Source organism: Chryseobacterium sp. FW101-FHT12H09 (assembly GCF_058790395.1).
In genome coordinates this window covers 769,615-884,957 of record NZ_JBYTCP010000001.1, presented here as the reverse complement: position 1 = coordinate 884,957, position 115,343 = coordinate 769,615, and the positions used below count along the sequence as shown (strand labels likewise).

The 115,343-nt window shown below is 33.8% G+C and carries 109 protein-coding genes and 1 riboswitch (2 of these 110 only partly in view); of the genes, 55 read left to right on the top strand and 54 right to left on the bottom strand.

Annotated elements, in window-relative coordinates; translation table 11 throughout:
- Positions 1-666, top strand: partial view of a dicarboxylate/amino acid:cation symporter gene (locus AC3WRL_RS04000; protein WP_214832581.1) — the 3' portion only. 585 nt of this gene lie to the left of the window's left edge; 666 of the gene's 1,251 nt are visible here — the last part of the coding sequence; its start codon lies beyond the left edge, outside the window; it ends in the stop codon at positions 664-666.
- 15 nt (positions 667-681) lie between these two features.
- Positions 682-1,401, top strand: a complete 720-nt coding sequence (locus tag AC3WRL_RS03995; RefSeq protein ID WP_492329784.1) for a phytanoyl-CoA dioxygenase family protein — start codon at positions 682-684, stop codon at positions 1,399-1,401.
- A 181-nt stretch (positions 1,402-1,582) separates the two neighbouring features.
- Here the strand turns inward: AC3WRL_RS03995 and AC3WRL_RS03990 are convergent, their stop codons facing one another.
- Entirely contained in the window at positions 1,583-4,384 is a 2,802-nt protein-coding gene (locus tag AC3WRL_RS03990; protein WP_492329783.1) for a GH92 family glycosyl hydrolase, read from the bottom strand.
- 93 nt (positions 4,385-4,477) lie between these two features.
- Between AC3WRL_RS03990 and AC3WRL_RS03985 the strand changes: the two genes are divergently transcribed.
- Positions 4,478-6,820: a TonB-dependent receptor domain-containing protein gene (locus AC3WRL_RS03985; RefSeq protein ID WP_492329782.1), complete on the top strand. Its 2,343-nt coding sequence runs from the start codon at positions 4,478-4,480 to the stop codon at positions 6,818-6,820.
- Positions 6,821-6,834: 14 nt separating this feature from the next.
- On the opposite strand, the gene AC3WRL_RS03980 is transcribed toward AC3WRL_RS03985, so the two are convergent.
- Positions 6,835-7,296 (bottom strand): hypothetical protein, encoded by a 462-nt coding sequence (locus tag AC3WRL_RS03980; RefSeq protein ID WP_261511185.1) that lies wholly within the window; start codon positions 7,294-7,296, stop codon positions 6,835-6,837.
- Positions 7,297-7,452: 156 nt separating this feature from the next.
- On the opposite strand from AC3WRL_RS03980, the gene AC3WRL_RS03975 reads away from it, so the two are divergent.
- The 5 genes from AC3WRL_RS03975 (at position 7,453) to AC3WRL_RS03955 (ending at position 12,467) form a co-directional block, all read left to right on the top strand.
- The gene (locus AC3WRL_RS03975; RefSeq protein WP_214832575.1) at positions 7,453-8,562 is read left to right on the top strand and encodes an Mrp/NBP35 family ATP-binding protein; all 1,110 of its coding nucleotides are present in this window, start codon (positions 7,453-7,455) and stop codon (positions 8,560-8,562) included.
- A 44-nt stretch (positions 8,563-8,606) separates the two neighbouring features.
- Entirely contained in the window at positions 8,607-8,855 is a 249-nt protein-coding gene (locus AC3WRL_RS03970; RefSeq protein ID WP_214832573.1) for a NifU family protein, read from the top strand.
- Positions 8,856-8,967: 112 nt separating this feature from the next.
- Positions 8,968-9,534, top strand: a complete 567-nt coding sequence (locus AC3WRL_RS03965; RefSeq protein WP_492329781.1) for a serine protease — start codon at positions 8,968-8,970, stop codon at positions 9,532-9,534.
- A 28-nt stretch (positions 9,535-9,562) separates the two neighbouring features.
- Complete coding sequence (locus AC3WRL_RS03960; protein ID WP_214832569.1) at positions 9,563-11,146, top strand: flotillin family protein; 1,584 nt, start codon at positions 9,563-9,565, stop codon at positions 11,144-11,146.
- A 706-nt stretch (positions 11,147-11,852) separates the two neighbouring features.
- Positions 11,853-12,467 (top strand): response regulator transcription factor, encoded by a 615-nt coding sequence (locus AC3WRL_RS03955; protein WP_214832567.1) that lies wholly within the window; start codon positions 11,853-11,855, stop codon positions 12,465-12,467.
- A 70-nt stretch (positions 12,468-12,537) separates the two neighbouring features.
- Here AC3WRL_RS03955 and AC3WRL_RS03950 read toward each other — a convergent pair whose 3' ends face one another.
- The 4 genes from AC3WRL_RS03950 to ppk1 form a co-directional block, all read right to left on the bottom strand.
- Positions 12,538-15,579: a choice-of-anchor I family protein gene (locus AC3WRL_RS03950; RefSeq protein WP_492329780.1), complete on the bottom strand. Its 3,042-nt coding sequence runs from the start codon at positions 15,577-15,579 to the stop codon at positions 12,538-12,540.
- A gap of 274 nt (positions 15,580-15,853) precedes the next feature.
- Positions 15,854-16,513: an NAD-dependent epimerase/dehydratase family protein gene (locus AC3WRL_RS03945; RefSeq protein ID WP_492329779.1), complete on the bottom strand. Its 660-nt coding sequence runs from the start codon at positions 16,511-16,513 to the stop codon at positions 15,854-15,856.
- A gap of 369 nt (positions 16,514-16,882) precedes the next feature.
- Positions 16,883-17,767: a Ppx/GppA phosphatase family protein gene (locus AC3WRL_RS03940; RefSeq protein WP_214832562.1), complete on the bottom strand. Its 885-nt coding sequence runs from the start codon at positions 17,765-17,767 to the stop codon at positions 16,883-16,885.
- Positions 17,764-19,836, bottom strand: a complete 2,073-nt coding sequence (gene ppk1 / locus AC3WRL_RS03935) for a polyphosphate kinase 1 (RefSeq protein WP_214832560.1) — start codon at positions 19,834-19,836, stop codon at positions 17,764-17,766. Before ppk1 ends, AC3WRL_RS03940 begins: the two co-directional genes overlap by 4 nt.
- Positions 19,837-20,458: 622 nt before the next feature.
- Here ppk1 and dnaK point away from each other — a divergent pair.
- Entirely contained in the window at positions 20,459-22,354 is a 1,896-nt protein-coding gene (gene dnaK, locus AC3WRL_RS03930) for a molecular chaperone DnaK (protein ID WP_214832558.1), read from the top strand.
- 261 nt (positions 22,355-22,615) lie between these two features.
- On the opposite strand, the gene AC3WRL_RS03925 is transcribed toward dnaK, so the two are convergent.
- Positions 22,616-23,512: a winged helix-turn-helix domain-containing protein gene (locus AC3WRL_RS03925; protein WP_261511189.1), complete on the bottom strand. Its 897-nt coding sequence runs from the start codon at positions 23,510-23,512 to the stop codon at positions 22,616-22,618.
- A gap of 148 nt (positions 23,513-23,660) precedes the next feature.
- On the opposite strand from AC3WRL_RS03925, the gene AC3WRL_RS03920 reads away from it, so the two are divergent.
- Entirely contained in the window at positions 23,661-24,191 is a 531-nt protein-coding gene (locus tag AC3WRL_RS03920; RefSeq protein ID WP_261511190.1) for a hypothetical protein, read from the top strand.
- 183 nt (positions 24,192-24,374) lie between these two features.
- Here AC3WRL_RS03920 and AC3WRL_RS03915 read toward each other — a convergent pair whose 3' ends face one another.
- From AC3WRL_RS03915 to AC3WRL_RS03905, 3 genes are all read right to left on the bottom strand, one after another.
- The gene (locus tag AC3WRL_RS03915; RefSeq protein WP_214832502.1) at positions 24,375-24,728 is read right to left on the bottom strand and encodes a cupin domain-containing protein; all 354 of its coding nucleotides are present in this window, start codon (positions 24,726-24,728) and stop codon (positions 24,375-24,377) included.
- Positions 24,729-24,744: 16 nt separating this feature from the next.
- Entirely contained in the window at positions 24,745-25,170 is a 426-nt protein-coding gene (locus AC3WRL_RS03910; protein ID WP_492329778.1) for a DoxX protein, read from the bottom strand.
- Positions 25,171-25,262: 92 nt separating this feature from the next.
- Positions 25,263-26,051, bottom strand: a complete 789-nt coding sequence (locus AC3WRL_RS03905) for a helix-turn-helix domain-containing protein (RefSeq protein WP_492329777.1) — start codon at positions 26,049-26,051, stop codon at positions 25,263-25,265.
- A 489-nt stretch (positions 26,052-26,540) separates the two neighbouring features.
- Between AC3WRL_RS03905 and AC3WRL_RS03900 the strand changes: the two genes are divergently transcribed.
- Both AC3WRL_RS03900 and AC3WRL_RS03895 read left to right on the top strand, forming a co-directional pair.
- Positions 26,541-27,647: a heparan-alpha-glucosaminide N-acetyltransferase domain-containing protein gene (locus tag AC3WRL_RS03900; RefSeq protein ID WP_492329776.1), complete on the top strand. Its 1,107-nt coding sequence runs from the start codon at positions 26,541-26,543 to the stop codon at positions 27,645-27,647.
- A gap of 104 nt (positions 27,648-27,751) precedes the next feature.
- Entirely contained in the window at positions 27,752-28,273 is a 522-nt protein-coding gene (locus AC3WRL_RS03895) for a thioredoxin family protein (protein WP_492329775.1), read from the top strand.
- Positions 28,274-28,338: 65 nt separating this feature from the next.
- Here the strand turns inward: AC3WRL_RS03895 and AC3WRL_RS03890 are convergent, their stop codons facing one another.
- The 3 genes from AC3WRL_RS03890 to AC3WRL_RS03880 form a co-directional block, all read right to left on the bottom strand.
- A complete protein-coding gene (locus tag AC3WRL_RS03890) occupies positions 28,339-28,737 on the bottom strand; it encodes a DUF7674 family protein (protein WP_492329774.1) in 399 nt (132 codons plus the stop codon).
- A gap of 53 nt (positions 28,738-28,790) precedes the next feature.
- On the bottom strand, positions 28,791-28,922 hold the full coding sequence (locus AC3WRL_RS03885; RefSeq protein WP_261511196.1) for a hypothetical protein: 132 nt from the start codon (positions 28,920-28,922) through the stop codon (positions 28,791-28,793).
- 134 nt (positions 28,923-29,056) lie between these two features.
- Positions 29,057-29,413, bottom strand: coding sequence for a DUF7674 family protein (locus tag AC3WRL_RS03880; RefSeq protein ID WP_214832489.1), 357 nt, complete (start codon positions 29,411-29,413; stop codon positions 29,057-29,059).
- Between the two features lie 370 nt (positions 29,414-29,783).
- On the opposite strand from AC3WRL_RS03880, the gene AC3WRL_RS03875 reads away from it, so the two are divergent.
- Positions 29,784-30,797 carry a nucleoid-associated protein gene (locus AC3WRL_RS03875; RefSeq protein WP_492329773.1) on the top strand — a complete coding sequence of 338 codons (1,014 nt, stop codon included), beginning with the start codon at positions 29,784-29,786 and terminating at the stop codon, positions 30,795-30,797.
- 122 nt (positions 30,798-30,919) lie between these two features.
- On the opposite strand, the gene AC3WRL_RS03870 is transcribed toward AC3WRL_RS03875, so the two are convergent.
- From AC3WRL_RS03870 to AC3WRL_RS03845, 6 genes are read right to left on the bottom strand one after another with little or no spacing between them, the layout of a single operon-like run.
- Positions 30,920-31,669 (bottom strand): succinate dehydrogenase/fumarate reductase iron-sulfur subunit, encoded by a 750-nt coding sequence (locus AC3WRL_RS03870; RefSeq protein ID WP_261511197.1) that lies wholly within the window; start codon positions 31,667-31,669, stop codon positions 30,920-30,922.
- Positions 31,670-31,680: 11 nt separating this feature from the next.
- Positions 31,681-33,597 (bottom strand): fumarate reductase/succinate dehydrogenase flavoprotein subunit, encoded by a 1,917-nt coding sequence (locus AC3WRL_RS03865; RefSeq protein WP_492329890.1) that lies wholly within the window; start codon positions 33,595-33,597, stop codon positions 31,681-31,683.
- A gap of 9 nt (positions 33,598-33,606) precedes the next feature.
- Positions 33,607-34,263 (bottom strand): succinate dehydrogenase cytochrome b subunit, encoded by a 657-nt coding sequence (locus tag AC3WRL_RS03860; protein ID WP_261511198.1) that lies wholly within the window; start codon positions 34,261-34,263, stop codon positions 33,607-33,609.
- Positions 34,264-34,282: 19 nt separating this feature from the next.
- The gene (locus AC3WRL_RS03855) at positions 34,283-35,713 is read right to left on the bottom strand and encodes an anion permease (RefSeq protein WP_214832481.1); all 1,431 of its coding nucleotides are present in this window, start codon (positions 35,711-35,713) and stop codon (positions 34,283-34,285) included.
- 20 nt (positions 35,714-35,733) lie between these two features.
- The gene (locus tag AC3WRL_RS03850) at positions 35,734-36,891 is read right to left on the bottom strand and encodes a porin (RefSeq protein ID WP_492329772.1); all 1,158 of its coding nucleotides are present in this window, start codon (positions 36,889-36,891) and stop codon (positions 35,734-35,736) included.
- 49 nt (positions 36,892-36,940) lie between these two features.
- Complete coding sequence (locus AC3WRL_RS03845; RefSeq protein ID WP_261511200.1) at positions 36,941-37,093, bottom strand: hypothetical protein; 153 nt, start codon at positions 37,091-37,093, stop codon at positions 36,941-36,943.
- A 336-nt stretch (positions 37,094-37,429) separates the two neighbouring features.
- Here AC3WRL_RS03845 and AC3WRL_RS03840 point away from each other — a divergent pair, with 336 nt between their 5' ends.
- From AC3WRL_RS03840 to AC3WRL_RS03830, 3 genes are all read left to right on the top strand, one after another.
- Positions 37,430-39,619 carry an ATP-binding protein gene (locus AC3WRL_RS03840; protein WP_492329771.1) on the top strand — a complete coding sequence of 730 codons (2,190 nt, stop codon included), beginning with the start codon at positions 37,430-37,432 and terminating at the stop codon, positions 39,617-39,619.
- Positions 39,620-39,645: 26 nt separating this feature from the next.
- Positions 39,646-40,197, top strand: a complete 552-nt coding sequence (locus AC3WRL_RS03835) for a biliverdin-producing heme oxygenase (protein ID WP_214832475.1) — start codon at positions 39,646-39,648, stop codon at positions 40,195-40,197.
- Positions 40,198-40,336: 139 nt separating this feature from the next.
- Entirely contained in the window at positions 40,337-41,263 is a 927-nt protein-coding gene (locus tag AC3WRL_RS03830) for a malate dehydrogenase (RefSeq protein WP_214832473.1), read from the top strand.
- A gap of 78 nt (positions 41,264-41,341) precedes the next feature.
- Here AC3WRL_RS03830 and AC3WRL_RS03825 read toward each other — a convergent pair whose 3' ends face one another.
- The 10 genes from AC3WRL_RS03825 to AC3WRL_RS03780 form a co-directional block, all read right to left on the bottom strand.
- The gene (locus AC3WRL_RS03825; protein ID WP_492329770.1) at positions 41,342-42,076 is read right to left on the bottom strand and encodes a DUF3108 domain-containing protein; all 735 of its coding nucleotides are present in this window, start codon (positions 42,074-42,076) and stop codon (positions 41,342-41,344) included.
- A 176-nt stretch (positions 42,077-42,252) separates the two neighbouring features.
- Entirely contained in the window at positions 42,253-42,669 is a 417-nt protein-coding gene (locus AC3WRL_RS03820; protein ID WP_214832469.1) for a VOC family protein, read from the bottom strand.
- Between the two features lie 70 nt (positions 42,670-42,739).
- On the bottom strand, positions 42,740-43,654 hold the full coding sequence (locus tag AC3WRL_RS03815; RefSeq protein WP_214832467.1) for an alpha/beta fold hydrolase: 915 nt from the start codon (positions 43,652-43,654) through the stop codon (positions 42,740-42,742).
- 71 nt (positions 43,655-43,725) lie between these two features.
- Positions 43,726-45,429, bottom strand: a complete 1,704-nt coding sequence (locus tag AC3WRL_RS03810; protein WP_492329769.1) for a S41 family peptidase — start codon at positions 45,427-45,429, stop codon at positions 43,726-43,728.
- 142 nt (positions 45,430-45,571) lie between these two features.
- Positions 45,572-46,018 carry a lipocalin family protein gene (locus AC3WRL_RS03805; protein ID WP_492329768.1) on the bottom strand — a complete coding sequence of 149 codons (447 nt, stop codon included), beginning with the start codon at positions 46,016-46,018 and terminating at the stop codon, positions 45,572-45,574.
- A 47-nt stretch (positions 46,019-46,065) separates the two neighbouring features.
- Positions 46,066-46,989, bottom strand: a complete 924-nt coding sequence (locus tag AC3WRL_RS03800) for a helix-turn-helix domain-containing protein (RefSeq protein WP_214833195.1) — start codon at positions 46,987-46,989, stop codon at positions 46,066-46,068.
- A 13-nt stretch (positions 46,990-47,002) separates the two neighbouring features.
- Entirely contained in the window at positions 47,003-47,902 is a 900-nt protein-coding gene (locus AC3WRL_RS03795; RefSeq protein WP_492329767.1) for an NmrA family NAD(P)-binding protein, read from the bottom strand.
- Between the two features lie 139 nt (positions 47,903-48,041).
- Positions 48,042-49,223: a phosphatidylinositol-specific phospholipase C domain-containing protein gene (locus tag AC3WRL_RS03790; protein WP_214832445.1), complete on the bottom strand. Its 1,182-nt coding sequence runs from the start codon at positions 49,221-49,223 to the stop codon at positions 48,042-48,044.
- Between the two features lie 22 nt (positions 49,224-49,245).
- Complete coding sequence (locus AC3WRL_RS03785) at positions 49,246-52,098, bottom strand: TonB-dependent receptor (protein ID WP_492329766.1); 2,853 nt, start codon at positions 52,096-52,098, stop codon at positions 49,246-49,248.
- Positions 52,099-52,243: 145 nt separating this feature from the next.
- On the bottom strand, positions 52,244-53,299 hold the full coding sequence (locus AC3WRL_RS03780) for an AraC family transcriptional regulator (protein ID WP_492329765.1): 1,056 nt from the start codon (positions 53,297-53,299) through the stop codon (positions 52,244-52,246).
- A gap of 428 nt (positions 53,300-53,727) precedes the next feature.
- Here AC3WRL_RS03780 and AC3WRL_RS03775 point away from each other — a divergent pair, with 428 nt between their 5' ends.
- Complete coding sequence (locus tag AC3WRL_RS03775) at positions 53,728-54,741, top strand: DUF2268 domain-containing putative Zn-dependent protease (protein WP_492329764.1); 1,014 nt, start codon at positions 53,728-53,730, stop codon at positions 54,739-54,741.
- Positions 54,742-54,817: 76 nt separating this feature from the next.
- Here AC3WRL_RS03775 and AC3WRL_RS03770 read toward each other — a convergent pair whose 3' ends face one another.
- From AC3WRL_RS03770 to AC3WRL_RS03745, 6 genes are all read right to left on the bottom strand, one after another.
- On the bottom strand, positions 54,818-55,057 hold the full coding sequence (locus AC3WRL_RS03770) for a hypothetical protein (protein ID WP_492329763.1): 240 nt from the start codon (positions 55,055-55,057) through the stop codon (positions 54,818-54,820).
- Between the two features lie 96 nt (positions 55,058-55,153).
- Positions 55,154-55,951: a helix-turn-helix transcriptional regulator gene (locus tag AC3WRL_RS03765; RefSeq protein ID WP_492329762.1), complete on the bottom strand. Its 798-nt coding sequence runs from the start codon at positions 55,949-55,951 to the stop codon at positions 55,154-55,156.
- A 27-nt stretch (positions 55,952-55,978) separates the two neighbouring features.
- Positions 55,979-56,956: an SDR family oxidoreductase gene (locus tag AC3WRL_RS03760; RefSeq protein ID WP_214832434.1), complete on the bottom strand. Its 978-nt coding sequence runs from the start codon at positions 56,954-56,956 to the stop codon at positions 55,979-55,981.
- Between the two features lie 230 nt (positions 56,957-57,186).
- Positions 57,187-57,924 (bottom strand): SDR family oxidoreductase, encoded by a 738-nt coding sequence (locus AC3WRL_RS03755; RefSeq protein ID WP_214832431.1) that lies wholly within the window; start codon positions 57,922-57,924, stop codon positions 57,187-57,189.
- 66 nt (positions 57,925-57,990) lie between these two features.
- Complete coding sequence (locus AC3WRL_RS03750) at positions 57,991-58,575, bottom strand: TetR/AcrR family transcriptional regulator (protein WP_492329761.1); 585 nt, start codon at positions 58,573-58,575, stop codon at positions 57,991-57,993.
- 71 nt (positions 58,576-58,646) lie between these two features.
- On the bottom strand, positions 58,647-59,057 hold the full coding sequence (locus AC3WRL_RS03745) for a DoxX family protein (protein WP_492329760.1): 411 nt from the start codon (positions 59,055-59,057) through the stop codon (positions 58,647-58,649).
- Positions 59,058-59,176: 119 nt separating this feature from the next.
- Between AC3WRL_RS03745 and AC3WRL_RS03740 the strand changes: the two genes are divergently transcribed.
- Positions 59,177-59,518 (top strand): winged helix-turn-helix transcriptional regulator, encoded by a 342-nt coding sequence (locus AC3WRL_RS03740; RefSeq protein ID WP_214832419.1) that lies wholly within the window; start codon positions 59,177-59,179, stop codon positions 59,516-59,518.
- Positions 59,519-59,535: 17 nt separating this feature from the next.
- On the opposite strand, the gene AC3WRL_RS03735 is transcribed toward AC3WRL_RS03740, so the two are convergent.
- The 3 genes from AC3WRL_RS03735 to AC3WRL_RS03725 form a co-directional block, all read right to left on the bottom strand.
- The gene (locus tag AC3WRL_RS03735) at positions 59,536-60,075 is read right to left on the bottom strand and encodes a GNAT family N-acetyltransferase (protein ID WP_492329759.1); all 540 of its coding nucleotides are present in this window, start codon (positions 60,073-60,075) and stop codon (positions 59,536-59,538) included.
- 18 nt (positions 60,076-60,093) lie between these two features.
- Positions 60,094-60,750, bottom strand: a complete 657-nt coding sequence (locus tag AC3WRL_RS03730) for a hypothetical protein (protein ID WP_261511213.1) — start codon at positions 60,748-60,750, stop codon at positions 60,094-60,096.
- 92 nt (positions 60,751-60,842) lie between these two features.
- Complete coding sequence (locus AC3WRL_RS03725) at positions 60,843-61,631, bottom strand: DUF6896 domain-containing protein (protein ID WP_492329758.1); 789 nt, start codon at positions 61,629-61,631, stop codon at positions 60,843-60,845.
- Positions 61,632-61,727: 96 nt separating this feature from the next.
- Here AC3WRL_RS03725 and pafA point away from each other — a divergent pair, with 96 nt between their 5' ends.
- Positions 61,728-63,374 (top strand): alkaline phosphatase PafA, encoded by a 1,647-nt coding sequence (gene pafA / locus AC3WRL_RS03720; protein ID WP_214832411.1) that lies wholly within the window; start codon positions 61,728-61,730, stop codon positions 63,372-63,374.
- Positions 63,375-63,431: 57 nt separating this feature from the next.
- On the opposite strand, the gene AC3WRL_RS03715 is transcribed toward pafA, so the two are convergent.
- A complete protein-coding gene (locus AC3WRL_RS03715) occupies positions 63,432-64,556 on the bottom strand; it encodes a tetratricopeptide repeat protein (protein ID WP_492329757.1) in 1,125 nt (374 codons plus the stop codon).
- A complete protein-coding gene (locus tag AC3WRL_RS03710) occupies positions 64,553-66,208 on the bottom strand; it encodes a helix-turn-helix domain-containing protein (protein WP_492329756.1) in 1,656 nt (551 codons plus the stop codon). The genes AC3WRL_RS03715 and AC3WRL_RS03710 overlap by 4 nt, the downstream gene beginning before the upstream one ends.
- A 173-nt stretch (positions 66,209-66,381) precedes the next feature.
- On the opposite strand from AC3WRL_RS03710, the gene AC3WRL_RS03705 reads away from it, so the two are divergent.
- A complete protein-coding gene (locus tag AC3WRL_RS03705) occupies positions 66,382-67,674 on the top strand; it encodes a T9SS type A sorting domain-containing protein (protein WP_251040622.1) in 1,293 nt (430 codons plus the stop codon).
- A gap of 84 nt (positions 67,675-67,758) precedes the next feature.
- On the opposite strand, the gene AC3WRL_RS03700 is transcribed toward AC3WRL_RS03705, so the two are convergent.
- The 6 genes from AC3WRL_RS03700 to AC3WRL_RS03675 all read right to left on the bottom strand — a co-directional run bounded on the left by AC3WRL_RS03700 (position 67,759) and on the right by AC3WRL_RS03675 (position 71,018).
- Positions 67,759-68,064 (bottom strand): barstar family protein, encoded by a 306-nt coding sequence (locus AC3WRL_RS03700; protein WP_214832395.1) that lies wholly within the window; start codon positions 68,062-68,064, stop codon positions 67,759-67,761.
- A complete protein-coding gene (locus AC3WRL_RS03695; protein ID WP_261511219.1) occupies positions 68,061-68,582 on the bottom strand; it encodes a matrixin family metalloprotease in 522 nt (173 codons plus the stop codon). The genes AC3WRL_RS03700 and AC3WRL_RS03695 overlap by 4 nt, the downstream gene beginning before the upstream one ends.
- A gap of 79 nt (positions 68,583-68,661) precedes the next feature.
- Complete coding sequence (locus AC3WRL_RS03690; RefSeq protein ID WP_214832383.1) at positions 68,662-69,147, bottom strand: ribonuclease domain-containing protein; 486 nt, start codon at positions 69,145-69,147, stop codon at positions 68,662-68,664.
- Between the two features lie 10 nt (positions 69,148-69,157).
- A complete protein-coding gene (gene nadE, locus AC3WRL_RS03685) occupies positions 69,158-69,949 on the bottom strand; it encodes an NAD(+) synthase (RefSeq protein WP_214832376.1) in 792 nt (263 codons plus the stop codon).
- Positions 69,950-69,960: 11 nt separating this feature from the next.
- Positions 69,961-70,488 (bottom strand): GNAT family N-acetyltransferase, encoded by a 528-nt coding sequence (locus tag AC3WRL_RS03680; protein ID WP_492329755.1) that lies wholly within the window; start codon positions 70,486-70,488, stop codon positions 69,961-69,963.
- The gene (locus AC3WRL_RS03675; protein WP_492329754.1) at positions 70,488-71,018 is read right to left on the bottom strand and encodes a GNAT family N-acetyltransferase; all 531 of its coding nucleotides are present in this window, start codon (positions 71,016-71,018) and stop codon (positions 70,488-70,490) included. Before AC3WRL_RS03675 ends, AC3WRL_RS03680 begins: the two co-directional genes overlap by 1 nt.
- A 152-nt stretch (positions 71,019-71,170) precedes the next feature.
- On the opposite strand from AC3WRL_RS03675, the gene gldB reads away from it, so the two are divergent.
- The 10 genes from gldB (at position 71,171) to AC3WRL_RS03625 (ending at position 80,728) form a co-directional block, all read left to right on the top strand.
- Positions 71,171-72,157, top strand: a complete 987-nt coding sequence (gldB, locus tag AC3WRL_RS03670) for a gliding motility lipoprotein GldB (RefSeq protein ID WP_492329753.1) — start codon at positions 71,171-71,173, stop codon at positions 72,155-72,157.
- A gap of 82 nt (positions 72,158-72,239) precedes the next feature.
- Complete coding sequence (locus AC3WRL_RS03665; RefSeq protein ID WP_214832363.1) at positions 72,240-73,142, top strand: ABC transporter ATP-binding protein; 903 nt, start codon at positions 72,240-72,242, stop codon at positions 73,140-73,142.
- A gap of 13 nt (positions 73,143-73,155) precedes the next feature.
- Complete coding sequence (locus tag AC3WRL_RS03660) at positions 73,156-75,354, top strand: thioredoxin-like domain-containing protein (RefSeq protein WP_492329752.1); 2,199 nt, start codon at positions 73,156-73,158, stop codon at positions 75,352-75,354.
- A gap of 24 nt (positions 75,355-75,378) precedes the next feature.
- Positions 75,379-75,705, top strand: a complete 327-nt coding sequence (gldC, locus tag AC3WRL_RS03655) for a gliding motility protein GldC (protein WP_214832359.1) — start codon at positions 75,379-75,381, stop codon at positions 75,703-75,705.
- A gap of 91 nt (positions 75,706-75,796) precedes the next feature.
- The gene (locus AC3WRL_RS03650; protein ID WP_214832350.1) at positions 75,797-76,936 is read left to right on the top strand and encodes a cystathionine gamma-synthase; all 1,140 of its coding nucleotides are present in this window, start codon (positions 75,797-75,799) and stop codon (positions 76,934-76,936) included.
- 100 nt (positions 76,937-77,036) lie between these two features.
- Positions 77,037-77,489, top strand: coding sequence for a GNAT family N-acetyltransferase (locus AC3WRL_RS03645; protein ID WP_214832342.1), 453 nt, complete (start codon positions 77,037-77,039; stop codon positions 77,487-77,489).
- Positions 77,490-77,524: 35 nt separating this feature from the next.
- Complete coding sequence (locus AC3WRL_RS03640; protein WP_214832335.1) at positions 77,525-78,031, top strand: DinB family protein; 507 nt, start codon at positions 77,525-77,527, stop codon at positions 78,029-78,031.
- A gap of 127 nt (positions 78,032-78,158) precedes the next feature.
- Positions 78,159-78,494, top strand: a complete 336-nt coding sequence (locus tag AC3WRL_RS03635; protein WP_492329751.1) for a hypothetical protein — start codon at positions 78,159-78,161, stop codon at positions 78,492-78,494.
- Between the two features lie 122 nt (positions 78,495-78,616).
- Positions 78,617-79,165: an L-threonylcarbamoyladenylate synthase gene (locus AC3WRL_RS03630; RefSeq protein WP_214832331.1), complete on the top strand. Its 549-nt coding sequence runs from the start codon at positions 78,617-78,619 to the stop codon at positions 79,163-79,165.
- 138 nt (positions 79,166-79,303) lie between these two features.
- Complete coding sequence (locus AC3WRL_RS03625; protein WP_261511226.1) at positions 79,304-80,728, top strand: CCA tRNA nucleotidyltransferase; 1,425 nt, start codon at positions 79,304-79,306, stop codon at positions 80,726-80,728.
- 159 nt (positions 80,729-80,887) lie between these two features.
- Here AC3WRL_RS03625 and AC3WRL_RS03620 read toward each other — a convergent pair whose 3' ends face one another.
- The 3 genes from AC3WRL_RS03620 to AC3WRL_RS03610 all read right to left on the bottom strand — a co-directional run bounded on the left by AC3WRL_RS03620 (position 80,888) and on the right by AC3WRL_RS03610 (position 84,606).
- The gene (locus tag AC3WRL_RS03620; RefSeq protein ID WP_214832318.1) at positions 80,888-81,925 is read right to left on the bottom strand and encodes a YncE family protein; all 1,038 of its coding nucleotides are present in this window, start codon (positions 81,923-81,925) and stop codon (positions 80,888-80,890) included.
- Between the two features lie 11 nt (positions 81,926-81,936).
- A complete protein-coding gene (locus AC3WRL_RS03615) occupies positions 81,937-83,784 on the bottom strand; it encodes a TonB-dependent receptor plug domain-containing protein (RefSeq protein WP_492329750.1) in 1,848 nt (615 codons plus the stop codon).
- 33 nt (positions 83,785-83,817) lie between these two features.
- Positions 83,818-83,995, bottom strand: a riboswitch (cobalamin riboswitch).
- A gap of 128 nt (positions 83,996-84,123) precedes the next feature.
- Positions 84,124-84,606, bottom strand: a complete 483-nt coding sequence (locus AC3WRL_RS03610; RefSeq protein ID WP_261511229.1) for a cytidine deaminase — start codon at positions 84,604-84,606, stop codon at positions 84,124-84,126.
- Between the two features lie 102 nt (positions 84,607-84,708).
- Here AC3WRL_RS03610 and namA point away from each other — a divergent pair, with 102 nt between their 5' ends.
- The 3 genes from namA to AC3WRL_RS03595 are packed head-to-tail and all read left to right on the top strand — an operon-like array spanning position 84,709 to position 86,423.
- A complete protein-coding gene (gene namA / locus AC3WRL_RS03605) occupies positions 84,709-85,761 on the top strand; it encodes an NADPH dehydrogenase NamA (RefSeq protein WP_492329749.1) in 1,053 nt (350 codons plus the stop codon).
- Positions 85,762-85,791: 30 nt separating this feature from the next.
- Positions 85,792-86,082 (top strand): DUF2752 domain-containing protein, encoded by a 291-nt coding sequence (locus AC3WRL_RS03600; RefSeq protein WP_214832304.1) that lies wholly within the window; start codon positions 85,792-85,794, stop codon positions 86,080-86,082.
- Between the two features lie 20 nt (positions 86,083-86,102).
- Entirely contained in the window at positions 86,103-86,423 is a 321-nt protein-coding gene (locus tag AC3WRL_RS03595) for a CCC motif membrane protein (RefSeq protein WP_214832301.1), read from the top strand.
- A 192-nt stretch (positions 86,424-86,615) separates the two neighbouring features.
- Here the strand turns inward: AC3WRL_RS03595 and AC3WRL_RS03590 are convergent, their stop codons facing one another.
- The 3 genes from AC3WRL_RS03590 to AC3WRL_RS03580 all read right to left on the bottom strand — a co-directional run bounded on the left by AC3WRL_RS03590 (position 86,616) and on the right by AC3WRL_RS03580 (position 89,327).
- Positions 86,616-88,415, bottom strand: coding sequence for an endonuclease (locus tag AC3WRL_RS03590; RefSeq protein ID WP_492329748.1), 1,800 nt, complete (start codon positions 88,413-88,415; stop codon positions 86,616-86,618).
- Between the two features lie 200 nt (positions 88,416-88,615).
- Positions 88,616-89,143: a DUF4136 domain-containing protein gene (locus AC3WRL_RS03585; RefSeq protein ID WP_214832291.1), complete on the bottom strand. Its 528-nt coding sequence runs from the start codon at positions 89,141-89,143 to the stop codon at positions 88,616-88,618.
- 1 nt (position 89,144) lies between these two features.
- Complete coding sequence (locus AC3WRL_RS03580) at positions 89,145-89,327, bottom strand: C1orf53 family protein (protein ID WP_089027353.1); 183 nt, start codon at positions 89,325-89,327, stop codon at positions 89,145-89,147.
- 38 nt (positions 89,328-89,365) lie between these two features.
- Between AC3WRL_RS03580 and AC3WRL_RS03575 the strand changes: the two genes are divergently transcribed.
- From AC3WRL_RS03575 to AC3WRL_RS03520, 12 genes are all read left to right on the top strand, one after another.
- Entirely contained in the window at positions 89,366-89,692 is a 327-nt protein-coding gene (locus tag AC3WRL_RS03575; protein WP_492329747.1) for a hypothetical protein, read from the top strand.
- A 94-nt stretch (positions 89,693-89,786) separates the two neighbouring features.
- Complete coding sequence (locus AC3WRL_RS03570) at positions 89,787-90,695, top strand: 1-aminocyclopropane-1-carboxylate deaminase/D-cysteine desulfhydrase (protein ID WP_214832287.1); 909 nt, start codon at positions 89,787-89,789, stop codon at positions 90,693-90,695.
- 17 nt (positions 90,696-90,712) lie between these two features.
- Positions 90,713-91,765 carry a glucosaminidase domain-containing protein gene (locus AC3WRL_RS03565; protein ID WP_214832284.1) on the top strand — a complete coding sequence of 351 codons (1,053 nt, stop codon included), beginning with the start codon at positions 90,713-90,715 and terminating at the stop codon, positions 91,763-91,765.
- 29 nt (positions 91,766-91,794) lie between these two features.
- Complete coding sequence (locus tag AC3WRL_RS03560; RefSeq protein ID WP_492329746.1) at positions 91,795-92,739, top strand: hypothetical protein; 945 nt, start codon at positions 91,795-91,797, stop codon at positions 92,737-92,739.
- A gap of 18 nt (positions 92,740-92,757) precedes the next feature.
- Complete coding sequence (gene hemL / locus AC3WRL_RS03555; protein WP_492329745.1) at positions 92,758-94,047, top strand: glutamate-1-semialdehyde 2,1-aminomutase; 1,290 nt, start codon at positions 92,758-92,760, stop codon at positions 94,045-94,047.
- Between the two features lie 184 nt (positions 94,048-94,231).
- Positions 94,232-95,260, top strand: a complete 1,029-nt coding sequence (locus AC3WRL_RS03550) for an SDR family oxidoreductase (protein WP_492329744.1) — start codon at positions 94,232-94,234, stop codon at positions 95,258-95,260.
- A 669-nt stretch (positions 95,261-95,929) separates the two neighbouring features.
- The gene (locus AC3WRL_RS03545) at positions 95,930-96,943 is read left to right on the top strand and encodes an NADP-dependent oxidoreductase (protein ID WP_261511237.1); all 1,014 of its coding nucleotides are present in this window, start codon (positions 95,930-95,932) and stop codon (positions 96,941-96,943) included.
- Positions 96,944-97,279: 336 nt separating this feature from the next.
- Complete coding sequence (locus tag AC3WRL_RS03540; protein ID WP_492329743.1) at positions 97,280-98,614, top strand: amidohydrolase; 1,335 nt, start codon at positions 97,280-97,282, stop codon at positions 98,612-98,614.
- 60 nt (positions 98,615-98,674) lie between these two features.
- Positions 98,675-99,520 (top strand): AraC family transcriptional regulator, encoded by an 846-nt coding sequence (locus AC3WRL_RS03535; protein WP_214832267.1) that lies wholly within the window; start codon positions 98,675-98,677, stop codon positions 99,518-99,520.
- An 80-nt stretch (positions 99,521-99,600) separates the two neighbouring features.
- Positions 99,601-100,842: an amidohydrolase gene (locus AC3WRL_RS03530; RefSeq protein WP_492329742.1), complete on the top strand. Its 1,242-nt coding sequence runs from the start codon at positions 99,601-99,603 to the stop codon at positions 100,840-100,842.
- 280 nt (positions 100,843-101,122) lie between these two features.
- Complete coding sequence (locus tag AC3WRL_RS03525) at positions 101,123-101,641, top strand: hypothetical protein (RefSeq protein WP_492329741.1); 519 nt, start codon at positions 101,123-101,125, stop codon at positions 101,639-101,641.
- Positions 101,642-101,733: 92 nt separating this feature from the next.
- Complete coding sequence (locus AC3WRL_RS03520) at positions 101,734-102,180, top strand: hypothetical protein (protein WP_492329740.1); 447 nt, start codon at positions 101,734-101,736, stop codon at positions 102,178-102,180.
- Between the two features lie 73 nt (positions 102,181-102,253).
- Here AC3WRL_RS03520 and AC3WRL_RS03515 read toward each other — a convergent pair whose 3' ends face one another.
- Together AC3WRL_RS03515 and AC3WRL_RS03510 are read right to left on the bottom strand one after the other, a co-directional pair.
- Positions 102,254-103,453 (bottom strand): beta-helix domain-containing protein, encoded by a 1,200-nt coding sequence (locus AC3WRL_RS03515; RefSeq protein WP_214832254.1) that lies wholly within the window; start codon positions 103,451-103,453, stop codon positions 102,254-102,256.
- Positions 103,454-103,486: 33 nt separating this feature from the next.
- A complete protein-coding gene (locus tag AC3WRL_RS03510; protein WP_492329739.1) occupies positions 103,487-106,123 on the bottom strand; it encodes a TonB-dependent receptor plug domain-containing protein in 2,637 nt (878 codons plus the stop codon).
- Positions 106,124-106,309: 186 nt separating this feature from the next.
- On the opposite strand from AC3WRL_RS03510, the gene AC3WRL_RS03505 reads away from it, so the two are divergent.
- The 10 genes from AC3WRL_RS03505 to AC3WRL_RS03460 all read left to right on the top strand — a co-directional run.
- A complete protein-coding gene (locus AC3WRL_RS03505; protein WP_214832248.1) occupies positions 106,310-106,987 on the top strand; it encodes a response regulator in 678 nt (225 codons plus the stop codon).
- 48 nt (positions 106,988-107,035) lie between these two features.
- The gene (locus AC3WRL_RS03500) at positions 107,036-108,067 is read left to right on the top strand and encodes a sensor histidine kinase (RefSeq protein WP_214832246.1); all 1,032 of its coding nucleotides are present in this window, start codon (positions 107,036-107,038) and stop codon (positions 108,065-108,067) included.
- Positions 108,068-108,200: 133 nt separating this feature from the next.
- Positions 108,201-108,794 (top strand): IS1096 element passenger TnpR family protein, encoded by a 594-nt coding sequence (locus AC3WRL_RS03495; RefSeq protein ID WP_214832244.1) that lies wholly within the window; start codon positions 108,201-108,203, stop codon positions 108,792-108,794.
- Positions 108,795-108,945: 151 nt separating this feature from the next.
- On the top strand, positions 108,946-110,292 hold the full coding sequence (locus tag AC3WRL_RS03490) for an alpha-amylase family glycosyl hydrolase (RefSeq protein WP_492329738.1): 1,347 nt from the start codon (positions 108,946-108,948) through the stop codon (positions 110,290-110,292).
- Positions 110,293-110,423: 131 nt separating this feature from the next.
- Positions 110,424-110,864: a hypothetical protein gene (locus tag AC3WRL_RS03485; RefSeq protein WP_214832234.1), complete on the top strand. Its 441-nt coding sequence runs from the start codon at positions 110,424-110,426 to the stop codon at positions 110,862-110,864.
- Between the two features lie 204 nt (positions 110,865-111,068).
- Positions 111,069-111,863, top strand: a complete 795-nt coding sequence (locus AC3WRL_RS03480; protein WP_214832228.1) for a thymidylate synthase — start codon at positions 111,069-111,071, stop codon at positions 111,861-111,863.
- Positions 111,863-112,780, top strand: a complete 918-nt coding sequence (locus tag AC3WRL_RS03475; protein WP_492329737.1) for a hypothetical protein — start codon at positions 111,863-111,865, stop codon at positions 112,778-112,780. The genes AC3WRL_RS03480 and AC3WRL_RS03475 overlap by 1 nt, the downstream gene beginning before the upstream one ends.
- Positions 112,781-112,839: 59 nt before the next feature.
- Positions 112,840-114,159 carry a serine hydrolase domain-containing protein gene (locus AC3WRL_RS03470; RefSeq protein ID WP_492329736.1) on the top strand — a complete coding sequence of 440 codons (1,320 nt, stop codon included), beginning with the start codon at positions 112,840-112,842 and terminating at the stop codon, positions 114,157-114,159.
- 4 nt (positions 114,160-114,163) lie between these two features.
- Complete coding sequence (locus tag AC3WRL_RS03465; RefSeq protein WP_214832222.1) at positions 114,164-114,394, top strand: hypothetical protein; 231 nt, start codon at positions 114,164-114,166, stop codon at positions 114,392-114,394.
- Positions 114,394-115,343: the start of a M1 family metallopeptidase gene (locus AC3WRL_RS03460; protein WP_492329735.1), read on the top strand. It continues 1,561 nt past the right edge of the window; 950 of the gene's 2,511 nt are visible here — the first part of the coding sequence; the start codon lies at positions 114,394-114,396; its stop codon lies beyond the right edge, outside the window. The genes AC3WRL_RS03465 and AC3WRL_RS03460 overlap by 1 nt, the downstream gene beginning before the upstream one ends.

Sequence of the window (115,343 nt, the reverse complement as noted above, 5' to 3'; positions counted from 1 at the left end):
TACATCATGTGGTTTGCTCCGTTTGGAGTACTCGGCGCAATTGCTGCAGTAGTCGCTATGAATGGCTTTGAGATATTTAAAGTATATGCAGTCTACCTGAGAGACTTTTTCTTTGCACTAGCAGTTCTTTGGCTGGTTCTTTTATTGGCTGGTTACCTTATTTTAGGAAACCGTCTTTTTGAATTACTGAGAAGAATTAAAGCACCTTTACTAATCGCTTTTTCTACTACAAGTTCCGAAGCTGTATTCCCAAAATTAGTTGAAGAGTTGGAAAGATTTGGATGCAACAGCAGAGTGGTATCTTTTATTTTACCTCTAGGATATTCATTCAATCTTGATGGAAGTATGATGTATATGACATTTGCTTCGATCTTTATTGCTCAGATTTATGGGATAGAAATGACATTGGGACAACAGATCACAATGCTTTTGGTTCTTATGCTTACATCAAAAGGAATTGCCGGGGTACCTAGGGCTTCGTTGGTCATTATTGTAGCTACCTGTTCTATGTTCGGAATTCCACCGGAAGGAATTGCCTTGATTTTACCTATCGATCACTTCTGTGATATGGGAAGAAGTATGACTAATGTTTTAGGAAATGCTTTGGCGACATCTGCAGTATCAAAATGGGAAGGGCAGCTGGAAAATCCCGGCGTGGAGTCGTAATAAGCGTAGGCTTTAATGAGAGGATATGATTTGAAGGCTTCTAAGAGTGAGGTTGTAGAAAATGGCTTTGCTGTTATCAATAACATCTTTTCTGATAAAGAAATTGAAGGTATAGTTAATGTTATTCAGGATACGGATACGTCAAAAAATACGTTTAGAAAATCTGAAGACCTGTTTGCTATAAGACAGTTCTTAAAAGAAATTCCTGAAGTTACAAAACTTGTTTTCACGGATCGGCTTAAAGACATAATAAAAGAAGTTTTCGGAGATAAATATTTTGCAGTAAAAAGTATTTATTTTGATAAACCGGAGAAATCCAATTGGTATGTGGCTTATCATCAGGATCTGACTATTTCAGTGGATAAAAAACTCAATTTACCTAACTTTGGACCCTGGACGACTAAGCAAAATCAGTTTGCTGTTCAGCCACCCTTGGATATACTTGAAAATATATATACTATAAGAATTCATTTGGACGATACAGATGAGCATAATGGTGCTTTAAAAGTTGTTCCGAAATCCCACGCCAAAGGAATTTACAGACCAGAAACAATAAATTGGGGAATAGAGACTGAAGAGAATTGTAAAGTGAAAAAAGGTGGTATAATGATTATGAAACCTTTGCTTCTTCACGGCTCAAACAGAACAACCAATTCTAAAAAAAGAAGAGTAATTCATATTGAGTTCTCGGATAAGGAACTGCCGGAAGAACTTCAATGGTCAGAAAGAATATAGTTATAGCCATTGATTCTATCTGAGCTTCGGCCTCAGAATAAAGCGTAAAGACAATGAAGAATCTCTATAGTAACTACTAAACATAATACAACACATTAGGAGATTTCTCCTGTGCTCAAAATGACATAAAAACCCGCCTTTGATTTGAAGGCGGGTTTTATTTAATTAAAATCTGGAAGAATTATTTTATAGAAATTTCATCCACAAATAGATAAGAGTCACCACCCGCGCCCTGATGCCATTCCGGAAGTTTTCCAAAATGATGGGCTTTTACTTTTATATAACGGGCTTCAGTGGGTAAAATATCTGCTGTAAAATCTTTGACCTGAACTTTTTCATCTTTAGGATCAATAGTATTATCAATGGTTTTAAGGAGAATAAAATCTTTACCATTCATAGAAGCATAATACTCAACCTTTTTAGGCATTAAGATCCAGGCTCTGCTATCCTGAAGATAGGTCGAAGATAAATTTTTGATCTTTTGTGGAGATTTAAAATCAAGGATGGCTTCAAAAGTCTGTCCCTGATAGCCTTGCCATTCACCTTTTCTCCAGTTTTCAACACCATTAATACCATCGATAAGGGCAAGTTTCCCACCTGCTGTATATTGAGGATTTACAGTCGAGTTTACGATAATATCCCAATGGTTAGGCCTTCTATTGTAATTCGCTGAGGTGATAGAACTTTTTTCACCATTCCTTTCGGTATAGGTAGAAACTTGAGTGGTTTTGTTAATGGTAAATGGACCTTTATAGGTCGTAAAAGTTTTTCTTACATTCTTATCATTTTCATCCATTGTCATATAGTATACCTTATCCTTTTCATTCAATGGGGTAATTTCCACTTTAGTAGAAAATTCAAAAAGCCTATCTGCTGTGATAACAGGTGATGCCGTTTGTTCCGTGTATTTAAAATCTTTTACAGGTTTTATATTTTCGAATCCCAGTCTTTTCAGCTCCTCTTTGCTTGTATTCTTGGTAATGGTTTTTGTGGTTCCATCTTCCAGATGAATTTTAATTTCATCAAAATAAGGAGTTACAGTTTCCCATTCCGGTTTCCCTGGAGTTACGGAATAAATACCTATGGAACTTAAGATATACCATGCACTCATTTGCCCGCAGTCTTCATTTCCGATCAATCCATCTGGAGTATTTTTATAGAAATTATCAAGGATATATTTGATCTTTTCTTCTGTTTTTTGCGGCTTGTCAACAAAGTTATACAGATAAGCGATATGATGGCTTGGTTCATTGCCCTGTGCATACTGTCCTATAAGTCCGGTAATGTCCACCTGTTCTCTTCCAGTTGTCGTATTAGGTGCAGCGAAAATAGCATCAATAAACTGTTCAAACTTTTCCTTCCCACCATGAGCCTGAATTAACCCCGGAATATCCTGTGGAACAAAATAAGAGTAATGCCATGAATTTCCTTCTGTATAATTGTTATTAACTTCTCTAGGCTCAAAAGGCTCATACCAGTTTCCGTTTTTTCGGGCCTGCATAAAGCCGTTTTTCGGATTGTAAAGATTCTTCCAATTCTGAGAACGTTTCATGAAATATTGATAGTCTTCTTTTTTATTTAAAATTTTTGCCATTTGAGCAATACACCAGTCATCATAAGCATATTCCAATGTTTTAGAAACACTTTCATGTTCATCGTCAATGCTGATGTAGTTATTTTGTTTGTAGGCATTTAATCCAAAAATATCCAGCATAGCCGAATTTTTAGACGCTTCGAATGCTTTTTCATAATTAAAACCGGTAATTCCCTTCGCCATCGCATCTGCAATTACAGAAACAGAATGATATCCGATCATACATTCAGTTTCATTGGAAGCCAGTTCCCAGACAGGAAGTTTTCCACCCTGTTCATATTGTCTGATAAAAGTATTAATGAAATCAGAAGTTCTTTTTCTATCAATTAAGGTCATTAAAGGATGTGTTCCTCTGAAGGTATCCCAAAGTGAAAAGACAGAGTAGTAATCAAAGTTTTTAGTTGCATAAAATTTATTATCCCTCCCTCTGTATTTTCCATCAACATCCATATTGATATTTGGCTGCGTAAAAACATGATACATTGCAGTATAGAAAATACTTAGTTTGTTTTTATCTTCCGACTTCACTTCAATTTTCGAAAGTTCCTTATCCCAATCCCTTTTTGCCTGTTCCTTTATCGTCTCAAAGTCATTGGATTTTCCCTCAGCCAACATGTTTTTTGCAGCACCCTCATAACCCGTCGGGGAAAGGGATACTTTTACGTAGATCTTTTCTCCTTTTTTAACAGCTGTTGAAAATGCCAAAGCTAACTTTGTTCCTGTATAAAGATTATTTTCCTGCTTTCCATTCGTTTCTATTTTTGAAATTTTCATCGGTTTTGAAAACTCAATTCTGGCATATATATATTGATTGGTAGCCCAGGCTTCACTCCTTCTGAAAACTTCAATGGTTTTGTCATCAATGACTCTTACTTCACCTTCAAGAAGTTTATCCCTATGATTTAGGTCTAAGATAATGTTGGCATTTCCAACATTATTAAAGATATATTCGTGATATCCGACTCTTTTAGTAGTGGTTAAACGGACATCAATATTATTTTTATCCAGTTTTACGGCATAAAATCCTGCCGTAGCTTTTTCATTTTTATGAGAGAATTTTGAAGAATAGTCTTTGTTATTAAGACTTGGATTTCCCATAGTAGGCATCAGCATAATATCACCATAATCTGAAACTCCGGTACCATTAAGATGGGTATGAGAAAAACCATAGATTACTGAATCAGAATAATGATAACCACTACATCCATCCCAACTGCCATCTACTCTTGTGTCAGGTGAAAGCTGTACCATTCCAAAAGGAACAATAGCTCCGGGAAAGGTATGACCATGACCTCCGGTTCCTATAAATGGATTAACATGTTGAGAATAATTCTGGGAATAAATAATCTGAGCAATAAATAAAGAAAGAATAATGAAACTTTTTCTCATAAAATAATTTTATGCTAGCGAATATATTGAAAAATACACGAACTAAAATGTAATAAAGGGAAGATAAGACTTGTCCTAATAAAAACGATAACAATGAAAATATTTTTAGTTTCAGGATTGATATTATTTCCAATTTTTGCGATATCTCAAACTATAACAGGGAAAATCCATCAGGATAGAAATGAAGCATCATATATTGAAGTTATTGCTGTTAAAGATAAGTACAGACAAACAGCTATTTCAGATGAAAACGGAAATTATACATTAAAATTACCTGAAAACGGAGATTATAATATTAAACTTATTCAGGATGGAGCTGAGGTTTTTACTACCAGTATTGTTGTAACCATGGATACAAGAAGGGATTTTACAATTGAGAAAAGACAGGAGAAGCAGATTGAGAAAGTTAGTCTTACTGCCAGAAAAAAGCTTATTGAAAGAAAAGCAGATCGGTTGATTTATAATATATCTGCCTCTGTAGCTTCACAGGGAATGGATGGGATAGAAGCTCTTGGAAATACACCGTTGATCAAAGTGGATGAGAATTCAGGTATTTCTATGGCAGGAAAAAGCGGATTAGCAGTAATGATCAATGAAAGAATCTTAAATCTTTCCGGAAGTGAGCTTATCAATTATTTAAAAAGTTTAAGATCAGAAAATATTGAAAAGATAGAAATAATTACAGCACCTCCGGCAAAATATGAAGCGCAGGGAAATAGTGGCTTAATTAATATTGTTCTAAAGAAAAATCAAAAACTTGGATGGAACGGAAGTTTAACTACCAGTTTAGTCCAGACAACTTATACAGGTGTTTCTAATGCAGCCACGATTAATTATCAAAATGAAAGACTGCGTTCTTCACTTAAATTAAGGCAATATGATAATGAGAAAAGATCATATGAAAATTATAAAATTATTGGAGAGGATGGATTGGTAAGTTCAGATAAGAGAAGAGACTTTAGTGATGGGATAGGTGCCAATCTTAGTGTAGATTACCAAATTAATACGAAATCAAATACCGGATTTATTTATGATATTGGTTATGGTCATTCGAATATGGATATTTATAATACCTCAGATTATTTCCAAAATGGAAACTATACGAATACATTATTAACCTATGCAAAACACCGCTCAAAAAGTAACCAACAGACAATAAGTGCCTATTATGACCTTAAATTTGGAAAACAAGATAATAAGTTGAGCATTACAGGTAATTACTTTTCTAATATTCCAGAAAGTAATATCAATTTTACAACTACTGAGAACTCAGGAAGCAATTCCGTAGTGAGAACACCCTCTACTGTGGATTATAAAATCTATTCTGGACAAGCAGATCTCTCATTGCCTTATAAGTTTGCAAAAATAGAGAGCGGGGTGAAGTTTACCAATTTCGATAATAATTCTGATGTAGCCTATCAAAACCTGATCAATGGAAACTATATTACAGATCCTGGCAAAAGCAATATCTTTGAATATAACGAGAAAAATTATGCAGCTTATTTGAGCATGGAAAAAGAATTTAATGAGAAGTGGACAGCGAAAGCAGGTCTTCGATATGAATATTCTACTGTAAATGGGAATTCTGTAAATTCCAGTCAGACAACCAGCAATTCTTATGGTCAATTATTTCCGACCGCCTACGTTACCTATAAAAGCAATGAGAATAATACCTTTAGCATTAATTATTCAAAGAGGATCAACAGACCTGGGTTTAGAGCAATTAATCCCTATCGCTGGTACATTAATGTAAACTCATATTTTACAGGGAATCCTGTACTGAAGCCTTCGATCAATCATAATTTTGAATTGTCTTACATTTATAAAGGAAAATTATCAGCTACTGCCTATTTTCAAAGAATTTTAGGTGCATTTGGCCAATTGGTAAATCTGGAGGGAGAAAGCAGAATAAGTACTTTTGATAACTATTACAATCAAAACAGTGCAGGAATAACATTGAGTTATTCAGATACTTTTTTAAAACTATGGGAGGTTAATTATTCGGCAGATGTATCCTATATGAAAACACATGTTTTTGCAACAGACGCAGCATTTTCAAAGGGAAATGCTTATACAATGGATTTCCAGAATAACCTATCATTGAATAAAGCTAAAACCATACAGCTAATCCTAAACTACTGGTTACGTTTGCCTTCTAGTTTTGGAAATACCTACTCTTATTTTGTAGGAAACTTTACCTCAGGAATTAAACTCAATCTGATGGATAAGAATCTTCAAATGAACCTGGTAGTTTCAGACATTTTCAGGCAAGCAAAAAGCAATGGTGAGATATATTATACCAACTCAACCCATTTTTATGATAACTACTATGATGGAAGAAGACTTAATCTTTCATTAACTTATAATTTTGGAAACAAAAAAATAAAGGGAACAGATCGTAATATAAAGTTTGATGAAAAGAACAGAGTAAATTAAATCAGCATACTAATTTAAACCTCACCTTCAAACAGATGATCTAAATATTGCTGTTTGCTGTTTTCTTCTCTATCTGTCCCTAAGAATTTTTTCCATGCCTGTGACTCATGATATACAATTCCCATTTCCCAGACACAATAAGTAGGTATATGATTGCTTTTTCTTTCCCAGATTTCAAACTTTCCTGAGCCATCATAATACACACTTTCCCATAATTCGTTTTCATTTCTCCAGGTGCAAACTAAGAGGAGGTAGTTTTCGCCACATCTATGAAGAATAATAAACCCTAAATCATTTATATTCTGAAATTTTTCATCAGAATTTTCTATACATGCTTTGGCATTCATAATATCCTGAGTAGATATATTTTCAATATTCTCTGCCAGATTATACCATTTGAATCTTGTTTTTCCAACTTTAAAAGTATCTTGATGAGAGGCAGTTTTGGAAGGATATGAAGTTATTTTTGTGTCCATTTTTCTGTGATTTAGGGATTGTTTTTTTTAGGTGGGTCTTTAAAAAAATTAATTAGGTGTTTTTTGTGATGCGATTTATCACCTTGAGTTATAGATTTTATTCATTCTAAATTATAGAAAAATTACGTAAATTTGTAAACAATTTATAGCAATTTTATGTTGACGAAAGAAAAGGTTCAAGATTTCCTTAAAGAAATAGAAGTAGATGATTTAGTAAATAATATTCAGATTGTAGGGAATGATGTTTATATAGATATGACAGCTCATTCACCGGCAATGCATGAAAAGAAAAAATTAGAAGCTGCCATGAAGCAGGCTTTTGCAAGTGAGTTTGGAGAAGAGATTCATTTAAAGCTTAAAATTGTTTCTCCTGAACCTAGCGAAATTCAACAAAGCCAGATCAAAGGAAAACAAATTTCAGGAATTCAAAATATTATTGCGATTGCCTCAGGAAAAGGAGGAGTTGGTAAATCTACCGTTGCCGCAAATATGGCCGTTACTTTAGCTAAAATGGGCTTTAAAGTAGGTTTATTAGATGCTGATATTTATGGACCATCTGTTCCTACGATGTTTGATACTGAAGGGCAGAAGCCTATTTCTGTGGAGGTTAATGGAAAGAATCTAATGAAGCCTGTAGAAAACTATGGAGTGAAAATGCTTTCAATAGGTTATTTTTCCGGAGCTAATCAGGCAGTAGTCTGGAGAGGTCCTATGGCTTCTAAGGCATTAAATCAAATGATAAGAGATGCTGATTGGGGTGAATTGGACTTTTTATTAATTGATTTACCTCCGGGAACTGGTGATATCCACTTGTCAATTATTCAGGAAGTACCTGTAACGGGTGCCGTAATTGTAAGCACACCTCAACATGTTGCTCTGGCAGATGTAAGAAAAGGGATTGCCATGTTCCAGATGGAAAGCATAAATATTCCGGTTCTTGGATTAATCGAAAATATGGCGTATTTTACACCAGAAGAATTACCTGATAATAAATATTACATCTTTGGAAACCAGGGAGCACAATATTTAGCTGATGATTTGGGAATTCCGGTACTGGGAGAGATTCCGTTGATCCAAAGCATCAGGGAGGCAGGTGATGTTGGAAGACCAGCAGCATTACAGGAAAACTCTAAAATTGCAGAGATTTATACTGACACAGCACGTAAAATGGTAGAGAGTCTTGTTGAAAGAAATAAAAGTCTTCCACCTACTGAAGCTGTAAAAATTACAACAATGGCCGGATGCTCACCAAAGGCAAAAAAATAATATTTCAAATTAATTTTTGAAAAAACCGAATTGAACTGAAAAATATGGAAACAAACGTAGCACACGAAGATACTGTAACAAGAGTAATGGAGGCTTTAGAAAGTATTCGTCCGTTTTTAAATAAAGACGGCGGGGATATTGAGCTTATTGATGTGAAAGATAGCTCAGTTTATGTAAAACTTTTAGGAAACTGTTCCGGGTGTTCTTTGAACTTTTCAACCCTGAAGCTGGGCGTTGAAAATACAATTAAACAACACGCTCCGGAAATCGAAAAGGTAATAAGCGTAGAGTAAAAGAAAGTTTATAGATATTAAGAGACAGGTTTTTTAAGCCTGTCTTTTTTTATTGCTCTCCTTTTCGGAATTATAAGGTAGTTTTTGTTATATTTGTGAAAAGCACATACTTATGTTTGGATTTTTAGAAAATTTAGAACCTCTTAATCAAGGCTTTTGGTATATTGCTTTGGCTGCCAGTTTAATATTTTTATTTCAAACGATCCTTACTTTTATAGGTGGTCATTCTGATGGTCTTCATACAGATTTTACAGGTGATGCTGGTCATGGTGATACCCCTTTTCAGTTATTCTCTTTCAGAAATTTAATTAATTTCCTCCTGGGATTCGGATGGGGTGGTGTAGCATTCTACAATTCAATAGGTAGTAAGGCATTGTTATTTGTGGTAGCGATCCTTATTGGAACAGTTTTTTTATTTATATTTTTTATTCTTATTCTTCAAATTTTAAAATTAACAGAAGACAATACTTTTAAGATGGAAAATCTTATTGGAAAAACCGGTGAGGTCTATCTTACTATTCCAGCCAATATGAGTGGCAAAGGAAAGATTTTGATTTCTGTAAATGGAGCCAATCATGAACTTCAGGCTATGACAGAAGCAGAGGAAAGTATCCCTTCAAGTCATTCGGTAAGGGTGATATATATCTACGATAAAATTCTTGTCGTTTCGAAAGTCTAATTAATTATCAATATTTTACAAACTATATATGGAAATTCCCGGAACTCTTATTCTCACAGTTGTAATAGTCGTTGTGCTATTCGTTACATTCCTAGCGCTTATTTCGCGATACAAAAGATGTCCTTCAGATAAAATCTTAGTAATTTATGGTAAAACAGGTGGAAGTTCTGCAAAATGTATTCATGGCGGAGGTGCTTTTGTTTGGCCGGTAATTCAGGATTTTGCTTATTTGGATCTGAAGCCAATTTCTATTGAAGCTAATCTTACCAATGCACTTTCACGTCAGAACATCAGGGTGGATGTGCCATGTCGTTTTACGATTGCTATTTCTACGGAACCTGATTCCATGGGAAATGCAGCAGAACGTTTATTAGGTCTTTCCCCGGAGCAAATTCAGGAGCTTTCTAAAGATATACTGTTCGGTCAGTTACGTTTGGTTATTGCAACAATGACCATTGAAGAAATTAACTCAGACAGAGATAAATTCTTAGATAATATTTCGAAAAACGTTGATACCGAATTAAAGAAGATTGGTTTAAAATTAATCAACGTAAACGTTACGGATATCAGGGATGAATCCGGATATATTGAAGCTTTAGGTAAAGAAGCTGCTGCTAAAGCGATCAATGAGGCGATTATTAGTGTTGCAGAGCAGACTAAAATCGGAGAAACAGGAAAAGCGATTGCTGATCGTGAAAAAGACACTCAGATTGCCGAAACGCAGAGAGATCGTGATGTGAAAATTGCCATCACCCAAAAAGATAGAGAAGTAAGTATTGCTGCAGCAGGAAAGGATGAAGCAATCGGAAAGGCAGAAGCAGCAAAAGAAGCACGTATTGCAACTTCCTTAGCCAACTCTATCGCTGTAAAAGGAGAAAACGAAGCAAAAATTACCATTGCAAACTCTGATGCCGAAAGAAGAGAAAAAGAAGCTGAAGCGCTGAGAATTGCTACTGCAGCCGAGAAAGTTCAGGCCGCAAGATCATTGGAGGAATCTTATCTTGCCGAACAGAAAGCCGAAACAGCCAGGGCTGAAAGAGAACGTTCTACCCAACAGGCGAATATTGTCGTTCATGCAGAAATTGCAAAGCAAAAGGCAATCATTGATGCACAGGCAGAAGCTGAGAAAATAAGAGTTCAGGCAAAAGGTGAGGCAGACGCTATTTTTGCTAAAATGGAAGCTGAAGCAAAAGGTCTCTACGAGATTCTGACAAAGCAAGCTGAAGGTTACGACAAAATAATACAGGCAGCTGGTGGTGATACGAACAGTGCATTCCAGTTATTGTTAATTGAAAAACTTCCTGAATTGGTTAAAACCCAGGTGGAAGCTGTTAAGAATATTAAGATCGATAAGATTACAGTATGGGATAGCGGAAATGATAAAGATGGAAATACTTCCACAGCTAACTTTGTTTCAGGAATGATGAAATCAGTTCCCCCATTGAATGATTTATTTAATATGGCGGGATTAAATTTACCGGATTATCTAAAAGGAAAACCGGAAGAGGTTCAAAAGGAGATTGTTAAGATCATTGAGAAGAAAGAAAAGAAGAATTTTGATGATATGACTTTGGGAAATGAAGCTCCAAAAGATGATTCTTCAAAGGGTTAAAAATGAAGTCCATATATCTATATATTTAAATATTTATATTCAATTTCCGATTTTATTAATTTATTCAATTATAATAATATAATATGTTTAAAGACAGGTTTTTAGAACCTGTCTTTTTTTTGTGATCTTTACTCAAGAATATGTGATTAATAATTAGAATTAATATTAAATTCATATAGAAATAATTCTATGTTTTTGTGAGTTTTATTAATGTTACTTTTGTAAAAAATTTATTTACAACACTATATGAGGCTTTTCTTACTCCGGCTATGCTTTTTATTTTCCTATTTTGATGTGCAGTACTTTTCAATTTGGTCTCAATCAACCAATGAAACGATATATAAGAGACCAAAAAGTATTACAGGAAATAATTATGGCTTAATATGGCTTGTGAATATAAATGCAATTTCCATGACTACGATTGTATATTAATTGAGACTAAACCAAAATTGATCGTTACTAGGATTATAAATGCGAGACAACTGGGAGTCATTAAAATTGACAATTCAGGATATAGGTTTCTTCGAAACAAATAGATGGTAGTAAAAATTATATGTAAAACCTTATTATAAAGAAATTTCTTTGAAAAAAGATAGTATCGGCCTACATGTTGTATTGCATTTCGTGCTAAAAATCGGAAGAGGAAATGCTTTCCAAAAGAATAAGAAAAATTCCTTTTGGAAGTTATGATCAAAAACTTAGAACTATGAAAAAAATACTCATTGCGGATGACCATTATATTGTGAGAACGGGTACTGCGCTGCTTTTAGAATCAAAACTTCAATATCCCTGTGTAATAGATTTTGCCGAAAATTATACAGAAACCAAAGAAAAAGTTTCTAAAAAAAAATATGATCTGGTAATCCTTGATACCGATATGCCTGATAGCATTTATAAGGCAATGGTAAAAGAGCTTAAAAAGAAAAAGGATGATCTTAAAATCATGATATTTTCCATCTATGATGAAAGTGTAGGTATTCAGTATATTGAAGAAGGAGCAGAAGGGTTCCTTAATAAAGGGGCTTCAGAATCTGAAATACTGAGAGGGATTACCGCTATATTTGAAGAAGGGTATTATTATCCTTCAAAAATGGTGAATAAGCTTTTAAACCACTCCAAAGATAGTCGTACTGTAGAAAAGCTTTCTAAAAGAGAGTTTCAGATATTTAAACTTTTAGCAGAAGGAAATGGAAATATAGAAATAGCTAATATTCTGGATCTTAAAATGTCTACGATCAGTACCTACAAAAAGAAAATTTTTGATAAACTAAAGGTTAAAAATGTTGTTGATCTCGTTCGTATTTACGATGATATGCATTAAATAATTTAAGCCTATAACAAAAGAGCTTCAGACATTGTCCGAAGCTCTTTGCTCAACTAAATAATATATTCTACTTTACAATTAATCTCTTAATTGTACCATCTGAAGTTTTAACCAGATATACTCCTGTAGAAAGTCTGGAAGTATCAATTGTTAAAGCATTTTTTTCTTTTCCAATTAGCTTTCCTGACATATCATACAATTCATAATCCTGGGCTCTGTTAAAATACAAAGTATTTCCTTTTGCAACTGGATTAGGGAAAATATTGAAAGTTGCTTTTTCAGCCTTTATTTCCCCTGTTCCTAATGTCGGCGACTGTGCCACTTCATACATTGATAGGGTACCACTGATCTCATTGGCGATCACTACATATCCTTTTCCTGTTGTTGTATTTTGAGGAGCTATATAAATAATGCCTTCCGGACCATTATCACCTCCATAAGCGGATGTAGAACGAGAGTTCTTGTAGTCAGTAAATGTTACGTTATTAGGATCCGTAATATTGTAAACCATGACACCTCCTGTTCTTTCCAAAGTGATGAAAGCAAAAGTCTGCCCGTTGATAGTTCCTAAAGCGACGCCCTCGGGTTCAGGACCCTTTGCGCGGCTCCTGTTTTTAGCACCGTTTGCTTCATTATCAGCATTGAAAATTAATGGATGATTGGCAGCAATATACCTTTCAAATCGGTCACCACTATCATAGGCAATCTGTTTTGTGTCGGCATTAAAGATAGAGAATGAACGAGCTCCCATTGCATTGATTTCCTCATATTCAGCATCTCCGTCTGTATTTCCATTTACCGATGTTACTCTGAATCTACCTAAGTTATGGGAAGCTTTTAATACAGATGAATTAGGGAAAACTGCCGCATCCAAAGCATAGCCATTAGCTCCTACTGTAGTTCTTTCACTAAACCCAGAAAGGTCTTTTTCATCACCTTCATTAGCCGTTACAATGTAATTGGTACCACCCACTTTGTAGTTTTGTACTGCATCCGGAGTATAGAACGTTTTTACCGGCCAGTTGGCAATTAATACTTCACCATTATTATCTGAAGCATCGAATCCGTTGCCAGGTAAGCTCATATCTTTTTTACCCAGACCCCAAATGCTTGTTATGGTTTTTGTCGCAAGATTTACCTCAGCGATAGCATTATTCTCCTGAAGAGTAACCCATGCTTTTTGACTGTCTGAGCTTACAGTAACATATTCAGGCTCTAAATCCTGAGCTAGTGTACTCGTAGATTTTACTTTTCTAAGACCTGTTGCTATAAGAGCAGCTTCTTGAGAATTAAAATTGGTGAAATTAAGCGTAGTAACATTCGTTTGGGTAACATTATTAACTCCGCCAGAAATATCAATAATACTTATAGAACCTTCCGGATCTACAGTATAAGCATCATTAGGTTCTCCTTCATTTGCTGTGATTACTTTTGTACCATCCGGAGTGAACGTGATCATATCAGGCAAGGCACCTACGGTTACCTGCTTAAGGAAGTTTCCATTGATATCAAAGAAAATTACAGAACCGTTTTGTTGTGGATTAGCATTAGGAGAGGAAACAGCTAAAATCCCATTTTTTACAGCGATACTTGTAATTCCTCCGTAAGGAGCCATATTTACTGTTTTAGTAACTACTGGTGTGATTGGATTAGTAAAATCAATGATATCAAAAACATCTGTTAAGGAACTGATCGTAAATAATCTCTGCGTGGCAGGATCATGAACAACAATTTCTGTAGAACTATTGTTATTACCTGAAGGATCAAAACTTCCGATATAGTTCAGCTGAATCTGATTAGAAGGAACCGGAGCAGCTTTGTCATTGTCTACAATATATATTGTTGCCGAATTATCTCCCGTTATGGTTGCCCCTACAGAGTTCTCAAGACTTACGACAAAGTATTCAGCCTGTTGCTCTTCCAGTGTATCATCAATAATTGGAATATTCACCGTATAACTGGTTGTTGACGGTGTGATATTGATGGTCTGATTGCTTAATGTAAAATCATTGCTTCCCGCTGTACTGAAAGGAGCTGGTTTTACCACAAGATTTACAGTAGAATTTGAAGGATTGTTGATGTTGATCTTAAAGCTTAAGCTACCCGCATTCTCATTGACTTTTACAAAGTTTTTATCTAAAGAAATACTTGTACCTGCAGTGGTGAAAACGGTTGAAGTTGATGTGGTCACTGCATTATCACTTAAGTCTTCAACAGTATTAGGTTTTAATGCTAAATAATAAGTGTGATTTGGAAGTAAACCTGCAGTTGGGATCACCGTGATCTTATTATTACTGAACGTTGTTGTAAAAGGAACTTGTGTTCCTGAAGCACTTCCCAGACGGAATTCAACAAGATTTTGTGCATTAATATCGTTGACTGTGGAATTATCGATCAATCTTATATTTTCATTAAAAGAGATACTTGGGTTAACAGTTGTGGAAGCATTATTGGTATTGTTTGCCGGAAGATATGCTACAGAGGGTGGAGTAGTGTCTGCACCACCTGCAGCCGTTGCATCAACAGTAAAGTTATCAAAACGGTTGTTACCTACATTTCCTCCCGCTCCTGTTGAAAATTCAACTTTTAATTTGAAATTTGGATTATTGGCAACTCCAGCGATACTTGAAAAATCAAAACTAATCAGCTGTGGATTTCCATCTTGTGGATTCACGGTTTGATAGGGTGTAAAAGTAGTCCCGTCAAGTGAATAGAACCAGGATTGTGCCCCTGCTCCTGAACCTGATCTTCTCGTTGTAAATTTTACAACCACGTTATTGTATCCTGTTGTTGGTAAAGAAAATTGAAGTCCACCACCAATTGGATTATTAAATCTTAAATGGGTTCCGGCAGGATCATTATTTCGGGTATTTAAATTATCGACATTGAAATTTTGTCCGGTTCCACCCGCAAAATCAATAATACTTGTTCCACCTGCAATGGCAACGAGGGAAGAACCATTTATTAAAGAAGAAGTGGGAGCGGTAATGGAAGTTTCTGAAGTATTGTTATTGAAATTCCAATAATGGATCAATGATTGTCCAAAAATACTGCCTTGAAATAAAACAGCGATAGGAAGGAAACCTCTTAAAAGGTAGTTATTTGTCATTTTTACTTTAAATTTTGATTAATGCAAAAATGGACTTTATCCTTTGTAAATATTTTAATGGAATCTTAAGAAATGATTAATAATGTGTAATAATATAAATTTTGTTCATACTTAATCAGATTCTAAAGCTATTTGTGGTTCTTTCCTTTTTGTATCCAATGTTTTTCTGCTGATACTTTTTCTAATGGATGTTTCTGAGTATATAAAAACCCTGAAATTGCAGTTAAAACAAGTAATATAAAAATAACAAGGATTATTCTTTTTAGCATTTCTCTCATATTGCAAGTTTTTTAATGTCTCTGATTTCTAAAACTGATGTCGGATATCCCTTCTTAACAACATTGATCATAGCTTTTCCTACCTCATGCAATGTTAAAGATTTCGAAGGTAATAGAATAGGAAAGAGCCAGATAAAAGGTTTAAAAAACCACTTTACGTTCACTTGCCCATCTACAGGTTTCATAAAGCCTGGACGGAAATTATAAGATCCTTTGAAACCTAATTTTTTCAAAGAGTTTTCAGTTCTCCCTTTTACTCTTGCCCACATAGTCTTTCCACTTTCCGTACTATCAGTGTGTGAACCGGAAACATAATTAAAAACCATATCTGGATTTTGATCCAATACAGCCTTGGCAAAATGAAGGGTCGTTTCGTAAGTTATTTTAGTGTAATCTTCTTCGTTCATTCCTATACTGCTGATCCCAGCGCAGAAAAAACAGGCATCATAACCTTTCAGGTTTTCATCATTTGAATTGATGCTCAAAAAATCAGAAATAATATACTCTTTTAATTTAGCATGTTTTTTTCCTGAAGGTTTTCTGCTGACACTTAAAACTTCTGAAACAGAAGGGTTTTCAAGGCATTCCATTAGAACACCTTCTCCTACCATTCCTGTAGCTCCTGTGATGATTATTTTGATTGGATTTGAACTCATGTTATTTCGATTATACTTTTATAACGATTGGGCACTTAAATTTACTTTAAAAAAAATTAAATTCTTAAAATATTTTTAAACACTTTCGTTTGTTTTAGCTGTGCCTAAAAGGTAAGTGTCTTGTATACCTACAATTTATGCAGTTTTTATTGAAAGCGAATATTTTAAACATATTGTCATTTTAAGTAAATTTTAATAAAAAAGCATGGAAAAAACGTGGTAATAAAGTTTGCTTGAGGTCAATTTGTTTTCTACGGTATAACCAAATAACTATGCTAAGAATAAAAATTTATGAAAATGAGTTAAGAAAATAAAAAAACCAGTTGCAATGACAACTGGTTTTACGATATGCTTACAAATTAAATGTAATTATTTTTTCTCATGTAACTGACTGTAAATATTGTGAATAAGACCATCAGCAACAGAGATTTTTGGAACAAAGATCCTGTTGATATCAGACCACAACATTACATTATTGAAAATCTTTAAAGCATGAACTAAAACGTCCGCTCTATCCTCCCTCAAATTATGTTTTGTCATTCTTTCATCCACACTCAATTCATCAAACTCTTTATGTACTTTCTTCAAATGCGATAAAGTCATGGGTTTTCCGTCCTTTGTTTTGCTCATAGAGAAAACCTTATTAATGTTTCCTCCTGATCCAATTGCAACGATTGGTTTTTTGCTTATAATATTTTTCTTTACCTCCTGCTTCATTTCATACCAATTGTCGGCAGTTACGAAATTATTCAGAAGACGTATTGTTCCGATATTGAAAGATTTTTCATAAACCATTTTATCATTCTCATAAAAGGTAAGCTCTGTAGAACCTCCGCCAACATCAATATATAAATATGCAAAATCTTTATCTAAACCTTCTGCAACATGATTTTCATAAATTAATGTAGCTTCCTCATCTCCAGAAATAATTTCAATATTAATTCCAGAAGTTTCCTTTACCTGCTGAATGATTTCCTGTCCGTTTTTAGCATCACGCATAGCACTGGTAGCACAAGCTCTATAATGATCTACCTTATAGATCTTCATCAAATCACTGAAAATTCTCATTGAGTCAATGACCATTTTCTCCCTTTCCTTACCAATTTCTCCATGAGTAAACACATCCATTCCTAATCTCAGAGGAATTCTCAGAAGATTAAGCTTTATAAATTCGGGGTGTTTATTGGTGATTTTTACTTCATTAATTAAAAGTCTCGCTGCATTACTTCCTATATCTATCGCTGCAATCTTCATTTGATATTTGTTTTAGCTTTTAAATATTTATATGTTTCAATTTGAGAACGACATTCCTGTTTGTCATTTCTCACATATTCATTGCCTAGCCTTTTATCTAAAATTCTAGCTTTTACATTGTCTCTTAGCTGTATATCAAGAATGTCTTTCAGCTCCTTTTTCAGATCTTTGTCTGTGATTTTAGCTGCAGCCTCAATCCTGTAATCAAGATTTCTTGTCATCCAGTCTGCGGAAGAAATATACATATCTTCAACGCCTTTATTATAAAAGTACATCACTCTTGCGTGTTCCAGGTATTCATCAACAATACTTATACCCTTTATTTTTTCTTTAAATTCTTTTTGGTTAACAACGCAGTAGATTCCTCTTACAATTGTTTTTACCGTAACCCCCGCCAGTGCAGCATCATAAAGTTTTGTAATTAAAGCACGATCACTTACTGAATTTGCCTTAATGATAATTTCAGCTTTTCTTCCGGCTCGGGCTTCATCGATTTCCTTGTCGATATGATGTACAATCTTTTCACGCATGAACTGTGGACAAACAACAAGATTTTTGCACGTTTTCAAAACAGAGATATAATCTTCCTTAGGCTTTTTAAGAACATTAAAGACTTTATTGATATCTGCCATAACGCCTCTGTCTGCCGTCATCAAGAGATGGTCACCATAAATTCTTGCTGTTTTTTCATTAAAATTACCGGTACTTATAAAGCCATATTGAATCGTTTTATTATGAGCCCTCTTTTTAATGACACAAAGCTTTGCATGAACTTTTTTATCAGGAATTCCTACCAAAACATTTATGCCTTCAGGTTCCAGCATTTCTTTCCATTCAAGATTCGATTCTTCATCAAACCTTGCCTGAAGTTCAAGCATGACTGTTACTTCTTTGCCATTTCTTGCTGCGTAAATCAGTGCATTGATTATTTTCGAACTGCTGGCTAAACGATAGGCAGTGATCTGTATCGATTTTACATCAGGATCCATTGCCGCTTCACGAAGAAGATCGATAACTGGATTATATTTATGATAAGGGAAACTGAGAAGTACATCTTTTTTTAATATAACATCCGTTACTCTTTCGCCATGTTCAAAAGCCTGGTGTGTAAAAGAAGTTCTTTCCAAAGGTCTTGTGTAAGTTGCAAAAACATCAGGGAAATCCATGAAATGTTTGAAATTATGAATTTTTCCTCCGGGAATGATACTGTCTTTTTTTGTCAGGTTAAGTTTGCGGATAAGCAATTCCAATAATGCCTTATCCATATCTTTATCAAAAACGAATCTTGTAGGTTTTCCTTTTCTACGGTTTTTTAGACCTTTTTCTATTTTTTCAGCGAAGTTGGTTTTGATATCATTATCCAAATCCATTTCTGCATCTTTTGTTACTTTAAAGGCATTGGCAGCGAATTCATCATAACCGAAGTATGAAAAAATATGTGGTAAATTAAAGGTAATTACATCTTCTAGAAGCATTACATTTTTTTCCTCAGGATCTTCTGTTGGCAGAAGAACAAATCTTCCCACAAAACGGGAAGGGATTTCTATAATGGCATAATTACTCTGATACTGCCAGTCTTTTTTTCTCATGGCAACCCCAAGATAGAGACTTTTATCTCTTAAGTAAGGCATTGATGTATTTTCGTGAAGAAGGATAGGAATTACATTGGATTCTACCACTTCATCAAAGTATTTTCTGACAAACTCTTTTTGTAAAACAGTTAGGTTTCTTGCGTTTTTAATCGAAACCTTATGATCAGCCATTTCACCCTGGATCTTTTTCCAGGTTTTATCGAAATTCTGCTGTTGACTTATTACAATTTCATTGATTCGCTGTAAGATCTTGGAAGGTGGCTGATAGAAAGATTCAGCGATTACCTTTTCTTTAAAATCCATGGCGCGCTTTAATCCGGCAACACGTACTCTGAAAAATTCATCTAAATTATTGGAGAAAATTCCCAGAAAACGTATTCTTAAATGCAATGGTACATTCTCGTCCATTGCTTCCTGTAAAACCCTTTCGTTAAAAGCCAGCCAGGTAATATCCCTCGGATTAAAGTGTATTGACATATTTATATAAAAAATTTATCAAAAATAAGGATTAAAACATATTTAATGTTGATAAACAAGATTAAACTTTGATTAATAATTTTGAATGGGAACATCCACATGACCATCACTAATAAGAGATCGAATTATTTTGTTCCAGTATGAGTCACCTACCCATAATCAGTGTGCAAGGACAATACTGACTTTCTTCACTAATATATGTTTTTTTAAGATTCGGTCATCTATTTATTATTGATTTTTCAAGTTAAATTTACTTGTTGCCTTTAACCCTAACTATACAAATTACACATCGACTAATTCGATATGATATTTTATACCATGTAAAGATGTATTATTTTATTTTTCTCAGATCTGTTTATGAAAATCTTCATTCTTAGTTTTTAGTGAATGGTAAATTAAACATGAAGGTTTGTCATAAAGAATGATAAAAAGATTCAAAGATGAATTATTTTATAATCCACTGAAAAATAATGAAATATTTTGAATTGATGGCTTCATGAAACCTTGGGTAAATCAAGTCTTTTTACTTATTATGTCAATTTGTCATATAAATTTGAATGGTACGAATATTGAGAAATGTAGAGTGTAAATCAAATTAAAAATTAGAAAAAATAAAAATATTATGAGTAAAATAATTGGAATTGACTTAGGAACGACCAACTCTTGTGTTGCTGTAATGGAGGGTAAAGACCCTGTTGTTATTCCTAATGCAGAAGGTAAAAGAACGACTCCTTCTATTGTAGCATTTACAGAAGATGGTGAAAGAAAAGTAGGAGATCCTGCAAAAAGACAGGCTGTAACGAATCCAAAAAAGACAGTATATTCTATCAAAAGATTTATTGGAACTCATTTTAAAGATGATGCAAGTGAAATTTCAAGAGTACCTTATGAAGTTGTAAAAGGTCCGAATGACACTGTAAAAGTTAAAATTGACGATAGAGAATATACACCGCAGGAAATTTCTGCAATGACACTTCAGAAAATGAAGAAGACTGCTGAAGATTATCTTGGACAAGAAGTAACAAGAGCAGTAATTACTGTACCTGCTTATTTTAATGATGCACAAAGACAAGCTACTAAAGAAGCTGGAGAAATCGCAGGTCTTAAAGTAGAAAGAATTATCAACGAACCTACGGCTGCAGCGTTAGCGTATGGTATGGATAAAAATCACAAAGATCAGAAAATTGCTGTTTATGACCTTGGTGGTGGTACTTTCGACGTTTCTATCCTTGATTTAGGAGACGGTGTATTTGAAGTATTATCTACTAATGGAGATACACACCTAGGTGGTGATGACTTTGATGATGTTATTATCAATTGGATGGCAGATGAATTTAAAGCTGAAGAAGGAGTAGATTTAAAATCTGATGCTATTGCATTACAAAGATTGAAAGAAGCTGCTGAAAAAGCTAAGATTGAATTATCTTCTTCTCCACAAACTGAAATCAACTTACCCTATATTACGGCTACAGCTACAGGTCCTAAACACTTAGTGAAGACTTTAACAAAAGCTAAATTTGAGCAGTTATCTGCTGACTTGGTAAGAAGATCTATGGAGCCTTGTAAAAAAGCATTAGCTGATGCAGGTTTATCTATTTCTGAGATCGACGAAGTGATCTTGGTTGGTGGTTCTACAAGAATCCCTATTATCCAGGAAGAAGTTGAGAAATTCTTCGGTAAAAAACCATCTAAAGGAGTTAACCCGGATGAGGTTGTAGCGATCGGTGCAGCAATCCAAGGGGGAGTTTTAACAGGAGATGTAAAAGATGTATTACTTCTTGATGTTACACCACTTTCTTTAGGTATTGAAACAATGGGTTCTGTATTTACTAAATTAATTGAAGCGAATACAACAATCCCAACTAAAAAGTCTGAAACATTCTCTACTGCTTCTGATAATCAACCAGCAGTAAGCATTAGAGTAGGACAAGGGGAAAGACCTATGTTCAACGATAACAAAGAGATCGGTAGATTCGACTTGGCAGACATTCCACCAGCACCAAGAGGAGTTCCTCAAATTGAAGTAACTTTCGATATTGATGCGAATGGTATTCTTAGCGTTTCTGCTAAAGATAAAGGAACTGGTAAAGAACAAACGATCAAAATTCAGGCATCTTCAGGTCTTTCTGATGAAGAAATCGAAAGAATGAAAAAAGAAGCTCAGGAAAACTCTGCAGCAGATGCTAAGAAAAAAGAAGAAGTTGAAATCTTCAATAAAGCAGACGGATTAATCTTCCAGACTGAAAAACAATTGAAAGAGTTTGGTGATAAATTATCTGCTGATAAAAGAGCAGCTGTAGAATCTGCAGCAGCTGAATTGAAAACAGCATTCGAATCTAAAAATTCTGATGATACAAAAGCTAAAACAGAAGCTTTAGATGCAGCTTGGATGGCAGCTTCAGAAGAAATGTATGCAGCAGGACAGCAAGCTCAAGGAGCTGATGCAGGTGCTCAAAATCCTGGTGGAAACGCAGGAAGTGAAGATGTGCAGGATGCAGACTTCGAAGAAGTAAAATAATTATTGATTAATATTAATCAATAAAACATATAAAACCGCTATGGACAAAGGTCCATAGCGGTTTTTATTTTTTTAATAACTATTGTTTATTTGTTTTATATTTCGTTTTTAATTATTTATACCAGAACTTAAGTTGTGATAAAGTGAAACTTAAGTAAATTTTTATTATAATAGGATTAAAAAAAGTGTCCCATTTATGATGCACAGTTTATACCTAAAACTGTCACCTCGGTTTATTGTACCGAACAATGCGGTAAGTTCTTAAGCGTTAATTTCAAGCTTATATCCTTTTCCGCGTATAACAACAATTTTGATATTCGGATCAAATTCCAGTTTTTTTCTAAGTTTTGAAATAAACATATCCAGACTACGCCCCACAATAACACCTTCATCTTCCCATATCTCTTTTTGCAACCTGCTTCTCTCTATAGTTTCGTTAGGAGATAATGCGAAAATAAGTAACAGACGTGCTTCAGTTCCGGTCAATTCTATTGTATTTCCATTTATTATAAGCTTACGGTTCTTCGCATCGAACAACACTGAGCCCAAAGTGAACATATCTGTATGCTGATTTTCAGGTAAAGTTTTCCGGGGCTGAGCATATCTGAAAATAATAAAACCAACAAATGCTAAAAATGACAGGCCACCCAGAAGATACCCATTTTTCACTATGTTTATTCCTGTGGGTTTGAATTTAATTTTGATCATATAGCAGGCAACGGGTTGCTTTCTTCCTCTACACGGTACAACATCATCTCGTTTATTTTTAGATATAGCATATCCATAGGCTACGCTGGAGTTGTCACAGTTAAGTACATTTACAATATAATCACTTGTGAGCGGATCTTTGGCTAACAAACGTTGAGTCGTATTAACTAAGGAGTCCGGTTGAAAAGTAATTTTATTCTCAAAGCTGATCAGATATTCATTTTTCGCAATTTTTTTCACAGGGAGTACTCTTGATATACTATCACCCGACTGTAGAAGTATTTCATGTCCGATTCTGCGGAGCAAAACTTCCCTTCTGGCAAAGTCAAAGTCGTCACTATTCTCACTGCTGAAATCCGCATATACATAGATTACACAAATAAATGAGAGAAGTATTAATCCGAACAGGTATTTGCGTTTTCCTGAAAGGAGATTTCTGCTATTAAACATAGTGTCAAGTTTTTTTTTTACAAAGTTTACATTTTTATTTACAATTTTAAGTTCACAGGCAGAAAAACATTAAAGTAATTTTATCGCATAAACTTTAAAAGAAGATAAAGCGATGTTATTAATTAAACCTACAAAAAACATGAAAAAAATGATTTATGTGCTGAGCTTGCTGCTGATTGTGGTAAGTGGATTGGTATTTGCTAATCGTGAAATTAAAAATGAAACTTCTAAAAAATCAATCCCAAAGACTCTCTCTTCTGCTGAAAGGAAAGCTGCATTGAAACAGTGGGAGGCTACTCCTGCTGGTATAATGTATAAAAAATGGGAAGTGTCTCCCGCAGGTAAAAAAGTGCGGGACGCTGAAGCTAAAATATGGAAGAACATTAAAGATTATACCAATATGGATGGAGTTGTAACCTCACTTTCTCTTCCGCCAGGTTCAAGATTAGGTTTTGGGGTGATGGTCAGAATTAATGGTGACGATTACATTGTAAAATTTGAGCCGGAAAAGTCTCAACTAAAACAATTGCATAGTCTGAAAGTTAACGACAAAATAATTGTAAGAAGCCATAACATATTGCATGCACCCAAGTATTCATACCCAATAGTATCTGGCGAATATGTAGAACGGGATAGTAAGATAATTTTTCAACGTATCCCCCGCAAAGGAGGCTGTTAAGTAAAATAAATTATGATATACATCTGCATGAGAAGCAAGAAAAAACAACGAACCAATATTGTTCTATAATGATGCTTAGAAAAAGGTTTTGTGTGTAATAATATATAGGTAATTCTTTACACTTGATTATACAACCGGAGTAAAACATTGTTTTACCCCGGTTTTTTTATTGAAATAAATACTTTAAAGAATCTCTACTTCTTCTGGTATCATGAAAAAAAGTATACAACCATTCTCTGATTTCACGGAATGTTTAAAATTTGATGGAGTATATAAATAATCCCCTTTTTCCAAATGTGCTCCTGCAATAACAGCATCTCCTTCCATTACAAATAATTCTTCTCCAGCTGGATGATTATGATAGGGATAACTCGCACCTGGCTCAAATTTTAAAAGTATGGTTGTAGACCGGTTTTTTTCAGGATCAAATTTTAAAGACTTTACAAATATGCCTTCGTAGTGAATTCCTTTTTCAATTAATGGCTGCCACTCTGTTTGTTCTGTTTTTACGATGTAATCGTGGATGTTTGTGTTCATGATATTAAAATTTAAATTATTTTATTGTGTTTAAAAACTCTTCTAAAGTCCATTTGTAACGTGAGAAAGTACTTAGCAAAAATGCTCCCGCGCTGAATGCAAAAACTGAATAATCCAAAGGCTCTTTACAACCAAAAGAAATAGACATGGCTAATGCAAATAATAAAGTGAGAATAGAAGCGGATAAAGCAGTTTTACTGATTTGATAGCCAACAAGAAGAAAAATACCAATCGATAATTCAGCAATAGTTGACAATAAAGCAATACCTGGTGCAAATGTCTGTGGTAAAAAGGAATTGGTTTCAGCGGTATAACTGACGAAATTTTTCCAACCCGAAGAATAGCTACCCCAAAAACCAAGCCTGCTTGCAACAGCTGATAAAAAACCTGTCGCTAATGTTATTCTTAACAGGAAAACGGCTATATCTTGTTTAGTCTTCATACTTAAAAATCTTAGTTGATTAATTACAAGTACAAAGTTCGGTGATAGCCGTAGCCTAAAGAATAGACAATTCTGGGAAAAGCATATAATATTTAGTTTTTTACCGACTTCTGATAATCTTTTGGAGATAGGGAAGTGTGTTTTTTAAAGAAGTTGGAAAAGTAAAAGGGGTCATTGAACCCAAGCTGGTAGGCGATTTCTTTTACAGTTAACTTTTCGTAAAGTAATAATCTTTTAGCCTCAGAAATGATAAGGCTGTAAATAACATTCTGTGCTGTTTTGTTAGTATGCAGTTTTGAAACTTCATTCAATTTAGCTTCTGTAGTTCCTAGGAGATCTGCAAAATGAGATACCTGATAGTTTTCTGCAAAATGATTACGTACGCTTTCCAGAAATTTTAAAAATAAAGCGTCAGGCTTCCAGATCTCATCACCATTTGCTATTTTACTGCGGTTGATCTCAATAAGTAATAATTCAACCAGTGAATGTGTTGAAATTAAATACTGATAGGGTTTCTCACTTATTTCATTCTCAATTAGATTCAATGTTTCAGTGAAAAATACGGGTTGACGGACACTTATCTTTTCATTCATTCCAAAATGACAGAATAAACCGTTGTGAAAAATGAGTTCAATATCGCTGTCATTTTTACTAAAGAAATCAAGAGTAAACTCAAGTGCTGTCACTTCTCCTTCAACAGCTCTCAATTGATGAAACTGCCCTGAAGTGATGGTTACTGTTTCTCCAGCCGTAAGATTAAAGATATTTTCATCAATCAAGATTTCAGCAGATCCACTCTTGCACCAGAATAAGGTGTATCTGATCACCCGTCTTGGTTCAGAATGGCTTATTTGATTTGAATATTTTTTTATTTCAATCATGTTTGATGAGCATTAGAATTGAGTTTATGTTCAACCAGAAATGAATCTATGTTCTTATGAATCGTTGTATTCTTTTGAATCTAAATTACAAAAAAAGTGAATGTAAAAACAGGGTCGAAAGATTAGGTTTCTTTTTAACTGATATTCCATTGAAAGGGCAGTTAGCGGTATCCAAGTGATTTTCATATCCAGGCTAATGGTATTTAATTCTGGAAAATCACCAAAATATTATGAAAATTTATTACCAAAATAAAATATTTACTTTTTATTTATATATTTGTTTTTATTTATTCTAAATAAAATATAATTAATTTAGGATGTGAAAAGTATTGGAGAACCCAGCAAAATAAGGAATTAGAGAAAGGTTGATTATTCTGCTAAAAAAATAATAGTAACGAGATAACAGAAATTTAATACAAAAAGGACTTTCGATAGCTTCAAATAGTTCATGTATGATAGAATTTGAAGCCTTTTAAAAACTAAAAAATTATGAAACAAAATAAAAGAATTCTGGCACTGGATTTAATAAAGGGAATGAGTGTTATAGGAATGGTCATTATTCACACCTTACTCATATTTGCGAATGTGAAATCGCAATCAGAAACAGCTATCGGTAGTTTTATTGTCTTTCTGGGCAGAGGTACTTCTATTTTTCTGATTTGTATGGGGGTAACATTTATGACGTCCAGTCATCAAAGTCTTAAAAGTTCAATAAAGCGAGGTGGTTTACTTTTACTGGCAGCTCTTTTCATGAATTTTATGAAATTTATGATTCCTGTAATTTTTGGTTTTGCACCGGATAATTTTATTCAAAAGTATGGATGGCATGCCCCAATAGAGCAGCAATATGTGTATTTGGTCTTGCTAGGTGATATTTTACAATTAGCGGGAATGTCTTTACTATTTGTTGGCTTTATAAGAAAATATGTTAAAAATAAATTTGGCATTCTAGCTATAGGATTGTTAGTAGCGTTGGTATCCAGAGAAGTTAGTGGAATTAATATTGACGTTCCGGGAATTAATTATGTTTTAGATCTTCTTTTTAATAATGACTTTCCTGCTTATGTCTATTTCCCTGTTTTTCCGTGGATGTCCTTTATTATCATTGGGATGTTTTTTGGTAAGTGGTTTCAGGAGTTAAATTATGACAGTAAGAAATTATTTAAAAACATGGTGTATGTGGGACTTGTGTTTGCAGCATTTGGAGCACCATTAGTTTTTGTGTATGGAGACTATAATTACAATGGCTTTTATCATATGGGGCCTGGAGGTGTTATTTATTTTGCAGGATGGACTTTGATCTTTCTTTGGGTTATTTTTAGGATGACTTCCAATGCTAAAGAAAATGCATTCATGAGAATTTTAAAATATTGTAGTAAAAATCTGACATCAATGTATATGATACAATGGATACTAATTTCTTGGGGTAAAGGTATTTTCGGATATAGACAACATGGAATTGGATTCGTATTACTCCTTATACTATTTTATTTGATTCTTACATTTTCAGTTCAGATCCTGTTAGATATCTTAAGGAAGAAAGAACCGTTAATTATTTTTCGACGAATCGCAACAGATGAAACTGTCCTGAAGTAGTTATTACGATTTGATTAATCTTCGTAAAAGATATTTTTGTCAATCAGAATTTTCAAAAGAAAAAATTAAGTACATTCGTTTAGTTAAATTTTTAAAAGACAAAAATGAAGTATTCTAAAATTATTTTGGTTGTTACCTTATTGTTATTTCAGATAGGTTTTGCACAGGAAAAAGCAGATGTAGTATTAAATAAAGCGCTTAGTGAAGCAAAAAAAGAAAATAAAAATGTCCTTTTAGTGTTTCATGCTTCATGGTGCCAATGGTGTAAGCTAATGGAGAAAAATATGAACCTGCCGGAAACAAAACCACTATTTGATAAAAACTATGTTACCGCTTATCTTGATGTTCAGGAAAGAGGAGAAAAGAAAGTGCTTGAAAATCCGGGTGGGGAGGAAATGATGAGCAGGTATAAGGGAAAAGATGCAGGACTTCCTTTTTGGTTGATCTTAGATCCTAAAGGCGAGGTTCTGGCAGATTCTTTTAATGATAAAGGCGAAAATCTAGGATCTCCGGCAACACCAGAAGAGGTTGACGTTTTTTTAGCTAAACTGGAAAAAACAACAAAGCTCAGTAAAGAGGAACTTGCTACTATTCAAAAGGTTTTTGTGAAGAAAAAAGCTCAATAGGAAAAAGAGATTAAGATAAAAAATACCCCCAGGATCTATTGATTCGGGGGTATTTTTATTTAAAATTATCTTTTACCAAAAAATATTTGATCCTTTTTTTGTTGCTCCAGATAGATCTCCTGGAAATTGACAGGCATGTACTGGAAAATGGCATTCCAATGCTGTATCTTAGTATGTTTCTTAAAACTTTCAAAAGATCTTACGAAAAGATTTTCGATAATATCTTTTACATATGAATCTGCATTTCTATAGATCCCTTCCATCAGTTTGATGTGATGGCCGATAATATTGATTTTGGACTCTCGTAAAAGGTTTTTTAAGTAGTTTACAGTTGATTGGATAATACCTGCAAAATTATTTTGCACCGATAACTGTGTAATTTCACTTCTAAGAGTGGGATAGAAAAATTTTAAATACTCTACAGCGGTCTCTTCATTAATAGTTTGCATTGGCTCGTTCATCATAAATAATATTTTATTTTTCAAACACTTTTACTGCCGCTAAAAGTGTACCAAACTTATAAGCAGGCAGCAAAAATAAATACTCCGATGATCAGTGCAATGTGAGTAGCTAGGATTTCAATATTGTGTCTGGAATTCGACTCTTTCCATTGTTTCCAGTCAAATTGTTTTCTGATTTTTGTCTTCATAATCGTAATAATTTTGTAATGAAATCGTTGAAAAATGTAATAAAAAAAAGTAGTGTCAGTTTTTTGAGGAATCTATTTTTAGAAAAATCTCTGTAATGTGACAAAATGATTATTTCTTCTTACAATTACTGCCATTATATACCATGTGTATAAATCTGTTTGGAATAAATTCTCTGAAGATCCTTGGACATATGACTAAAGATAGCTTTTCGGTATTCTTCACTGCAGAAAGTTGTTACATTGTCCAATGAATAGATAAAAGTGCATTCTATGGCATTTTTAAGTACTGCATCTCCGTTTTTATAGATCGTACCCATCTTTTTTAGACTTTTAAATAAAAGAGGTCTTTCATTTTGACGAATCATTCTTTTGATGTGATCTGTAAAAGTATTCATCATACTATAAGAACTCTGCGTTTTAGTTTCATCCAATTCATACTGTATGCTAGGAATTACTTCTGTAATTTCCTGAACGGCTTGTAAATAATTCATATTAATAATGATTTTGTTCTAAAAATTTTATAAATCCTCCAAAAATAAAAATCACTAAGAATGCTATAAGCAACAGATGATAGGGCTTCATCCATTTTGGAGTTTTTGGCCCTGTGCTTTTTAATCTTCGTAGCTTGTCGATTTTGTTTAAAGTTTTTAAGTCCATTTTTGTATGTTTTGATAATGATGATGCCAATTGCATTCCTTTAAAGATTGGTTTGTTTTAATTGGTTGTAATTCAATGTGTTGATTATTTTTGTTGAATTTTATAATGCAAAAAAGCTATCCAAAATGATAGGGTTATTATCAAAACGAAATGCTGCTCGATATTTGAGATTATTAATATCTTTGCAGTCCATAAAAATCAAAAATGTTTTCAAAAATTATAGTACACAGAGTCGGTAATAAGATCAATGGTGAGTCTTTAACACTTTCTCAGGAAGAATTGCAGTTGGAAGAAGGGATGGCAGAAATGCTTGAAGATTATTTTTTAGGTTCTTTTAAAACAGAAGAAACCTATCAGTTTTATAGTGATACTTATTTAGTAAATAATCCTGTTTACAGTTCTGTAACAGAAATTTTTGAGGATAAGGCTAAATTCCTATGGGAGTCTGAAAACATTGCTAAGCATCTTTTTGAAGCTGCTGAAAACCCTAGAGTTCAGGGGGGTGAGTTATTTATTGTATTCTTTGAAGATGAGAGAGAAGGGGATGAGAAAGTAGATAAGATCGGGATTTTTAAAACTGAAAAAAGAGAATCTTTCTTAAAGATATTCCCTCAGGAAGAAACTTTTGCATTGGAAAAAGATCAGGGTATCGGATTATCAAAAATTGATAAAGCAGCTTTGATCTATAATAATCATAAAGAGAATGGATACGTATTGTCTGTAGTTGATAACAACAAAAACGGAGATATGTATTATTGGTTTGAAGATTTCCTGAAAGTGAAACAGCGTGATGATGAGTATTTCCACACTCAGGAAGCGTTAATGGTTTATAAAGATTATATTACAAAACAGCTTCCTCAGGAGTTTGAAGTTTCAAAAGCAGATCAGGCTGACTTTTTAAATAAATCGATTAATTTCTTCAAAGAAAAAGAGGAATTTAAACTTGATGATTTTGCAACTGAAGTATTAGGTGACCAGCATGTGATTGAAAGTTTCGTTAATTTTAAAACAGATTACGAACAGGATATGCAGGTCAATATTGCTGAAGAATTCCCAATCAGTGAAGCTGCAGTGAAAAAGACGCAGCGACATTTTAAGAGTATTATCAAATTAGATAAGAATTTCCATATTTACATCCATGGTGATCGAAAAATGCTGGAGCAGGGACAAGATGAAAAAGGAAAATTCTATATGCTGTATTTCGATAAGGAAGTTTAAAACAAAGGATAAAAGCAGTAAAGCGATGAATTGCTAAAGTCGCAGAAAAGAATAGATGAGTAGGAAGGGTAAAAGTAATTTTACCCTTTTGCTTTTTACAGTTTAGGACTATCACTATTCAACTACTTCTTCCCGAAGAATAAAGCTCTGCTATACTCATAATTCATTCTGGCGATATTGAGAACTGAAATACCTTGCGGGCATTCTACTTCACAGGCTTCAGTGTTGGAACAATGTCCAAATAACTCGCTATCCATTTGCTTTACCATATCTATAACGCGCTTACTTCTTTCTTCCTTACCCTGAGGAAGAAGAACCATATGTGTAATTTTAGCAGATGTAAATAAAGCGGCACTTGCATTTTTACAGGTTGCCACACATGCCCCACATCCTATACAGGCAGCGGAGTCAAAAGCTTCTTCGGCAGTTTGATGCGTAACAGCTATGGCTGTTGCATCGGGAGCCTGTCCCGTATTTATGGAAACGAAACCTCCTGAGGAGATTATTCTGTCGAAAGCTGAACGATCTACTTTTAAATCTCTTTTTATAGGAAATGCTTCTGCCCGGAAGGGTTCTATAACAATAGTTTCTCCATCTTTGAAAGAACGCAGATGCAACTGACATGTCGTGGTATTTTTTAAAGGACCGTGAGCTAAACCGTTGATCATCATTCCACATTGTCCACAGATTCCTTCACGACAATCGTGATCGAACTCTACGGGTTCTTCGCCTTCAGTGATCAGTTTTTCATTTAAAGTATCCAGCATTTCAAGAAAAGACATATGAGAATTCAATTCTTTTAAATCATAATTTACCAGCTTTCCTTTGGTCTTTCCGTCCTTCTGTCTCCATATTTTCAAATGTAAATCCATAATTTTTGTTTTTATTTATAACTTCTCACCGTTGGTTGTACCTCTTCAAATACAAGCGGTTCTTTAATTAATTCAGGTTCTTTGTTTTCACCCGTCCATGCCCATGCTGAAATGAACTGGAATTCATTGTCATTTCTCAAAGCTTCACCATCTGGAGTTTGATATTCTTCGCGAAAATGAGCACCGCAGGATTCATTTCGGGTCAAGGCATCATAGCACATCAATTCTCCGATTTCGAAATAGTCGGCAACGCGTCCCGCTTTTTCCAGTTCCGTATTCATGCTGTTTCCCTGTCCGGATACTTTTACATTTCTATAGAACTCTGCTTTTAGCTTTTGTATTTCCTGAATAGCGTATTTTAGACCTTTTTCATTTCTAGCCAGGCCACAATAATCATAAAGCAACTTTCCTAAGGTTTTGTGGTAATGATCTACGGTTTTTGTTCCATTGATGTTGATCAGATTTTCTACCTGTTGTTTAACTGCATTTTCAGCTTTTTCAAATGCCGGATCTTCTGTAGATATTTTTCCAGTATGGATTTCATTAGAAAGATAGTTGGCAATTGTATAAGGAGCGATGAAATAACCATCAACGGAAGCCTGAAGAAGAGAATTTGCTCCAAGTCTGTTAGCTCCATGGTCTGCAAAATTAGCTTCCCCTAAAGCAAATAATCCTGGAATAGTAGTCATCAGCTCGTAGTCTACCCATAAACCACCCATAGAAAAGTGAGCCGAAGGAGATATCATCATAGGCTCCTGATAGGCATCATATCCTGTGATCTTAAGATACATATCAAACAAGTTTCCATATTTTTCCTGAATCTTCTCTTTTCCCTGTTCTTTAATTGCTTTTGAAAAATCGAGATATACAGCATTTTTTAAAGGTCCGATTCCGAACCCGGCATCAATTCTTTCTTTTGCAGCTCGGGATGAGATATCTCTCGGAGCAAGATTTCCAAAAGCCGGATATCTTCTTTCGAGATAATAATCCCTTTCATTTTCAGGAATATCATTAGCAGCTCTGGTTTCATTTTCTTTTGAAGGAACCCATATTCTCCCATCATTACGAAGTGATTCCGACATTAAGGTTAATTTCGACTGATAATCTCCAGATTGTGGGAGCGAAGTAGGATGTACCTGAATCCAGCTGGGAGAAGCCATTAAAGCTCCTTTTTTATGAGCCCTCCAAATGGCAGAGCCATTACACCCCATTGCTAATGTAGAAAGGTAGTATATCTTGCCATATCCTCCGGTAGCCAATACAACAGCATGAGCAGCATGCCTTTCAATTTCTCCGGTATCTAAATTTCTTACGATAACCCCTCTTGCTTTTCCATCTATAACCACCAGATCCAGCATTTCATGTCTTGAAAATAATTCAATTGTTTTTTTGCCAACCTGTCTCATCAAAGCCTGATAAGCTCCTAAAAGTAATTGCTGTCCGGTTTGTCCTCTTGCATAAAAAGTCCGGCTAACCTGAACTCCACCAAAAGAACGGTTATTGAGATAACCACCATATTCTCTCCCAAATGGAACTCCTTGGGCTACAGCCTGATCGATGAGGTTTAAAGAACACTCTGCCATGCGGTATACATTAGCCTCCCGTGCTCTGAAATCGCCACCTTTTAAAGTGTCTACAAACATTCTGTAGACGCTGTCACCATCATTTTTGTAATTTTTAGCAGCATTCACTCCGCCCTGAGCTGCTACAGAATGTGCTCTTCGCGGGCTGTCCTGAAAACAAAATGATTTTACATTGTATCCCATTTCGCCTAAAGATGCAGCAATAGAACTCCCTGCTAAACCTGTTCCTACGACAATTACATCTAATTTTTTACGGTTGGCTGGATTAACGAGCTTTGCTGTTTTTTTATAATTGGTCCATTTTTGTTCTAATGGTCCTTGAGGTATTTTAGAATCTAGCATCATCATTTTATTTTAATTAGAAGTAAAGAATATATAGATGGGCATCAGTGCAAAGCCGATACTTATAATTACTGAATAAGCAATTCCTATGGTTTTAACCCATTTTACAAATTTAGGATGATATAATCCTAACGTTCTTATAGCACTGTATATCCCGTGAATAAGATGGTAGCACAAAGCGGCCATTGATATAATATAAATGATCACATACCACCATTCTTTAAAAACTGCAACCACAAGAATATATAAATCTTTATTTCCGTTTTCATCCAGAGGGGGAGTTCCGAATTTATATACATACCAAAAGTTTTGAAAATGGATAACCAGAAAAATTAATAGTAATGTTCCTAATATTCCCATATTGCGGGAATACCATTTGCTGGCTCTTCCACGTCTGTCAGCCTGATAATGGGCGTTGGATTTCTTATTCTTCAAAGTGATTATTAAACCATCGATTGCATGAAGAATTATGCTTGCATACAGAACGTAAGAAACTATTTTAATCACAATATTTCCTGACAGAAAATGTGAATACGCATTAAACTGTAAATGAGCCTGATCCTGGGGAAGAAATAGCTGAAGATTTCCAAGGAAATGAATCAACAAAAAGAAGCTCAGGAAAAGTCCGGTAAGACACATCAGCATTTTTCTTGACAAAGTAGACAGCATAATTTTTTGTTTTATTAATTTAATAATATCCTAATACTTTCATCCAGAGACCTCCTACTACCATATAAATAATAAGTAATACAATTCCTATTTCGAGACCTCGAAGCCACCATGCTTTTAATTCTACATATCCACTTCCGAAAAATACGGGAGCAGGACCATGACCGTAATGGGTAAGAACCCCATAAATAGATCCTAAAAAACCAAGCATCATCGCTAATAACATGGGTGGAATTCCAACAGCAACTCCTACACCTAATAATGCAGCATACATCGCAGCAACGTGAGCTGTAGCACTTGCAAAAATATAGTGACTGAAAAAATAAACTACAATAATTACAGGAAAGGCTATCTGCCAGCTCAATCCACCGATCTTAACCTTGATAAGGTCACTGAACCATCCAATAAATCCAAGTTCATTAAGCGAACTGGCCATCATGACCAATACTGCAAACCATACAATAGTATCCCAGGCGCCTTTCTCAGCTTTTACATCTTCCCATGTCAGTACAGAAGTTAACAATAACAGGGTTAAACCTATGAAGGCTGTTGTAGTGGCATCAATTGAAAGGGATCCTCCAAATATCCAGAGAGCTAATAAGATAAAGAATGCCAATAACATGAGCCATTCATTTTTGGAGATCGGACCCATTTCTTTCAACTTTTGAGCGGCCATTTTAGGAGCATCACCTGTTTTTTTCAATTCTGGTGGATACAATTTATACAATACAAGAGGAACAACAAAAAATGCTACCAGACCAGGTAGGAAACCTGCAGCTGCCCATGACATCCATGTGATATTGATGCCAAGGTTGGCTGCAAACTTCTGACACATCGGGTTGCTGGCTGTTCCTGTTAAGAACATTGAAGAAGCAATCAGATTCATATAGTAGCTGTTCAGTGTTAAAAATGAACCCAGTTTTCTGTGGGTTTCAGGTTTTTCAGGAACAGAATCAAAACTGATGGCCATGGATTTCATAATAGGGTAGATGATTCCACCACCTCTTGCGGTATTACTTGGAATAGCCGGGGCAAGGCAAACGTCTGCCAGTCCTAAACCATAGGCTAATCCAAGGGAACTTTTCCCAAATATTCTGATAAATAGAAAAGCTATACGGTTTCCTAATCCGGTTTTAATAAATCCACGGGCAATAAAAAATGAGATCCCAATCAACCAGATCACTTTATCTCCGAAACCTGAAAGTGCTTTGGTAATTGATTTTCCAGCATCTCCGGGAGCGATCACTTGTGTAAGCGCTGTAAACGCAATGGCCATCATACACATAGTTCCCATGGGAGCAGCTTTAAGAATAATTCCTAAAATTGTTGCGGCGAAAATAGCGAACAGATGCCATGCATCTGCAGTAACACCATCGGGTTCAGGGATAAACCAGATGATAAGAGCAACAGCAAAAGTTATTGCTGTATTCTTGATATTAATTTCTTTCATAATAGTATTGATATTAATGATTAAAATCTACTTTGTACCTGAACAATGAATAGATTATTATTGTATTGTGAGGTGTTTGCGATCTGTTTTTTATATCTGTCGAATTGTACACCCAACTGAATTCTGGCACCATAGTTTTTAAGGAATTCCAATCCGAACATTGGGGTAACCGTCTGTCTGGGATTAGAGCTTACTCTGAAATTAGTATCCAGATATTCATAACGGCACGACAGCTCAAAGGCGCTAAGATTTCTATGGTTAATTTCATACCTCAGATTAGGAAGGAAATAAACTCCGCGAATAAGATAATCATCGGGATTAGAAAGTCTTTGTTCTGGGGTTATGGAGTTGTACAAAACATGGTTGGTTGCCTGTTTACCTTCTAGTTGCATATCAAGGCTCCATTTGGAATCGAAATTGATCAATGAGCTAAAGTCAACCCCCAATGCATATACTTTCTTGCCCAGAACTTCACCGATACCGCCATTTAAGCCAACATTAAAATTATATTTTTTGGACAGTCCGAATACCAATCGTGTTGAATACTGCTTTCCATTATCGTTATCATTAACCTGATTTTTCCCATTTCCATTAACTACAGAAACGGCATATTGAAACGGTATTTCTCCCAATTCCAGCTGACCTGTTGCCGCCATTCCAATTTGGAAACTCGTCCAGCCTAATTTTCCAAACTCGGTGTACTGATTAGACCAATCCAAAGACTTGATGATATCAATAGGATAAGTTTCTTCGATACCAAATAATGGACGGAATTGACCTACAGTAATGGCCAGTTTAGGGTTAAAAGTGTATTTTAAATAGGCATTTTCAAGAACCCTGCTTTTGGGGTCATTCTTAAAGTCGGCGAGATTGGCCAAAACAACAACTTCTGTTCGTTTGCTGATCTGTGCCCGAACCTGTACCCGCATATATTTCAGCATAAAATTATTGTCTGTTCCTGATCCATCCTCGTGATGAAGGCCGTTAACGTCTACATTTTTGGTCATACCTAAAAGGTATCGAGCCTGGAAAAGACCTTTGATCTGTAGTATGGGATATTTTACATTTTCTTCCTCTGTTTTATTTTGAACAGAATCTTTTACCTGTCCACTCATTGATAAAGAGAAGACTAAGAAGCAAAATAATTGCGTTCTTTTTTTTGTTGAAAAAAAAGTCATAGTGCTTTGTATTGGTTAATGATTGGGTGAATGCTAAAATCCTCGGAATTTAGAAAACCTGATCTTCGCGAAATTTTGTGTGCTCATGATAAATTTTGATATTATCAGAACTGATCACTATTATTTTTTCCTTGGAATTGATATGACTTAATAATCCAGATAGAAGAAAAGAATGAAGCATAATGGATGGGAATTTTTTCATACTGATGTATTTGATTGTTAGAGAAGTAAATAATGAATTTTTTATAATAATATTCAATTATTTATCCGTATTTTCATGTTTTGGTGATATAAATCTACTAAATTTTACTTAATTAAGAGAATAATTTTATTTTAATACTGTTTTAATGTTAATAATCATTTCTCATTAATTTCTATGAAAAAATTGTGATTTTGTTAACAGAATTGTGTATATTAAAGACAATTGGTGTGTATGTAAGGTGTTTAGCTTCAGTTAGTTATTGCTACTCATAAATTAGATACCACACTATAATATATCAGCAAAAAATTCGTTATATTTGATTGATTTTAGAATATTATGAATTTTGTAGAGTGTCATGAAGAACCCATCCATATTCCAGGGTATATACAAAGTTTTGGATACCTGATTGGCATTGACGCAGAATCTTATCTCATTACTTTTTTCAGTGAAAATATCCGGGATATATTTACTATCGAAAATAAGGAATCACTTTTCGATAAAAAAATTACTGATCTTCCTGAAAGCTTTCAAAGCATTATAGAATCTGATATTTACAAGTCATTGGACACATTTACAAGACGTGAAAATGAAACCTATTTTGATAAAATTTTTATTAAAGGAACTGAATATCATTTTTCTGTTTTCCGTAATGGAGGCCAAATCTTTTTAGAGTTTGAAACCGTACTGGAAAATCCTGATAAACGTATTTCGAACAAATATGATAATTTCTATGTGATTGATAACGCACAGGATATTTGGGATCAGCTTCTAAGTACACTTTCTAAAATTGTAAACTATGACCGGATGATGATCTATAAATTCATGACAGACGGTTCTGGGAAGGTAATTGCTGAAAAGAGAGATGATAATATGCAAAGTTACCTTGGCCTGCATTATCCTGAAACGGATATTCCCAAACAGGCAAGAGCGCTGTATATGAAGAAGAGAAAAAGAATCTTCAGTAATGTATATTCTGAAACAGTTCCGATTTTAAGCAAAACAAAACAAAATATTGATCTTACGTTTACGGCTTCACGAGGAATGTCACCGATTCATGGTCAGTATATAAAAAATTCCGGAGCTTCTTCCAGTTTCAGTATTTCTATTATCATTGATGATAAACTTTGGGGGTTGGTTACATGTCAGAATTCAGAATCTAAACATATTGATCTTGAGGACAGGGTACAGGCCGGAATTTTTACCGCTTTAGCATCCAACGCTTATTCATCTTTTAAGACCAAGAAAGAGCTGGAGTATCGTATGGATCTTAATGAAAAATCAGCCTATCTGAAAACAGAATTTCTGAAACAAAATTCTTTATTTGATTCTTTAGTTCAAAACAGAATAGAAATTAAAGATCTTGCTGAAGCTGATGGACTGGCTATTATTTCTGATGAAAATATTGTAAGAACAGGAGCAACTCCTCCACATGCGATTATTGAAAAAATAGTAAAATGGGCATATGAAAATACGAATAAAAGTATTTATGTAAACCGCAGTTTCCTGAAGGAATATGGTGAGAATTTAGGATTGGACAAAGATTCAGCAGGTATTATTATATATTTTATCGATCGGACTAAAAATGAGATGCTGATCTGGTTTCGTAAGGAATTTGATGAGCATATTCAATGGGCCGGAAATCCTGAAAAGAAAACTGATGTTTTCTTTCACAATGGTGAAGAAAAACAAATGGTATCTCCAAGAACATCTTTTGAAGTTTTTAAAGAAAATATTAAAGGGAATTCCAAAAGATGGAGCTCAAGAAATACAAGTGGTGTACAGGCAATCAGAGATGTGATCTTGGAAACTTCACATAAACAGTACAATACGATAAAGCAGCTTAATGATCAGCTTAAAAAGGTAAATGAAGAACTTGATAGTTTTTCCTATACCATTTCCCATGATCTTGGAACCCCGCTTACCGTAATGAAACTAAATGCTCAAATGCTGCTCGCTAATTTTGATAAATCTGAGAAAGAGAAAAATAAGCTAAAGTCTATTATTGAGGAAATTGATAATATGGCAGAGATGATGCATGATGTTTTGCAGCTAAGCCGGGCAAAACACAGTGAAATAGAACTTGAAAGCCTGCCCACAGTTCATACAATAAGAAAAATCTCTGAAAATGCTAAAATGACTTTTGAAAGTCCAAAAAGCGAGATCATTATTAAAAACTGTCCGGAAGTATTGGCCGATAAAACAATGCTCCATCAGGTATTTCTAAATGTCATCAATAATGCTGTAAAATATTCGTCAGATCAGGATCATCCAAGAGTAGAAATTGAAGGGATAGAAAATGACGAAACCATTGTTTACCGAATTTCAGATAACGGAATAGGAATTCCTGAAGAAGAGAAACATAAGATGTTTAAAATTTTTAACAGGATGGATAATGCAAAGAAATTTAAAGGCAATGGAATAGGCCTGTCAATTGTTCATCGAATTATGAAAAGAATAGGCGGAAATGTGGATTATGAAAATAATAAAGATGGTACTTCTTTTCTTTTAACGTTTAAAAAGCCTTAAATTTGGAGGACTTATAAACTCTAATTATGGTTTCAGAATATCTTAAACAAAATACAGCAGAGTATCACGATGCTGCTGAGAAACTTTTTAACTCTGAAAAGATTTTTAACAAGACTTTCAGTTTAGAAGATTACAAAAAAATCATCAATACCAATTATTTAATGCTTTTGCATTCTGAAGACAAAATTTTTAATAGCCTTAATGGAAAATTCGCTGAGAAACTTCAATTGAATCAAAGAAAAAAGCTTCCATTGATTGAAAAAGATCTTGTAAGCCTTGCTTTGAAAAATCAAGTTGTTTCTCATGCTCTTGAAATTAATAATGAAAATGAAGCGTTAGGAATGATGTATGTGATCGAAGGGTCTACTTTAGGTGGAAACGTGATTGCAAAACAACTTTCTAAAACAGAAGGTTTCGATGATATAACGTTCAATTTCTTTGGGTGTTATCAGGAAAATACAGGGCCAATGTGGAAGAATTTTAAAGAAGTTCTGGATACAGAAGTTGCTGAAGAGAACTATAACGAAGTATTATCAGGAGCTAAAAAATTATATACGTTCTTATTAAACGTTAATTAATTTTCAAATTAAAATCTAAATCTATCCTTTGCAGATAATTAACTTCCTGAAAGATTGCTCAATTTTTCAGGAATTGTTAAATTTGGGAGTCAAATTTTTAGACTGAACTAAAAATAAATAATTTTAAAAAGTATACATTATGAAAGTAACTGTAGTAGGTGCAGGCGCTGTAGGAGCAAGCTGTGCAGAATACATCGCTATGAAAAACTTCTGTTCAGAGGTAGTTTTAGTAGACATTAAAGAAGGTTTTGCTGAAGGTAAGGCAATGGATTTGATGCAGACAGCGTCGCTTAACGGTTTTGATACCAAAATTACCGGGACAACAGGAGATTACAGCAAAACTGCAGGTTCTCATGTAGCAGTGATCACTTCAGGAATTCCAAGAAAACCTGGAATGACAAGAGAAGAATTAATAGGTATTAACGCAGGGATTGTAAAAGATGTTACTGCAAACTTAGTAAAACATTCTCCAGAGGTTATTATCATCGTAGTTTCTAATCCAATGGATACAATGGCTTATTTGGTACACAAAACTTCTGGTCTTCCGAAACACAAAATTATCGGAATGGGAGGTGCACTGGATTCTGCTAGATTTAAATACAGATTGGCTGAAGCATTAGAAAGCCCAATTTCTGACGTTGACGGAATGGTAATCGCTGCTCACAGTGATACTGGAATGCTTCCATTATTGAGCAAAGCGACAAGAAACGGAGTTCCTGTAACTGACTTCCTTGATGATGAGCAACAAAAATATGTAATTGAAGAAACTAAAGTTGGTGGAGCTACATTAACTAAATTATTAGGAACTTCTGCTTGGTATGCACCAGGTGCTGCTGTTTCTGTAATGGTTCAGGCAATTGCATGTGATCAAAAGAAAATGATCCCTTGTTCTTTAATGCTGGAAGGTGAATACAATCAAAGTGATATCTGTTTAGGTGTTCCTGCTATTATCGGTAAAAACGGTGTAGAAAAAATCGTAAACATTACCCTTACAGTAGAAGAACAATTGAAGTTTGCTGAAGCTGCTAAAGCGGTAAGAGAAGTAAATGGAGATTTGAAGTTTTAATTATTTTAAACTTTATATAAAGAGAAAACGCGCCCGAAGGGCGCGTTTTCTCTTTATATTCTCTATTCTGTTCCCTTCTTAATTTCCTTCAATTCTCTCAATAAGCATTTTTCTTCCCCCTGCGTCAATTTCCTGCTTCAATACCTGATTGGATTTTGTATCGATATAAAAAGTCATCTTTACAGCATTACTTGAAATATCATCCGTTACGCTAACGATCCAGACTTCCTTATTTTGGAAACTTCCTTTTTGAGTGTTTGTAATATGGGCTTTCATTAATCCTGAGCCTGATTTTGGATTATAATCAAAAATGGCAATATCAGTTTTGTAATTATCCTTTAATGGCAGCCAACGAATAATTTGCGGGTATAGATTACTGTCAAAAAAACTTCCGTCCACTTTTTCATTGATTTCAGTTTTGGCATTTGTCACTTTGTCTGTGTAATATCCGGTTACTGTTTTCCCGAAATTTAAAGACATATCCCTTTGGGTATTAAAGGAGGTATGTTTTATCGGTTTTAATTGAGGAAGTTCAGCCGTAGTTTCATCTACCCAATCAGGTTTTCCTGACATTTTTACAGTGGTTTTTACATTGATGGTTTTACCGTTGCGACTGATATCGGCGTATATTTTTGCAATTTCAATTTTAGTGGTATCCTTTAATGCATACCAGATCATTGTTTCTTTTCCGTTCTTTATTAGATTCGGAACAATTTCATTCTTTTCAGGAGTCTGATCTTTAATCTGTGCATTTGTAAGAGAGAAAAAAGATAAGATTACAAAAACAGAACTCAAAAAGTGGATTGATTTCATATTATATTATTTTGTTGATTTTATTATTAAGTCTTTGGAAATGAACAAATGTTACAGCACACACGCTAAAGAATGGTAATTTTTTTATTTGATTATCGGTAACGAATAAAAAATCCAAACAAAAAAACGCACCTGATAGTACGTTTTATATTCTTTAATAAAATAGTAATGATAAATTATTTTTCGGCATGTAGACCAATCCTGTTACCTTCTGTATCCGTGATAACAGCAATATAACCTGCGTTCATTTGAATGGGTGGAGTTACTATTTTCCCACCAGCAGACTCCACCTTATCTAAAACTTTTTGAATTTCAGGATAAGCATTGATATAGACCAGCGTTCCCTTATCTGAAGGGTGGCTGTCTTTTGATTTTGATAAAACGCCTGTAATTCTGCCGGAGGTTGCCTGAACTACATTCGGGTTGTAAGGAAAAAAAGTAAGTTCCTCATTGGTTTCGGGAATAGAACGGGTAATCATTTTAATGTCTAAAATTGTCTCATAAAATGTTTTTGCCCTGCTGGTATCAGTAACAGGGATTTCAAACCAGGTAATAACATTGGTATTCTCGTCGATTTTTTTTAGTGGTTGCATAACTTAATATTTTTTTGGTGTAAGGTTGAGGTATCCAATACAATACCAACAGTGACAATCACTATCTAATTTATTTTTCCTTCTTTACAAAGGTCCATACGGTATTAATGAATTCTGGGTTTTTCTCATAATACAAAAGATGCCCACCATCAATTGAAACCACTTGTTTATTAACGAATTTGAATGATTGATAATGTTTTGTACCTACCGCTTTGTCTTTTTTTCCTGTAATGATTAAAGTTGGAACCTTAATGTCTTTTGTTGATTGCGCATAATCAGCATAATATTCCGGATATTCTTTAGGTTTTGAGATCACAGCCATTCCAAAATCAATAATTCTCGGATTTAATGAATCTATTTTGTCCATTTCTTTGATCGTCTCAATGTCATCAGTAAGGAATCTGTATCCCATTCGTTTTGATCTTAACGATTTGCTTAATTTGGAAAGCTCGGAAGAAAGACTATCGTTTTCTATTTTTCTATTTTTTAGATGGAGAAGTTCATTGGCATAATCAATTTGTTCCTTAACTGATTCATTATTTAAGAAATGTAAGGTTACGTTGGCTAAAATAAGACCTTTTACATTTTGAGGGTATTTCTTGGCATAGCTTACCGCGATAATTCCACCAAAAGAGTGAGCCATGAGGAAAACCTTATTTAATTTCAAGTGTTGTCTTAATTCCTCAATATCCTGTACCATTTTATCTAAATGATAATCATCCGACTGAGCAGATTTTCCGGATCCTCTCTGATCCATATAGATCATCTTTAGGTTTTTCTCAAGATGATTTCCTCCCATTAGTTCAAATGAAGGATAGCCCTGTCCCGGTCCCCCTGGAATATAAATGCAGGCTTCTCCGGTTCCCGAAACTTTATAATGGATCTGCACATGATCACTGGTCTGAAAAAAGTCTTCAGATTTGGATTGACCTTGAGCAGGCAGGTAGTTGAAAAATAACAACAGGGTAAAGAAAAGAGCTTTCATATGCTTTGTACATTTTATATTAGTAGAACAGATTAGTAAATGTATTTATTACATGCTGGATTTTATTTGTCTTATTTAATAGCTTTTAAAATATGTTCAAATTCCAGATCACGATTTTGAATAATATCATCATCGGTATATTTTATCAACTCGTTAATTCTTATACCTACTTTTTGAGTTTGTGTGTTATCATAATAGAATATGCCATTCCCTGTAAACACCAGTGAATAGCCTGCTGGTAATTGTATTTCTACTGTATCTCCATCAGCACCAGCTGTTTGCTGTCCTATTGTAATGGCTTGAGGAAAAATATTTTGCAGATTCATAGTGTTCCATTCACTCATACTTAAGGTTTCAGGATTGACGATTATAAAAACTTTTCCTTTATATGGGTTTACTGTTTTGTTCTCAATCTTAGGGTAATAGTGGCCATACACCTTATAACTGATAGGAATGTAAGTACCCATATTTTTTAAATTAGGCTCATAATATTTTCCAAAATAATTTTCTCTGGGTGAGAAGTATTTGTAAATATAATGAAAAACAAATCCACCCCAGTTCGGATATCCTCTCATATCAAAGACAATTGCTTTTTTAGAAGAAGCTTCTTTAAAAATAGTATCCATGTGACTGTCAAACTTATCATCTGCAATATTATCAGTCAGATAAAATACATCATTGATTTTAAAATATGCAATATCATTGTGAACCAATTTGTGTTGCTGTTTTAGACTGATTTTCTCAGTTAAATAAGCTGAGATGACAGACGTTTGTTGCTGATCTGTAGGATTAATAAAGGTGATTTTTGTATGTTCAGCTTTATTGTTTTGGGTATGTAGTATTTTGAAATCTTTTTGTTGTACATCATCTGGCCATATCATATTTTTTTGATAATCTGAAAGGTGATATAATAGATTCTCAAGATTTGAAACGGAAAGCAGTTCTCTTTTTTCATTGATGATCTGTTTAATACTTTTACCATTGATTTCGGTTATTCTATCTCCAACCATTATTTGCGCATTAGAGCAGATCTCAGGAAAAATAAGATGAGTAATTAAGAGATGATCATTAAAAACTTGGTAATCAAAAGGAGCATAATAAAATCTATGTAGGATTTCATTTTTATAGTTTAATTGATCATAGAACTTAAAAGCATGACTGTCTTCCATTTTAGAAATTGCTTTTGCAAGAATAATTTCAAAATCTTTTCTTGAAGGTGAAGATATTGCTTGTCCCACCAGATCTGTAAAGAAGACTTCGAAGTTCTTATCCATAAGGTATTTATGCGGATATAAATAATCTATGGAGCCTTGTATCTTAGCAAGTATGAGCAGCCTGAAGGGCAGTGGTAATTGTTCTTTTTTGGAAAGCTCATATTGTTTTTCTTTTAGAACTTTTCCTATATACCGATGTTCAAATATAGTGCTCAAAATCGTTTTACCTTCCGCAGTGAGCATTTTATTCTTTTTATACCAATCAAAATTCTGATTTACCGTTAAAGCTTCTTTAGCTTCATCAATCACAAGTGAATGGGAAATAGGATTACTCAGTTTTCCTGATAGTTGCTTAATAATAGAGTTAGCATCCGATTTCTCATCTACCTTCTCAATATTAGCTAAAAATAGACTATCAGCATCCACTTTCCCATTTGCTAGATCCGGATGATAATATTTTAGAAAATTCCAGGTTTTCATAAAAAAAGCATACTGCTCTTTTTGAGCATAAATCGCCTGTTGAATGAGAAATAAAAAGAAAAGAGTAATGACTTTTTTCATGGAAATGGAAGTTTATCAGATTAGTTTTTATTGCATAAAGATATCTTAAATGATTATATATTTAAATAATTAAAAAGCTTGATCAATAAAAATAAAAAAACGCATCTAATGATGCGTTTTTATCAGTTGAAACTATTTGTTCTTATTTGTAAAAAATATATTTTAAGTAATCAAATGTGCCATCTCCGTTATAATCGTAATTATCGGGGACATAAATCACTAATTTGTTTGAAGTGAGTTCCAGGACCTTTGCTTCTACAGAGTTATTTATGATGATTTTCTGTTCGGATGGTTTGTAAACATAATCGCGGGTATCGGTCTTTTTTATACAAGAGTTACCAATATTATTGTAATCATTAGATATATATTTTCCGTCATTTCTGTACTCATAAGTGCTTTGTTTTTTACAGTCATCAGGAAGATATTCGTGTAAAACAGTTGTATTATCTTTCCCGGATATGACAATGTTTGTTTGCATTTTCCAAACTCCCAGAAGGTTTGCATTCTCATTTGTATTTTGATTTTCATCAGCATCGCTGCCACAAGATAATAAACTCAAAACCAAAGCTCCTGCTAAAATTTTTTTCATAGAATAATTTTCCGCGAACTTAACGAAGATTTCAAAAATAAACTATTTCAATTAAAAGACTGCCTGAATTCCAGTGGTGAAAGATTGGTTTTATTTTTAAATAATTTACTGAAAGACTGTGGATGTTCAAATCCCAATTCATAGGCAATTTCACTTACGGATAATTGAGTAGTAGATAATTTTTCCTTTGCCTTTTCAATTAATTTTTCGTGAATATGCTGTTGAGTGCTCTGCCCGGTAAGAACTTTTAATAATCCGGTTAAATAACTAGGTGATATATTTAGAGTGTCAGCAATATACTGAACGGTAGGAAGCCCTTTACTGATGAGGTCCTCCTCATTAAAATATTCAGTAAGTAAGGTTTCCAGAGAATCAAGAGTTTTATGATTGGTTATTTTTCTGGTAATGAACTGTCGCTGGTAATAACGTTCAGAATAATTTAATAAGGTTTCAATTTGTGAAATAATAATATCCTGACTGAACTTGTCAATATTGGAATGGTATTCCTGCTCAATATTTTGAATGATATTGCCAAGCACAGTTTCTTCTTTGTCTGAAAGAAATAAAGCTTCATGCACAGAATAATCAAAATATTCATATTGTTTGATCTTTTTGGCAAGAGAAGTGTTCCACAGAAAATCAGGATGGATTAATAGCATCCATCCTGTATGTTGTATTGTTGAATTAGGATCTACACTAACGCTGAACACCTGACCTGGTGCCATAAAAAACATCACCCCTTCATCAAAATCATAATCCTGTTGGCCATATTTCATTTTAGCATTGGAGGTGCGTTTAATGGAAATAGAATAAAAATCCAATATCCAGTTTGTCACAGGTTGATCTGGAGAATGTATGATGATATCACTGTAATTTATGACGCTGATCAATGGATGCTCAGGTTTGGTTAAGCCCCTCACCTGATGGAACTCAGTGATGGATTTTATTCTTTGAGGTTGTTTGTTCACGATACAAATGTAGAAATTATTGATGATATGCTATGGCAAATTCCCTGGCGAACTCTTTCACTTTTACTTGGCCCAAAACAGGTTGATGAGCATAATAATCTTCATACAGTATTCCGTTACGTCTTGATGCATTCATTTCTACAAAACCTTTAGCTGTTTGAGGATTCATTCCTGTATTAATTAGATTGTTTAGCAGTTTTTCATCCTCAATAGTTTCCCATTTCAGTTCCCTGTTTCCAATGGCATCTCCTAAGGTTTCAGCTATTTCATTGGGTGAGATTTCTTCACTGGCAATATATCTGATTTCTCTGCCATTAAAAGGTTTTTCAATTTCTTCTGCAATTTCTTCTGCAATATCCAATGGAGAAACCCAAGGTTCTTTGTCGTCTCCACCATAATTCTGAATAATAGCTCCTTGCGTTTTTATACTTGGAATAAAAGCAAACATATTGTAATAGAATCCAACCGGACGCATAAATTTTATGGATACATCTTCAGGTAATTTATTCAATATGTTTTCCACATTATAATGAAACGCTAGAATACCGTTTCCCTTATTCGTATGTGCTCCGATACTGCTAAGATGGACGATACGTTTTACACCTGATCTTTCAAATGCCTCTTTGTAATTTTTACCGATCTGAGTACTGGCTGCAATAAAATCTATGTTGTGATCAAAAAAGCTTCCCGCATTCAATGCTTCCATAGCGTAAACAATATCTGCGTCTTTGAAAGTCTCAGAAAGGAAGTTTACATCTTCCATTGTTCCAATGGCGGCTTGAGCACCTAAAGCTTCAATTTCTGCTTTTCTGTCCGAACTTGTACTGATGACAGTAACAAGGTGTCCTTTTTCTACTAAGTGTTTTGTCAGTGGCTTGCTGATATTTCCTAAAGAGCCTGTTACGATTATTTTCATTGTATTGATTTATAGGAACAAAATTCAGAAATGTCCGATCAGCAGATGTATCCGGATCTACTTTTTTTGTAGTCAGAAAAAGAGTGTTAAGATGATAAAATAAAAACAGCCTCATGATTTGAGGCTGCCTGCTGTTTACTTATTGACAATTACCATTAATGGGATTTACAAAATAATCTTTATCCTGAGGTGGCTTTACAAAATAGGATGTTCCATAGGTGTTTCCAGGTTTAAAAAAATCGGTGGAAACGACCTGAGCGCCGCTGCTGAATGCTTCTTTAGCACGGGTGAGGTCATTTACTTTTGCTTCATAAGTTTCAATATCTGCCCTGGTTCGAACAATAAATCCTTGTTTTACCATCTCCTGAATTTCTTTTTGACGGACAATAGCATTATCTCTCAAAATAAAAGCGGCAAAACTATCTTCAGGTTCACTTTCCATAAACATCAGTCTCTTTTCCAAGGAGCCATCTATTAAATATGGATTGTCTTTAGTGGATTTTGTTCCTGCACTTCCCGGTAATAACATCAGGATAAATTTGCCTCTGCTGTTCTCTGCTTTAGGCCAATTATTATGAACTACTGCTTCACGCAATGTTTTAAATTTACCCTGTATCTCTTTGGGAGTAATCAATTTATCTTTGCCTAAATATTGTGAGATTTCCTGATCCAGATCATCGTATGCTTTTTTAGTAAAAGGCAGAACCTGAGTGCTGTTAGGGAAAATTGGAAACCCTGAATCTTTAGCTTCAACCATAATAAAAATCGTGGAATGCTGGGGATGTTTGTCAGACCATTCACGCAGTTCCAATAAAGCGTCTTTTAATGTAGGGTAGTGGGATCTGAAATCAATGTCTGCCATATGCAGGACTTTAAACCCGGGTTTATCCAATCCTTTAGTATTGTGAGGAGCAAGATCATTTACTCCTTTTTCCTTCAGCACGCGATAAGATGCAGGATTATTAAAACGATTACCATCCGGATCATAATAAACATCCAGCTCCAATCCACGCAGGTTAGCGTTTAATTGTTGTGTAAAATCAGGATGATCGTAGTTAAGGGCTTCATTAAAATCCATACCGTTAGGATGATATTCCTGAAATTTAGCTTTTTGTTCGGCAGACATTCCAGAGTCATATTTTTTCATTAAGTTTTTAATAATAGGCGCTGCAAGATCCAGCACTTTTGGATCAACGGGTTCCGCATAAGAGTTGTGAGTTCCTACTACCTGTAGTTGATTGATTTTAATATTCCGGCACTTTTCCTGCGCGTTTATTAATGCAACAGCAGCCATTGCTGCGGAGCAAATATATTTTTTCATAAAGGTGAAGTTTATTGTATGATTAAAAATTAAAGTTTACACCAAGTTGACCTCTGATCCCTGAATAAGAAATGTTTTCAACTCTGGATTTTATTCCCATATAGTAGCGATTGGGTTCGTTGAAAATATTATTCAATTCTACAAACAGTCTGATATTTTTATTGATACTATATGAGGTAGAAGCATCAACAGTGAAATTTTTGTCAAAGTGCTGATAATGATCCGGACCTGCAGCCGTTCTTATTTCACTTACATAGTCACCTTTATAATTTCCTGCTAATCGAAGCATGAACTTACTGGTTTCATAGAATAGTATCGTATTAAAGATATGCTTCGCCTGGTTTGGAATTGTGGTTTTCATCGTTCCGGTTTGTTTGCCATTTTCATATACGGGCATTTTCATTTCCGACGCGATATAGGTATAGTTTCCTTCGAAACCAATATTCTTCAGAAATCCGGGTAAATTTTCTAAACGTTTAGAAATTCCTACTTCAAAACCATATAGCTTTGCACCTTCTAAATTCTTAGGAGTTGTGAATGTATAAGGAAGTCCATTCACACTTACAATAGACTGATCCTTGTAGATCAAATCAGTAATATCTTTATAGAAAGCTCCGGCCGTGATCAGATCCAGCTTTCCAAAATAATTTTCGAACATCAGATCAAAATTATTAGAGAACGTAGGATTTAGCTGAGTGTTTCCCTGGGTTACTGTATTGGCAAGGTCATTAACGATAGTTCCAGGGTTCAGATCATTGAAATCAGGTCTTGCAAAAGATCTTGTATATGCAGCTCTTATGATTTGATTCTTAGTAAGATTCCATTTCATATTAACCATAGGAAGAAATACATTGTATTTTTTACCATCTTTAATATCTTCTACTTTAGATCCTTTGTTATCTGAAATTACCTTTTTACCGAAGAAAGAGATATTATTATATTCATTTCTTACTCCACCCAGGAACTGTAAATTTTCATTTATTTTCCAGGTTCCCATCAGATAGGCTGCCCAAACATTTTCCTGTCCCCGATAAGAGCTTGTTACATTAGAATTACTGTTTTTTCCGCTTACCTGTGAGAGACCCAGATTATTTTGAGTATCACTGTTGTAGAACTGATCAATTTGCCCGTTGGTGATCTGATTAATAATAACAGAATTATATGGATTACCAATAGGATTCATAAAACCTCCATTAAATGGAAAGGCTATTTGCTCAAATTGATTCATATAACTTACCGGAGCTCCTGGAACTCCCAATGCTGATTTGGGCATCCATACCAATACAGCAGCATCTACAACCTTTTCCTTATTATCGAATTTGGTTCCGAATTGGAGCTTGAAATTTTCTGCTACATTATATTTCAGGTCGACTTGCCCACGAAGGTCGGTTTCACTGTTCCTGTTTTGACTGAGAATAACCTGATTGAGCTTCAGCTGATTTCCCGATATAGGATTTTGATTATAGGGTAAGGTGTAGCCGTTTGGATCACCAACACCATTTGGGGCATCCATGGCAAAATATTTCCTGCCATCAGAAGCCAGATTTCCATAAGTCATTGGTTGTACAAAGTTGACGATAGGATAGCCTCTCTCATGTTCTTCCAATTGCTTGGGAGAGTTAAATTTAAAAGCCGATCTTGCTTTGGATAAAGACCAGTCTATTTCTAAACGTTGACCGACCTGATGGTTTCCACCAAACTGCATAGAATATAAATCGGTAAGATAATCAGCATGTCTGGCTTGTAAAGTCACATTTTTATTATCAAAATTAAAATAAGTTTCTCTTACAGATTGTCCATCTTTATACTGACTATACAAGCCCTTGAAGTATAATTTGTTTTTACTGTTGATGTCATAATCCATCGCATAGTTGAAACCTAATGTTCTTCTGTTTGCAACGTAATCACGTAACTGCAGTTGATTGATAGAATAGGAGGATACAGGATCTGTAAGTCCATAGTTAAAAATATTACGCATTTGATCTATGGCTCCGGATCGTTCCCATATGACGGCAGAGGAAATAAATTTCAGTTTATCTGTAATTTTGTTTCCATAGACAATAGAGGAGTTAAAAGTAGGGGATTTGGACATATTGACGTATCCGGTAGATGTACTGATAGCCAATGTTTCTTTATTTGGGGATGTTTTTGTAATAAAATCTACATTTCCACCTATAGCATCCCCATCAAGATCGGGAGTTAAGGCTTTTGATAAACGTACATTCTGTATCAATTCTGAGGGGAAAATATCCATCTGAACCCCTCTGTTGGCATTGTCACCACTCGCGCTGGGCATTCTGTTTCCATTTAATGTTGAAGCTGTCCATTGTACAGGAGTTCCACGAACGGCAACAAAACGTCCTTCTCCCATATCTCTCTCAATTGAAACACCCTGCATTCGTTGTACCGCATCAGCGGCATTACGGTCTGGAAGTTTACCAATAGCGTCTGCACTTAAAACCTCCGTAATGGTATTGGAATTCCTCTTCATCGTAATAGCTCTTGCCTGGGATGCTTTGTATACACTGGCTACCACGACCTCCTGAATACTATTTTCTTTTATTTTCTTTTCACCTATTTTGATAGGCCCGAAATCTATCGGTTTTTTATCTGCTATTGTAAAATCCAGATAGGCATTTTCATAACCGGTATATTCCACTACAAGTCTATAACTTCCATCAGGAATATTACTTAAAGTAAATGATCCATCTGTATTGGAAGTTATTTTCTCAGCTTTATTTTCCAGATAGATTAAAGCATTAGGCAGATTTCCCTGATTATCTACAACCACACCATGTACCGATGTTTGGGCAATGGCAAAACCTCCCAGTAAAAAGCATGCTGCAGTTGTTAAAAAAAATCTTCTTCGTAACATTTTATAAATTTTTTGCAAAGATGATTTCTCGTAAAAAAAGCGGAGTTCATTTAAATTTAAGCAAACCTGTACAGAAGAACTTGTATTTTATGTGTTTGATTATTAGTTGTTTGTGAATATTAAGTTATAGTAACATTAGTTTTTACTAGAACGCATACTCGGTTGGAAGGCAGTTGAATTCCTTTTTGAAATATTTGTAAAAAGTAGATTTAGACTTGAAGCCACACTGGTAAGCGAGATCTGTAACATTGGCATCAGGTTCTTCTTCCAACATACGTTTGAACCGTAATACCCTGTTTCGATTGGTGTATTCATGGAAATTGGAAGTCAGATACTGGTTAAAAGTAATGGTAAGATCCGTTCTGGAAACAGATAAATGCCGGGCAAGATGATCCAATGTAAAGGTATCTTCCAGATATTCCTGACTTTCACTATAAAATTCTTCTATACAGATTTTTATTTTTTCAAAATCTATTTTAGATAAGTCTTTATACTGGTATTTTTCCTTAATGACAACCTCTACAACAGGTTGCTGCATATTTTTTTTGAGCTGCTCCTGGTGCGTTAAAACATAAACGTACAAAATCCAGGCAAACTGAACCAGGAATAAAAGGGTATATATTTTTTGAAATAAGAGAATGTCAAAACCAAATTTAAAACTGCACCAAAATGCTAACATGCTTGCTAAGATAAAAGACAGAAATAAACGAAATTGTTTAAATAAAGGATTTTGAATCTTATTCTGATATTTATACAATAGGAAAATACAAATGATAAGACTACATGCCCAATAATGAATGTAATAGTTAACGAAATAGGTTTTGTAGAAATGAATAATAGCATCCGCCTCTTGGTACCCAAACAACTTAGCCGATAAAGCAAAAGTATGAAGCAGAACGATCAGAGAGAAAGGGTACAGTAAATACTTTAACTTATCACGCCATTTGAATTCTATAAAATTAAAAGTAATATATAAAAATATTAAGCCTTTAAAGATCCTTAAGCTTCCAGGGATTTCATAAAGAATAGATTCATAACCAAACCTATTTATAATGAAGTACTCATAACCCATATCCAATATGACAGTTACAATATATAGCAGTAGCATATTGAGGAAAGATTTTCTGTTTTGAGCCAGAAAAAGTAAAACGGCAAGCGTAATAATTGCCTGCAGAATGACAACCATTATAATGTACAACATAAACAATTAGATCTGGTCAAAAGTATTAATAAAGAAGAAGTCTATTTTTAACACATCATTAAATTATTAATAAACCTTTATTTTTTTTAATTACTATAAAATTTTAATACCTGATCCTAAGAAACGGTAAGAGAAAATTTTTGATTGAAAAATAATCTCCATTTTGGATGATTTCCTTAAAATATGATTAAATATTTCCCTACTTACTTATTTCATTTGTAATAAAAATTAACTTTGAAATGTCTAATAGGTAGACAACCTGCTTATCTGAAATGAAAATATTGCATTTTTTGATTTTAAATAATACGGATATCCCAATAAATCTTTAGGCTTGGTCTTGTACTGGTATTTTTGGAAGAATGAAATTTATTAAGGGCAACTAAGAATATCGAAGTCGAATTAATAGTAAGATTAAACTAAAACTCAAAATGAAAAGAACAACTTTATTAATATTCTCTGTTGTGACCGTATATTTTTGTTCAACAAACCAAAAATTAAATCCCGAAAATTCTTTTGAAAGAGATCTTAATAAAGTGGCTGACAGTATCAAGGTGAATGATATAGTGGTTAAAAATATTTTCAAGTATCAGATACTGGCGCATCGTAATGATTCTTTTGATGAAAGGATGATCGTTGACAAAGTATACAAATCCCATCAAAAACTTTGGGATAGTTGCTATGCGGTTATTTTTGGTGAAAAAAATGCTGGCTTATATAATAATCCTGAAGGTATGATACAATGGAATAAAACGTTGTATCCAAAACATAAAGCTGAATTTGATAGTAAGACACAGAAACTTTTAAAACTGAATCTCAACCGGATATTAACAACAAATCTAAAAAAGTTCAGCCAGATGGTACCATATCAACCTAAAGCTACCATAAGTATACTTTTTACACCATTTACAGGAATCGGTTTCGGTGGCTGTAAGGCTGATCAGTTTGCACTTGAACTGAATAATGACAGTACAGATCCTGAATTTACATTGGAAAAAGGTTTACCACATGAGCTCAACCATCTTGTTTATGAAAAGTTCAGGAACCACGACATTAACAAAAATTCTGCATTAAGCCAAACAATTGATGAAGGTTTTGCATGTTATTTTACCTGGATATTTTTTGAAGGTAAAATGGAAAGATATCATGCTGTAGAAAATATGTCACAGGAAAATTGGTCCTGGTATCTTAAAAATGAAAAAAAGATCTTTATGAGCGTGAAACCCTATTTTTCAGATACTTCAGGAGATAATCCATTATTGAAGAATGATAAGAAAAAACTTTTCCCACAAGCTCCAAAGACCTTGAATTATTGGTTAGGATTCAGAATCGTAGAAAAATATGTAGAGAAACACGGAACGAATTCCTGGAAAGATATTTATAAGCTTACCCCAAAAGAGGTATTAGATAAAAGTGGTTATGAAAATTATATTAATTCTTTATAAAATATATTGATTGTTAGAATAATGTAAAAACGCATCCAAAAGATGCGTTTTACTGTTACTGATTTTTTTTCAACTATTAAAAATAAATACATCCGCATCCGGTTTCCCATTCTTGGCAAAAACGTTTTGGTTCATGACATCCTCCTCCAGGTCCACCACCTGCTTTAGGACTTTTGTAACATACATCTCCACTACAATAGGTGTCATAACCAGGACCCGCTGGAGGGCAAACCCCATCAAGGCAAAATGCATAAGCAGTATCTCCGCCACTGATTAATACTAAATCTCTTCTCGTTAGTTTCTTTAAATTTTTCATATTACTAAGTTTTAATTTATTGATTACTAATGTAATAAAAATTATTTAATACACGTTGTTGTGATTAAATAAGCGCATATTAAACTAATTTGAAGATTACAAAACTGTTTTATGACTCAAATGTGCTGGAGAGAAGCCATACTGTTTTTTGAAAACATAAGAGAAGTGGGAGAGATCTTCGAAACCGAGATCGATATAAATTTCTGTAGGTTTTTTATGTTCTTTATCCAGCAAAAAATAAGCTTCCTGCAAACGTTTATTCATTAACCATTTACCCGGAGGCATATTGAAGATGGTTTTAAATTCACGTTTAAAAGTAGATAAACTCCGTCCCGTCATAAAAGCAAAACGTTCCAGACTGATGTTGAATTTAAAATTATGGTTCATAAAAGATTCCAGATCGATTTTATAAGGAACATTAAAATTGAAAAAGATATTTTTCAATTCAGGATTGTTTTTTAATAAGATCATTAATAGTTCCTCTCTTTTAATATCAACAAAAATACTGTCCAACTGCTCAGTCCCATTATAATATGGTTCTAATGAGTGGATAAAATTTTTAATCAGTTTATCTTCATTAATGAACAGGAAAGAGTCATTGTTTTCTGTTGGTTCTGCAGAGTAGGGGTGACGTTCCAGAAATTTTCTTAAAAATGTTTCGTCAAAAGATATAATTACTTTCTCAAAGACTCCATCTTCCTTATGCTTTGTATACCGTACCAGATGATTTTTCCTTGCAATACAATAGTCTCCCGGTTTCATAGTGTAGTGTTTATAACCGTCATATGAAATCATGGAGCCCTTCAGTAAAAATAGAAAGAAATGCTCCGGGATGAATTGTTCCGGTGATATCTCAGGACCGAGGTAGCAGGATTGTATGTTGTTAAATTTCAATGTACTATTTCTTTTGATATAACAAATTTATGCTTTTACCTTTAAACTGTCTGCACTCGCTAATAGTGCCTCTTCTCTGCTTTTGGGAATCCAGTGTAATATTGTTTTTGCCTTTTCATTAGAAATTTCTTTATAAAAATCCCTTCCGATAGGACTCAGATCCTGAATTCTTGAAGAATACTCTGGTCTTTTTGCTTTAATAAGTTGTGCCACATCATAAAATGCCATTACTCCTTCAGAAGTAGCAATGAACCTTTCTCCTGCAGCATTCGGATGGAGCATTGCTTTGATATGAATATCTGCAACATCTCTGACATCAACTACTCCCATCGTAAAGTTTGGATTGTAATTGGTTGTCCCATCAATAATTCCTGCAACGGCAATATCCAATGACGCGGAAGAAATTCCCCCTACAATTGGACCAAAAATCCCGACAGGATTAATAACGGTTAACTCCATACCATTACCTTCTTTTTCAATAAATTCCCAGGCGGTTTTTTCAGCTACGGTCTTTGATTTGATATACGGTGGAAGATCTGCATCTACATCTGTCCAGTCCTTTTCCGTGAAAATATGTCCTTTCGTGTCATTACTGTAGCCCACTGCCGCAAAAGATGAGGTAAGTACTACTCTTTTTACGCCTGCACCACGGGAAGCTTTTAATACACGTAAAGCGCCATCTCTGGCGGGAATGATCAGTTCATTTTCGTCTTTCGGATCCTGAGCAGGGAAGGGAGATGCCACATGAAGCACATAATCACAACCTTTTACAGCTTCATCCCAATTACGATCACTTGTAAGATCTGTTTCATAAAATGAAAGGAGCGTGAAATCTGTAATTCCACCTTCTTCTAATGCTTTCAATACAACATCTTTTTTAGCAAGCGAACGGATTGTTGTTTTTACTTTATATCCCTGCTGTAATAATTGGAGGATGGTATGTATTCCTACGAATCCTGTCCCACCTGTTACTAATACTGTTTTTCTTGACTCTAAATTTTCCATAATTCTTTTAAATTTTATAAGACAAAGTTCCTTATAAATTAAACTGAAGATTTTGTTGTGGAGTTCAATTTTTGTTTGTTGTAGAGTTCAATTTAGAAGATAGAAAAGAAAAAAGCAATCAAAGCTTAATTGCCTTAATTGCTTTTGATGTATTAACCATTTAATTTACATTCGAGTTAAGTCAATTGTATAAAAGATTTCTTAGCTTCGCCCGAAATAACAGAGATTGTTTAATTATTGAATGTACTGAAAGCAGCTTCTGAACTTGCAAAGAAATTGTTATACAATAATTCAGTATTTCCAACACGTACTTCGTAAACATCATTCTGAAATGCTTTTATCAGATCTCCGGCTACTTCAGAAGCTGGGATGCCATTTTCACGACCACCAATTTCTACTGAAAATTCAGTGTTTACTAAAGGCGGCATTAATTCAAAAACTTTTACACTCGTGTCTTTTGCCAATTCATATCGTAGTAATCTTGTGTAAGAACGTAGAGCAGCTTTAGAATCTGAGTAAGTCGGTACATGAGATCCAGGAACAAATGCTACAATAGAAGAGACATTTACGATTGCAGCTTCATTCTGTTGTTTTAATAAAGGAAGCAATTTTTCTGTCAAGCGGATAGGTGCGAAGTAATTAGTTGTAAATTCCGCTAAAGCTTTGGTGTAGGTATCCGAAGAATCAGAAAGTGTATATGCATAAGCATTAGCTGCATTATTAATCAGGATATTTAATTCCCCAAAATTAGTTTTGATTTCCTCTACCAATCTGTTAACATCATTTTCATCTGTAATATCAGCCTGAATGGTGAAAACATTGTCTAAATCTTTAGCCGCAGCATCCAGCTTTTCCTTGTTTCTTCCTACAATGATAACTTTGTTTGATGGGTTCAATGCTTTTGCAATTTCTAAACCGATTCCTGATCCTCCTCCTGTAATAAGGATAGTGTTGTTTGTAATGTTCATAACTTTTGTTTTAAATATATTAAATTTTATTATTGTACTATTTGGTACAAAATTGTTTAAAAAAATTTATTCGAGTATTTTTAAATTCATTTCAATAAGGGAGCGAAATATTTTGGGTGAATCTTCCATGCGTCTGGTCACATGAAGTCCATTCCACAAATTAGTAAGATGCCAGGCTAAAATTTCGGCCTCTTCATTATTTTTTATTTGCTCGGTGGATTGTGCTTTTCTAATTGCTTCTGCAAATACCTGCTGTAAATTTTTAAGAAAACCAACAGAGATCCGTTTTACCTCATTGTCTTTGTCAGAGAGTTGTACCAAAGCATTTCCAAGGTAACATCCACGTTCTTCATCGCAATTGTGTGCTTCAGCTAATTTCAAAAAGAATTGCTTGATGAATTCAATTTGATTATCTGATTTGGAAAGTTGTTCTAGAAAACTGTTATTAAAACCTTCCGCAAACTGTTCAATAGAACGAATATACAATTCACGTTTTCCACCTTTAAAAGCAAGATAGAAACTTCCTTTTCCTATACCCATCGCATTCAGTAGCTCATCCGCAGAAGCAGTATCATAGCCTTTATCTTTGAAAACATGAATCGCTTTCTCAATAGCTTGATGTTCGTCGAATATTTTAGGTCTCCCTGCCATGGTTTCTCTATTTTGATGAAACAAAGGTATGTAATTGTACCATTCGGTACAAAATAAAATTTACAATATCTTTAATTGATTTTGTCGATTGAATTTAATTTTCCCAGTTGTTTATTTTTACCCCATACAATATAAATGGAGATGAGAAGAAAGAATATATTGATTCCGATCTGTGAGATTTCTCCACGGGAAATGTGAAAAATTGAAGCTGAAATCATTAACAGAATTACTCCATAAGCCGCATATATTGTGAATCTGGTTTTTGGGTTGATTAGATTTGGTAAAATAAGCCCGATCGCTGCTGTTGCATCAAAAATGCCGGTTATGATTACTAATCCTCTGTTTGCAGCCGTCCATGGCCATATTTTAGATAGTTCATCGATAGGTTGAAAGAGTTTCATTGAAGATGCCCAAATTAGAGATGTAGACAGGAAAATTTGTACGGTCCAGAGTGAGATATTTAAAATTTTTGATGTTTTCATTTTATAGTAATTCTTTAAAATTGATGGATCAAAATTACTTACTTTTGTTATCCGAAAATGCTTGCTTTCCAGGTGGATAGCGCTTTCTGATCGGAAAGTAATATAAAAATCAAAGACTTATGTTATCAAAAGGGGGATGTCCTAAAACTATGCTTTCTATCAAGGATGCTTTGGATGCTGTAGAAGGGAAATGGAAATTGCTTATTTTATTTTCTTTATCTGAAAAACCTAAAAGATTTAAAGAACTTTCAAAAGAAGTTATTGGAATAACAGATAAAATGCTATCCAAAGAACTGAAGCTTTTGGAAACGAATAAACTTATCGAAAGGGAAGCTTTTGATACAGTTCCACCAAAAGTGCAATACTCTATTACAGAACACGGTTTGTCCCTTGAAAAAGTGCTGGATGAATTACATTTTTGGGGACTGTCTCATCGGTCAAGAATTCTAAGCGAATGGTAGATGTTTTAAACTGCAGATTATTCGACATCAAAACTCATATATAAAGCCGTTTCTGTAGAATTATTATACAGCTTGGTATTGATTCCTGTTAAGGCAAATCCTGCCCGCTGATAGAATTTTATAGCAGGGTAGTTGGTGTTTTGAGTTTCCAGTTCCACTATTCTGCACTTTAAATTTCTGGCTTCTCTGTTTGCCTTTTTTAGAAGTTGCTTTCCGATATCCTGCCCTCTGAATTTTTCATCGATCAGAATATTTTCTATGTAATAGCTGTTATTCCATTCCCTGAATTCAGCGATCAGCCACCCTACTAATTCATCTTCTTCATAGGCTCCAAAAGAATGTCCCTGTTCTATTATTTCATTGAGTTCAGTGATATCATCAGGACTTGTTTCCCATGTCTTTTTATACTGTTGTTTTTTCTCTCTCAACGAAAATTCAAAAGTATTATTCATTTCAATGGCGGAAACTACAAATATGGTATCTGTTTCATATCCATTAAATCCCCAATTGATCGTTGGATTAGATGGGAGTTTTTCCAGTTTTTTAATTTCTATCATGAAAGATTAATGTGAGATTTATTGGTTTGCAATATTATTTTCATAGAAATCAGTAAATCTTTCAAGGAGATCATCAGGATTATTTCTATCAAATTGACCAAACCCTAAAGTCATTATATGTCCTGAGACAAATTGAGAAAATACAGAATTGAAATTTTCAATATAGGTTTCAGCATGCCCCTGCAACTCTATCTCAGCCTCGATCATTTTTGTCCAGTGAGGAGGGTTTTCCTCATTCTTCGAATAAGTAAGATAAGGAAATATAAAAGGAACAAATTTTTGATATTGTTGATGTTTATTGGGATCCAGACTATCATTTGGCCAGACCATGAATTGGTCTAAGCCTAAATTTTGTGATTCTACAACCATAGCAGTTTCATTATTGGCAATTTCTGCGATCGCCTTTTTTTCTTTAAGATAAATGGAAAACCAGGCGAGGTCCCATGCCGTTGCCCCTTTTTGATTGACAAGGTAATAGGGATGGAAAATAGAATCTATTGCAATGAAACCTTGATTGCCAACTGTATTTCTTATAATTTCGGACACCGCTTCTTTATCTGAAATTTGTTGCAGTGGATTACCATTGATAAATCCATAAATGTAATGAGAGTTCCAGTGAGAAGGATCGAATGAAGGTTCATTATCCTCCTCGTGATTAAGTTCTTGTGATAGCATTTTTGTGGTGTTAAATTATTATTAATATCTTATTTATCTAGACTTAAAATCTAATAAGAACATAGTTAACTGCTTTTTAAGTAAATTAAATTTTACTGTAAATTTTTACGTTTAAGCCCTAAAAATTCTAATAAATTAAATTTAGGATGGTAATATTCTTCATTATCATTAAAAACTGCAATTTCAACTTTATCCCTATCAGTTACTACAACTCCAGTATGATCTTTAAAATTTGAAGTAATTTTTTCAAATAAGTCAAGATTCAACATAACTTCAATGATTCTTTGTCCATCGGCAAAATCTTCATATATATTTACAGGTAAAGGATAGTATTTTGTAGAAGACTTTATAAATTGTATAAAAAAATAAGGATCTAAATCTCCAAATTCCATCCCAAACATAAAAGGAACTTCAATCTCTTGTTTTGTGTTAATATTTCCAAAATGACAATGAAAACCGTGAATGAAGTACTTCCAATCTCCTACTTTTCCCTTTTGTTCTTTTCCTTTAAAATGATTAAACATTATAGATGGAAATTTGTGATTAAATCTTATTTTTTTCTTGTGAGCAAACATGAAAACCAATTCTTCACCGAGCTTTCGGTAGTCCTTTGCACAGTTTTCAAAAAACACTTGATTTGCAATAATCTCTTCATCAGTAATCAACTTGACAATGTTGATTTCAGGTTCAATAGTATGAATAGCAATTTGAAAACCTGAAAGTTGCTTTCTTAAATCCTTTCCAACATTCTCTCTTAAACCCTGAATAGATTTGTCAAATAATATTTTAAGTTTTTTGTTTCGAGGAATATTTTTGATATAATCAATCGGTGGAAGCTTGTCAATTGATTGAACTTTGATTTCCTCTATTGTTCTTTCCAATAATTCTAAATATTTAATCTATCTCAAATTTAATCAAAATTTCATACTGCAAAACTTTCAAAACCCTTAAATTTGCTTTCAATAAAAATTTACTAGATGCTTAGGAAAATTTCAATTGCGGCACTTACCATGTTGTCCGTAGTTACAATTGATGCTCAGAAGAACAAAAATTCTCAATTAGAAAGACCAAAATTAGTTGTAGGTTTAGTAGTAGACCAGATGCGTTGGGACTACTTGTACCGTTTTTACAGTAAATATGGAAATGACGGTTTCAAAAGATTATTAAATACCGGATATGCATTAAACAATGTTCATATTCCTTATGTTCCAACAATAACAGCTTTAGGACATACTTGTATTTATACAGGATCAGTTCCCGCGATTCATGGGATTGCAGGAAATGACTGGACCGATAAAGAAACAGGAAAAAATGTTTACTGTACAACCGATGAAAGCGTACAACCGGTTGGAACGACCAGTACCAGAATAGGAAGTCATTCCCCAAAAAATCTGTGGTCAACTACAGTTACTGACGAATTAAAACTGGCAACAAATTTCCAGGCAAAAGTAATTGGAGTGTCTTTAAAAGACCGTGCTTCTATTCTTCCCGCAGGACACACCCCAAACGGAGCTTTTTGGTTTGATGATTCTACCGGGAATTTTATTACCAGCAGCTGGTATATGAATGATCTGCCACAATGGTTAAAATCTTTCAATTCTCAGAATTTACCTGAAAAGTTAGTTTCTAATGGATGGAATACTTTATTACCTATCAATCAATATACAGAAAGTTCACCTGATAATTCTGCTTGGGAAGGTCTTTTAGGAAGTTCAAAAACACCTACTTTCCCTTACAGTAATTTAGCAAAAGATTATAAAGAGAAAAAAGATAATATCCGATATACACCTTTTGGAAATACCTTGACATTAAAGTTGGCAGAAGCTTCTGTAGATGGTGAAAAACTGGGAAGTGATAATGTCACAGATTTCCTGGCGATCAATCTTGCTTCTACGGACTATGCGGGACATAAATTCGGACCTAACTCTATTGAAGTGGAAGATGTCTATTTAAGATTGGATCAGGATCTTGCAGAATTCTTTAGCTACCTTGATTCTAAAGTAGGAAAAGGAGAATATACCGTTTTCTTATCTGCAGACCATGGTGGAGCTCATTCTGTAGGATTTTTAGAAGAGCATAAAATTCCAACAGGTTTCTTTGGTGAAAACAGTCAGAAAGATATCAATCAGAAACTGAAAGAAAAATTCGGTGTAGATAAACTGATCAATGCTGTAGACAATTACCAGATTTATTTCGATAGAAAGCTGTTAAAAGAAAACAAGATAGAATTGGATGATGTAAGAGATTTTACCATCAAGGAATTGGAAAATGATCCAACGGTTTTATATGCTGTTTCTGTAGTTGAAGTTCAGGAAGCAACAATTCCGGAACCTATCAAGCAGAGAATTATCAACGGGATCAACAGACAGAGAAGTGGTGATATTCAACTGATATCTCATGATTCTATGCTTCCTTCTTATGCAAAAACTGGAACATCACACAGTGTATGGAACTCTTATGATTCTCATATTCCCTTATTATTTATGGGATGGGGTATTCAGCACGGAGAAAGCAATAAACCGTACAACATGACAGATATTGCACCTACTGTTTCTTCTTTATTGAAAATCCAATTCCCAAGTGGAAATGTTGGAAATCCTATTACGGAAGTGATAGGTAAATAATCCTTCAGAAAATATAAATTGTAAAAGCACTCTAAATGGAGTGCTTTTTTTATAAAATCAAGATCTGATCAAGGACTGGATCTCTTTATGGTATTTGCTGTTCTGTTTCCTGATCTTTATGATTAAATAAATAATGATGCCTATAACAGCAGTTCCTAACAGGATAATTCCAATTGTAAGATACTTATATCTGTCTTTTAGTTCCTGGGTTTTCTTTAAAGTTTCTTTATTGTGATTGTCAATTGAATGATTAATAGAACTTAGCTCACTTTGTTCTCTTTTAAAACGCATCTCAAAATACTTTCTGTTATAGGTCTGATAGAGATCGGGTTTTCCCATAGCCAGATAGTTTTCCGACATTTCTTTATAGATTCCCTCATTAAGAATAAGGTCTCCCGTATTTTTACAAAGATTTTCAGCCTGAACCAAAAGGTCCAAAGCTTTTTCATTTTCGCGATTTTGCTTAAACATCTCTGCCATACCTTTTAGAGCAAAGGCTTTAAGACTTTTTGCATTTAGCTTTTCAGCATAGTTTACAGATTGTACAAATGCTGCATGAGCTTCTTCTCTTTGATTCAAATTAAGATAGCAGTATCCAATATTATAATAAACAACGCTCATATTCGCATAGGTTGTTTTTTTGCTTTTTACTTTTTCAAAATTTTGAATAGATATCAGTAATTTTTCCAGAGCAATTTCGGAATTGGACTGACTTTTATAGATCATTCCCCGGATTGCATAACTTCTAGCCGTTTCAATATATTTTTCAGGAGTGTCTTCTTGAAGCTGCGCTAAATAATGATCAGCTTCATCAAGTGTTTCAAGACTTTTACTGAAAAGTTCCATTTGTTGATACTGTATTCCTACAGACACGAGTACACTGATTTGTGTTTTTAAATCATTTGTTTTTTGAGCCAGATCCTTTGCTTTAAGAATGTATTGTAAAGATTCGTCGAAGTTTCTTTTCGCAATATTGGCCGTTGACAATAATAGATAAATGGTAATGGATTGATTAATATCCTTTTCTTCTTTTAGTAATTTTTTTCCTATCATAATTGCATTGTCAGGATTGTCATAAATCTCAAGACGTGCTTTTTTGATCAGGGAATCATCAGAAATTTTCTGTCCATATAAAAAAAATGGCGGGATCAGTAATAAAAGGATGATTATAGTGAGCTTCATGACATTTTGTTTTTAGTGATTTCCTGAATGTAAGAATTGGGAGACATTCCCGTAACCGACTTAAATACTGTGGTAAAAGCACTGTGTGACGAAAATCCCGAAAACTCTGCCAGATAACTTACTTTATAATGAAGAAAAGCAGGATCTGTTTTTAATAGATGAGCAATATGATTGATTCTTAATTCGTTAATATATCCATTGAAATTTTTCCCTTTGCTATTGTTAATCACTTCAGAAAGGTATTTTGTATTCACACCCATTTGCGCCGATAAGGTAGAAAGTGACATGCTTTTATTAAGGTAACGATCAGATTGTTCCCAATCATCCAGCTTTTGTAAAATTTCAATTTCTTTCTCTTTTGAAATCTTATTGGAATCTTTTTCTGCAGTTCTATCAATGATAATTTTTTCCTGTTTCTCTTTGTGATAAGTTGCTATTGGAATTGGACGTTCTCTTTTTTTCTGTTTTTCAAAGAAATATACCTGCTTCTTTAAGTCTTTATTTCTTCTTTTTTCTATCAGAAAGTAAACGATCAAGCTTGTTATTGATGATATGAGAACAACAATTAATAGCCATAATTTTTTAGATTGATTTTGTCTCTGAAATTCAAGATTATTGTTCTGATAGGTTTCCACCAATTTTACAATGTAACGTATGCCTTCTTTTTGATTAGAGTCTAATTTGGATTTTATCTCGAGATAAAGCTTATTATATTCGTGGTATTTAGTATCATTATGTAAAGCAAAATAAGTTTTTGCTAAAGACTCATAAATTTTCGATTTTAAATTATTGTAAGGTAGATTTTCAATTTCCAAAAGTCCCTTTTCCAGTTTATCAATGGCCATTTTATAATTTTCAGTGAGAAAATAATAACGGGATAGATTTTCATAAGCCAATGCAGATAAAAATGGCTGACGAGATTCTTTTTCTAAATTAATGATCACCTGATCAAGGAGAATTTTAGCATCATTATATTTATTTTGTCGCATTAAATAAGAAGCGCGAAAAATTTTATTTTCAAAACCTATCATTCGGTTTTCCTCATTATGAAAATCGATATATTGATCACTTTTATTTAAGTTATCAAAAGCTGTACTATAATTTCTTATAATAGCTGAGTTAATGGCTTGTAGCTGGTAAAGTTTAGCAATCGTTATTTTTGATTTTGGACTTTCATTTTTCAGTAATTTAGTATCAGATAAAAGGCTTGAAATGATTTTTTGAGATTGATTATAAAGATCAAGATTCTGATACTGATCGGCCAGGTTATACTCTCCAAATAGCTGCATAAAATAAGAAATATCCCGATCTTTTTCAGTATCATCTTTCTGTGCAGAAGCATTAACAGATTGTACATAATCTCCTTTCATGGCATAAGCCTGTGAAATAATATTCTGTAAAATGATTTTGTGTTCAGTATTTTGGTCACTTATCAATAAGCTTTGAGAATAGCTGATGCAGTCATCAGGGTTTTGATAGAGTTTCTGAAAAGCTTTATCCGCTAAAATGGTAAAGTCAGGACCAGACTGTCCATTGATAAAAATGCAACACACAAATATAGCCAGTATGAGTATTCTGTTTTTAGCGTTTTTAGTTGAAAATAATTCGTTTTTCTTATGGTTTTCGTCAATCGTCTTAAAATCTGTCTTCAAAGTTGAATTTTTGTAATTTATTGATTTTTAATTGTTTAAATTTTTAATTCTTTTAAATTTCACGAATTATGTAAGTCAAATTCTTTTAAAAAGGTAAATATAATATTAATATTGTTTCCACCAATTCAAAATATTAACACCAAAGAAATATGAGAAAATTTTACAAAATTTCAATGAAAGCTTTATACGCTTGTTTTTTGTGTAACCTGTCCTTTGTGGCAAATGCGCAATTAACGGTAATGGCAACCGGAAATTATACGGTAGGAGCGATCTCCGGTAATGGAGTAGTAAGTATGCATACCAGTGGCGGCGGAATTTTTAAATGGGATGCCGCAAACGGATTATCGCAAATAGGAACGATTTCTAATGGTTATCCAGCTGCAGGAAGAACGATGGTTAATAGTGATGGCTCAAGAATAGCATCCTCTGTAACCAACACAATCACTGGATTTAATGAAGTATCCATCTACAATACAACAAACTCTACATGGACTAATCTTGGTGGGCTTGTGCCTACCGGTTGGGATGGCTCCGTAAGTTCAACCTGGGGAATGAGTACTGATGGAAATACTATTGTAGGACTAGGCTGGATAAGTGCAGCTAACGCACATGCCATAAAATGGAATTCTCAAAATGGAATGGTTGATCTTGGTAGTATGGTTTCCGGAAGAAGTTCAAGAGCAAACGCAGTCAATGAAAATGGAACAGTAATCGTCGGTTGGCAAGATGAAGACGATGGCACAAGAAGTGGTGCAAAATGGGTAAATGGAGTTGAAAGTTATATTACCGACGGTAGTGGAAATAATGTAGGGGAGGCTGGAGACGTTTCTGCTGATGGAAATACAATAATAGGAGCGAGTATGCCCAATCCGTATGTATGGAACAATACTACGGGTCTCACCTATATAACACATCCTAATTCCTCAGCCTTCTTCAGAGGTGGAGCAACCGGAATTTCCGCTGATGGCGGAACGGTAATAGGCTTTTTCAGGCCATTTGCAGCACCACCAATGTCTGGAGAAGGCTTTATATGGACAGCTGGAGGAGGGAGAATTAATTTAAATGATTATGCCACAAGTTTGGGTATTGCTACCCAAGGTGTAATCATGTCACTGCCTTTGGCTATTTCCAAGGATGGTAAAAAAATAGCAGGAATAGGGACAAATTCTTCTAATCAGATTGTTGCATTTTATCTGGATCTTTCGGAATTCCTATCAACTCATGAAGTGACAAAACAAGTTTCAGGACTATCTATTTATCCTAATCCGGTTAAAGACATCATCTATTTTAAAGGAGTTGAAAAAATTGAAAAAGCTGAAATTTATAATATGGTCGGTCAGAAAATAATGACCTCTGATGCTGAGGGACATCAAATTGATGTATCATCGTTATCAACGGGGAATTATATACTGCAAATTTTTGTGAGGGGGGAAATCTCACAGAATCTAAAATTCATTAAACAGTAAAGATAAAAATTGGACACTTTTACATGACTTAGGCCAAAAAACTCGCAGAACAATCTGCGAGTTTTATTTTATTATGTTCTTTAATTATTCTTGGTCTTCGGATGCATCCTCATCCTCATATTGCTCAAGATAGTAACTGAAAGTGAAGTCTTCCATTTGTTCCTCTGCATCTTCAAGAGTCGTCAGTAAATCTTCAAAAATTTCCAACTGATCCACGGTTAAATTCACAAATTCCAGATGGAGAGGCATTTCCAGTTCACCAGTAATAACATCATAGAGTGCATCAAGGTTATCTCCAAAATATTCCGGTAAACTGATCTTTTCTTTTAACTGAGTATAAAAATCCTCATAATCTCCTATATCCGTAAAATCTATATATACTGTTTTCATATTAAGTTGAATTTCCAATTTTTATTTTTTAAAAAAGTTTTACATTTTGGGCAGAAATCAATTTCCTCATCTGTAGGATTTTTACCTTCTGCACTTCTCATAAAACACTTTTTCTCAGGACAGTGTTTTAGTCCTTGTGTATGACCAATTTCATGAATAGCAATTTTAAAAAGCTGTTCATCGTTTTTTTCTTTATTTAATCTAAAGTTTGAAGCAACACATGCTTTTCCAGGTCTATAACCCAAACCCATGATTCCAAAATCACTTACTTTGCCCTTAGTTGTGCTAATATCTTTTGAGGTTAACCCAATGGTTACAAAACCCTCTTTAGTTTTTTCACTTAGAAATTTGATTATCGAATCTGCTTTATAACGTCTTCTATCATTATAATAGGCATTTTTAGGCAAATCTAAGGGTTCCAAAACTTTTATCTTTGGATAGATTTTCTTTATCTCATTAGTTACAAATTTTACGCTTTCAGGGTTTAAATCTTTAAAAGGCTGAACTAATATGATCATCCCATTGTTTTCCTTTTCTGATATTTGCGGTTTATCCGAACAGGAAAGTATAATTATTGAGAGTATAAATAAGAAAAAACTACTGCTTTTCAAAACTTTTGTAATGGTTTTTAGTCAGGTAAACATCGCCGTTTTTTGTAAAGATAATTCGATCTGCATTTCTGTTTCCACAGCTGTAGTTAACATCTGCTTCAAAATACTGATCACCCTTCGGAAGACCACCTTCTCTGTTACCAAAGTGGTCACCACCAATTGCTCTTCCTGGTAAAACTTCACAAAGATTTCCCTTAGAAGGATTCCAGCCTTGGTTTCGGGCTTCATTTTTTGTCATGTAATAATCTGGAAGTTTATGGTTTTGTTTTACATAAGTAATCACGGTTTTCTCAGCCGTCAACTGATCGATAGTCTGTTGATCCGCTGAATTGGCTGAAGTACTGCTATATTCTACTTTTGGACCCTGAACATCTTTTTTGGGATCCGAAAATTTATTAAATACATACATCACGGACATTCCGAATAAAAGTCCAAGACAGGCAAAAAATAAAGGTCTCATTTTACTATTCATAATTTACAAATTAAGATCGCCATTCTTCAGGAACATCACAAACAGGAATAGGATTTATCTTATGTTGTGCTGCTTTATGCATTCTGTCGAAAATTAAAAATACTTCCTTATCACGTCCTTCGTAATCTTCTACAGTCTTGGTTCCATATTCTTTTTGAATTTTTTCAAGCTCAGGATATGTGGCACCAATTTGTTGTTCGTCCGTTCTTTCGGCATCCCAAAGCCCATCCGTAGGAATAGCCTCCTGAATATTCTTAACCAGATTTAAAGCGGTTGCCAATTTGTAAACCTCGGTTTTATAGAGATCAGCAATAGGAGATACATCGACACCACCGTCACCATATTTCGTATAAAATCCGATTCCAAAATCTTCTACTTTATTTCCTGTTCCACAAACCAATAATCCATTGATCTGCCCATAATAATATAAAGTAAGCATTCTTAAACGAGCCCTTGTATTAGCGAAAGCCAATTTTTCATTGGGATAAAGATCATCTTTTACATCAAAGGTTTTATACAGTTCTTCAAAAGCGGGAGTTAAATTAACAGACATTACTTCTACATTGGGAAATCTCGATTTCAAGTCATTCATATGTTCCCAAGCACGGTTTACCTGATCTTCTTTCTGACGGATCGGCATTTCAATTAATAAGGTTTTCAGCCCTGTCATTGCCGCCAGTGTAGAAACTACCCCAGAATCTACCCCTCCTGAAACTCCAATTACATATCCATTTACTTTTGACTTTTCAGCATACTCTTTTAGCCAGCTTACAATATGATCAATTATTTTTTGTGTCTGCATTATTTATATTTTTAATCTATTCCAAATTCTTTGCGGTATTTTACTACCCCTTTTACATTTTTTAAACCATCTTGTATTAGTTCTATAGCCATTCCATTTTCTTCCGGAATCTCAAAAGGAAAAGTGATTCCAAAATTAGTTGTTTTTTTATATCCAAACTTTGGATAATAATTTTCGTGACCTATTAAAATTACAGATTCATAACCTAATTCTTTTGCGATCTTATGTCCATATTCTATCAGCTCGCTTCCTATTCCTTTACTTTGATATTCAGGTTTTACTGAAACGGGTGCTAATGATAAGGAGCTAAAGATTTCCGAATCACTTCGAATAAAAAGCTTTGTGAAAAGGATATGGCCAACAATTTCGTTGTTTATTTCTGCAACAATAGATAATTCAGGAATGAAAGCATCAGACTTTCTAAGCTTTTCTACTAAAAAATGTTCCTGATGATCACTGTAGTCAGCATCTTTAAATGCCTCTTCTACAAGATTGAAAACCTGAGAATAATCTTTTTCCTGTTCCTGCCTTAAGATCATTAGTTTGAACTGTATTTTTCACGCTTTAATTCATACCAAAAACAAAGTCCATCGGGTTCTTCAAATTCTCCGGTTTTTTCAAATCCTAATTTTTTTAAAACATGAATAGAACCGTCATTTTCACAATGAGCGCATGCATAAATTATCTCTTTATCAAGATCATTAAAACCAAAATCTAAAGACGCCTTTGCAGATTCTACGGCATAACCTTTGCCCCAAAATTCTGGAATAAAACGATAACCTAATTCATAAATATTATTGTAACCATTTATCTCTTTGGTAATAAATTTTAACCCGCTCCATCCAATAAGTAAGTTACTTTCTTTTTCGATCACAGCAAGTCTTCCAACACCAGTATCTTTATATTGCTGCTGGATCATTTTAATTATATTTTCAGATTCTTTAATATCCGTTACAGGAGGTGTACCTACATACTTCACCACTTCCGGGTTGGAGTCGAGAAGAAAAAGGCGCTCAGCATCATGATCTTCGAGCCTTCTTAAAATGAGTCTTTCAGTTTCTAGTTGCATTAGTTTGTTTTTTTTAAAAATTCAATATAAGAAAAGACTTTAAGCAATAGAAAAATGAAAATTTATAATGAAACAAGGTGTTTATTTTATTTTTCATGATGACATTGTGTTTAAATCCGTATTTTCGTACACTTAAATTTCATGTAAAAATAATGAAGATTTTTAGAACTATTGCGCTTTCTTCGATTTTAGTTTTGGCACTTTATTCTTGTAAAAAAGAATCTCAGAACCAATGGAAAGTCGAATTGAAAGATCCTGTTGAAAAAGTAGAACTGACCGATATTTCCAAACAATTCTATGACCAGAATATTCCATTGGAAAAATTTAAGGCTGAGTTTCCCTGGTTTCAGGGAACGGTTTCTGATGAAGATTTTAGAAAGAGAAGAACAGATGTTGAAGAGATAAAGATCTATAAAGAGGCTGCTTCTAAAATAGATCAGGTGAAACTTCAGAAGGAACTTCAGGAATTGTTTTCACATATAAAATATTATTTTCCAAAATTCAAAAGCCCGAAAGTATATCTTTTTTCATCTGCATTACAGATGATTCAGGATCCTATTTTTTATGACGAAAAAGGAAACCTTTTATTTATAGATATTTCCGGATTTATGGGCGATAAAAATCCTAATTACAAAGGATTAGAAATGTATTTCCAAAAATCAATGAATCCCAATAATATGGTTCCTAAAGTATCCAGAATGTTTGCGGAAAATATTGTTCCTTTTTCTACGGATCATCAGAAATTTATCGATCAGTTAATGTTTAATGGAAAGATAATGATCCTTCAGGATGCGTTTTTACCTGATACTCCGGATTATTTGAAAATGAATTATACCAAACAGCAATATAATTGGGCAGTGGGTAATGAAGGCAATATCTGGAATTATTTTGTGGAAAGTAATTTATTGTTTGGAGATGATCACAGATTAGAAGAACGGTTTATTTCACCGGGGCCTTTTTCCAAGTTTTATACAGATATCGATAATGAATCTTCTCCTCAGATCGGAATTTTTACAGGATGGCAGATATCTAAAAAATACCTACAAGAAAAGCCTGAAACAAAGCTTACAGATTTTCTTAAAATGGATGGCACTGAAATATTTAACCAGTCTGGTTATAAACCAAGTGTAACAAAATAGATCACTTCTAACACCTATATAAGACCTTTTGCGAAACGCAGGGGGTCTTTTTTATTTTTTAACACCTATCAATACAATATGCATGGAAAATTTAATTAAAATCCAAAACTTAAGTTATGGATTCTCTCAAAATAAACTCATTCTTAAAAATGTAAGTTTATCAGTCCCTAGAGGAAGTATTTTTGGCTTTCTTGGAGCCAATGGCGCCGGAAAATCAACTACCATGAAGTTAATGTTGGGAAGTCTTCCTGATGAAAGCAATACGATTGATATTTTTAACCAAAAGTTATCTCAGCTTTATCCTGAAGGGTTTCAAAAAATTGGAAGCTTAATTGACAGTCCTGCTTTTTACGACCACTTATCCGGATGGGATAATCTTGTTATTCTCTCTAAGCTGAGAGGCCTTCCTGATTCAGAATGCGAAAGGGTTTTGAATTTGGTAGATCTTTGGGATAGCAGAAAAATGAAGATGAAAAAATATTCACTCGGAATGAAGCAAAGGTTGGCAATTGCCATGGCGCTTCTTGGAAAACCAGAGCTCTTAATTCTGGATGAACCTGTTAATGGTCTTGACCCCAACGGAATGCTGGAAATTAGGGAGCTGCTTCTAAAGCTTAATAAAGAGCAGGGAATTACGATATTTATTTCAAGTCATTTATTACAGGAAGTTGAAAAGATGGTTACTCATTTGGCTATTATCTCGAATGGTACCATTAAATTTTCAGGAAGTGTAGAAGAATTAAATAGCCATTACCGCCATAATCATTTACGGATAGGGTTGAATAATGCTGCCAATTTTGTCCAAAGTATTCCTGAGTATTATTCAGCAAAAATAATTGATGCAAACACAATAGAAATAACCGTTCAGTCCAGAGAAGATATTATCAGGCTTAATAAAATGCTGGTGATGAACGAGGCTGAGATTTTTGAGATCAAAAATAGTGCAGGATTGGAAGATTGGTTCATGGAAATAACAAAAAATTAAAAATCAACACAAAATGAAAAAATTACTCATATTGGTCAATACTGAATGGCTAAAGATAAAAGGACTTGGATTGGTTTATTTAGGATTGATCCTAGGTGCTTTAATTCCTCTTATCGGTTTTTTGAATCAAACTTTTAATCCAGGATTTATTACTGCAGAAGATCTTCCAGCCTCCGTTTTTGAAAGCACTATAACCGATACTTTCAAAGCTTTTTCTCTTTTCTTTCTGCTGCTTTACATTATTATTACAGCAAATAGAATTGCTCAGGTGGATCATAAGAATAATGGTTGGCAACTTATGGAAACACAGCCGATCAGTAAATTTCAGCTGTATCTTTCTAAATATATTGTTCTCTTGATCTTAGGCTTTTTGTGTATAGCTTCTTACTTTATATTTAGTATTCTTTTTTCTTTATTGGATTTCTATATTCATCCCAGTGAAACAAAACTGCTTACTTTCGATTTGCTCTGGGTTGTGAAAACATTTACTAGGTTATGTTTCGCGATATTAGGTGTTGCAGCGGTTCAGCTATGTGTTTCTGTGGCTTTTCCTGGCTTTATTTGGGCTTTTTTAGTGGGGATTCTTGGACTCATTGTTAATATGTATTCTCTGGTTGAAAGAGTAAGTCTTCCATATATTCCATACAATTCCATCTATATTTTAAGTAAATCTCCTAACATAAGAAGTCTTAGTCATTTTGTTACATACAGCGAATATTTAAGCTTGTTTTGGGCGATTGTATTTTTTATAATAGGATATTTTTGGTATCGAGGAAAAAGTTTCAAAACTGCTTTTCTAAAAAGTAAAAAACAAATTATCCTTTCATGCATTTTTGTAATTGTGGTATCTGGGGCATTCTTTATTTTAGAAAAACCAAAAGCTTACTATAGTGAAGGTTCGGGAATTGTGATCAAAGGAAAATTGAGTACAGATCTGAAAATAGACTCCATAAAGATTTTCTCTAAAGATTTTCATAAAAAGATCGGAAGTGCTGCTGTAAGAGATGGGATCTTTTTATGGGAAACAAAACAAGATTTACCATTTGATGAATATAGTCTTGAATTTGGAACTAAAAGAATTGATTTTATGATGGGAGATGGGGATCGATTTGACTTTAATATTCGATGTAACACCATGCATATTCTTTATTATCTTAATTCTAACCGATCTGCAGAACAGGAGTACAAAAATGAGGAAGATGGCTTTGGATCTGAATTTTCTTATGCTGTGGATGGGCAGAAATATAATGATGATCCCATCCAATTTTATAAGCTGGCTCAATCTGACTGGAAAAAGAATATGAAAAGGCTTGAGTATTATACAGATTCTGAGAATCATGCACTTTCTGATGAATATAAAGCATACCGAAAGCAGTTGCTTGCTATTCAGTATTTGAATGAGATTAATAATTATAGAAAAATGACTTCCTATGATGATCCTAAATTTGCTCCTCCAGCTTCCTTTCTGACAGAATTAAATACAGGAATTAAAAACCCAACTCTATTATTAAGCAAGAATGATGATTATATTCAATATAAACTTGATCAAATGCTTACTGATAAGGATAGATTATCAAATGCTGACAGTATTCTTTTTATAAAATTAAATACTCTGCCAAATGGAATTAATAAAGATCGTCTTTTAACAAAACATCTTGTTAAAAGTATGGAATTAGAATCTGATAGTCTTTCAAGAAATCAGCTCTTTGCAAAAGAGATTAAAGAATTAAAAGATATTGATTATCAGAAATTGGTTGAATCCAAGTTCGAGCAGCTTAATATCTCTCAAAAAGGTGCTCCATTTTTAGATTTAAAACTCCTTGATAATAAAGGAAAAGCTCATCAACTATCTCAATACAGAGGAAAGTATGTGGTCATAGATCTGTGGGCGACATGGTGTGGACCATGTAAACAGATTCGTCCGATATTTGATACCCGAAGTAATCAGTATCGCTATTACAGCAATATTCAGTTTATTTCGATCAGTTTGGATCAGGATAAAACCAAGTGGGTGAATTATTTGAAAACAAAACCGTCGAAAGTGCCACAATATTGGTTATCAGACGCACGAGAGTTTATGAACAAGTATAAGATCCAGACAATTCCAAGATTTATTATCATAGATCCTGATGGAAAAGTTTTCAACCTAAATAGTCCATTTCCTGATGAAGATAATTTCGTAGAAATTTTAGATAAGCTCAAGAAGTATTAACTTTGTGAAAAATTTAAAATTGATATGAGAAAGACTCAGATAACGATAGACGTTGAATTGGATGAAAACCATATTCCTGAATTAATAACCTGGAATGCGCAGGATGGAGGAATTGAAAAGGAAGAGACTAAAGCAACAATGATTTCTGTTTGGGATGAAAAAACAATGGAAGCTTTAAGAATTGACCTTTGGACCAAGGAAATGCCTGTTGATCAGATGAAGATGTTCATCCACCAGATTTTAGTTTCTTTAGGAAATACCTACCAGAGAGCAACCGGAGAAGAGGATGTAGCACAATGGATTGAACAGATTGCAGAAGAGTTTGCCATAAAGTCCGCAATAAAAATGTAAATAAAATTTACCAATATATCAATGTACCAATGTATTTTTAATTGTTAAATTGTTACACTGGTAGATTGTTACATTATAAAAGAAAAATATTATGAATTTCAATACAAAAGTTATACACGGCGGACAACACCATGAGTCTGCAACAGGTTCTGTAAATGTTCCGGTATTTTTAACTTCTACTTTTGCACAAAAAAGCCCTGGAGTGCATTCTGGTTACGAGTATTCAAGAGCAGCTAATCCAACAAGACAGGCTTTAGAGGATTCTTTAGCAAGTATCGAAAACGGAGCAAGAGGTCTTGCTTTCGGCTCTGGTCTTGCAGCCATCGACTGTGTTTTAAAATTATTAAATCCCGGTGATGAGGTAATTGCTGTAGATGATTTATATGGTGGAACTTATAGAATGTTCACAAGACTTTTTGAAAAATACCAATTGAAGTTTACTTTCGTAAATTTTGATGATGTTTCTAAAATTGCTGACGTTATCACAGATAATACAAAGCTGATCTGGGTGGAAACACCTACGAATCCTTTGATGAAATTGGTGGATATCAAAGCTGTTGTTGAAATTGCTAAAGGAAAAGATATTTTAGTAGCAGTTGATAATACTTTTGCAACTCCTTATATCCAAAGGCCAATCGACTTGGGTGCTGATATCGTAATGCATTCAGCTACAAAATACTTAGGTGGACATTCTGATGTTATTGCTGGGGCTCTTATCGCTAAAGATGCTGAATTGGGAGAAAAGTTACATTTCATCCAGTTTGCAAGTGGTGGTATATTAGGACCTCATGATTCTTATTTGGTATTAAGAGGAATTAAAACATTGGCATTAAGAATGCAAAGACATTCTGATAATGGGCTTGAAGTAGCAAAATATCTTGAAACTCATCCTGCTGTGGATAGAGTAATTTATCCGGGATTAGAGTCTCACCCACAATATGAATTGGCAAAATCTCAGATGAAAGAAGCTGGCGGAATGGTGTCTTTCACTTTCAAATCTGGAAAAAAAGAAGACGCAATCAAATTCTTAGAAAGAGTAAAAGTTTTCACATTAGCTGAATCTTTAGGTGGAGTAGAGTCTTTAGCCAATCACCCGGCATTAATGACGCATGCATCTATTCCTGCAGAAAAAAGAGCTGAATTAGGTATCACAGACGATTTGGTTCGTTTAAGTGTTGGTATCGAAGATAAAGAAGATCTTATTGCAGATTTAGAAAGAGCTTTTTCTTAAATTAAAAACAATAAACATCCGGTTTTGATCAATGCTTTTTATATTTTGCTTAAAATAGTATGATCAAAAACGGATGTTTTTTTATAAACCAAATCTTAATATGAAAAACACAAGAAAGGCAACCACTGAGGATTTACCTCAGTTATCAGAATTGTTTGATCAATACAGGGTTTTTTATCACAAAGAATCTGATATTCCAAGTGCGGAAAAATTTCTAAAAGAAAGAATTGAATATAAAGAATCTGAACTCTTTGTTGCTGAAACAGAAGGTAAGTTGGTAGGATTTGTTCAGCTATATCCTTTATTTTCCTCTACAAGAATGAAACGCTATTGGATATTGAATGATTTATATGTGAATGATTCTTACAGAGGGAAAGGTTATTCTAAAGAATTAATCGAAGAAGCTAAAGAACTATGTAAATCTTCAGGTGCCAGCGGAGTATTGTTGGAAACAGGAAAAAGCAATGATATCGGGAATCAGCTATATCCATCTTGTGGATTTGAATTATATGACTCTGTTAATTTTTATGAATGGAGTAACCCGGATCAATAAAGAATTACTAATTACTTATAACTAATAGAAGTCATATGACCGATTTTCAAAAATACATTCAAAGATATTTAGACCAGATTCCATCCGAAGACTGGATGGGAGAATTAAACAAATCAGGGGAGAAGACTACCGAAATTTATTCTACTCTTACTGAAGAGCAATCTCACTTTGCTTATGGAGAAGGGAAGTGGACATTGAAGGAGTTGCTTCTACATTTATCAGATACAGAAAGAGTGTTTCAGTATAGAATTCTTGCTTTTGCAAGAGGTGAGGAGGCCGCATTGCCAGGATTTGATGAAAATGATTATGCCGCCCGTTCTTTCGCCAATGAAAGAAGTTTAAGTTCCCTTTTAGAAGAATACAAATTGGTAAGAAAATCTTCTCAAATATTACTAGAAACACTTAATCCAAGTGCTTTAGCCAATAAAGGGATTGCCAGCGGAAATGAGATAACGGTTGAAACAATCGGAAGGCTTATTGTTGGGCACAATTATCATCATTTGCATATTATTGAGGAAAGGTATTTGCCGAATTTGCTGTAAAACTAAAAGAAAGATTGGTTATAATTAAATTTCAATGATATTCCGGAAAAATTTTTTACTAATACCTCTATTTATTTTTTTTATCTCCCTTTTTTTCAATGCTTTTAAAGTTGTTGATTTGGGTAAGATGACAGATTACCAATCTGGATTGATTCTTCTTTTTGGAGCAATTAGCTTTCTGGGTGGCGGAATATTAGAGTTTTTTATTTGGACTGCTAATTTATGGTTTTTATTGGCTATTTTGTTTCTGTATAAAAAAGAATATTTTATAGCTATTTTATTTGGATTATTAGCTTCAGCTATATCTTTATCATTTATTTCTTGGAAAGAAATTTTAGTTTCTGAGAATGGCAGAATGGGAGAGATATACAGTTTAGAAATAGGTTATTTTTTATGGCTGTTTTCCATTTTGTTTACGACGATTTCTTCTATTTATTTAAAAATTACGGTTAAAAATAATTGATTTTTCTTTAATTCCCCCCAGGGGGCTTTAGCCAAAACATAATGAAAATTCTTATTTTTGACAAAACAAATAAATAAAGGTCTTTGCTCTTTTACCTTTATTCTTTCTTCTAAAAAATTAAAATGGAAAACATTATCAATATATTAAAATCCGGTGGAACGATTCTTTACCCCACAGATACTATCTGGGGGATTGGTTGTGACGCGACCAATGTCGAAGCGATCAATAAAATCTTTGATATCAAAAAGCGTGAGAAAAATAAATCCATGATTATTTTAGTGGAGTCTGAAAAAAGACTGCAGGACCTGGTAGATGTTCCGGAGATGGCTTGGGAGATCATTGACTTAAGTGAAAAACCGGTAACAATCGTCTATGAGAATCCAAAAGGCTTACCCAAGGAATTACTAGCAGAAGATGGAAGTATAGGAATCCGTTTAGTGAAAAATGATTTCTGTAAAAAACTGATTACAAAACTGAACAAACCTTTAGTGTCAACATCAGCCAATTTTAGTGGAGATAAAAGCCCATTAAAGTTTTCTGACATTTCCTCAGAAATAATCAATTTGGTTGATTATGCCGTGGAAGAAGATCGAGAAAAGGTTTCTAAGTTTTCAGGATCTTCGGTTATAAAAATATGGAGTGATAATAGAATAAAAGTTCTTCGGGAATAGAAAACAAGATTTTAATTATCTTTGCAGATCATTTAACCATTAGGAAATTAAGAAAGATGGAGTTTGTTTAAAATACATCAGTTTTTAAACATTGATCTACAACTGGATTTCTTAGTGGTTTTACATTAAATAATAAATATGTTCATCAATCTTACTCAAAATAAAAATCTAAAGCTTTTTAAAATAATCTCGGAAGTAGCGGCCAGAAATAATCAGTCAGTATATATTGTTGGTGGGTATGTTCGGGATTTATTGATGAAAAGAAAAGCATCTACAGATATTGATTTTGTTACTGAGCAGAGTGGAATTGAACTTGCCCAAAGTGTAGCTGAAGAAATTGATCCTAAGTTAAAAGTTTCTGTTTTTAAGACCTATGGAACAGCGATGATCAAATATAGAGATCTTGAATTAGAATTTGTAGGAGCAAGAAAGGAAAGCTATACTGAAAATAGTCGTAAACCTGAAGTAGAAGGAGGCACACTGGAAGACGATCAGAAAAGAAGGGATTTTACCATTAATGCAATGGCTATCTCTTTGAACAAAGATAATTTTGGAGAACTTATTGATCCTTTTAATGGGATAGAAGATCTTGAAAAGAAAATTTTAAGAACACCTTTAGAGCCTGTCCAGACTTATTCTGACGATCCACTGAGAATGATGCGGGCAATTCGTTTTGCCTCTACCTTACAGTTTACAATAGAAGAAAATTCATTATTGGCGATTAGTCAGGAAGTAGAAAGAATTAAAATAGTTTCTATGGAAAGGATCATGGTGGAATTTAATAAAATTATGATGTCTGAAAAGCCTTCTATCGGATTAAGTTTATTAGGACAGACAGGGCTTTTAAAATACATTATCCCAGAGTTAATAGAGCTGAAAGGAGTAGAAGAGGTAGAAGGACAAACCCATAAAGACAATTTTTATCATACTTTAGAAGTGGTAGATAATATCTCGTTAAATACAGATAAACTCTGGCTACGTTGGGCAGCATTGCTTCATGATATTGGAAAAGCTCCCACAAAGAAATTTGTTGAGGGAACGGGCTGGACATTTCATGGACACGAGTTTTTAGGTTCAAAAATGGCAAAAACGCTTTTTCAAAGACTTAAATTACCTTTAGGTCCAGATTTAAAGTATGTCCAGAAAATGGTAAAACTTTCATCCCGTCCAATTGCTTTGATTACAGATGATGCATCCGATTCTGCATTAAGAAGGCTATTGTTTGATGCCGGTGAAGATATGGAAGATCTGTTTACACTTTGTAAAGCAGATATAACGACGAAAAATTCTAAAAAACAGGATAAGTTCAAACGTAATTTTGAATATGTTGCCGTCAAAATAAAAGAGGTTGAAGAAAAAGACCAGGTAAGAAACTTTCAGCCCCCAATTTCAGGAGAAGAAATTATGGAGATGTTTGATCTTAAACCGGGACGCGAGATTGGGATTTTAAAAGAAAAAGTAAAAGAAGCTATTTTAGAAGGTGAAATTTTAAATGACCATGATGAGGCGAAAAGATTCGTAATTATTGAAGCTGAAAAATTAGGACTAGAAGCTAAAATTTAAAATAAAACTTCAAATAATAAAAAAGATCTGAAAAACTATTTCAGATCTTTTTTATTTAAATCTTTTATAAAAGAAATCCGGGCTGCCCTAAGGCAGCCCGGAAAAAACACAAATGATGAAAAAAAATAAAATTTATTTGTATATCGAAGTATAAATTTCTTAATTCAGATATACACCATTAGAACCTTTACCCGTTGTAAAGGACTTAATCTTTGATCCTGAAGTTGTATATACTGTAATTTCACTGTCTTCAGTAAAGTTTTTAACGTCTGATGTGAAGATTTTTCCATCTACAACGCTAAATCCATATAAAGTATAATATTGTCCACCGTCTACAGCTGTAATAATAGGAGTTGTAGGAGTGATATTAGATGTCATATTCATTGAATATACTTTGTTGGCAGAAGAGAAGAAATACTTCCCGCCATCTATCTGAAGATTGGTGGCATTAGCAATACCTGTTAAAGTAGTCGTTTTGGTAATGTTTCCAGTATTAGAGATCTGATAAATATAGGAATCTGTAGCTTCTGAAGCAATAACATAAACATTTCCATTATAAGAAATAGTTCTGTTGATATTTCCGTTTGGTAATGTGATTACAGATTGTATTTCATTATTTGAAGTATTGATGTAGGTAATTTTGTTTCCAAAACCAAAACTTGCATTTTGAACAAAAATGTTTCCTCCAGCTTCAACAATTCTTTCTACAGCATCATTGAACGTAATTTTTTTAACGAAAGATAAATCTGAGCTTTTATAAATGCTTACATATTTTGCACCGTTATACTTATCGTTAGTTACATATACGTTATTAGTAGTAACGGCAACATAACGAGGCTGATCAATTTGATCAGTAATTGTACCTGTACTTTTAAAAGTATAACGGTTAACCACTTGAATTTTATTGGAATTGTTCAACAGAAGATATGCTTTGTCACCATTGAATGCTACAGATTGTAAAACATCTCCCAGTTGAGTTCCATTGTTTTTAGAAAAAATACTGTTCTGGCTAAAAGTCAGATCTCTTGAAACAAAAGTTACTTCTGCATTAGGCTTTCCAAAATTCCCTTCATTAGCGATTAAGAAACCATTTTCATAAGTAATTACTGGTAATGTATCATCATCATTGTTACTACACGAAATATTGAATAGCAATATGGTAGCAAATAAAAGTTGTAAGAGTTTAGTTATTTTCATGTTATTTTTAATTAAAAATTTATTGTTGCTGAAATACTATAGTTTCGTTTTGGCATAGGATAATAGGATACCGTTTCATAAACAGTATTGGTTAAATTATTTACTTTAAACCCTATGATGTATTTTTTTAGGATGGTTGCCGAAATTCCAGTGTTTAAAACAAAATAAGGATCCAGAGCGTCTTCTCTTTTTTCATCGGTTGTGGTATATGTAAGACCGTTAAATAAACCCTGAACATAAAATTTTAAGAAATCGTACTGATAATCAAAATTTCCAAAAACTTTATGAAGTGGGACATATACCATCTGGTTCTTAGTTTCTTTGTTAATTGATTTGGCAAAGGTATATCCAACATTGAATCTGAAATGGTGTTCATTGAATTTTTTATCAAATGTAATCTGAGATTCTAAACCATAAGATTCCACCTTGTTGATATTTACAGGAGACCAATAACCGTATTCTGTAGGAAGCCAAACAATATTGTCTGAAATATTAAGATAATATGGGCTTAATGTAAGTTTAAACGCACCAAATTTAAAATCATGATCCATATCTATCTGGAATGATGTTTCTGGTTTTAAATCAAGGTTTCCCCCGGGATTCCAATACAGCTCATTGAAAGTGGGAAATCTGAAGTTTTTGGATATATTCAAACCTACGCTGTACCATTGTAGAGGATCCCATTTTCCGGATAATGAATAAAGCAGAGGTGCATTTATATTTTCAACAAAATCTTTTTTTACTCCAGCCTCAAAACGCAGATCTTTCGTTGGGAAATAGCGTAATAATCCAGCCACAGATCCCACATTTCTACTTACATTTCCAATTCCCTCTGTTTTTATACCTGGGATGACGGGCTGATATCCTTCTCCTTTATTCACCTGAAATTCAGTAATTACATTAAAATTCAGTTTTGGAACAATGAAATAGTTAAAATCATTTTTAAAAATGTAATTCTTTCCTGTAGATCCACTTGTTTTTGGAGCGTTATAATTGCCGAAATATTGAAAGTTTTCTTCTGTATAAGCTGCTTTTAGGCTATTCGAAAATTTACTTTTATTGATGTCCCAAGAAAGTAAGCTTCTGGTACTTTGTGTCTCATATCTTGTTCTGTTCCCATTTTCGACAAAAATGGGATAGTTTTGAGCGGAATCAAAAAACTGACTTTGCCACGAAAGGGTTTGATGATTGGCAATTTTGTATGATATACCAACATTAAATGTTGTATTGTAATATTTCCCGTTTCTGTTTAGGTAATTTTTCTCTTCAACTTCATAATCATTCTGACTGATCGAGTGATTTCCCGAAACTTTAAAACTGAACTTATCATTGCTATAGGCAGCTTGAGCAAAATTATTAAAGGTGTTAAAAGAACCTGCCTCAGAATATAAAGATGCTTTGAAGCCATCATTAAAGCCTAAATTGTTATTGAGATGAATGCTTCCTCCAATAGCACCACTTCCATAAATGACACTTCCACCACCTGCTTTTATTCCAATCTGATCATATCCGAATAAAGGGATATTATTAATGTCTCCTTGTCCAAGAAATATGGAGTTAATATTAATCCCATTCCATACAAAAGCAGTCTGTTGTGCAGTTGTTCCCCTAAATGAAGGCGAAGATACAGCACCACGGCCATTTTCTTTAATGTAAACGCTGGACTGGAAACGTAGAAGCTCTGAAAGATTGGTGGAGTTTTTTTCCACATCTTGTGGAGTAATCGTATTTACCTTATGAAAAAGCTTTACTTTATTCATTTGGTTGTCAAAAATATACACGGTGTCAATTGCTTTCTCCTGTCCCAGACAAAAAAAATAGGCAGATGACGATAAAAGTAGTACTAAAGTTTTTTTCATACTATTTTACTTTTCCTCCGAAAGCAATATATTTTTGATATTATCATTTTGGCAGGTCTCCTGACTTTCGCTTTTCTATACCTTCCCGTTTGCACAGTGGTTTGTTATAGAATATGATAGTTGCGATTTACAGTTGCGGGGACAGTTTGGGTTTTCCACCCAATTCCCTATTATTTTCAATAGCTTGAAAACCAAAATTTTTGCAAAGATAAGTTTTTAAAAAGAAACGCCAATTTTATCTATTAAAATGTGTTTTTTTAAATCAGAAATCACGAAATATTCTGTTATTAAATGATATTGATAAGCAAATTTAAACTTTCATGATTTTACTCTTAGTGATTATAAAAACGTAGCATCAAAATAGAAAGGTAGTAGATCTTTAATGGAATGAACTTTTACAATCTCATCATTCATGCTTGAGAAATAAAGATCAATATTTTCATTTTGCTTTGTTTCGTACTCCATTAAACTTTGTCTGCACGCTCCACATGGAGGGATAGGAGGATTCTTTTCAGAAAATTCTTTAGGTCCGCCCACGATAAAGATCTTTTTGATCTTTTGATCCGGAAAGTTAGCACCAACCCAGAATAAAGCTGTTCTCTCAGCACAAAGTCCTGAAGGAAAGGCTGCATTTTCCTGATTGTTTCCAGAGAAAATTTCACCGTTTTCCAGCAAAATGGAACAGCCAACAAAAAACTCAGAATAAGGGGCATAAGCATTTTCACGAGCTAGTTTCGCTCTTTCGAAAAGTTTTTTTTCTATATCGTTCAGTTCGCTACTATTTTTAAAGTATTCATAGCCGATCTGTATGTCTTTTTTCATATATTGGAGCCTAAAAAGGGGGGATAAAATTAGTTCTTTTTCAGCACGTAGGCAAGCCAATTTTATTCCGTCATTTAATATTAAAATCCAAAATAGATAAAGATGTTATATACTCCAATACAGTTTAGAAATGTTGAACTGAAAAACCGTTGGGTAATGTCTCCCATGTGTATGTATTCGTGTGAAAACGGATTAGCAAATGACTTTCATTTTGTCCACTATGGAAGTAGATCCCAAGGAGGAACAGGATTAGTAATGGTTGAAGCAACGGGTGTTGAACCTCGTGGAAGAATTACCAATAAATGTATGGGTATCTGGAATGACGAACAGGCGGCCAAGCTTCAGAAAATTGTAGAATTCATTCATTCAAATTCTGAAAGTAAGATTGGAATCCAGCTGGCGCATGCTGGAAGAAAAGGATCTACCTGGAATAATATTCAGATTCCCATGGAGGAAGGATGGGAAACTCTTGCTCCAAGTCCAATTCCTTATCATCCGACTGAAAGAATTCCACATGTTTTAACTGTTGAAGAAATTAAAGAACAGGTTCAAAATTTTAAGACTGCTGCAAGAAGAGCTGTTAAAGCTGGTTTTGACATCATAGAAATTCATGGGGCACATGGTTATTTGATCCATCAATTTTTATCTCCACTTTCTAATATCAGAACAGATGAATATGGGGGAAGTTTTGAGAACAGAATAAGATTTCTATTAGAAATTGTAGACGCAGTTAATGATGAGTTGAACGAAAATGTAGCACTATTTGTTAGAATCTCAGGAACTGAATATGCTGAAAATGGATGGAGTGTTGATAACAGTGTAGAATTGGCAAGAGTTTTAAAGGATCATAATGTAGATTTAGTAGATGTTTCCAGTGGTGGAAATATCCATGGAGCAAAAATATCTGTTTTTGATGGTTATCAGGTACCTTTCTCTTCACGGGTAAGAAATGAAGCTGTAGTAAAGACAGGAGCAGTAGGTTTGATAACTAAAGTGGAACAAGCCGAAAATATTTTACAAAAAGGAGACGCAGATCTGATCTTTATTGCCAGAGAGATTTTGAGGAATCCCTATATTGCCATTCAGGGCTCATTTGAAATGCAGGAAGAATGTTTTTTTCCGCATCAATATCTCAGAGCTAAAATTTCTTCTTAATTTTAGATAATAATAGTAAAAATACCAAAAATGAAAATCGAAGATTTTATGCTGCCTTGTCCAAGTAAGAAATTCTTAGGAATAGAATGCTTTGGTTGTGGTACACAAAGAGCAATAGTTTTGGTTTTTGAGGGAAAATTTTCGGAAGCCTTTCATATGTTTCCTGCAGTATATACCTTACTGCTTTTTTTATGTACTGTGGGGTTGAATTTTATTGACAAAAAAAGAAATTACGGTAATGCATTAGTTTTTTTAGCAATTATTAATTCAATTATCATGGTAGTTTCCTATTTTTACAGACATCCTTTACCAATAAATTAAAATTATTAAAATAAAAAACTATGAATCAAAAATTACCAAACGCAACAACAGTATTAGTATTAGGAATCGTTGCAATCTTAGGAAGTTGCTGCTGTAACGGAATTGTTGGAGTAATCTGCGGATTAATCGGAATGAACCTTTATAATAAGGATAATGCTTTATATCAACAAAATCCAAGTTTATATTCAGATTTTGATAATTTGAAAGTAGGAAGAATATTATGTATTATCGGTCTTATTATAGGAATTCTAAGTTTAATATACATGATCTTTGTTCTTTCAACAGTGGGTTGGAGCGGTTATATGGATCAAATTAATCAATTAAAAAACATGGGTAAATAAATATCCAGTTAATGATAACTAAAAAGACTGCAATGAAAATTGTAGTCTTTTTTATTTAAAAAATAATCTCTTGAATGATTGTATAATAAAAGGTAATAAGCACAGCTAAAGAGAATTAAAATAATATTTAATAGTAAAATGGCTTCTCTTTAATTAAAGAGAAGCCATTATATTTATAATTAAGTTAAATTTTTATTTAACGATAAACTTCAAACTAGAGTTATCTAATTTCAGAATGTAAATTCCCTGTTCAAGACTTTTAATTTTAATTGAGTTTCTGCTGTTTTTAAAAGGGCTGTTAATAGTCTGCATTACTTTCCCTTGTAAATTATAGATCTCCGCTACTTTAATATTTTGAGTCTCACCTTTAACGAAGATTTCCTGATTTGAAATTGGGTTAGGGTAGATTTGTAAATCTCTGGATTCTATCTGTAAGTCGGAAGCAGTGCTCTTGCTTTGCTTTCCCGTTCCAGAGTAACAAGTCCAGTTTAGGTTGTCAAGAGCCACTCTGTTACTTGTTGAATTATTTTCTAATGTCACAATCACATTACCGGAAACATTGATGTTATTAATAGTGGTAGTTGCAGTTGTTGCGCTATAAGGAATTGTTCCTACCTGCGTTCCATTGACAAGAACATTGAATGTTCCGTTGCTTCCACTGAATTTTAATTGAGTTGTCACTGTTAATGATCCAATACCGTTACTTGAGCTGCTTGATTTTAAAGAACCATCTCTCACAGTAATTGCTTTGTTAGAAATTGTCTGGTCAGTTCTGGAATCTGTTGCTGTCCAAGTAATTCCACTGTTAGTCCACGTTCTTGTTGAATAACTTGATGAGCTGCCTGTAGGAATTGTTTCAAAAGTTTCATTTACACAATCAGTTGGCGGATTAGTGGTTCCGGATTCTGTTGTTGCAGAAACGGTTGAACTGTTTGAAGAAGTATTTCCAGCTGCATCTTTAGCCACTACATAGAAATTATAGGTGGTAGAAGAACTTAATCCTGAAATATTAGCAGAAGTGGAGCTAACATTGGTTTTTAAGCTTCCATTCATATAAACGTCATAAGAAGAAACTCCTACATTATCTGTTGATGCACTCCATGAAAGAGAAACACTACTGGATGTTTTTCCTGAAACGGTAAGACCTGTAACTGTAGTGGGTGCCTGTGTATCATTTGAAGGCTGCTGAGATCCCCAAATTTGATCTACATAAGCCGGATTATCAATAAAAGGATTTCTATTTCCCTGGTAAGTATAAGTAGCATTGTTTCTGACGATTTCTGTCTGAGAAACAGGATCCTGATTATGCCAGGCTAATAAAACATTAAGCTCCCAGGTTTGTAATCCAGGGAAAGTTGTATTTCCAAGCATGTTACCTGAAGAGAAAGTAGAAAGTTTGCTTTGATAACGTGTTACAAAATAAAAGATCATACGGGCAACATCACCTTTGAATTCATCGATAGGCTCGAAAACTGTTCCACCATATCCTGAAGAAACAGAATTTCCTAGTTTTGAACCGTTTTTAGAGGTGAATGTAGCTGTTCCAACTTTTCCGAAAGGATAATTAGATCTCATTCCATTTACCTTTCCATCAGTTGCTCTGATAAAATTCACATCGGAAACCATTGGTGAAGCTTCATTAAATAAACTTTGTGGAACAATATGCTCACGGTTATAGCAATTTCCTTCTACTGAATAAGTACCACATTGGTTAGTAACTACCGTATAGTTATAAGGATCCGCAGCAGTAGGCTTTTCAGAATAGATATCCATAATAGAACCATCATTTTCGTAGGTTTTATCAATATCAGTTGTTTTATAAGCCGTCCATAATCCGCCATATCCTTTGTCCTGATGTCCATTTGTTATGATGGTGCTTAGTGCCGTTTTTAAAGAAGCACCGGTAAGTCCATTTGCAGAAGAATAATAACCCGACGGAGCCTGGGCATTAGCAACACCTGCAAAAGCAAGAAATAAGATAATTTTTTTCATATTAATAAAATTTAGGGTGTAAGATTACTACAATTTTACGAAAAGATAAATTACATTATTGTTAATTTTGAATGCTATGCATTAGATGCTATATTTAGCTGTATTCGTGAGATTTCCTGAGTCTTTTCCACGTTTTTGAGCACAAAAAAGCCAATACAGGGCTGTATTGGCTTTATATATAATTTTGATCTAAATAAATTTTATTTTCTCTGTGGAGGATAATTTTTCATTATTTCCGCCATGATTTCTGGAATTTGTCTTTGTTTTGATTTTGGAGAATCTACAGAAATTCCGCTACCGATTCCCTGCCAAACAAGTTTATTGGTTTTTGTGTCAATAAGATCAACAATTAGAGCCCCTTCGTTGTAGTTGCTCGTCCATGTTCTGCTCATTCCAATTCCCCAACCGAAAGAACCACCCCATCCCCACATTCCGTAAGGAGAAGTACTGTTAATATCTGTTATTTTTTTGTGATTGGCTTTTACATTGACAATTAAATCCGGATTTTCTCCTGATGAAAGACCTTTAGTTTGTAATTGTCTCGATAGTTCATTCAGAACTCTATCTTTATCAATATCATTCAATTTCAAGTCATCAATTCTTATTTTATAAGTTTTGTAAGATGTGAAATTTGCTGTTTCGGCGTAGTCAGAACGTACCTGAAATGGGCTACAAGAAGTTAATCCTAAAGTAGCCGCGGCTAACAAAATAAAAATATATTTTTTCATTTTATTTATTTTTTTTATCGTTTTTAATGAATGTATCGGTCTTTTTATCGTATCCGTAAGGACAGTGTCTACAGCCACTCTTACAACAATATCCTCGTTTCAGATGAAACTTTTCTGTAAAAACTTTGTACCCTTGTTCATTGTAGTAAAAGTCTTCATGTTCTTTGATGTCAAAATGAGCCATAAGTTAAATCTTGATCAAAAACTTTTATATTTGTTACTATGATAATTGTGTGCCAAAAACCATTAAAAAAATTAAAAATTAATGGCATTGCTCTCTTTCCCTTTATCTTCGTAAGGAAACCCGAAGATAAGGAAAATAATGTATTGATCAATCACGAGAAAATTCATTTAAGACAACAATTAGAACTACTGATATTTTTCTTCTATATTTTCTATGTTATAGAATATTATTATCACCTTTTCAAGCTTAAAGATCCTTATCTGGCTTATAAGAATATTTCGTTTGAAAGAGAAGCCTATGCGATGGAAAGTGATCTCAACTATCTGAAAAAAAGAAAATTATGGAGCTTTTGGAAATACTTATAATAAGGGGTCTGAGTTTGGTTTAAGTCAAAACCATCAGAACACTTGTTAATGCTAAAAACACTAATTTTGTTAAAACAGTATCATTTAAATTAAAATGCTATTAAAAGTCCCAACCGAAAAAATTCCCATTCAGGAAATTTTCATCGATAAAAAGGTTAAACTTTTCATTAAAAGAGAAGATCTTGTTCATCCTTTGATCTCGGGAAATAAGTACTGGAAACTTTTTCATAATGTTAATAATTATTTAGGAATCCATATTGAAGATCCATTGATCATCACTTTTGGTGGCGCTTTTTCTAATCATATTTCTGCTGTTTCTGCAGTAGGAAAATTATTGGGAGTTCGTACAATTGGAATTATAAGAGGTGAGGAACTTAAAGATAAATGGCGGGATAACCCTACATTGGTTTTTGCTTTTAGAAACGGGATGAACCTAAAATTTGTTTCCCGTGAAGAATATCGCAATAAAGAAAAATTATCAGAATTTTTACAACAGGAATTTCCCGGAGCTTTAATTGTTCCGGAAGGGGGAACCAATGAGGATGCTGTTCAAGGTGTAAAAATGATGCTTAATAATGAAACAAAAGAATTTGATTATCTTTGCACGGCAGTTGGGACGGGAGGAACAATTGCTGGTATTTCGAAATTTTGTGAAGGGAATCAGAAAGTTATAGGTTTTAAAGTAGTTGATGATTCTTCATTACAGGAAACGATCTATCAATTAACCTTAAAGAAAAATTTTAATCTAATAGATTCTAGTTTTGGAGGTTATGGTAAAATAAAGGATGAAAACATTCGTTTTATGAATGATTTTAAAGAGAAATATGATATTCCTCTTGAACCGATTTATACAGGAAAAATGATGCAAAAAGTTTTTGAACTGATTGATGAAGGTTATTTTCCTGAAGATAGCAAGATTTTATGCTTTCATACCGGAGGTTTACAAGGGATTGAAGGTGCTAATTTGCTTTTAGAAAAACAGAATAGAAAATTAATTATATAAAGTAAAAATTGAAAAACATGAAAAGACTTTTCTTGCTAATAAGCCTTTTAGTTTTGTCAAAATTCTCAGCTCAGACTTGGGCTACTGAAGACCAATATATTCAAAAATTTGCTCAATATGCAGTAGAAGAAATGGAGAAATATAAAATTCCCGCTTCTATTACTCTTGCTCAGGGACTTTTGGAGACAGGAGGGGGGCAAAGCAGGTTGGCTCAGGAAGGGAAAAATCACTTTGGGATAAAATGTAAAGAAGACTGGACCGGTAAAACGATGAAACATACTGACGATGCACCTAATGAGTGTTTCCGTGTATATGATGATCCCAGACAGTCCTACGAAGATCATTCGATATTTTTATCAACAAGAAAGTATTACACCAATTTGTTCAATCTGGATATGAAAGATTACAAAGCTTGGGCGTATGGTTTAAAAAAGGCTGGATATGCCACTAACCCTCGTTATGCTTCTATTCTGATTGGTAAAATTGAAAGATATAAACTTTATGAGTTTGATAATACCAATTCTAGAGAGGTTCTTTATGCCGTATTAAGCATGTATCCGGATCTAAAAGATGACAGAGCTTTTATGGCAAAGCTGGAGCCTTCAAAAGTTACAAAAAAAGACCCTGTTACAGTGAGTGTACCATATAAGCAGACTTCTTATGCACAGCAACAGAAAAGGGTAGAAAGAATTAAAACAAAAGCTGAAATTCTCAATTCTATTTTAATAAAAAGTCATCCGAATGATGGTTTAAAATACATTGTTATTCCTGAAGATACCGATGTGAAATACATTGCCAATAAATTCAAAGTAAGCGAAGGCAGGTTGATCAAATGGAATGAATTGGAAGGTACCACTCTTAAGAAAAACGAAATTGTATTTCTTGAATCAAAAAATTCAGCTGGAAATACAGCAATTTACAAAGCTGAATCAGGTGAAGATATGCATGATATTGCACAGAAATTCGGAATCAAGCTACATAAACTATACGCAAAAAACAGAATGGATGAAGGTCAGCAACCTTCTGCAGGCCAGTTAATTTACCTGATAGATAAGAAGCCTAGAAATTAATACCCAGTCAAACCATGAAAATGCTCAATATGGATATTAAATATCTATGGATATTTTTATTATTCATATCCTGTACTATGTTTTCGCAGGAACTGGACTATATTCCATACAGAAGAGGAAAAGTCTGGGGATTATGTGATGCAAATAGACGCGTAATGGTTCAGCCACAATATTACAGTATTAGTTTTTATGATCATTCTGTTGGTGGATTTCACGCTGAACAAAATGGTAAATTTGGTATTATTGATAAAAACTCTATCCAGATAATGCCTTTTATTTCAGAAGGCATGCCTATAAGTATAAGTGGTGATACATATATTGTTTTTGATGGATTTGACTTATACAGGTATTCTATTAAATCTAAAATGAGACTGGATAGATTTGTTACTGTTTCAAATACTGTATTGAATGACTCGGGATGGTCTTCTTCTAAGATCTACGAGGGCAAAATGATAAGAGAGAGTTTAGATGAAGAAGATTGGAAGATGCTGAAGCCTTTCGATAATGATCAATACAGTTTTAATTTTAGAATAAATTATCTTGAAATAGTTTTAAATAATAGATCTATAGGGATTTATATTCCTAAACTCAAGAAAATATTTTTAGATACTCCTAATATTACACATGTTGGAGTACAAATTTATAATGGAAAATTTTATGTTGTAACAACAGATTCGAATGGCTGGTTATTTGGTTTGATGGATGAGAACTCTAATGAACTTTATCCAATCAAGTACTTGTCAATTGCTTTAATAGATGGTAGTGGCATTATTATTCTCTCTGAGCCTGATCCAAACAATCAGAATAATCGAATTTTTAAAACAATTCTTCCAGATAATCGAATTTTAGATGGAGAATTTTATCCAGATAGTAAGATTCTAAAAAATGGCTATCCATTTCAGCTATACTTTAAAATGGTTGATGGACAAAAAAATTATGCAGGAGAAGATGGAACCCTTTATTTCGAGGGTTAAATAATAAAAAATAAAAAAATGAAGTATCAAAGAAGTTCGGCTTTATTTGAAGAAGCCTATAAATACATTCCGGGAGGGGTGAATTCCCCTGTTCGGGCATTCAAATCAGTGGGTGGAGTTCCTGTGTTCATGAAATCGGCAAAAGGAGCTTACCTTACGGATGCGGATGATCATGCCTACATTGATTATATTAATTCTTGGGGTCCTGCAATTTTGGGACATACTCACCCTGAAGTTTTGGAAGAATTAAAAATTCAGGCGGAAAAAGGGTTCTCTTTTGGTGCTCCTACAGAGCTGGAAACTGAAATTGCAAAATTTATTGTAGAGAACGTTCCAAATATTGATCAGATCAGAATGGTTTCTTCGGGTACTGAAGCTTGTATGAGTGCTGTAAGATTGGCGAGAGGTTTTACAGGAAGAGATAAGATTGTGAAGTTTGAAGGATGTTATCATGGTCATTCAGATTCATTTTTGATCAAAGCAGGAAGTGGCGCCGCTACTTTTGGAAATCCAAATTCTCCGGGTGTAACAGCTGGAACTGCAAAAGATACTTTATTAGCAAGATATAATGATTTTGAACAGGTAGAAGACTTATTCCGTCATAATCAGGGAGAAATTGCCGCTGTAATTATTGAGCCGGTTGCCGGAAATATGGGATGTGTTCTCCCGGAAAATAATTTCTTACAAAACTTAAGAAAGATCTGTGATGAGAATGGAGCTTTATTAATTTTTGATGAGGTCATGACAGGATTCAGATTAGCTTTTGGTGGTGCTCAGGAACTTTTCAATGTGAAAGCAGATTTAGTAACGTACGGAAAAGTGATCGGTGGAGGTCTTCCGGTAGGAGCTTTTGCTGGAAGAAACGAAATCATGGATCATCTGGCTCCGAAAGGGGGAGTATATCAGGCTGGAACATTAAGTGGAAATCCTTTGGCTATGAGAGCGGGTTTAAAAACACTTCAGTTGATTAAAAATGATCAGAATTTCTTCGAAGGACTTAATAAAACAACGGAAACCTTAGATTTTGAAATTGGAAAAATTTTAAATGAAAAAGGGATCGCGCATAAGATTAATAGAAAAGGTTCTATGATGTCGGTTTTCTTTCATATCAATAGGGTATCGAATTTTGATGAAGCGCAGGAAGCGAATCATTCCTTGTTCAATAATTTTTTCCATCAAATGCTAACCAATGGAATATATCTTCCACCAAGTGGTTATGAGACATACTTTATCAGTGATGCCATTAAAGATAAAGAAATTGATATGACATTGGAAGCAGTAAGAAAATTTGAATATTCCAATAAATAAATCAAAAAATAAGACCGGATTGTAAACCCGGTCTTATTTTTTGATTTAAACACTGGGTATTTTCTTTTTAAACTTTGCTTAACCTAAATTCACGTTAATTCAAAAAAAATATTGCTGCATTTTTTAACAAATGGTAATTGTGATCGTTCTGATATTCTTCAATTTTGTATCAAATAATATAATGATGGATACAAAAAAAGTTTTATTAACTGGTATCAGTGGTTTCCTTGGATCACATACAACAATCCAACTTCTTGAAAAAGGATACGAAGTAAAAGGTACATTGAGAAGTCTGAGTAGAGCAGGATCAATTAAAGATGTAATAGCAAAGCACACACGTTATGTAGACAATTTATCATTTTTTCAGGCAGATTTAAATGATGCCAATATATGGACTGATCTTACAAGAGGTATGGATTACGTTCAACATATTGCATCTCCATTTCCCAGAGAATTGCCTAAACACGAAGATGATTTAATCCTTCCTGCTAAAGAAGGAATATTAAATATTTTAAAGGCTTCATCTCAGAATAATGTAAAACGAGTGGTATTAACCTCGTCCGGGGGTGCAGTAGTATATGGAAAAACAAAGAGACAGCTTGAAAGTGTACTGAATGAATCGATCTGGACAGATATAAATTATAAACAAGACCTTTCTCCTTATTTCAAAAGCAAAACTGTTGCGGAAGCTGCTGCATGGGAATTTATGAAAAAGTATCCGTCAAAAATGGAATTGTCTACTGTTTTGCCTGGAGCTATTCTTGGCCCTGTATTGGAAAAAGACTATGGTACTTCTGCTAATATTGTAATCAAACTGATGGACGGAAGTATGCCTGCTGTACCACAAATTGGTTTTGAAGTCATTGATGTACGTTCTGTAGCAGATGCCTTAATTAAAGCAATGGAGGTAACCTCAGCGGCTAATAACCGTTATCTCTTATCGTCAGGTTTTCTGATGATGAAAGATATAGCACAAATACTTAAAAAAGTTTACCCGGAAAGAAAAATTCCAACCAGAGAGCTACCCAATTTCATTGTGAAACTTTTTTCTAAATTTGATTCTTCTTTAAGACCTGTTATTATTGATTTGGGCGTGAAGAGAAGAGTCAATGTGGATAGGGCTAAGAATGAATTACAGTGGCAGCCTATACCAGGAGAAGAAGCTGTTTTATCTTGTGCCAAAAGTATTTTTGAACAAGGAATTTTAAAATAATGGAAAAAATATTATCCGAAAACGATATTGAAATCTTTCTGTCTGCTTCAGCATACGCACTTTGAGAGCAAATGAATATATGAAAGTGAGCGGAGAGATTTCTTCGGAAATAGCTTTTGTAGATAGCGGAATTTTACGAATTTTCGATATGACAACTCTGGTTCAGATGTTACAAAATATTTTGTTCGCTCTGGGCAGTCTGTAATAGAGTTGGAGAGTTATTATTACGGTATTCGTATGGGCGAAGCTATACAGGCAGTCATAGATTCAAAAATATTCGTCGTCAAAAAAGTAGCTATAGAAAAGGTAAGCCTCCAAATTTTATCACTTTATCTTTTTTTGAAAAGCATGACCGAGAGTGCTTTACTCAACAAATTAAAGGGCCATGATTTTCTACATTATGGAATGGTGAAACAAAGTACACTGAATTTGTGAGAAGATATCCTGATTTAGCATTATACGTACCCCAATAGATGATCGCATCATACCTGAAAATTACACCACAATCACTTAGCCGAATGTAGAAAGAGGTTCAAGGAATAGATAAGTCTACAATACAGAAAATAGTAAAGAGTCAACAATACTTTTAGCAATTAGTAGGCATTGTTAACTATGTGCTATTGTCGAATTTCGATATCAAACGTCATACAAATAATTAATATTTAAGTCATGAATTTAATGAACAACCAAATTGTATTAACCAGTTTACCTAAAGGAAAATTAAATACAACAAATTTTAACTTCAAAAAAACGATGTTGCCCGTGCCAAAAGTTGGCGAGGTATTGGGACGGACACTATACATAGCAATCGATGCTGCCAGCCGTGCGTGGATGCAGGCTGACACTTATAGGCCTATACTTCGGGATAATGAATTGATGCCGGGATTGGCACTAGTTGAGGTGATGGAGTCACAGGTAGGTCATCTGAAACCGGGGGACCTTATTATTGCTGAGACAGGCTGGCAGACTTATTTAACTATTCCAGCAAACAAATTGGTTGCTTTACCAGAGATAGAACCGCTTACGAATCTTCTGAGTATTTTTGGAGTTCCTGGACTTACAGCTTATTTTGGACTTTTGCAGTGCGGTTTGCCTAAACCTGGGGATACATTAGTAGTCTCTGCAGCGGCCGGTGCCGTAGGCTCGATTGTTGGGCAAATTGGAAAAATTAAAGGATGTACTGTGGTTGGAATAGCAGGTGGTGTTGAAAAATGCAATATATTGGTTGAGCAATTTGGGTTCGACTCGGTGGTGAATTACAAGGAAGGAAACATAGAGGAGAATCTGCGCTTGACGTGCCCGAACGGAATTGATATCTATTTTGATAATGTGGGAGGAAGCATATTAGATGCTGTACTTTCCAATATGGCTAATTACGGGAGGATTGTTTGCTGTGGAGCCATATCTCAATATGACCAAAAAAAACTTGATGTCGGGCCAATTGGAATTCCTGGTCAGATTATATTGAAAAGCCTTATTATGAAGGGATTTTTATTGTTTGATTTTTTGCATGAGCAAGACAGGGCAATCCAAGATTTGGAGAAGTGGGTGAAATCTGGGAGTATAATCGTTCAAGAAGATATTATTGATGGGTTTGAAAAGCTTCCGGAAGCTTTGGTCGGTGTATTGAATGGAGAAAACGTTGGTAAAAGGATAGTGAAGGTTGCAAATCGTAATGAGTAAAAACTTAAACTTATTAATTCTGATTAATAGAATCTGGAATCTGAAATTTCTTTAATTGTTACTAATGGTAATAAGAGAAAAATAGATAGGAATATCAAAACCGTTTGTTTTAAATATAGATTTTGATATTTGAACTTTAAAGAAAATTTTTAATGTTGCTTAATTAATGACTATTGTTTTTTTCCTTAGAAGTTAGCAAATCGAAAATTTGAAGAAACAGTTTAGTACACGATTAAACCAATTAATATTCCAAAGCATAAATCATACAGAAACTGTTATAAACTATACTCGTTCTTTAGATGCGGTGTTCTTAACTTTGTAATAAATCGACTCGGAATGAACATTTCAAATAATATATCCCGCAAAGACTTTATTAAAAGTTCTGCTCTGGCAATGGCAGGATTAACTTTAACTTCAGGTACTATGAGTGCTACAAATTTATTTTCAGAAAACATCTCTCCTTTAGCAAAAGGGAAGCTTAGCCTTAAAAATGTACGTTTGGAAACCGGTTTTGAATATGAAGAAGGGGAGGTGATCTCGACGAAAACTGATTTGTTCTGCGTTGAAATAGAAAACGGAAAGATAATAGCAATAGCTCCGAATCAACCTAATAGTAAAGCAATTGATGTCAAAGGCTTTTTGATGCTTCCTGCATTTAAGGATATGCATATTCACTTGGATAAGACTTTTTATGGTGACCAATGGCAGGCGGTAAGAAAAAGAACAGGTGGTGTAAAGGGGATGATCGCGTTGGAGCAAAAGATACTTCCGGAAATGTTGAAAAATTCAACTTTTAAAGCTGAAAAAATGATAGAATTGCTGCAATCTAAGGGTACTTCCTTTGCACGAAGCCATGTTAACGTTGAGCCCACTTCAAAACTGGATTCATTAAAAAATCTTGAAAAGGCTTTAGTAAATAAAAAGAAAACTTTTGGAGCAGAATTGGTTGCCTTTCCTCAACATGGAGTTTTTTATACCGATTCAGTACCTTATCTAAAAGAGGCGGCTTCTATGGATATCGACTACATCGGTGGGCTAGATCCATATACGATTGATGGGGCCATTGAAAAAACAATTGATTTTACAGTCCAGTTGGCATTGGATCATAAAAAAGGAATTGACATTCATTTGCATGAATCAGGAGAATCAGGATTAAAAACCGTAGAGTATTTAATTGATAAAGTCAATGAAAATTCCAGTCTTAAGGGGAAAACCTACTTAAGTCATTGTTTTGTATTGGGAAAATTGGATAAACCAAAACAAGAGGAAGTTGCTGAAAAATTGGCGAATGCTCAAATAGGAATTGTTTCTACTATTCCTTTCGGAAGTCTTATTATGCCAATTCCCACCCTGTATAAGAATAATGTAACGGTTTTAACAGGTAATGACAGTATTGTTGATCATTGGAATACTTTCGGAACGGGAAGTGTTTTGCAGAAAGCGAATCTGATGGCGCAATTGTATGGATATTCAACAGAGTTTTTATTATCAAGAAGTTTGAAACTGGCGACGGGAAATATTCTTCCTTTAGATGATAAAGGAAATCAGCAATGGCCTAAAAAAGGGGATGATGCTAATTTGGTATTTCTTAACGCCAGCTGTTCCGCAGAGGCTGTTTCAAGGATTTCACATGTAGAATCTCTAATTCATCAGGGAAATGTAGTCTTTTAGTAAAGTCTGTTATTCACTCTCATAAAATTTACTTATTTTAGAAAGTAAATTAAGAGTAGAATGAGTCACGGATCAGATTATTTTCCTGTTTTAGGTATTCATGAATTTAGTGAAGATCAGTCGAAGGGTTGTAATCTGGTGTTTAATGAGCTTCATGGGGAAAGATCAATTGATAAACCTCATAAGCATGATTTTTTTATCATTAATCTTTTTGAACAGGGCAGAGGCTTTCATACGATTGATTTTAAAGAATATAAAGTTGAAAACAATCAGGTTCACCTGGTTTTTCCAGGCCAGGTTCATCATTGGATCATAGAGAAAGAAACAATAGGATATCAGTTAATGATAAGTCGTGAATGGTTTGAAAGTTTCTTACCTGCCTTAAGGTTTTCTGCTTCTTACTACCACAATCATCCTGTTATTACTATTTCAAAGGAAATATATCAATTGCTTTTGTATGAGTTTAAAGGCATTCAGAGTATTTTAAATGAAAAAGTGGCATTCTGGGAATTGATACAAAAAAGAAGTGAAGTGATCGGATTGCTCATAAGTAAATCCGTTGAAGGGACTTTTAATGATTTTGAAATCTTTAATTCAAATCCCATTATCTCCAAATTTTTACATTTAATCGATAAACATTTTAAAGAAGAGCGTTCTGTTTCTTTTTATGCTGAAAAGTTGAGTATTTCGGCAAATTATTTAAATATTGTCTGCAAGAAAAACTTGAATGCTTCAGCTTCTTCTCTTATCCAGGATCGGATCTTACTTGAAGCAAAAAGGCTACTGAAGGTTTCAGAAATGTCGGTAAAAGATATTGTCTATGATCTTGGTTTCTATGATCACGCCAGTTTTTCCAAATTTTTTAAAGCCCAGACAGGAATGACACCCTCTCAATTTAAAGAATAATAATTGATACAAATGTTGATATAATTGGTACACCTGGTTTAGATATGACGGATGTAACTTTGTGGTGTAAAATCATGAGTATGAAGTCAGAATATCAATCTATCGGTATAGGAAGTTATACATTAAAAAATGTACGTCTGGAAACAGGCTTTGAATATGATGATAAAGAGGTTGTCAGAACAAAAACAGCTCTCTTTTGTATTGAAATTGAAGCCGGAAGAATAAAGGCTGTCAGACCTAATGATGTACATTCAAAGGGGATTGATGCAAAAGAGTTTTTGATGCTTCCTGCATTCAAAGACATGCACGTGCATTTAGATAAGACTTTATATGGACTGCCCTGGCAAGCGCTTTCACCGAAAAGAAAAACGGTAAAAGACATGATTACTTATGAGCAGGAGATTATCCCTGAACTTTTAAAGACCTCTGTTGAACGTGCAGAACAATTGATTTCTTTGCTACAAGGTTATGGGACAAGTTTTGCAAGAACCCATTTCAATATTGATCCTACTTCTGGATTAAAGTCTTTAGAAAATTTAGAAAAAGCTTTAGAGCATAAAAAAGATTTCTTCAAAGCTGAATTGGTTGCTTTTCCACAACATGGATTGTATTATACGGATTCGGCTCCTCTGATGAAAGAAGCCGCAGCATTAAAAACGGTTGATTTTATTGGAGGCTTAGACCCATATAGTATCGATGGAAGTATTGAAAAGGTGATTGATTTTACCGTTCAATTGGCTTTGGATAATCAAAAAGGAATTGATATTCATTTACACGAGGTCGGCGAGTCAGGAATGAAAACAATCAATTATCTAATTGATAAGGTGATTGAGAATCCACAACTTAAAAGAAAGATTTTTGTCAGCCATGCTTTTGCTCTAGGGCATCTTTCATTAAAGGAAACAGAACACATTGCAGAAAGATTGGCAATGGCTGAAGTTGGAATAGCTTCTTCCGTTCCATTCAGGGGAACAATTATGCCAATTCCAACATTGAAAAAATATGGAGTCAATGTTTTAATAGGTAATGACAACGTACAGGATTACTGGAGTACTTTTGGATCAGGAAATATGCTGCAGAAAGCCAATTTAATTGCTGAGCTCTATGGTTATGAAACAGAATTAGAGCTTTCACGTACTTTAGAGTTTGCCACCCAAAATATTCTCCCATTAGATGAAAAAGGAACTCAACAGTGGCCTAAAGGAGATGATGAAGCTGATGTGGTTTTCGTAGACGCAAGCTGCTCTGCAGAAGCTGTTGCAAGAATATCTGAAGTAAAAGGATTTATGGCTCAGGGAAATTTACTCTGGAAAGAGGATTAATATATTTTTTAATACTTGTTTTTGTAATCAAGCACCTTTGGGAATTAATTTCTGAAGGTGTTTTCTATTTTATGTTGAATGAAATTTGGTTAATATAATTTTAATATTAATTTTACGTAATAAAATGCGTTTATTATTTAAGAATAAAATAAATTCGCACAGTTATTTCAGAGCAGTGATGCTGTGGAAAATATTAAACACTATCGCACAAAAATTTTTTATGAAAAACTATTGTTTCACCTTCCAAAATTTTGGAGAGGCTAATAAATAATTATATATCATGAACTATTTAGAAGTAGATTACAAACAAATTCTTTTCTTTTATGCTTTTTTGAGACAGGTGGATTTGTCACTGGATAGAAGCAGATGGACCTCTTTAAAAGAACTTCAGGATTACTATCAGGATAGAATATCCCCTGAACAGATGATTAGCTATCTAAAGATAAAGCTTAATGTTCCTGATGGGAATTTTAATCATTCAACTGCACAGGCTGAGAACAGTAAAAGTAAGTTTAAATTATTTTCCAAAAAAGCGCTTCTTTCTGAGGAAGAGATGGTTAACCTTTATCAGCTGCTGTCATTATTTGATGAATGCCTTAAATCTGGTCAAGAACATTATACCATAGAAACAGAGGGTCTAAGAGTGGATATAGCAAGATTCTACTCATTGCTATTAGAACCAAAAATTGCTAAAAGCGACTTAAAGAAAGTAATTACCATAGAACATTACGGACAAAACAGATTGCTAAAAGCAAAGGAATTAAAAAATGTGATTCCTAAGGATTTTCTTACTACTTAATTTATACGATAAAATATGACGAAACTATATTAATAAAAAAGCAAAGATCATCCAAAATAGAAAGGTATTGAATATTATTCAATACCTTTTGTGTGATAAAAATATACGAGATTATTCTGGTGGAAGAAAAAATAATTTACTTACCCAAACTACAATACAACTGTTGTTTTCTTGGTGATAGCTGGAAGGTTGTTTATAAAGAAAAGGTACAGAATATTAGTGTTAATTCATTTTATGGCTATCCATTCTATATAGTATTTGAAAATATAGAAGCGGTAAGTGAGCAATTGAGAATACTAACTAAGAAATATGATGTTTTACTTTCAGATATTTTTCCTATAGAATTAATATTAAAAGATATGGTGGAGAATAAGCAAAGTTATTGGTTAAATCTATGTGTTGATTTTATTCTTGAAATGAATTATTTAAATGAAAATATTGCGAAAATTTTAACTGAAACTAAGAATAACAGAAACTTTACTCAAGCACTTAGACATAAAATAAGGAGAATCATACTTCTTAATAAGTATGAATATTAATAAAAGAAAAAGCCATCAGAAAATAATTTTCTGATGGCTTCTTTCAATTTGATATGAGAAACTAATTACTTAATTATTGTAATCCAGCTAGAAGGTTAACACCATCCACAGTAGCCCAAGCTCCTGCAACTAAAGATACTTTTGTAACCGTTGTTGCATTAGTGAAAGTTTTACCACCGTTCGGAGTGTATGCATATCCCCAAACTCCAGCATTATCAGAGTTTAAGTAAGTAAGAGGATTAACTACTATTTTACCTGTATTTACCTGACTAGTTTCAGTAGCAGCATCTTGGATAAGAACTGAATATCCTTTTTGATTTCCGATGTTTTTATAACCACTGATATAAACATTAGAGAAAATACCTGTTCCTTGTTTTTTAAATTGAATAGCTGAAATTTCTGGTGAATTAGCTGTTTCCGGATTTGTGTTATTAGCTCTAATAAGTGTGATATTCGAAATCTTTGGTGCTGTATTGTCTACATTTCCAGATGATTCGATTTCCATCCCAAAATTACCAACACCTGTCTGGAAGGCATACCAATTTGTATTGTTTTGTCCACTCCAAGCATCCTGCCAGTCAAATGAGTCATCATAGTTACCATATGATACAATATTTTTAGCGCTCACGGTTCCTCCGAAAAATTCATATCCATCATCAGTCCCTTTGTAAGTAACTAGATTTTCTAGTGTAGTACCTGCTCCAACTGCATAGAATGTCATGGAATTCGTTTCAGATGTTCCATCACCAATTTTTTTACCAGCATACTCTACTCTTACAAACTTCAAAGTTCCAGAGTTTGAATTAGCATCATTTCCACCATAATACACTGCATTCCCATCTTCTGAAAGTGCACTTGATGTACCATTTATAGCTTTAATAGGTGCTGTTCCATACAAGGTAATTCCTCCCCAGTCTCCTGGTGTTTTTGTAGTAGTAGTAAATACAATTGGTTCAGCAGCAGTTCCTACAGCGTTAATTTTACCATCTTGAAGAACAACTAAACTGCTGTTCGTAGATGTGTCAACCGTGAAGTTAGCTCCTGCTTCAATAGTCAAAGTTGCTCCACCTGTCACTTTTACAATACCTTTTAAAGTATAATTTCCTTTTTTAAATACAGTATCTTTATTGATTGTACCTGTAAGTACTGTTGTATCAGGGTTAGGAGTAACTATTTCGTCTCCTAATCCGTCATTTACATCGATAGTACATGAGTTTAGGGCCGCTGCTAATATAAATGTTAGCGATAATAATGATAAAAATCTTCTTTTCATTTTATATATGATTTATTATTTATTAAAAATTTGTTAGAAAGTATAACCTACAGTAAGGTTAAAGTTTACTCCTCGGAAGTAGTCTGTATAAGTATTAATACCATTTGTATCTACATTATAATAACTTTTATCTCCTAAGAGTATTCTGTATCTGTTATTGAATATATTTTGAACTCCAGCTTTCACATTCCAGTTCTTTGTGATTTGCTCCTGATAAATAAAATCTAACTGATGAAATGGCTTTTCGTAAAAGTTGTCTGAGCCGGAAGTTCCAACTGCATATATTTTAGAACCTGAAACATTGTATACCAGTGAGAATGTTCTGCTAAGATTGTTCTTAGTTTTCATTTCATATTTCAAATCTGCATTAATCGTGTAAGGTGAAGCACCTTGAAGACCTCTTTTTCTTAGACCTCCTTTATAAAATTCTGGATTGGGTTGCTCAAGTTTTAATTGATCTTCGCTTCTTTCAACATCAGTGTACATAAATGTTGCATTGGCGCCCAAAGTAAATTTATCTAATGATTCAGAGATTCTTCCCAGGCTAATGATTCCCTCTAGCTCAACTCCTGCAAGGTCTGCTTTTTTAGCATTATAAAAAGTAACGGTTACACCATTTGCATCTCCTGAAGAAACAAATGATCTTTCAATAGCATTGTTAATTCTTTTTGCAAATAAATTAACGGCAAACATTTCCTTCGTAGTTGGGAAATATTCCCATTTCAAATCAAAATTGTAATTATTGCTGTTTTCGATATTTGGATTACCTCTAATGGTTTCATTATCTGGGTTGATATAATCAATATCCATTGTTTCAATAAGAACAGGTCTCGTGACTGTTTTACTGAAAGCGAATCTTAAGTTATTTTTATTATTAAGTGCTTTTTTGATGGAAATTGAAGGAAGGAATAAGTCTCTTATTTTTTCCTTATTTTCTTTATTAGGTGCACCTTGTTGTGAAAAACGTATTAAGGTCATATCATTTTCATAACGAGCCCCTAGTAAGAAATCCCACGTTTCGGATGGTTTATAATTAAAATTAATATATCCTGCATTTACAAATTGATACATGCTCGTAAAGAACTTAGATCCATCAGATTCTTCTTGGAAATAAAATAAATTATTAGCTAAGTCTTGATTGAATTTGTCTTGAGGTTTGTTTTTATCAATTAAAAAAGTTTGTCCAGCAGTTCCATTAGGTTTTCCGAAAAGGAAGCGATATGACGTTTTTCTTAAATCAGCGAAACCATTATATCCAATGGATAATTGCATCGGATAATCTTTTTTATCTCCTTTCTCTCCTAAGAAAACTGAATACTCTCCATATGCTGAACCATAGAACCTTGAATTTACATCAAGATACTGACGAATAATATTATTTCCACCATAAGCCAAAAGTAATTGGTCATCTGATAAATTATTTCCGTTTGCGTCTTGACGGCTTCCTTCTAATATTTTTCTGTCTGGCTGTTGGTAGTTGTTGATTACATAACTTCCTCCAGCTTTAAATTGATGTCTGTCCCCTAATTTTTGAGAGGCTGTTAATTGAATATTTAGAAATCTTGATAAATCCTGTTGGTTAGTACGGAAAAATCCAACATCTCTATTTTGAACTTGATTATTTTTGTATCCATAGTAATCTTCAATAATATTATTTACGTTTTGAAGATACATAGCGTTTAAATTGATCGCTGTTCCTTTATTTTTATATCCAAAACCTAAGAGAGCAGAAGATTCTAATTCATAATTGTACTGCTTTCTTTGAAGGTCATTATTAAGATTGATTATTCCTCCAAAATCTTTAAACTGATTTTTTGCGCCTTCTTTATAAGAATATTCGGAACTTTGATTTAATGAGAATAATATACCTAAGCTCCCCGTTTCACCAGCCTTCATTTTTTGTACTGTTGTAAAACCAATACTCGTATTTGGTAGAGATTTTACATTATCCACATTCCAATTATCTTTAAACTGGGATAATGATTCAGCTGCTGAAAATCTGTAGTTGTTTGGACGAGCATTTCTAATTGCTGAAGGTAATTTTTTGTCGTTCGAGTTAAGTCCTAAATAACCGTTGAAACCATCTGCTCCTTCGGAAATTTTGAAACCATCCTTGAAAGTACTTAATGTATTTACACCAACGCTAAACTCGATTTTTGAGAATGACTTATCGATCGTCAAAGTTTCGATATCAAAAGTGGCTCCGGCGAAATCACCATAAAGGTTAGAGTTGAATGTTTTATAGATATTTAATTTACCTACAACATCGGTTGGGAATTGCTTTAATGCAATGATTTTTTGGAATGGGTTGTTAGAAGGAGATCCCAGTCCGTTTATTAATAGATAGTTGTATCTTTCTTCAAGACCTCTTACGAAAAGTCCTCTTCCTTCAACTGTAGTGATTCCGGTTACTTTCGTAAGACCTTGTTCTACGTTAGAGATTCCTTTTCTGGAAATTTCCTCGGCACTTACAGCTTGCTTCTGGATAATTGCCTTTTTCTGTTCTCCTAATACAGCAGTTTCAGTTTTTTTATTGCTACTACCCTGGATGACAACACCTTCGATCTTTTTCTCTTTCTTGATGGTATCTTGCCTGGTATCTTGAGCATAAAATGCAGTCGATGAGGCGGTTAAAAATATAACCGCTATACTAACTTTCTTAAAATTCATTTTATTTTACTATATTCTTTCGCTGCAAAGAAATAAAAGTTAATCGGTCTTAATGGTTTAGTTTAATTTAATTTTTTCTTAACTAAACATTAACAAAACGATATAATTGTTAACTTTATATGAACGATAGATGATTTGTTCATCTGTGGTATAAAAATTATTAACTTTGACTCGTAAAAATTGAAAATGAACCAAAAGAAAATACTCTTAATAGACGATGAACTGGACATTTTAGAGATTCTGTCTTATAACCTGGAAAAGGAAGGCTACGATATTTATACCGCTACCAATGGTAACGAAGGAATAGAAAAAGCTAAAGAAATTATTCCGGACCTTATATTACTGGATGTGATGATGCCAGAAAAAGATGGTATCGAAACTTGCCAGGAACTTCGCAAAGTTAAAGAACTTCAAAAATCATTAATTGTTTTTCTTTCTGCAAGAAGTGAAGAATTTTCTCAATTAGCCGGTTTTCAGGCAGGAGCAAATGATTACATCGTAAAACTGATCAAACCAAAAATTCTTATTTCTAAAGTAAACGCCCTATTACAATTAACATCTCAGGTTTCTGACAATGCTAAATTAATTGAAATCGGAGACTTAATTATTGATAAAGATAATTTCAGAGTTTCTAAAGCCGGGCAGCAGTTTTTACTTCCAAAAAAAGAATTTGATCTGCTTTATCTTTTAGCATCTAACACTGAAAAAGTTTTCAAAAGAGAAGAAATTCTAGAGAAAGTTTGGGGTAATGATGTTATCGTTGGTGAAAGAACGATCGATGTTCATATCAGAAGATTGAGAGAGAAATTAGGAATTAATACCATTCAGACTCTAAAAGGAATAGGATATAAGTTGATCGTTTAATAACGAAATATCCTACCTTTACCCTACTAACCCATAAAAATTGTAAAATTGAAATTTTACAGGCTTACTCTTGTCGCATCATGTTTAATAACATTGGTGATGTTCTTATTGGTGATCATTTTTGATTCACTGAAAGATATTTATTATAAAACTCCTTTTTTCAAAATAGGACTTATCCTTTGTCTCGTTATTATCTTTATTGTTAATTATTTAGTCCTTGAATTGCTGTTTAATTACTACGGTAAAAAGCAGGTTCGTGGGCTTTCACAGCTTTTACCACAGGAGATTGTAAATAACAATGATGAAAATATTACCATTAAAGAATTAGGAGAAAGGTTTTCTGATCTTAATCAGCAGAAAGTTTCTGAGATCGATATGATGAAGGAAATGGAAAGCTATCGTAAAGAATATATTGGAAATGTTTCTCATGAGCTCAAAACGCCATTGTTTTCCATTCAGGGATATGTGGAAACCCTAAGAGATGGTGGGGTAGATAATTTAACCATCCGGGATAAGTATCTGGAAAGAATAGATATTTCTGTTGAAAGACTGATTGCTATTGTCACCGATCTGGATATGATTAACAGACTTGAAGCAGGAGAAATTAATCTTACAGTTTCAAGATTTGATGTGAATCTTTTGATAAAAGAAATTTTTGACCTTCTGGATCTTGAAGCTGAAAAACATAATACAACATTACAGATTCAAACCCTGCATCCACAGATTTTTGTAGAAGCAGATAAGCAAAAGATGTCTCAGGTTTTTATCAATCTGGTTTCCAATGCTATTCATTATGCTAACAGACAGGAGGCAAAGGTTGTTGTAAAAACAAGTGTCCTGAAGAACAAAGTCTTAATCGAGGTTATTGATAATGGGATGGGGATAAAATCGGAAATCTTACCAAGAATTTTCGAGAGATTTTATCGCGTAGAGACAAGTAGAAGCCGAAGAGAAGGTGGCTCTGGCTTAGGTTTGGCCATTGTAAAGCATATTCTTGAAGCCCATAAAGAAAATATTACAGTTGAAAGTGTGTACCTTGAAGGGACAAAATTCAGTTTTATGCTTGAAAAAAGCAAATAATCCTGGCAAAATGTAAGGAAAAAAAATATTTTAAAAAATCTTGAAATATTTTTTTGTGACATGTCATTTATTATATATTTGCAACAGAAATTTATCATAATAAATAAAGGCAAAAAGTAATTTAAAGACTGATATGGTTTACAAAATCCGCGTAATATTAGATGCGAAAGAAGATATTTTCCGTGATATCGAAGTAAAGGGAAAACAGACACTATGGAATTTACATCTAGGAATTAAGAGTGCGTTCAGCTTGCAAGGAGATGAGCTTTCAACTTTTAATTTACTGGAAGAAGATGGTACGATAGTAAAAAGTGTTCCACTAGAGGATATGAGTGATGATGGTGATGGCGAAATTATGTCAGATGTATATATTGATGAGGCTTTTGCAAAAGAAGGGGATAAAGCTCAATTCCAATATGGACTTCTGGATCTTTGGGAATTCTTCTGTGAGCTTGTTGAAGTAATTGAAGAAACAAAAGGAGTTAATTATCCAATTACAGTATACCGATTTGGAAATGTTCCTTTAAAAGCACCAAGTAAAAGTGGAAATGGGGGTGCGTCTAAAAAGAAATCGGCTATGCCTCTGATGGACGACGAATTCAATTTTGACGATGATTTTGGAAGTGGTGATAGCTTTGCTGATGAAGATGACAACTTTGATGATGAGGAAGAAGAAGACTATAACGATGATGTCTTCGATGAGGAAGATGATAATGAAGAAGTATAAGATTTATACACTATTAAAAATATACAGTCCTGGATTTATATCCGGGACTTTTTTATGCTTGAACCTAAACAAAAGATAGAACAATAAATTTGCTTTTCTGCTTTTTATATTAATCATCCGAACAATTCCTATTTTTGTTAAAACGGGATTAATGAAAAAAATAATTTTATTAGCAATTATTGGCTTAGGAATTGTTTCCTGTGCTATACAAAATACAAATAAGACAATGGATTTACCCAAAGATTGGAAGCATTCTACTAATATTTATGAAGTCAATATAAGACAATACACTAAGGAAGGAACTTTTAAAGCATTTGAAAAAGAAATGCCGCGCCTAAAATCAATGGGAGTGAAGGTACTCTGGTTTATGCCTGTTACTCCAATTGCCCAGCAAAATAAAAAAGGAAGCTTAGGAAGCCCTTATGCAGCTGCAGATTACACTTCTATTAATTCGGAGTTCGGTACAATCAATGATTTCAAGCATATGGTGAATGAGGCACATCGATTAGGGTTTAAGGTGATCATTGATTGGGTTGCCAATCATACAGGGTGGGACCATATCTGGACAAAAACACATCCTGAATTTTATTTAAAAGATCCTGATGGAAAGTTTCACATTGCTTCAGGAATGGATGATATCATTGAACTTGACTATAAAAATCAAGAGATGCGAAAAGCAATGATTGATGCAATGAAATTTTGGGTTAAAGAAACAAATATCGACGGTTTCAGATGTGATCTTGCTTCGTGGGTTGAAGTTGATTTCTGGGTGCAGGCACGTCCTGAAGTGGAGACCATCAAACCGCTTTTCTGGTTAGGCGAGTTTGATGAATTGGAAAGTCCCGAATATGGAAAGGTTTTCGATGCGAGTTATTCATGGAAATGGATGCACACATCTGAAGACTATTATAAGAAGGATCTTTCATTACAGGATTTAAAAGACTTGCTGATTAAATATTCTAATATTGGAGACTCTTCAATGCGGGCATGGTTTACCAGCAATCATGATGAGAATTCATGGAATGGAACAGAGTACGAAAAGTACGGAGTCATCACCAAACCAATGGCTGTTTTCTCAGCAACATGGAATGGTATTCCTTTATTGTATTCCGGACAGGAGCTGCCTAATATGAAACGATTGGAGTTTTTCGAAAAGGATGCTATAGAATGGACAAACAATTATCAGGTTGCAGATTTTTACAGGACATTATTGGAGTTGAAATCTTCAAATTCGGCCTTAAGAGGTGGGGATGCAAACGTTATAACCTATCTTCTGAATACAACGGCTAATGATAAAATTTTAGCCTATATCAGGAAGAATGATAAAGATGAGGTTTTAGTTATTTTAAACATGTCAAAAGAAGATGTAAATTTCAGTATTCAGGATGAAAACCTGTCAGGAACATTTAGAAATGTATTTGATGGAACAAAAATGGACTTTAATACAGGTAAAGATTTTAATTTTAAAGTTTCTGATTACAAAGTGTTTGAAAAATGAAATTTTAAGCCATTGAAATTCTGGCTTAAAATATAAAAAAGATTGATTATATTTAAGTTTATAATACCAATAGAAGCGGGCTCCGGCCTGCTTTTTACATCAAGTAAATACAGGATCTAGTTAATTGTAAAATGAATAAGAAAGAAATATTAAATATTATAAAAACAAAACTCTCAGAGAGAATTCAAAAGTTTGAAACCCTAATTGCTGAAACCCGGGCCTCAAATAATGAAACCAAGAGTTCAATGGGGGACAAGTATGAAACCAGTCGTGAAATGGTTCAGCAGGAAATCAATAATCTTCAAAGACAGCTTAATGAATCTTTAAATCAGCAGACTATTCTTCAGAAAATAAGTTCAGATGAATCTTCCAAAGTACAGAACGGAGCATTAGTGAAGACCGATAAAGGATTGTTTTATATTTCCGTACCTGTTGGAGAAATTGTATCTGAAAATCAGAAAATAATGACCGTTTCTGTAGAATCTCCGCTGGTAAAAGCAATGTTTGGCAAGAAAATAGCAGAGAAGTTTGATATTAATAATATTGATCAAACTATTGAAAATATCTGGTAAATGATGAAATTTTAACGATAAACTTCTGTATTTCTTCCCTTGTCATTGAATGACAAGAGAATCATATATCATAATCATATTTTAATAAAATATGATCAAGTAATTGATAACAAAGCATTCACGATATTGAACTTTTTTTTATGATATATGATAATAGATTTTCTCTCATATTTTTCTAAATTTGAACCATAAAACAGTTTCAAAATGCAAAATTACTTAGACCTTTTACAGCATATCCTGGATAATGGAACAGACAAAACAGATCGAACAGGAACCGGAACAAGAAGTGTTTTCGGATATCAGCTGAGATATGATTTATCAAAAGGTTTTCCCTTGGTAACAACCAAGAAGGTGCATTTGAAATCTATAATTTATGAATTACTATGGTTCTTAAAAGGAGATACTAATGTTCAATATTTAAATGATCATGGGGTAAGCATCTGGGATGAATGGGCCAATGAAAATGGAGATTTAGGTCCCGTTTACGGAGCACAATGGAGAAGCTGGAGTGGAGCAGATAATAAGATAGTGGACCAGATTTCAGAGGTAATTGATCAGATCAAAAAAAATCCGGATTCCAGAAGGCTGATCGTTTCTGCATGGAATGTAGCAGAAATTCCAAATATGGCTTTAGCACCTTGTCATGCATTATTTCAGTTTTATGTAGCAGACGGAAAGTTATCTTTACAACTTTATCAAAGAAGCGCTGATGTTTTCCTTGGAGTTCCTTTTAATATTGCTAGCTATGCTTTATTATTGATGATGGTAGCGCAGGTTTGTGATCTCGAAGTGGGAGATTATGTTCACAGTTTTGGTGATGTTCATATTTACAATAACCATTTTGAACAGGTAAACAGACAACTTTCAAGAGATCCAAAACCACTCCCTACAATGAAATTGAATCCAGAAATTAAGAATATATTCGATTTTAATTTTGAAGATTTTACGTTGGAAAATTACGACCCACATCCGGGAATTAAAGCGCCTGTTGCGATTTAATGACTTTCTCTAAAATTTCCATTATCCTAATTTCTGTGATTTTTCTTTTTAGTTGTAAAAAAGAGAAAGATCCGGTTTATTCTGAACTTTTAATAGAAAATTGGGATAATTCTAAAGATGCTGTTTTTGATACATTGCGAGTGCCCCAGCATTTGAGAGATATCGTTAAACATATTTCAATAATCAATACCTATCAAACTGGGGACATAGGGAAAGGAACAGAAAAACCTGCCAATGCTGAAAATTTTAAAAAATTAGTTGAGCTGGCTTCGGAAGACGAACTATTATCACTAATTAATAATAAAAACATAACTGTAGCTGTGTATGCCTCAGTAGGACTTTTAGAAAGAAAACCAGAGCTTATTGACAAAGTGTTTTCGAACTTCTTAAATCTAAAAACTAAAGTTCATACAAAATATGGTTGTATAATTGGGGATCAGAATCCTGCAGAACCTTTATATCGCAAATATCTTTACGCTATACCCGGGAAGAACGGGCAATCTGATCAGTTGTTGAAAAAGCTTGATAGCATCATTATTTTTAATCCAAATTCGCCGAGAAGCCTTTTACTAGAGGTATTTAGATATAAAAATTATCCTAAAAATTACCGAAAAAGAATTGAGACTTTAGCTTTTAAAAATCATGAAATTTTTGCGGCTATTTACCTAAGTCATTGGCATAAAGGGGACTATATTGATGCCTTGCAAAAGGAATTCATCTCAATCATTAAAAATGATACTTTAGTTGGTATTTCAAAGGATATATATCTAAAAGAACTGCTGTCTTTCAGAAATCCCTCAAACAAAGAATTTATTCTTAATTATATTAAAAAAGATACCCTTTTCAGTGATGAAATTGAAATCAGAAGAGAATTAGAGGCAAATGATATTTTTCCAGATGAATATCCGACGAGATAAAGGTTTAGATATGTAACAAGTCCCTTTCTTTCACTACTTATTAATGAAATGTCATTAGTATGTTGAAAAAAATACTTTTTTGTGTTTCTATTGGAGTTTTCAGTTTAAATTTCGGTCAAAATATTAACAAAGAAAAACTTGATAGCTACTTTAAAACTTTAGACAAAGAGCATAAAGTAATGGGTAGTTTTGCCATTGCAGACCATGGAAAAGTAATCTACACCAATACGATTGGATTTTCCGATGTTGAAAGTAATAAAAAAGCTGATATCAATACCATTTACAGAATAGGCTCTATAACGAAAACTTTCACAGCAGTTTTGATTATGAAAGCAGTAGAAAGTAAAAAACTCACTCTCGACACCAGACTAAGTCAGTTTTTTCCTCAAATAAAGAATGCCGAAAAGATCAAAATAGAATATCTTTTAGATCACAGAAGTGGAATTCATAACTTCACTGATGATGGTCTGTATATGACCTACTATCTGCAGCCCATTTCACAGGAAAAACTCATCGATATTATTCAGAAAGCAGGTTCGGATTTTGAACCGGGCAGTAAATTTAGTTACAGTAATTCAAATTATTCTTTACTCGGCTTTATTTTAGAGAAAGTTTATAAAAAATCTTACACTCAGTTAATTGAAGAATACATCACCGCACCCTTGCAATTAAAATATACTAAAGTAGGTGGCAAAATAGAGCCTTCGAAAAATATGGCTAATTCATATACTTATCAAAATAATAATTACGTGAAAAGTCCTGAAACAGATATGTCTGTCCCTCTTGGTGCAGGAAACTTAGTTTCTACACCCTCCGAGCTAATCACCTTCATGGATGGTTTAGTTTCAGGGAAGCTTATTTCAAAAGAAAGTCTGGGAAAAATGCGTAATTTTAAAGAACATTACGGTTTTGGATTGACTGAAGTTCCTTTTGAAGGGAAAATGGGTTTTGGACATAATGGAGGAATCGATCATTTTAGTTCGGTAATATCATATTTTCCGGATGGTGAGAAGTCTTTTGCAATGATTAGTAATCAAAGTAATTTTGGAAATGAAAATATTTCTACAGCAGCTTTGAGTGCTGCCTATGGAAAAGATTTTGAAATTCCGAGTTTCACAGTGATTAGTGTTCCTGAAAATGAACTGCAGCAATTTATTGGAACTTATGCCACGAAAGAGATGCCTATGAAAATTAATATTTTTGTTAAAGATAAAGTATTAATGGCTCAGGCAACAGGGCAAGGAGCTTTTCCTTTAGAAGCAACTTCCAAAACAAGTTTTAAATTTGATACAGCTGGAATTGTCATTGATTTTAATCCAGCCAAAAAGGAATTTATACTCTCGCAGGGTGGTAATAAAATTATATTTGTAAAAGAATAACACAATGAAATATTTAAAAATAAATACAGATCAAAAAATAGACCTCGAACTATTACAAAATGCCATCCTTCAATTGAAGGGCGTAGATTCAGTAGAGATCATTGATGAAGAAAACCCAGAAAGTGAACTTAAAAAAGCTTTTGCTAAAACTAAAGAACAGCTTAAAAAAGGGGATTACGAAACATTAGTCAATGATATTTTCGAGATAATAACTAAAAATAATTCTAAAAAATAATGAAAAAGGCCATTTTATCGATTGCTTTATTAGGAATTTTCTTTTCTGCTCATGTATCAGCACAAACTGAAACGTCAGGAAGAGAAAAAGTATACAGAGCAACACACACTAAAGTAACGGAACTAAAACATACCAAACTTAAAGTAAATTTTGATTATCAGAAAGAACAGATGGGTGGTGAAGAGTGGCTTACTGCTTCACCTTATTTTTATCCCACAAATCAATTGGTTCTGGAAGCTAAGAGTATGTTGATTCATGAAGTGGCTTTAGATAACAACGGTAAAAGATCTCCTTTAAAATATGAGTATAAAGATGATGTTTTAACTATTAATTTAGATAAAACATACCAGAAGGATCAGGATTATACGGTTTATATTAAATATACATCGCGCCCAAATGAAGTAAAACAAGAGGGTAGTGCAGCAATTAATGATGCAAAAGGGTTGTATTTTATTAATGCCCAGGGAAAAGATCCTGATAAACCAATTCAGATCTGGACTCAGGGTGAAACCGAGTCTTCTTCAGCTTGGTTCCCAACAATTGATAAACCCAATCAGAAAACCACTCAGGAAATTTATATGACCGTTCCTGATAAATATGTTACCCTTTCCAATGGAATTTTAAAAGACTCACAGAAAGAATCAAATGGACAGAGAACGGATTATTGGGTTATGGATAAAAGACATTCTACTTATCTGTTTTTTATGGGAGTTGGAGATTATGCTATCGTAAAAGACAAATGGAAAAATATTCCGGTGGATTATTACATAGAAAAGGAATATGAACCTTATGCAAAACAGATCTACGGAAATACTCCGGAGATGATCGAGTTTTTCTCTAAGAAAATGGGTTATGATTATCCTTGGGCAAAATATGCGCAGATTTCCGGGAGGGATTATGTGAGTGGTGCTATGGAAAATACTACGGCAACACTTCATGGAAGTGATAT

Bases quoted from the DNA above. Each gene is read 5' to 3' on its own strand.
- AC3WRL_RS03620 (WP_214832318.1), bottom strand. From the start codon at position 81,925: ATGAAAATAACTAAACTCTTACAACTTTTATTTGCTACCATATTGCTA.
- AC3WRL_RS03885 (WP_261511196.1), bottom strand. From the start codon at position 28,922: ATGAAGACAAAAATCAGAAAACAATTTGACTGGAAACAATGGAAAGAG.
- AC3WRL_RS03915 (WP_214832502.1), bottom strand. From the start codon at position 24,728: ATGAACACAAACATCCACGATTACATCGTAAAAACAGAACAAACAGAG.
- AC3WRL_RS03690 (WP_214832383.1), bottom strand. From the start codon at position 69,147: ATGAATAGTAAAATGAGACCTTTATTTTTTGCCTGTCTTGGACTTTTA.
- AC3WRL_RS03535 (WP_214832267.1), top strand. From the start codon at position 98,675: ATGAGTCACGGATCAGATTATTTTCCTGTTTTAGGTATTCATGAATTT.
- AC3WRL_RS03845 (WP_261511200.1), bottom strand. From the start codon at position 37,093: ATGAAAAAATTCCCATCCATTATGCTTCATTCTTTTCTTCTATCTGGA.
- AC3WRL_RS03865 (WP_492329890.1), bottom strand. From the start codon at position 33,597: ATGATGCTAGATTCTAAAATACCTCAAGGACCATTAGAACAAAAATGG.
- AC3WRL_RS03570 (WP_214832287.1), top strand. From the start codon at position 89,787: ATGCTATTAAAAGTCCCAACCGAAAAAATTCCCATTCAGGAAATTTTC.
- AC3WRL_RS03545 (WP_261511237.1), top strand. From the start codon at position 95,930: ATGAATTTAATGAACAACCAAATTGTATTAACCAGTTTACCTAAAGGA.
- AC3WRL_RS03945 (WP_492329779.1), bottom strand. From the start codon at position 16,513: ATGAGTTCAAATCCAATCAAAATAATCATCACAGGAGCTACAGGAATG.
- AC3WRL_RS03870 (WP_261511197.1), bottom strand. From the start codon at position 31,669: ATGGATTTACATTTGAAAATATGGAGACAGAAGGACGGAAAGACCAAA.
- AC3WRL_RS03895 (WP_492329775.1), top strand. From the start codon at position 27,752: ATGAAGTATTCTAAAATTATTTTGGTTGTTACCTTATTGTTATTTCAG.
- AC3WRL_RS03525 (WP_492329741.1), top strand. From the start codon at position 101,123: ATGAACTATTTAGAAGTAGATTACAAACAAATTCTTTTCTTTTATGCT.
- AC3WRL_RS03715 (WP_492329757.1), bottom strand. From the start codon at position 64,556: ATGAAGCTCACTATAATCATCCTTTTATTACTGATCCCGCCATTTTTT.
- AC3WRL_RS03850 (WP_492329772.1), bottom strand. From the start codon at position 36,891: ATGACTTTTTTTTCAACAAAAAAAAGAACGCAATTATTTTGCTTCTTA.
- AC3WRL_RS03610 (WP_261511229.1), bottom strand. From the start codon at position 84,606: ATGAAAAAAGACATACAGATCGGCTATGAATACTTTAAAAATAGTAGC.
- AC3WRL_RS03615 (WP_492329750.1), bottom strand. From the start codon at position 83,784: ATGAAAAAAACTTTAGTACTACTTTTATCGTCATCTGCCTATTTTTTT.
- AC3WRL_RS03965 (WP_492329781.1), top strand. From the start codon at position 8,968: ATGTTTGGATTTTTAGAAAATTTAGAACCTCTTAATCAAGGCTTTTGG.
- AC3WRL_RS03740 (WP_214832419.1), top strand. From the start codon at position 59,177: ATGTTATCAAAAGGGGGATGTCCTAAAACTATGCTTTCTATCAAGGAT.
- AC3WRL_RS03810 (WP_492329769.1), bottom strand. From the start codon at position 45,429: ATGAAAAAAGTCATTACTCTTTTCTTTTTATTTCTCATTCAACAGGCG.
- AC3WRL_RS03925 (WP_261511189.1), bottom strand. From the start codon at position 23,512: ATGTTTAATAGCAGAAATCTCCTTTCAGGAAAACGCAAATACCTGTTC.
- AC3WRL_RS03815 (WP_214832467.1), bottom strand. From the start codon at position 43,654: ATGAAAGCTCTTTTCTTTACCCTGTTGTTATTTTTCAACTACCTGCCT.
- AC3WRL_RS03540 (WP_492329743.1), top strand. From the start codon at position 97,280: ATGAACATTTCAAATAATATATCCCGCAAAGACTTTATTAAAAGTTCT.
- AC3WRL_RS03830 (WP_214832473.1), top strand. From the start codon at position 40,337: ATGAAAGTAACTGTAGTAGGTGCAGGCGCTGTAGGAGCAAGCTGTGCA.
- nadE (WP_214832376.1), bottom strand. From the start codon at position 69,949: ATGCAGACACAAAAAATAATTGATCATATTGTAAGCTGGCTAAAAGAG.
- AC3WRL_RS03640 (WP_214832335.1), top strand. From the start codon at position 77,525: ATGACCGATTTTCAAAAATACATTCAAAGATATTTAGACCAGATTCCA.
- AC3WRL_RS03940 (WP_214832562.1), bottom strand. From the start codon at position 17,767: ATGAAGATTGCAGCGATAGATATAGGAAGTAATGCAGCGAGACTTTTA.
- AC3WRL_RS03860 (WP_261511198.1), bottom strand. From the start codon at position 34,263: ATGCTGTCTACTTTGTCAAGAAAAATGCTGATGTGTCTTACCGGACTT.
- AC3WRL_RS03880 (WP_214832489.1), bottom strand. From the start codon at position 29,413: ATGAATTATTTACAAGCCGTTCAGGAAATTACAGAAGTAATTCCTAGC.
- AC3WRL_RS03730 (WP_261511213.1), bottom strand. From the start codon at position 60,750: ATGCTATCACAAGAACTTAATCACGAGGAGGATAATGAACCTTCATTC.
- AC3WRL_RS03875 (WP_492329773.1), top strand. From the start codon at position 29,784: ATGTTTTCAAAAATTATAGTACACAGAGTCGGTAATAAGATCAATGGT.
- AC3WRL_RS03480 (WP_214832228.1), top strand. From the start codon at position 111,069: ATGCAAAATTACTTAGACCTTTTACAGCATATCCTGGATAATGGAACA.
- AC3WRL_RS03980 (WP_261511185.1), bottom strand. From the start codon at position 7,296: ATGGACACAAAAATAACTTCATATCCTTCCAAAACTGCCTCTCATCAA.
- hemL (WP_492329745.1), top strand. From the start codon at position 92,758: ATGAAGTATCAAAGAAGTTCGGCTTTATTTGAAGAAGCCTATAAATAC.
- AC3WRL_RS03530 (WP_492329742.1), top strand. From the start codon at position 99,601: ATGAAGTCAGAATATCAATCTATCGGTATAGGAAGTTATACATTAAAA.
- AC3WRL_RS03780 (WP_492329765.1), bottom strand. From the start codon at position 53,299: ATGTTGTACATTATAATGGTTGTCATTCTGCAGGCAATTATTACGCTT.
- AC3WRL_RS03840 (WP_492329771.1), top strand. From the start codon at position 37,430: ATGAATTTTGTAGAGTGTCATGAAGAACCCATCCATATTCCAGGGTAT.
- AC3WRL_RS03910 (WP_492329778.1), bottom strand. From the start codon at position 25,170: ATGAAGACTAAACAAGATATAGCCGTTTTCCTGTTAAGAATAACATTA.
- AC3WRL_RS03735 (WP_492329759.1), bottom strand. From the start codon at position 60,075: ATGATAGAAATTAAAAAACTGGAAAAACTCCCATCTAATCCAACGATC.
- AC3WRL_RS03650 (WP_214832350.1), top strand. From the start codon at position 75,797: ATGAATTTCAATACAAAAGTTATACACGGCGGACAACACCATGAGTCT.
- AC3WRL_RS03485 (WP_214832234.1), top strand. From the start codon at position 110,424: ATGAATAAGAAAGAAATATTAAATATTATAAAAACAAAACTCTCAGAG.
- AC3WRL_RS03665 (WP_214832363.1), top strand. From the start codon at position 72,240: ATGGAAAATTTAATTAAAATCCAAAACTTAAGTTATGGATTCTCTCAA.
- AC3WRL_RS03920 (WP_261511190.1), top strand. From the start codon at position 23,661: ATGATTTATGTGCTGAGCTTGCTGCTGATTGTGGTAAGTGGATTGGTA.
- AC3WRL_RS03470 (WP_492329736.1), top strand. From the start codon at position 112,840: ATGTTGAAAAAAATACTTTTTTGTGTTTCTATTGGAGTTTTCAGTTTA.
- AC3WRL_RS03835 (WP_214832475.1), top strand. From the start codon at position 39,646: ATGGTTTCAGAATATCTTAAACAAAATACAGCAGAGTATCACGATGCT.
- AC3WRL_RS03700 (WP_214832395.1), bottom strand. From the start codon at position 68,064: ATGAAAACAGTATATATAGATTTTACGGATATAGGAGATTATGAGGAT.
- AC3WRL_RS03950 (WP_492329780.1), bottom strand. From the start codon at position 15,579: ATGACAAATAACTACCTTTTAAGAGGTTTCCTTCCTATCGCTGTTTTA.
- gldC (WP_214832359.1), top strand. From the start codon at position 75,379: ATGAGAAAGACTCAGATAACGATAGACGTTGAATTGGATGAAAACCAT.
- AC3WRL_RS03565 (WP_214832284.1), top strand. From the start codon at position 90,713: ATGAAAAGACTTTTCTTGCTAATAAGCCTTTTAGTTTTGTCAAAATTC.
- AC3WRL_RS03680 (WP_492329755.1), bottom strand. From the start codon at position 70,488: ATGATCTTAAGGCAGGAACAGGAAAAAGATTATTCTCAGGTTTTCAAT.
- pafA (WP_214832411.1), top strand. From the start codon at position 61,728: ATGCTTAGGAAAATTTCAATTGCGGCACTTACCATGTTGTCCGTAGTT.
- AC3WRL_RS03905 (WP_492329777.1), bottom strand. From the start codon at position 26,051: ATGATTGAAATAAAAAAATATTCAAATCAAATAAGCCATTCTGAACCA.
- AC3WRL_RS03550 (WP_492329744.1), top strand. From the start codon at position 94,232: ATGGATACAAAAAAAGTTTTATTAACTGGTATCAGTGGTTTCCTTGGA.
- AC3WRL_RS03855 (WP_214832481.1), bottom strand. From the start codon at position 35,713: ATGAAAGAAATTAATATCAAGAATACAGCAATAACTTTTGCTGTTGCT.
- AC3WRL_RS03515 (WP_214832254.1), bottom strand. From the start codon at position 103,453: ATGAAAAGAAGATTTTTATCATTATTATCGCTAACATTTATATTAGCA.
- AC3WRL_RS03575 (WP_492329747.1), top strand. From the start codon at position 89,366: ATGATAATTGTGTGCCAAAAACCATTAAAAAAATTAAAAATTAATGGC.
- AC3WRL_RS03510 (WP_492329739.1), bottom strand. From the start codon at position 106,123: ATGAATTTTAAGAAAGTTAGTATAGCGGTTATATTTTTAACCGCCTCA.
- AC3WRL_RS03995 (WP_492329784.1), top strand. From the start codon at position 682: ATGAGAGGATATGATTTGAAGGCTTCTAAGAGTGAGGTTGTAGAAAAT.
- AC3WRL_RS03560 (WP_492329746.1), top strand. From the start codon at position 91,795: ATGGATATTAAATATCTATGGATATTTTTATTATTCATATCCTGTACT.
- AC3WRL_RS03760 (WP_214832434.1), bottom strand. From the start codon at position 56,956: ATGGAAAATTTAGAGTCAAGAAAAACAGTATTAGTAACAGGTGGGACA.
- AC3WRL_RS03955 (WP_214832567.1), top strand. From the start codon at position 11,853: ATGAAAAAAATACTCATTGCGGATGACCATTATATTGTGAGAACGGGT.
- AC3WRL_RS03975 (WP_214832575.1), top strand. From the start codon at position 7,453: ATGTTGACGAAAGAAAAGGTTCAAGATTTCCTTAAAGAAATAGAAGTA.
- AC3WRL_RS03795 (WP_492329767.1), bottom strand. From the start codon at position 47,902: ATGAAAATAATCGTAACAGGCTCTTTAGGAAATATCAGCAAGCCACTG.
- AC3WRL_RS03805 (WP_492329768.1), bottom strand. From the start codon at position 46,018: ATGAAAAAAATTTTAGCAGGAGCTTTGGTTTTGAGTTTATTATCTTGT.
- AC3WRL_RS03475 (WP_492329737.1), top strand. From the start codon at position 111,863: ATGACTTTCTCTAAAATTTCCATTATCCTAATTTCTGTGATTTTTCTT.
- AC3WRL_RS03495 (WP_214832244.1), top strand. From the start codon at position 108,201: ATGGTTTACAAAATCCGCGTAATATTAGATGCGAAAGAAGATATTTTC.
- gldB (WP_492329753.1), top strand. From the start codon at position 71,171: ATGAAGATTTTTAGAACTATTGCGCTTTCTTCGATTTTAGTTTTGGCA.
- AC3WRL_RS03600 (WP_214832304.1), top strand. From the start codon at position 85,792: ATGAAAATCGAAGATTTTATGCTGCCTTGTCCAAGTAAGAAATTCTTA.
- AC3WRL_RS03505 (WP_214832248.1), top strand. From the start codon at position 106,310: ATGAACCAAAAGAAAATACTCTTAATAGACGATGAACTGGACATTTTA.
- AC3WRL_RS03985 (WP_492329782.1), top strand. From the start codon at position 4,478: ATGAAAATATTTTTAGTTTCAGGATTGATATTATTTCCAATTTTTGCG.
- AC3WRL_RS03660 (WP_492329752.1), top strand. From the start codon at position 73,156: ATGAAAAAATTACTCATATTGGTCAATACTGAATGGCTAAAGATAAAA.
- AC3WRL_RS03585 (WP_214832291.1), bottom strand. From the start codon at position 89,143: ATGAAAAAATATATTTTTATTTTGTTAGCCGCGGCTACTTTAGGATTA.
- AC3WRL_RS03630 (WP_214832331.1), top strand. From the start codon at position 78,617: ATGGAAAACATTATCAATATATTAAAATCCGGTGGAACGATTCTTTAC.
- AC3WRL_RS03775 (WP_492329764.1), top strand. From the start codon at position 53,728: ATGAAAAGAACAACTTTATTAATATTCTCTGTTGTGACCGTATATTTT.
- dnaK (WP_214832558.1), top strand. From the start codon at position 20,459: ATGAGTAAAATAATTGGAATTGACTTAGGAACGACCAACTCTTGTGTT.
- AC3WRL_RS03675 (WP_492329754.1), bottom strand. From the start codon at position 71,018: ATGCAACTAGAAACTGAAAGACTCATTTTAAGAAGGCTCGAAGATCAT.
- AC3WRL_RS03695 (WP_261511219.1), bottom strand. From the start codon at position 68,582: ATGATCATATTAGTTCAGCCTTTTAAAGATTTAAACCCTGAAAGCGTA.
- AC3WRL_RS03970 (WP_214832573.1), top strand. From the start codon at position 8,607: ATGGAAACAAACGTAGCACACGAAGATACTGTAACAAGAGTAATGGAG.
- AC3WRL_RS03490 (WP_492329738.1), top strand. From the start codon at position 108,946: ATGAAAAAAATAATTTTATTAGCAATTATTGGCTTAGGAATTGTTTCC.
- AC3WRL_RS03960 (WP_214832569.1), top strand. From the start codon at position 9,563: ATGGAAATTCCCGGAACTCTTATTCTCACAGTTGTAATAGTCGTTGTG.
- AC3WRL_RS03595 (WP_214832301.1), top strand. From the start codon at position 86,103: ATGAATCAAAAATTACCAAACGCAACAACAGTATTAGTATTAGGAATC.
- AC3WRL_RS03625 (WP_261511226.1), top strand. From the start codon at position 79,304: ATGTTCATCAATCTTACTCAAAATAAAAATCTAAAGCTTTTTAAAATA.
- AC3WRL_RS03820 (WP_214832469.1), bottom strand. From the start codon at position 42,669: ATGCAACCACTAAAAAAAATCGACGAGAATACCAATGTTATTACCTGG.
- ppk1 (WP_214832560.1), bottom strand. From the start codon at position 19,836: ATGTCAATACACTTTAATCCGAGGGATATTACCTGGCTGGCTTTTAAC.
- AC3WRL_RS03890 (WP_492329774.1), bottom strand. From the start codon at position 28,737: ATGATGAACGAGCCAATGCAAACTATTAATGAAGAGACCGCTGTAGAG.
- AC3WRL_RS03580 (WP_089027353.1), bottom strand. From the start codon at position 89,327: ATGGCTCATTTTGACATCAAAGAACATGAAGACTTTTACTACAATGAA.
- AC3WRL_RS03825 (WP_492329770.1), bottom strand. From the start codon at position 42,076: ATGAAATCAATCCACTTTTTGAGTTCTGTTTTTGTAATCTTATCTTTT.
- AC3WRL_RS03900 (WP_492329776.1), top strand. From the start codon at position 26,541: ATGAAACAAAATAAAAGAATTCTGGCACTGGATTTAATAAAGGGAATG.
- AC3WRL_RS03770 (WP_492329763.1), bottom strand. From the start codon at position 55,057: ATGAAAAATTTAAAGAAACTAACGAGAAGAGATTTAGTATTAATCAGT.
- AC3WRL_RS03790 (WP_214832445.1), bottom strand. From the start codon at position 49,223: ATGAAAAAATATATTTGCTCCGCAGCAATGGCTGCTGTTGCATTAATA.
- AC3WRL_RS03590 (WP_492329748.1), bottom strand. From the start codon at position 88,415: ATGAAAAAAATTATCTTATTTCTTGCTTTTGCAGGTGTTGCTAATGCC.
- AC3WRL_RS03635 (WP_492329751.1), top strand. From the start codon at position 78,159: ATGACAGATTACCAATCTGGATTGATTCTTCTTTTTGGAGCAATTAGC.
- AC3WRL_RS03465 (WP_214832222.1), top strand. From the start codon at position 114,164: ATGAAATATTTAAAAATAAATACAGATCAAAAAATAGACCTCGAACTA.
- AC3WRL_RS03785 (WP_492329766.1), bottom strand. From the start codon at position 52,098: ATGTTACGAAGAAGATTTTTTTTAACAACTGCAGCATGCTTTTTACTG.
- AC3WRL_RS03705 (WP_251040622.1), top strand. From the start codon at position 66,382: ATGAAAGCTTTATACGCTTGTTTTTTGTGTAACCTGTCCTTTGTGGCA.
- AC3WRL_RS03755 (WP_214832431.1), bottom strand. From the start codon at position 57,924: ATGAACATTACAAACAACACTATCCTTATTACAGGAGGAGGATCAGGA.
- AC3WRL_RS03990 (WP_492329783.1), bottom strand. From the start codon at position 4,384: ATGAGAAAAAGTTTCATTATTCTTTCTTTATTTATTGCTCAGATTATT.
- AC3WRL_RS03750 (WP_492329761.1), bottom strand. From the start codon at position 58,575: ATGGCAGGGAGACCTAAAATATTCGACGAACATCAAGCTATTGAGAAA.
- AC3WRL_RS03745 (WP_492329760.1), bottom strand. From the start codon at position 59,057: ATGAAAACATCAAAAATTTTAAATATCTCACTCTGGACCGTACAAATT.
- namA (WP_492329749.1), top strand. From the start codon at position 84,709: ATGTTATATACTCCAATACAGTTTAGAAATGTTGAACTGAAAAACCGT.
- AC3WRL_RS03645 (WP_214832342.1), top strand. From the start codon at position 77,037: ATGAAAAACACAAGAAAGGCAACCACTGAGGATTTACCTCAGTTATCA.